The organism is Micromonospora taraxaci, assembly GCF_007830095.1.
In the GTDB taxonomy this organism is placed as follows: domain Bacteria; phylum Actinomycetota; class Actinomycetes; order Mycobacteriales; family Micromonosporaceae; genus Micromonospora; species Micromonospora taraxaci.
The window spans coordinates 512,455-627,797 of record NZ_VIWZ01000002.1 but is presented as its reverse complement, the minus strand read 5'-3'; the positions used below and the strand labels follow the sequence as shown (position 1 = coordinate 627,797).

The following is a 115,343-nucleotide window of genomic DNA, read 5'->3' as shown; positions in this document are numbered from 1 at the left end:
CGGCGCCGCCCTCGACCAGTGGCCCGTCGTCACCTGCGGTGACCCACACCTGCGGCAGCGCCGTCGGCCGCCGACGCAGCGCGTACGCGGTGCCCAGTGCGAACGGGGCGGCCAGCACGATCAGGTCGACCCGCCCCAGCAGCACCCCCGCCACGAGCAGCAGACCGGCGAGCAGCACCGCCCGACCGAGCGCCGGGGTGGGTGCCCAGCCGGCGGCCGGTTCCGGCTCGGTGGATCTCGACTCGGTCGGTGCGGTCATCAGCGCTGGGGCCCGCCAGCGGCGTAGCTGGGCAGTGCGCCACTCGCCGGTGCCGGCGTGCCCTCCAGCACCTCGCCGACCACGAACGCCGGATCGACCCGGCGCAACCACATCTCCGGGCGCAGGGTGATCCGGTGGGCCAGCGCGGGTGCGGCCACCTCCTTGACGTCCTCCGGCACCACGTAGTCCCGCCCGGCGAAGACGGCACGCACCCGGGCCAGCAGCAGCAGCGCCAACGAACCGCGCGGTGAGGCGCCGACCAGCACCGACGGGTGCTCCCGCGTGGCCGCGGTGAGGGCCACGATGTACCGGCCGACGGAGTCCTCCACCACAACGTCCTCCAGGGCGGCCTGCATGGCCCGCAGCGTGGCCGCGTCGACCACCGCCTTGATGTCCGCCTCCTCGCGGCGACGACTCATCCGACGGCGGAGCACCTCCCACTCCTCTTCGTGGTGCGGGTAGCCGAACGAGACCCGCAGCAGGAACCGGTCCAGTTGCGCCTCGGGCAGCGGGTAGGTGCCCTCGTACTCGATCGGGTTGGCGGTGGCCAGCACGTGGAACGGCTCATCCAGCTTGTAGGTCACACCCTCCACCGAGACCTGCTTCTCCTGCATCGCCTCCAGCAGCGCGGACTGGGTCTTCGGCGGCGTCCGGTTGATCTCGTCGGCGAGGAGCAGGTTGGTGAACACCGGGCCGGCCCGGAAGGCGAAGTCGCCGTTGCGCTGGTCGTACAGGAACGAACCGGTGACGTCGGCGGGGAGCAGGTCGGGGGTGAACTGCAACCGGCGGAAGTCCAACCCGAGCGCCTGCGCGAACGAGCGCGCGGTGAGCGTCTTACCCAACCCGGGCAGGTCTTCCAGCAGGACGTGCCCACCCGCGAGGATGCCGGCGAGGACCAATTCCAACGCGTCCCGCTTGCCGACCACGACGGTGCCGACCGCGTCCAGGACGGCCCGGGCGAGGTGGCCGACCTCGGCGGGGGCGATGCTCCGGTCCACGTCCTTCATCAGATTTTCTCCAGTTCGGCGACGATCACCGCGAGGTCGCGCGGCGACGGGGTGCGGCGAGGCGGGGTCTCCAGGAACGTCCACAGCCGGTCACCCAGCAGTGCACGGGCACGGGCCGGGTCCGACTCGCGGGTGACGCCGTGCTTCAGGCGCATCCGCTCGTCGGCCAGCTCACCGATCCGGGGCAGCACCGTCCCGGTGAACCGCTCGGGTCGCGTCGCGGACCAGTCCAGGGGCCACTCCCACCGGTTGATCGCGCTCCGCAGCGCGTCCCGGGCACCCCAGTTGTAGCTGCCGTCCTCCTCGCCCGGCGCGGACCGGGCACCGGCCGGCGGCGGGGGTGGCGGCGCGAGCAGGGCGGTGACCCGGCGGACCGCCAGGACGGCGAGCACCCCTGCGATCAGTACCGGCAGTGAGATCTGGAGGCCGACCGCGCGGAGACCGACGAGCAGCACCGCGACCAGCGCGGCGGCCCACGCGAGCGCACGCAGCACGGGACCCAACCGGGAGCGGCGCTCCGGCGGACCGGACGGCGCCGCTTCCTCCTCGAACGCGAGCAGGTCGTCAATGCTGGTGCTGCTCATGTGGTCGTCACCACCGTGGTGAGCTCGCCACGCAGCCGGCGCAGCGCGGCGCGGGCCTGGTCGCGGGTGCGTTCGTCGACCGGACGGGTGGCGTACCGGGCCTCCCGGTAGACGTGCGCGAACTCGGCCAGCACGTCGGCGCTGACGATCGCCGGCACACCGGCCGCCGGGTCTCCGCGCAGCAGTCGGCTGACCAGATCGGTGGGGGTGTCCCCGGTGAGCCGTGGCACGCCGGCCGCGGCGGCGGCCTCCTCAAGGCGCACCCAGCAGGCGATCACCGCCACCCGTGGGTCGGTGTCCCGGTCGTCCAGCTCCACCAGGCCGGCGTCGAGGGCGGCGACCACCTCGCGGGCGGTGCCCTCGGCGGTACGCCGGGCCCGCTGCGCCGGCAACGTCCGGGTGGTACGACGCAACGCACCCCGGATCAGGACCCAGGTCAGGTAGCCGAGGGCGGCCAGGATGGCGAGCCCCAGCAGGACCATCGCCACGGTGGCGATCCACTGCGGTATGTGCGCCTGGGTGGCCTCGCCGGCCTCGCGTGGCTCGACCGGGATGGACGGCGACGGCTCGACGGTCGGGTACTCGGGCACCCAGGGCACGTTCTCCGCCGCTGGTGGGATCCGACTGGTCCCGAGCGACGAGTGGGCGGACGCCAGCGCGGCACCGGCCAGCAGCGCGGCCACCGCGCCGACCGGCCACCACCTGCGAAGCAGGCCCAACGCCGGGCGCAACACACCGGACTCGTCAGCAGGTGACGGCGCGGGTGGGCGTGTTCCGTCTGTCATCGCCACCGCCCCACGCGTTCTCAGTCCACCTCGGCCAGCTGTTTAGCCTGGTCGAAGACGTCGTCCAGCATCTTTGGCGTCAACCGCCCGGTGAAGGTGTTCTGCTGGCTGACGTGGTAGCTGCCCAGCAGGTCCGGAGCGGCTGTGCCGGACCAGTGTGCCCCATGACCGAACGCCGGTCGCGGGCTGGGCGGTCGCAGCCCGTACACCTGACGCAGCACCGGCCACCACGCAGCCCAGGCGAATGCGCCGAGCGCGACCACGACGCGCAGCGTGGGCCGGATCAGCGAGACCTCGCGGTGCAGCCAGGGTGCGCACGTGTCCCGCTCCTGGGGGGTCGGTTTGTTGTCCGGCGGCGCACATCGGACGGCCGAGAAGATCCGGATGTCGCGCAGGGCGAGCCCGTCGTCGGCGGCGACGCTCGTCGGTTGGTTGGCCAGCCCGGCCCGGTGCAGCGCGGCGAACAGCACGTCACCGGACCGGTCGCCGGTGAAGATCCGACCGGTGCGGTTGCCGCCGTGCGCCGCGGGCGCCAGACCGAGGATCGCGATCCGCGCGTCGGAAGCGCCGAAGCCGGGCACCGGCCGACCCCAGTACTCCTGGTCACGGAAGGAGGCCCGGCGGGTGCGGGCCACCTCCTCCCGCCACTCGACCAGCCGAGGGCAGGCAAAACAGTCGCTGATGCCCGCGTCGAGGTCGGCCAGGTCGGTCGCCCGCGCTGCGCGGGCGACCACCTGTTCCGGGGTACGCGACTCAGCCAAGCTTGGCCCGGAAGAGTTCCAGGGTGCGGGCGAAGGCCGTGGAGGCGGCGCGCTGGTCGAACGCCTCCGGCCGGTCGTCGTTGAAGAAGGCGTGCGAGGTGCCCGGGTAGTCGTAGAGGTGGCAGTCGCCGCCGGCCTCCTCGATGGCCCGGCGGGCGGTCTGCACACCCTCGGCGGCCGAGGTGCCGTCCTCTTCGGAGCAGTGGATGACAGCGGCCTTGCCGGCGTAGTCGGCCCAGTCGGGACGCATCGACTCCCAGGGCAGCACGGGGTAGAAGCCGGCGGTGGCGACGATCCGCTGGGAGATGGTGGCCGACCAGAGGGCCAGGCTGCCACCGGCGCAGAAGCCCACGGCACCGACCTTACCGGTGACCTCCGGCCGTCCGGCGAGATAGTCGGCCGCGCCGGCGATGTCCTTCGCCGCCTCGTCCATCCGCATCGCCATCAGGAGGCGCTGCGCCTCGTCGGGTTCGCTGGTCGTCTCGCCGTGGTAGAAGTCCGGGGCGAGGGCGACGAAACCGGCCTCGGCGAACCGGTCCGCCACCGACCGGATGTGCGGGACGAGGCCCCACCACTCCTGGATCACGATGACGGCAGGGCTGGCCATTCCGCTGGCGGGTATCGCGAGATACCCCTCGCTCGTGCCCCCGTTGCTGCGGTAGCTCACCATTTCGCCCATGGGCCGTCCTCCTAGCGGTCAGTCATCGTTGGCTGGTCGCCCAGTGGTCCTACGTGCCGGTAGCCTGCCACGCCGCGCGGCCGTCGGGAAGACGCCGGAACAGTGGCATTCACCTCCTGTTCGCCGGCCGGTGACTGCGGGTACGCCGACGGCGGCGGGATCCACTCCCACCGCCGTCGATGCTGGTCTTTCTCGCTGGTCAGGCCTTCCAGGTCAGGCCTTCTTGGTCAGGCAGAGCACGTAGCCGGTCTTGCCCGGCTCGATGCTGGAGAAGACGTACCCCTCCTCGCCCTCCTTGAAGAACTGGTCGCAGGCGGTGCCGGCCTGGGCCTGGGCCTGGCTCTGGTCGTTCACCCGACCGACCACCGTGTACGCGGCGTCGGTGGAGGTGCAGGACACGACCTTGGCGCCGTCGACCTCCTCCTGCTCGGTGCCGGTGACCTCGGGCAGCTCGGCGATGCAGTCACCGACCTTGGCGTCAGCCGTCTCGTCCTTGTTGAAGTAGTTGCCGATCGCCGAGGCGACGCCGAACTTCAGGCCGGCGATGACGACGACCGCGAGGATCGCGCCGATGATGCCCAGCGCCTTCTTGCCACCGGACTTCTCCGCCTCCGGCTTGGCCGCGTCCGGCGCGGGGGTGTTCGGCGCGGCCGCATCGGGCGCGGGGGTGTTCGGCGCGGCCGCATCGGGCGCGGGGGTGTTCGGCGCGGCCGCATCCGGCGCGGGGGTGTTCGGCGCAGCCGCGTCCGGCGCGGGGGTGTTCGGCGCGGCCGCATCCGGCGCGGCCTCGTCCGGCTTGGCCGTCTCCGGCTGGGCCGGCGTCGGCTGCGGCGTCTCGACGGCCGGCTGGGGTGCTGCGGCGTCGGGCGCGGAGGGGGGTGCGACCTGCTCTGGCACTGTGGTTCCTTCCGAGGGATTGATGAGCAGACGACACCGTAACGATCATTGATTTCCGGTGCCGTCCCGCTCGCCTCGTCCGTTCAGCTATTTCCCAGCTTCAGCAGCATGATCCAGTTCACACCGTTACTCAGCTCGTCGCGGTCGGTGTCGGTGTGCCACTCGGCGTCCCGGTGGAGCCCACCGAGGGTTGGCCTGAGGCCGTCTCGCTCGGCTGCGGCGCACCGGGCGTACCCGGTGTGGCGGTCGGGTCCGGCGTGGCGGTCGGCGTCGTCGCCGGCGCGGCCGGTGGCGTGAGCGGTACTGTCGCACCGGGGGCACGAGGCCCGAAGGGCGCCTGCTCCGGGCAGTACGGGTACGGCCGCAGCAGCGGATTGCCGTACTCGTCGATGTTGCCCCCGCAGTCCGGATAGCCCAGCCGGATCGGGTTGCCGTTCTGGTCGAAGAGTCGCGCGTCCTCCACCAGACGACCCTCACGGTCGTAGACGTAGACGTCCCGGATCTGGCTGTACTGACTGTCGACCGAGGTCTGGTCGTAGTAGTAGTCGCGGTCGAGACGGTCCTCCGCGTGGCCGAGTGCGGCGAACGCGAACACCACCAGGACGAACGTGCCGCCATGCAGCGCCCACCGTGGCCAGCCGGCCAGCCGGGCGGATCGGCGACCGATCCAGATGGAGGCGAGCACGAATGCGACGAGCATGACCATGCCGGCGAGCAGTTCTCCGCCGAACCGGGGCAGCAGCCCGTAGCTCCCATTGGTGCTCATCATCGTCACCAGCATCGCCGCCAGGTAGCCGCGCAGCACCCACCAGGCGGGTCGCAGCAACCGGAGGAACTCGCTCGCCGTCTCGTACCCGAGCGCCGGGCCGAGTCGGACGTCGATCGCGCGCAGCCGGGTGCGGACCCGGACCATGGCGGTGGCGACCCGCTGGTCGAGGTTGCGTCCGCTGACGCTGGCGGCGCCGGCTGCGGCGCGCAGTTCGGCGGCGTACGTCTCGGGCTCGCCCAGCCGCTCGACGAGCGTGCCTCCGGACTCGGCGGCGACCTCGGTGAGGTGGTCGGCGAGGTCCTCGGTCAGCTCCTCGCGTTGGGCGGGCGGCAGGTCGGCCAGAGCGGCCCGGACCCGCGCCACGTAGTCGGTGATCTCCTGCTCCGTGACGGTCATGCCGCCAGCCCCCGATCGTCGAGCAGAGTGTCCATTGTGGTGGCGAACGAGCGCCAGAGCTTGCCGGAGCGGGTCAACTGGTCACGCCCCGCGGCGTTGAGTGAGTAGTACTTACGGTGCGGCCCGGATTCGCTCGGCACGACGTAGGTGGTGAGCAGGCCGGCGGCGAAGAGGCGGCGGAGCGTCCCGTAGACCGAGGCGTCACCGACCTCCTCCAGGCCGGCCTCGCGCAACCGGCGCAGGATGTCGTACCCGTAGCCGTCCTCCTCCCGGAGCACGGCCAGGACGGCCAGGTCCAGCACGCCCTTCAGTAACTGTGTGGTGTCCACGCATTGGAGACTAGTGTGTAATGCGAAGTAGCGTCAACGATCACGCCTCAACACGCCGAACCGAGCGCAGGGCGCGCGGAACGCGGCGCGGCGCGGATGGCCGAGTGCCGAGTGCCGAGTGGGCGCCACTTGATCGTGCTCAATCAAGGATGTAGTGGCCTCGGCGCTGCGGATTCACCACTACTTCCAGGATCGAGCGCGATCTTGGGGCGTGCAGCGAGATCAACACGGAGGATCCGCGCACCATCGGGGATGTTGCGCGAATCTTGGCGCGGGCGCGGGCGCGGACGCCCCGACTTCGGCGAAGGCGAGGTGACCGAGCCGCTAGCGGGTGGCTGGTTGGAGGCTCCAGGCGATGCCGTCGAGGATGTCGTGCTCCGAGGCGACCACGGATGGCATCCCGGCCCGCTCCATGATCACGCGAAGCACCAGCGCGCCCGCGCCGATCACGTCGGCCCGGCCCGGGTGCATCACCGGGATCGCCAACCGCTGCGCACGGGTCTGACCCAGCAGGTCCGCCGTCACCTGGGCGACCGCCTCGTACGACACCCGGGCGTGGTGGATGCGCTCCGGGTCGTACTCCTGAAGGCCCTGCGCGATGGCGACCACTGTGGTGACCGACCCGGCGAGGCCGACCAGTGTGGCCGCCTCCCGGCCGGGCACCGCGGCGAGCGCCCGGTCCACCGCGGCCGCGATGTCGGCCTGCGCGGCAGCGACCTGCTCGGGCGTCGGAGGGTCACCGGGCAGGTGCCGCTCGGTCATCCGGACACAGCCGATGTCCACCGAGATCGCCGCGCGCACCCCTGCCTCCCGGTCGCCGACCACGAACTCGGTGGAACCGCCGCCGATGTCGACCACCAGGAAGGGCGCCTTCGCGTCGGCCGGTAGCCCGCGCACCGCACCGGTGAACGACAGCCGGGCCTCCTCGTCTCCGGTGACCACCTCGGGCGCGACACCGAGGGTGCGCTGCACCATCTCGGTGAAGTCGGCCGCGTTGGCGGCGTCCCGGGAAGCCGAGGTGGCACACATGCGGACCCGCTCCGCGCCGAACTTCTCGATGTCGGCGGCGTACGACGCCAGCGCCACCCGGGTCCGCTCGATCGCCTCCGGGGCCAGTCGACCGGTGCGGTCCACACCCTCACCGAGCCGGACGATCTCCATCCGTCGGGTCAGGTCGACGAGCGGCGCCGGCGGCCCGGCCGAGTCGTCGGGCAGGTCGGCGACCAACAGTCGGATCGAGTTGGTCCCGCAGTCGATGGCCGCCACACGCGTCGTCACGGCAGCAACCTTACGGCAGGCCGGATGGCCATCCGGCAGACCGGCACGGCGGTGGACACGTCACGGGCGGGTCGTCCGACAAGCCCCGCAACAGATTCGCGCCGAGCGTCGTCAGGTGATGCCGGACCGCCCCACCCTCCCGCTCGCTGACCACCAGCCCGGTCGCCCGCAGCGCGCTGGCGTGCTCCGAGGCCGAGGAGAGGCTGATGCCGACCGCCCGGGACAGCACCGTGGTGGTCAACCCACCCTCGGCTGCGAGGCGGCACAGGACCAACGCCCGGGTGACGCCGAGCAGCCGGCCGAGGGCGTCACGGTCGGCGGTGGCCGGACGCGCGGGCATCGCCGACGGGTAGACGAGCAGGATGGGGCGACCCGGCTCGGCCAGGACCCGTGGTCGGGGCCCGGCCAGCGGGGAGGGCAGCAGGAGCAGCCCGTGACCGGTGCCGGGCAGGTCCCCGTCCCACCACGTTTGTATCTCCAGCACCGGCTCCCGCCACCTGATCGCCGGGTGCAGGCCCGCGAACAGGCCGGCCAGGCCGTGTTGCGCCAGCTGCCGGCTGGCACAGGTCACCTGCTGGCGGTACGCGGAAACCAGCTCGGACCAGTGCGGCGCGAGGACGGCGTCGAACCAGGTGCGGACGGCCCCGCCGAACAGGTCCAGCACCTCCGGGTCGGCCGCCGCGAACCGTCGCCGCAGCGGGGTGGCCGCCACATCCCCGTACGCGGCGACGACCTCGTCGCGTACCCGCCGTGCCGGGGTGGCCTGGATCGCCTCCAGCCCGGCGGTGAGCGACTCCACCCCGTCGAAGGGCGTGACGAAATCCGGCAGACGCCCCCGTGCCGGCAACAGGTGTCGCAGGATCGCGGTGGCGGCCTGGGCGGTCCCCGTGCTCTCGACAGCTGCCGCTCGCTCGGCCAGGGCCGGCGCCATCATCGCGACAGTCGGGTCGCGCAGCCACTGCCCGGCCAGCAGCGCGGTGCCGACCGGGTGCAGCCGGGCGCCGAAGCGCACCCGGCAGAGATCCGCCGACCCGAGATGGAGGCGAAGCATGGGAGACAGCCTGCCCTGCTTCGCCCAGGACCGAAAGGGTTGTTTCCCGAATCGGCCACCTCCAGGGTGGACGGCGGGGTCGACGGGGGGTGGCCGACGTGCGGCCGACGGTGGCAGTGTTGACGGGGCTCTGCCCCACCGTCGTGGCTGCAGCTTGTGCTGAGCGGGGGCAACCCTCGTCGGCCCCGACCACCGCAGCCTCCGCGTCGAGCTGACGCCCCGGCGACGAACACCCGACTACAGGCGCAGCAGCATCCGGGTGTTGCCCAGCGTGTTCGGCTTGACCCGCTCCAGATCCAGGAACTCCGCGACACCCTCGTCGTACGAGCGCAGCAGCTGCTCGTACACGGGTTGCGGCACCGGTGCGCCGTCGATCTCCTGGAAGCCGAACGCGCCGAAGAACTGCGTCTCGAAGGTGAGCACGAAGATCCGTGCCACGCCCAGCTCCCGGGCCGCGTCGATCAGCTCGCTGACCAGCCGGTGCCCGATTCGCTGACCGCGACACGACGGGTCCACCGCGACGGTGCGGATCTCGGCCAGGTCCTCCCACATCACATGCAACGCGCCGCAGCCCACCACGACGCCGTCCTCGGCGCGGACCGCGACCCGGAACTCCTGCACCTGCTCGTAGAGGGTGACGGTGGCCTTGCTCAACAGCCGCCGGTCGTCGGTGTAGGTATCCACCAGACGCCGGATGCCCCGGACGTCCCCGGTGCGGGCCCGCCGCACCGTGATCTGATCCGCAGTCTGCGCGCTCACTCGTCCGCCGGCACGTCCACGCACGGACCGGCCGCCCACCAGGGCTCGACCAGCTCCAACGTCTCGTCGCCGAACGGGTTGACCCCGGGGCCGGCGCCCAGCGCGTGCCCCAGGTGCACGTGCAGGCACTTCACCCGGCCGGGCATCCCGCCGGCCGAGATGCCGGCGATCTCCGGCACCTCGCCGATCGCCTCCCGGCGGGCGAGGTAGTCCTCGTGCGCGGCGCGGTAGTGGGCGGCCAGCTCGGGGTCGGTCGTCAGCCGGTCCGCCATCTCCTTCATCAGTCCCGCCGACTCCAGTCGGCTGCACGCCGCCGTGGCTCGGGGGCAGGTCAGGTAGTAGAGCGTCGGGAACGGTGTGCCGTCGGCCAGGCGCGGGGTCGTCTCCACCACGTCCGGAAGGCCGCACGGGCACCGGTGGGCGACCGCCCGGGTGCCCCGGGGTGTGCGACCGAGCTGCGCGGCCACCGCTGCCAGGTCGGCCTCGGTCGCGGGCTCCCGCTGCGGCAGGGGTACGGAATCCGCCGCCGGCTCCGACGGTGGTACGACAGTCACGGTGCCCATCTCTCCTGGTGCGCTGATCGGTGGTTCACTTGCCCGGCTGCTGGTTGTCGGCCGCCTGCACGCTCGACCAGAGCGTGTCGTACCAGGTGGTCGGCCCGGCTGGTGGCGTTGAACCGGCCGACTTCCCGGCGTCCCGGGCCGCGCCCTCCGGGTCGTGCAGCACCACCATCATCTTTTCGCCCGGTTCGCCCATGAAGAACCGCTCCCGAGCCTGCGTCTTGATGTACGCCGGGTCCTCCCAGTTGGCCGCCTCGGCCGCGAGCTTGGCGATCTCCGCCTCCTGCGCCGCCTGGGCCGCCTCCATCCGCTCGATGTCGGCCTGCTGGTCCAGGTAGACCCGGACCGGGTACGTGTAGGCCAGCGCGAGCGCGATCAGGACCGCGAAAAGCACGGTGGCCCGACCGGTGAAGCGACGGGGGTGGGGTGCGACGAGCCGTTTGACGGACCCACCGGCGGCGGTACGCCGAGCGGCGGCCGGACGATTCGCCGAGCGCACACCCTCGGCGCCCCGGGCCGCGCCCGGTGCCCGACCAGCGGCGGTACGGGGTTCGGCGCGTACGCCGGCCTCCCGCACCGATCCCCGCGTGGAGCGGCCTCCGCCCGGCCGACCGGACTGACCCGGCCGACGGGCGGGACGCTGACCACCCGGTGTGCGGCGCTGCTGCATCGTCACACCCCTCCCCCGAGGCTTCGTGCGTTACAGGGTTTGTCGGGAAGCCCCGCGGCGGGGCTTCCCGGCAGCGTCTCAGGCCGAACGGTAGCGCGGGAACGCGCCGGCGCCCGCGTAGCGCGCCGCGTCGGCCAGCTCCTCCTCGATCCGGAGCAGCTGGTTGTACTTGGCGACGCGGTCCGAGCGGGCCGGCGCGCCGGTCTTGATCTGGCCACAACCGGTGGCGACCGCCAGGTCGGCGATGGTGGTGTCCTCGGTCTCGCCGGAGCGGTGGCTCATCATGCACTTGAAGCCGGCCCGGTGGGCCAGGTCCACGGCGTCCAGGGTCTCGGTCAGCGAGCCGATCTGGTTGACCTTGACCAGGACCGCGTTCGCGGACTTCTCCGCGATGCCGCGGGCGATCCGCTGCGGGTTGGTGACGAACAGGTCGTCACCGACGATCTGCACCCGGTCGCCGATCGAGGCGGTCAGCGTCTGCCAGCCGCTCCAGTCGTCCTCGGCCAGCGGGTCCTCGATCGACACGATCGGGTACTCGTCGGCCAGTTTGGTGTAGTAGGTGCTCATGTCCTCGGCGGACTTCGCGGCACCCTCGAAGGTGTAGGTGCCGTTGTCGAAGAACTCCGTGGCCGCCACGTCGAGCGCGAACACGATGTCGCTGCCGAGCCGGTAGCCGGCCTTCTCGACCGCCTCGGCGATCAGGTCCAGGGCCGCCGCGTTCGTCGGCAGGTTCGGTGCGAAGCCACCCTCGTCACCGAGGCCCGTCGACAGGCCCTTCTTCTTCAGCACCGACTTCAGCGCGTGGTAGACCTCCGCGCCCGAGCGCAGCGCCTCCCGGAAGGTGGGCGCGCCGATCGGCGCGATCATGAATTCCTGGATGTCGACGTTCGAGTCGGCGTGCGCGCCACCGTTGAGGATGTTCATCATCGGCACCGGCAGGAGGTGCGCGTTCGGGCCGCCCAGGTAGCGGAAGAGGCTCAGCTCGGCGCTGCCGGCAGCGGCCTTCGCCACCGCCAGGGAGACCCCCAGGATGGCGTTCGCGCCCAGCTCCGACTTGCTGTCGGTGCCGTCGATGTCGAGCATCTTCTGGTCGATGAGCCGCTGCTCGCTGGCCTCGTACCCGATGATCTGGTCGACGATCTTGTCTTCGACGTTGGAGACCGCCTTCTCCACGCCCTTGCCCTGGTAGCGGTCGGCGTCACCGTCGCGCAGCTCGATCGCCTCGAACGCGCCGGTGGAGGCGCCGGAGGGCACCGCGGCGCGAGCCACCGTGCCGTCGTCCAGGCCGACCTCGACCTCGACCGTGGGGTTGCCCCGCGAGTCGAGAATCTCCCGGGCGACGATTCCCTCGATGGTTGCCACTGAGTCGCTCCTCGTTGTTGTAATCCGGTCCGTGGGTGGGCCGCGACGGTGCGGCTGAGGCAGGTGTTGAACGCAGCGTATCGGGCCACGGGAAACGGCACGGCGTCGCCCGCGCACCCGAGTCGCCCCGCACTGACGGACATTCCCGGATTTCCGGGCGTCAACCGGCAACGGGTTTGCGCTGCGCGGACCAGATCCACCAGGCTGGTCGGCATGCCCGCCGCCTCGACCACCCTCCGCATGCTCGCCGTGTCGGTCATCGCGTCGCTCACGGTCACTGGCTGTCAGACATTCGAGGACGCCGGAGTCGCCATGGGTCGCTCGGAACTCGTCAACGACCTCGCCGCCCGACTCGACCGGGCGTTGGAGCTGACGTACTCGGCCGACTACCAGCTGCCCGGCGGCCAGAGCGCCGCGATCGTGCAGGCGCAGGACCCGGCCCGCTCCGCGTACACCTATCCGGGCGGGCGGCTCACCGTCACACCGGAGGCGATCACCCGGTGCACGACCACCGGTGCCCGGCCGGAGTGCACCCTGGCCACCCCGCCCACCCCGGGCAGCAAGCCCACAGTGACGCTCTTCGGCGAAGCCAACCAGCAGGGGCTTGTCACACCGCCGGTGGTGGTCGGACTGCTGACCACCGCCGCACTCGACCCACAGGCGGTCATCAAGCAGAGCGACACCACGATCGCCGGACACCACGCCGCGTGTGTGAACGTGGAAAGTTCCTCCGGTGACTTCACCGCCTGCGTGACCACCGAGGGCGTGCTCGGCAGCTTCACCGGGCCCGTCGACGGCAAGCCGATGGAGTTGGCGCTGAGCCGCTACTCCGCGACCGTGGACAACGACGCGTTCGACCCACCGGCCGGCGCCGGCGTCGTGGACAGCCGCCCGGGAGGGTCGTGACCGGCCCGGCCGCCGCTGCCGGGCTCGACCCACCCGCGTCCGCGGCACGACCCGCCGGTTTCCAGCCCGGGGCCGAGCGGGGGCGGCTGCCCGCCCCCGGCGACCTGGCCCTACCGGTGACCGGCGCGAAGCTGCTGACCGACGCCGACGGTCGACCACTCCGCGTCGCCGACCTGCCCGCCGACACCGACTGGGTGCCGCTGGGCACCCTCGACGGGGTGCCCGCCTGGGCCACCGATCTCACCACCGCCGGCACTCTTCCCGGCCGGGCACGTGGCTGGGCGTCGCTCGCCGCCGAGGTGCCGGAGCCACACGCCGCGCTCGCCAGCCGGGCGTTGGCGGTGATCACCTGGCGGCGTACCCACAGGTGGTGTGGCGCCTGCCGCGCCGAGCTGACCGACAAGCCGGGCGAGACCGCGCGGCGGTGCCCCGACTGCGGCCTGTACGTCCCGATGCAGCTCTCCGCCGCGGTGTTGGTGGCGATCACCCGGCCCGGCCCGGCCGGTCGCGCCGACGAGCTGCTGCTGGTCCGGCACGCCACCGGACCGACCGGGCTGTGGGCACTCGTGGCCGGCTTCGTGGAGGCCGGCGAGACGCTGGAGGCGGCGGTGCACCGGGAGGTCGGCGAGGAGGTCGCGTTGTCCGTCGACCGACTGGCGTACTTCGGCAGCCAGCCGTGGGCGATCTCCGGCCCCGGCGTGCTGCTCGCCGGTTTCACCGCCCGTGCCGCCGACCCGCACGCCGAGCCGGTGGTCGACGGCCGGGAGCTGACCGAAGCCCGATGGTTCGGCGTGGATGCGCTGCCGGCGGAACTGCCGCCCGCGTACTCCATCTCGCGCTGGCTGATCGACGCGACAGTGACCGCCGCACGGCGCTGAACCGCGCGGGCCCGGCGGGCTCCTCAGACGCCGAGCAGGGTACGCAGGTGGCGCGGGGGCGGGCAGTCGTGGGACAGCATCGCGTCGTGCCAGTCGCGCAGCGACACTCCGTCCGGGCGGGCGGCGGCGACCTCGGCGACCTCGCTGTACCCGACGAAGTAGGTGGAGAGCTGGGTGGAGGTGAGCAACGAGCGACGCCACTTGCCGGCCGCCTCGCCCTCCTCCTGGAAGCCGCGCCCGGTCATCAACGCCATCGCCTCCGCCTCGGGCAGGTCCTCGGCGTGCACCAACTGGTCGAGCAGCGCGTTGATGGTCATCCGGAGCTGCATCTTGAGCTGCTGCAACCGCACCGGCAGGCCACCGAAGCCGAGGCCCGTCATCAACTCCTCCGCGTACACCGCCCAGCCCTCGATGAACGGGCCGGACTCGGCCAGCGCACGGACCCGGGTGCCGCCGACGTAGCGGCGCGCGTGGGCGAGCTGGAGGAAGTGCCCCGGCATCGCCTCGTGCACGGTCAGGTTGCGGATCATGTGGTCGTTGTACTCGCGGTAGAACGACTCGACCCGCTGCGCCGGCCAGTCCGTCGGGGTGGGCGCGATGCAGTAGAAGGTCGGCACTGCCGCAGTCTCCAGCGGGCCGGGCGCGTCGCAGTAGGCCACCGCGACACCCCTGGCGAACTCCGGCATCTCCTGGATCACACACCTGTCGTCGACCAGGGTGACCAGGTCGTGGGCGCGGACGAAATCGGTCGCCTCGTCCAGTGTCACACCGGCCAGCTCGACGATTGTCGCGTCGTTCGGGTGCTCGGCGGCGAGCAGGTCCAGCGCCCTGCGTACCGCGGCGTCGTCGGCCGGGCCACCGACCAGCTCGACGGCCGCCTCGCGGATCTCCGCGGTGACCCGGTCCAGGTTGGCCCAGGCACGGCGCTGGATCTCGGCGGCGCCCAACTCGGTGTCGAGGGTGTGCCACAGCCGGGCCTCCCAGCGGCGGCGGCCCAGCCGGGGGTCACGTCCGGGGCCCGCGTCGGCGGCCAGGCCGGCGCGCAGCCACGCGACGAACTCCTCGATCGCGGCGATCGCCGCGGTGGCGGCCGGCTCGACCCGGTCGAGGGCGCTCGGCGCCTGGGCGAGCAGGGCCGGCAGCTCGTCGCGGATCAACGCGGCCGTGCCGGCGAACTGCCCGACCGCCGTCTCCGCGTGGATCCGCGGCATGTCGCGCAGCGTCGAGCGGGCGGTGGCGAGGGCGTCCGGTACGGCGGCGAGCCGACCGGCCAGTTGGGTCAGTCGCACCTCCGCCGGGGCGTACGGGCGGGTCAGCAACGGGTGCAGGAACGATCCGGGGTTGTGCCACAGCGGGTTCCACTCGTGCGACCGGATCTCGGTCAGCTCGAACAGCTCCCGGTCCACGAAGGAGGTCAGCAGCGCGTGGTCGACCTGCTCGTCGACGTCGAGCGAATCCGGGTCCAGCTCGGACAGCGCGTTGGCCGCGTCGGAGAGCATCGCCCGATCGGCCGCGAGCCCGTCGGCGGACAGATCAGGAAGCCGGTCGTCGAACCGGTGGTCGCCGGCGGCGGTGGCCACCCCCGGCCGCGACTCCAGCAACGCCTCGACAACCCGCTCGGCCAGCACCCCAAAGGCTTCCACCCGGCCCACCCTACCGATCACCCCCGACGACGCCGCCGGTTCCGCACGCTCCCGTCGATGCCCCTCCCACTCCCGTCGATCATGGAGTTGTTGCCGTCCGCCTCGGCGTGTCGTGGCAACAACTTCATGGTCAACGCGGGTCTGGGGGTGGGGGTTCGACGGCGCGGAGGGCTTCGGCGTAGGCGAGGGTCGTGCGGCGGAGGGCCGCTTCCGGGTTGATGCCCGCTTCGCGGGCAGCCGCCACCGTTGCCAGGAGGCTCGCGCCCAGCCTTGCTTCGGCGTCCACCTGGGTGTCCGCCAGTGGCGGTGGAACACTCATGCCCGCTCGGGCGGCACGCGCCAGGATCTGCGTGGCCAGGGCCAGGGCAGGCTGGCTCAACGCGACGCCGTCCAGCACCGACTTCCGGGCCTTCTCCGCGCGCTTGATCCGCTCCCAGTTCTCGGTGATCTCCTCCAGCGTGCCCGCCTCGGCACCGGCGAAGACGTGCGGATTGCGCCGGATCATCTTGTCGACCAGGCCACCGGCCACGTCGTCGATGCTCCACCGCTCACCCTCGGGCAACTCCTCGGCGAGCCGCGCGTGCAACACCACCTGCAGGAGGACGTCGCCCAACTCCTCACGCAGCGCATCGGTGTCGTCGGCGTCGATCGCGTCGTACGCCTCGTAGCTCTCCTCCAGCAGGTAACCGGCGAGGCTGCGGTGCGTCTGCGCACGCTTCCACGGGTCACCACCCGGCGAGGCCAACCGGTCCAGCACGGCCACCGTGTCGAGCAGTCGCGCGCCCGGCGGGTCCCACGAGCCGTACATCAGCTCCATCTCGGCCAACCCCGGCTCCCGGGCCAGCCGCAGGCCCAACTCCCGGGCAAGAGCCTCGTCGCCGGCCGGGCCGGCCAACCACACCGCCGTGCCGTGCGCCGCCACCGTGTCCAGCAGCCGTTGCGTCGCCGGGCCGTCCACCACGACGACCTCGGCGCCCGCCTGGCGCACCGCCGTGACCAACTCGCTCTCCGCGCCGGTCAGCACCGGGTGCTGGCGTACGACGTCCCAGGCCGCCGCCGTCAGCAACCCGGCCGGTAGCCGGGGCGACGTGACCAGCAGGACGATCCGTGCCGTCATGTTCAGCTGGCCGTGCCCTCGGCGTCGGGGGTGGCGGCCGACTCGACCGACTCCGGGGTGGAGACGTCGGTGACCATGTCGGAGCCCGGCTCACCCAGCGGCACGCTCACCGCGGGAATGTCACCAGGGAAGCTGAGCACCGGGAACTCCAGCGGGCGGTACCGGGGGCTGACCGTTACGTCGTAGCGCTCGACCGCCTCGACCAGCGACCGTCGGGTCGCCAGCGCACCACGCAACTGGTCGCCGTCGAGCTGGCGGGCGGCCTCCTCGTCGCTCGTGGCGGCGGGGATCTGGCCCGCCTCACGGCCGACCGCGATCAGGGTCTTCATCTCCTGCTCGGTCGGCGCGACCGACTCGGACGGCACCCCGGACAGGCAGGTGTAGAGGGCGGACACCTGCTGCACGTACTCCGTGTCAGCCGTCAACTGGAGCGCCTGGGCGACCTGGTCGGAAGCCACCTGGCCACGCGGCTGGTAGTTCTTCTCGGCGGAGACCTGCTTACACACCTCGCTCAGCACCAGCACGCTGGCCACGTCGGCCGGGCCGGTCGGCTTCGGCGCCGCCTGGCCGGGCTGGCTCGCGGCGGGCGACTCCGGGTTCTTGTCGCGCAGGTCCTTCAGCACGGCGGCAACCCGCTCGTCGGTGATGCGGTGGTCACCGATGTAGGCGGCGATGCCGGGCTCGGCACGACATCCGGAGAGGGCGATGAGACCGACCGCCACGCTGGCGACGGCGACAAGACGGCGAGCACGCATGACGGTCACTCTCTCACGGCAGGGCACGCCGCTGTGACGCCCCCCACCGCACGAGCGGCTCAGGCCGGCGCCCCCGCCACCACTGCGGGGGCACCGAGCACATCGGAGAGCAACTGCGCGCACCACTGCAACAGCGCCTGGTCGCGCAACGGCTCGCCGCCGATCCGGCGGGTGGTCGGTCGGGGCACGCTGACCTGGTCGGTGGCCTGCTTGTAGACGGCATCCGGGTGGTAGCGCTTGAGCCGCAACTGCTTCGAATCCGGCAGCGGCAGCGGACCGAACCGGACGTGCTTGCCCTGCATGGACACGTCGGTCAGGCCGTAGCGGCGGGCCAGCAGGCGGAACCGGGCCACCTCCACCAGGTTCTGCACCGGGGCCGGCGGCTCGCCGTACCGGTCGGTCATCTCGGCGATCACCTCGCCCAGCCGCTCCTCGTCGCGCGCCTCGGCGAGCTTGCGGTACATCTCCAGGCGCAGCCGCTCCACGCTCACGTAATCGTGCGGCAGGTGCGCGTCGACCGGCAGATCGATCTTGACATCGACCTCCTCCTCCGGCCGCTCGCCCTTGAACGCGGAGACCGCCTCGCCGACCATCCGCACGTACAGGTCGAAGCCGACACCCTCGATGTGCCCGGACTGCTCACCGCCGAGCAGGTTGCCGGCACCCCGGATCTCCAGGTCCTTCATCGCCACGTACATGCCGGCACCCAGCTCGGTGTGCTGCGCGATCGTCGCCAGCCGCTCGTGGGCGTGCTCGGTGAGCGGCTTCTCCGGCGGGTACAGGAAGTACGCGTACGCCCGCTCCCGGCCCCGGCCGACCCGGCCCCGGATCTGGTGCAACTGGGCCAGGCCGAGCAGGTCGGCGCGCTCCACGATCAGTGTGTTGGCGTTCGGGATGTCGATGCCCGACTCGACGATCGTGGTGCAGACCAGGACGTCGAACTCCTTCTCCCAGAAGCCGACCATCACCTTCTCCAGCGCGTCCTCGCTCATCTGGCCGTGCGCCACCGCGACCCGCGCCTCGGGCACCAACTCCCGCAGCCGCCGCGCCGCCCGGTCGATCGACTCGACCCGGTTGTGCAGGTAGAAGACCTGCCCGTCGCGCAGCAACTCGCGGTGGATGGACGCCGCCACCTGCCGGTCGTCCTGCGCGCCGACGAAGGTCAGCACCGGGTGCCGCTCCTCCGGCGGGGTGGCGATCGTGGACATCTCCCGGATGCCGGTGATCGCCATCTCCAGGGTCCGCGGGATCGGGGTGGCCGACATGCTCAGCACGTCGACGGACGCGCGCAGCGTCTTCAGGTGCTCCTTGTGCTCGACACCGAAGCGCTGCTCCTCGTCCACGATCACCAGACCGAGCTGCTTGAACCGGGTGGCGGTCTGCAACAGGCGGTGGGTGCCGATGACGATGTCGACGGTGCCGTCGGCGACCATCTCCATCGTGCGCTCGGTCTCCTTCGCCGTCTGGAACCGGGACAGCTGCCGGATCTGGACCGGGAACTGGCTCATCCGCTCGGCGAACGTGTTGTAGTGCTGCTGAACCAGCAGGGTGGTGGGCACCAGCACCGCCACCTGCTTGCCGTCCTGCACCGCCTTGAACGCCGCCCGGACCGCGATCTCGGTCTTGCCGTAGCCGACATCACCGCAGATCAGCCGGTCCATCGGGACGGTCTGCTCCATGTCCCGCTTGACCTCGTCGATCGCGGCGAGCTGGTCCGGCGTCTCCTGCCAGGGGAAGGCATCCTCCAACTCGCGCTGCCACGGGGTGTCCGGACCGAACGAGTGGCCCTTGGACGCCTTGCGCGCCGCGTAGAGCTGGATCAGCTGGGCGGCGATCTCCCGGACCGCCTTGCGGGCCCGAGCCTTGGACTTCTGCCAGTCCGAGCCGCCCATCTTGTGCAGCGTCGGCTGCTCCCCGCCCACGTAACGGGAGAGCTGGTCGAGCTGGTCGGTCGGCACGAAGAGGCGGTCGCCGGGCTGCCCACGCTTGCTGGCCGCGTACTCGATCACCAGGTATTCGCGGCTGGCGCCGTTGACGGTGCGCTGCACCAGCTCGACGTAGCGGCCGATGCCGTGCTGCTCGTGCACCACATGGTCGCCAGCCTTCAGCTCCAGCGGGTCGATGGTGTTGCGCCGCCGGCTCGGCATCTTGCGCATGTCCCGGGTCGACGTACCCCGGCCACCTGTCACGTCGTTGCCGGTCAACAGCACGAAACGGGACGCCTCGTCGACGAAACCGCTGCCCAACGCGCCGCAGGTGACCACCAGCTCGCCGGGGACCGGCGCGGTCGGCACCTCCTCGGCCAACCGGGCGCCCAGCCCGGCGTCGCGCAGCACCTCCACCGCCCGCTGAGCGGGGCCGTGCCCCTCGAAGACCAGCGCGATCGACCAGCCCTCACCGGCCCAGCGCTTCAGATCGTCGACCACCCTGCTGGTCTCGCCGTGGTACAGCGGGGCCGGCTGAGCGCCGAGGGTCACCGCGATGGCGTCGTCCGGGGTGACGGCGGCCTCCTCGGGCGCGTCCTCCCAGGGCTGCCGCGTCTCGGCGTTCTCCGCTTCGACCAGCCCGAACGGAGACAGCGTCCACCAAGGCTGGCGGAGCTTGCCCGCGGCGGCGCGGACTTCGCCGAGGGTGCGGAAGGCGGCGGCGCCGACGTCCACCGGGGCCTGGCCACCGACCGCGGCGGCGGCCCAGCTGGCCTGCAAAAACTCCTCCGAGGTACGCACCAGGTCGTGCGCCCTCGTGCGGATCCGCTCCGGGTCGCACAGCAGCACGTGGGTGCCGGACGGCATGGCGTCCAGCAGCAACTCCAGCGAGTCGGGGCCGACCAGCACCGGCGCCAGCGACTCCATCCCCTCCACCGGGATGCCCTCGGCGAGCTTGTCGAGGATCTCGGCCAGCTCGGGGTGCTGCTCGGCGAGGGCGGCGGCCCGCTCACGGACCGCTGGGGTGAGCAGCAACTCCCGGCAGGGCGGCGCCCACAGCAGCGGAACCTGCTCGATGGTCCGCTGGTCGGCCACGGCGAAGGTGCGGATCTCCTCCACCTCGTCGCCCCAGAACTCGACCCGGGACGGGTGCTCGTCGGTGGGCGGGAAGACGTCCAGGATCCCGCCGCGCACGGCGAACTCGCCGCGCTTGGTGACCAGGTCGACCCGGGCGTACGCCATGTCAATCAGCCGGCGGGCGACCTCCTCGAGGTCTGCCTCCGCACCGGCGGCGAGCTGCACCGGCTCCAGATCACCGAGCCCCTTGAGCTGCGGCTGGAGGAGCGAACGGACCGGGGCCACGACCACTCGCAGCGGCCCGGTGCCGCCGTGCGCGTCGGTGGCCTCCGGGTGCGCCAACCGGCGCAGCACGGCCAGCCGTCGACCCACCGTGTCCGAGCGTGGGGACAGCCGCTCGTGCGGCAGCGTCTCCCAGGAAGGGAAGACGACCACCTGCTCCGCCGGCAGCAACCCGCCCAGGGCGGCGACCAGGTCGTCGGCCTCCCGGGTGGTGGCGGTCACCGCCAGCACGGGCCGCCCGGCCCCCTCGTTGTCGGCGGCGACCGCCGCGACGGCGAACGGACGCAGCGCCGCCGGGGCGGTGATGTCGAGGCCGTCGACCTGGGCGGCACCGGAGCGCGCCAGGTCACGCGCCCGGGCCAGCCCGGGGTCGGCCAGGGCAGCGGTGAACAGACCGGTGAGCAAGGGAATCCTTCCAGGGGAGTCGACGCACACGACGGCGGCCCCGCGTCCAGCCGGACGGGGGGCGCACAGCAGCCAGCCTATCTCCGTCGACCGACAGACACCCGCTTCCGCCCAGGTCCCCGCGCCTTGCGTCTCGATCCGCGCAACATCGGCGATGTTGCTGCCTCCGACGCGCGGGAAACACCAACATCCCCGATGTTGCGCGGATCTTGACCTCTCCACGGACCGGGGCGAGGTTTTGGGGCGACCCACATCGGCCAAGGTCACGCTCGAACAAGGATGTAGGGGCCTCACCGACGCGCCGAGACCACTACATCCTTGATATTGCGCGATCTTGGAGAGTGGAGGGCCTCCGGCACAGAGGTCACCGACCCGCACACCTTGCTCGCCCCAAGATCCGCGGGAGCGGGAGCGGGGCGCAGCGGTCTGCCATGGCCTCTCGCGGATCTTGACCGACTGACGGCTGGCGTGGTCGGGTTTGTGGATGGGTGAGCAGTGGCGGGCGCAGTTCGACGCGGAGGTGAGCTTCGCCAACGGCGGCGGACTGCGTACCGAGGGGTTTCGGCTGGACATTCCGGGTCAGGACATCAGCGACGAGGACCTGGCGGCGTTGTTCGTCCGTCACCTCGGGCTGCTGATGGTCGCCGAGGTCCGGATCAGCGCGAAGTCGATCATCGAGGAGCCGCACAAGGGCGGCCGGGGCGTGGCCGTCGATCAGCCAGTGCCCGGCCGCAGACTGGTCGAGTTGAGCCACGTGATCAGCGACGGGATGACCGCCCTGCCCGGCTGGCCGGGGCCCCGGATCACCGACTGGCTGACCTTCGCGGCATCGCGGGAGCGCTACGCGGCCGGCACCGAGTTCCACGTGGCCCGGATCGACCTGATCGCCAACACCGGCACGTACGTGGACACTCCCGCCCACCGCTGGGCCGGCCGTGACGATCTGACCGGGGTGCCGCTGGACCGTCTCGCCGACCTGCCCGGGGTGGTGGTCCGGGTGCCGGCCGGCACCCGCGCCGTGGATCGGCTGATGCTCGCCCCGTACGAGGTGAGTGGTCGGGCGGTACTGCTGCACACCGGGTGGGATGTGCACTTCGGCACGGAGCGGTACGGCGCGCCGGAGGCGCCGTACCTGACCGGGGACGCCGCTCAGGCGTTGGCCGACGCGGGTGCGGCACTGGTCGGCATCGACTCGATCAACATCGACGACATGAGCCCGGCGGCCGGAGGTCTACGCCCCGCGCACAGCACGCTGCTCGCCGCCGACATCCCGATCGTGGAACACCTGACCGGCCTGGACGCGCTGCCGCCGACCGGCTTCCGGTTCACCGCGGCCCCACCGATGGTGGCCGGCATGGGCACCTTCCCGGTCCGCGCCTTCGCCGTCGTCAACCCCTGACGCGATACACCGCCGCTGCCGGCGCGCACCTGGCGGGAGCGCCCTGGGGCCCGCGCGTCAGTAGCGCACCGAGATCCGGCGCGCGACGGCGTCCACCTGGATCTCCCCGCCGTACGGGATGATCAACTGCGGGTCGGTGTGACCGAGGTCGACGTCGAAGACCACCACCGCCTCCGGGTTGTACGGCGTGAGCGCACGCATGACCGCTTCCCGCTGGGCCTCGCCCCACGCCTGCCGTTCCGGCACCGACAGCGGCTTGTCGAAGTCCCACGCCTTGGGGCGCCCGACGATGATGGCTCCGAAGGCGGCGAGCAGGCCCCGCTCCCCCATGTTCCGCACGATCCGGAACACCTCCTGGGCGCTCGGCATCTCCTCGGAGGTCTCGAAGAGCAGCACGGACCCGGCCAGTTCGTCGGCGGTCGGCACCCGGTCGGCGGCCATCAACCAGTGCAGAATCTCCAGGTTGCCACCCCAGGTGCGCCCCCGCACCACCCGCTGCGGCCCCTGCCAGCGCCAGCCCTCGCCGGGCAGCATCTCCGGCTCGTACGCCAGCGTCTCGGGCTCGGTCCACGGGTTCGGCCGGTCACCCCAGGTGGGCGCGGGCGTCAACTCGTACCAGTCGGTGGTGAAGAGCGCGGCGCGCAGCGAGTCGACTGTCAACGGGTGCGGCGCGCCCGGCCGGCCGAGGTGCACCAGAACCGACCCACCGTGGTACGCGACGATGCCCAGCCGGTACAGGTGGTTGAGCACGTTCGTGTTGTCCGAGTAACCGAAGTAGGGCTTGGGATTGGCCCGGAGAACGTCGTCGTCGAGGTGCGGGGTGACCGTGATCAGGTCGTCGCCGCCGACCGTGGCGAGCACCGCGGTGATGCTCGGGTCGGCGAACGCGGCGGTCAGGTCGCGGGCCCGGTCGCGAGGGTCCGCACCCATGATCCGCGTGGTCGGGTACTCCACCGGCTCCAGACCGAACTCCTCGCGCAGCCGGCGCAGCCCCAACTCGTACACGTGGGGGAAGAGGCCCGGCAGGCCGGCGGAGGGTGAGACGACAGCGACCCTGTCGCCCGGCTGTGGTTTGGGTGGATGGATCAGCGTCCCCATGATCGAAGGCTAACGGTCCGGCCAACCGGTTTCCGTCCTGCCGTTCCCAGATCGGACATTAGGCTCTCGATGTGGATGAAGCACGGCAAAGGCGCGACCGTGACTGGGCGCCGCGCAGCATCGGGCTGCTCATCGGCACGCTCGCGCTGGCCACCGCGTTCATCGCGGCCTACGTCGGAGCACTGCACCAGCCCACACCGCGCGACCTGCCGACCGGCGTCGTCACCAGCGACCAACGCGCGCGGGCCACCCTCGAGGCCGTGCGCGACCAGACCACCATCCTCAAACCCATCGAGTACGACGACACGGGCGCCGCCGAGCACGGCCTGCTCAGCCGCGCCGTGTACGCGGTGCTCAGCACCGGCCCGGACAACGGCCTGCTCCTCACTGTGGCGAGCGCCTCCGGCCCCTCCGCCACCAGCGCGATCAAGGAGGTCCTCAGCACCGCCGCCACCCGCTCCGGCACCCCGTTGCAGATCGTCGACCGGGTGCCGGTCACCTCGGACGACCCGCGCGGTGTGGTGCCGTTCTACCTCAACGTCGGGTACGTGCTCGGCGGTTACCTCGCCTCGACAGTGCTCGGGATCTCCGCCGGCACGACCCCACGGTCGGCGCGGCGGGCTGGACTACGCATAGCCGCCCTGGCGGTCTACAGCGTGCTGCTGGGCATCGCGGGCGCTGTCGTGGTCGGGCCGGTCCTGGACATCTGGCAGCACGACGTGCCGACGATCGCCGCGATCGGCGCGCTGGCCGTCTTCGCCGCCGCGATGTTCGCCAGCGCCATCCAGGGGTGGCTCGGTGTCGCGGGCACCGCGCTGGTCATCCTGCTGCTGGTGGTGCTCGGCAACCCCGGCTCCGGCGGCATCTACGCGCCGGAGTTCCTGCCCGGGGTGCTGCGTGGCATGCACCGGTGGAACATTCCCGGGCTCGCCAACGACCTCACCAAGGCCGCGGTCTACTTCGACTGGCGATCCGCCGGCTGGCCCGCGATCGCTCTCGCGCTCTGGGCGGTGGCCGGCATCGTCGGGTTGGTCAGCGCGAGCCTCGTCCGCGGTCGCCGGATCGTCGCCCCCTAAGGGCACGCTCGGGCCCCTGAGTAAGCGGCGACGGTGGTTGAGATCACGCCGGAAACGCCGACCCGGAGCCAGTGGATCACCCGGGGGCCCTCCGCACATCCGGTGCGCGCGGATACCATCCAGTAAGTCGGACAGCGCTGTCCTTCGTCACCACGTAAGGGAGCGCATCGTGACCGATCAGCACGACCACGACGGCCCGGACGCCGCGCTGCGGGCCGACATCCGTCGACTCGGCACCCTGCTCGGGCAGACGCTGGCCCGCCAGGAGGGTCGTCCGCTGCTCGACCTCGTCGAGGAGATCCGCGCCCAGGTCCGCACCGACGCCCCGGCGGCCGCACAGCGCCTCGGCGGGCTCGACGTGACCACCGGCACCAAGCTGGCCCGCGCCTTCTCCACCTACTTCCACCTGGCCAACATCACCGAGCAGGTGCACCGTGCGCGGGATCTGCGCCGACGCCGTGCGGTGCAGGGCGGGTGGTTGGACCAGGCCGCCAAGATGATCGCCGAGCGTGGGGTTCCGGCCGACGAGATCGCCAACGCGGCGCGCCGGTTGGCGGTCCGTCCGGTTTTCACCGCGCACCCGACCGAGGCGGCCCGCCGCTCGATCCTGTCCAAGCTTCGGGCGATCGCCGACGAGTTGGACACCGAGACGGCCAACGCGATCCTCTACGGCGCCAGCGACGAGGGCCCCGCCAACCGCCGCCTGGCCGAGTTGTTGGACCTGATGTGGCAGACCGACGAGCTGCGGCTCGACCGGCCGGACCCGACCGACGAGGCCCGCAACGCCATCTACTACCTGCGCGACCTGTACGCCGAGGCCGCCCCTCAGGTGCTCGACGATCTGGCCGACACGCTGCGTACCCTCGGCGTGGAGACCTCCCCGACGGCCCGGCCGCTGAGCTTCGGCACCTGGATCGGCGGCGACCGCGACGGCAACCCGTTCGTCACCCCGGCGGTCACCCGTGAGGTGCTGACCATCCAGCACGAGCACGGCATCGCCGCGACCGAGAAGGCGATGGACCACCTCATCAACGAGGTCTCGGTCTCCCGCCGGCTGCGCGGGGTGTCCCTGGACCTGTCCGCCAGCCTCGCCGCCGACCTGGACGCGCTGCCCGAGGTGGCGACACGGTTCCGTCGGGTCAACGCTGAGGAGCCGTACCGGCTCAAGGCGCGCTGCGTGAAGGCGAAACTCGCCAACACGCGGCAACGGCTACGCCAGGGCACCGCGCACGTGCCCGGCCGGGACTACCGCGGCTCCGCCGAGCTGATCGCCGACCTCGATCTGCTGCGCGCCTCGCTGGCCCGCAACTCCGGGCAGCTCACCGCCGTCGGCCGGCTGGCCTCCACCATCCGTACGGTCTCCGCGTTCGGTCTGCACCTGGCCACCATGGACGTCCGGGAACACGCCGAGGCGCACCACGCGGTGCTCGCCCAGCTCTACGAGGCGGTCGGCGAGGTCTCCGACTACCCGGCGCTGACCCGGCTGGAGCGCACCAAGCTGCTCGCCGACGAGCTGACCGGCCGCCGGCCGTTGTCCACCGTCGACACGTCGCTGACCGAGCCGGCCCGCAAGACGTTCGACGTGTTCGGGACCATCCGGGAGGCGCAGGACCGGTTCGGCGCCGAGGTGATCGAGTCGTACATCATCTCGATGACCCTGGGTGTCGACGACGTCCTGGCCGCCGTGGTGCTGGCCCGCGAGGCCGGCCTGGTGGACGTGCACAGCGGGCGGGCCCGGGTCGGGTTCGTGCCGCTGCTGGAGACCCCGGCCGAGCTGAACGCCGGCGGTGAGCTCCTCGACGAGCTGCTGTCGTTGCCCGCGTACCGGGCGCTGGTGACGGCCCGGGGCGACGTGCAGGAGGTGATGCTGGGCTACTCCGACTCGAACAAGGAGGCCGGGATCACCACCAGCCAGTGGTCGATCCACCGGGCGCAGCGCGCACTGCGTGACGTGGCCGCCCGGCACGGGGTGCACCTGCGGCTGTTCCACGGCCGGGGCGGCACGGTCGGGCGCGGCGGCGGGCCGACGCACGAGGCGATCCTGGCCCAGCCGTACGGCACGCTGGACGGCGCGATCAAGGTGACCGAGCAGGGCGAGGTGATCTCCGACAAGTACACCCTGCCGTCCCTGGCCCGGGAGAATTTGGAGCTCACCCTCGCCGCGGTGCTCCAGGCGACCCTGCTGCATACCGCACCCCGGCAGCCCGCCGAGATGTTGGAACGCTGGGACGCGACGATGGACGTGGTCTCCGAGTCCGCGTTCCGCTCCTACCGGTCCCTCGTCGAGGAGCCGGACCTGCCCGCGTACTTCTGGGCGTCGACCCCCACCGAGCTGCTCGGCGCGTTGAACATCGGCTCCCGGCCGGCGAAGCGCCCGAACACCGGCGCGGGGCTGTCCGGTCTGCGGGCGATCCCGTGGGTGTTCGGCTGGACGCAGACCCGACAGATCGTGCCGGGTTGGTTCGGTGTCGGCTCCGGGCTGGCCGCCGCGCGCGAGGCCGGTCTGGCCGACGTGCTGGCGGAGATGCACCGCAACTGGCACTTCTTCCGCACGTTCCTGTCGAACGTCGAGATGATGGTGACCAAGACCGACCTGAGCATCGCCCGTCGGTACGTGGAGACGCTGGTGCCGAAGAAGCTGCACCCGATCTTCGAGCAGATCGAGCAGGAGTACGAGCTGACCAAGCGGGAGCTGCTGGCGGTCACCGCCTCACCCGCCCTGCTGGACAACTCGCCGGTGCTCCAGCGCACCCTGGCCGTCCGCGACACCTACCTGGAGCCGCTGCACCACCTCCAGGTGGCGCTGCTGCGGCAGTACCGGGAGTCCGGCGCCGCCGGACGGGCGGTGGCCACCGCTCCGGGCGGGCGGCGCGCACCGAGCGACGGCACCGCCCTGGAGCGGGCGCTGCTCACCACCGTGAACGGCATCGCCGCCGGAATGCGTAACACCGGCTGATCAGCTGAACGAGGAACAGGCCCCGGTCACGACGACCGGGGCCTGTTTCGTCTGCCACCCGAACGGCGACCAGACCGTCACCGACGATCAGAAGTCGCCGCCGCCGAAATCACCACCGCCGAAGTCGCCGCCACCAAAATCGCCGCCACCGAAGTCACCACCGGCGTAGTCGCCACCGGCGTAGTCGCCGCCCTGGTCGCCGCCACCAAAGTCGCCGCCCTGGTCACCACCCTGGTCGAAACCGTCGCCGAAGCCCTCCTGGTAGCCGGCGTCGTAGCCGTACCCCGGGTCGGCGAAGGCCGGCGAGAACAGCGCGTCAGCGATCAGGATGCCGCCGAGCACGCCAGCGCCGGCGCCCAGCGCCGTCTTCCACCACGGCGTCGAATACCACCCGGCCGGCACCGGCCGGCCCTGATAACGCCCACCGGGGTAGTAGTAGGGCGTTTCCCGGCCGGGTTGCGGGCCGGCCCGGAAGGTCTGCCCCTGCACGTCGACCTCGCGCTCCTTGGTCAGCTGGCCCACGCCGCGGGCGGCGGCCAGTGCCGGCACCTCGGGGCCCGGGTCGATGCCCAACGCGGTACGCGCCGCCCGGATGTAGGCCAGCCCCTCCAGCGCGGTCTCCCGAGCCAGCCCGAACTGGTGCGGCGTACGCGCCTGCTCCAGCTGCGAGCCGGCCGCGTTGTACCGCTCACCGGCGTCGGCCAGCGCCTGGCGTACCGCCGGGTCGTCACCGTGCAGGTTGATCAACTGGCCGCCGAGGCGCTCGTACCACCGTTGCGCGTCGGCGCGGGCGTCTGCGAGCGCGGTGCGTCGACGCGCGTTGGCCCGCGTGCTGGCAAGCACGCCGGCACCCACCACGCCGATGAAGATGACCGCGAGGCACAGGACAGCTTCCATGCCCTCGAACGTACCCCCGGGTGTCACGTCGTATCCGTCTGGCAAGCTCCGGTGATGGACGTCTCGACCCTGCTCCTGGTGATCGTGTGCCTCGGTGCCGGCGGGGCGGTGGGCTGGCTCGCGGCGCGTTCCCGGTCGGCGGCCGACATCGCCCGCCTCGACGCCACCCTGGCGGCCACCCGCGAGGGCGAAGGCCGGCTGGAGCAGTCCATGCGGGCGCTCAGCTACGAGGCCACCGCGCAGTCCCAGGAGGCGGTGGCCCGGGCTGTCGCCCCGCTGCACGACACCCTGCGCCGCTACGAGCAGCGGGTGGCCGAGTTGGAGCACGACCGGGTCGACGCGTACGCCGAGCTGCGCGAGCAGGTCCGCTCGATGAGCACCGTCTCCGGTGAGCTGCGCACCGAGACCAAGCAGCTGGTGGCGGCGCTGCGGGCACCGCAGGTGCGGGGCCGCTGGGGCGAGCACCAGCTGCGCCGGATCGTCGAGGCGGCCGGGATGCTGGAGCACTGCGACTTCGCCGAGCAGGTCACCGCCGCCACCGACCAGCAGGTCGTCCGCCCGGACCTGGTGGTCCGGCTGCACGGCGGCCGATCGGTGGTGGTGGACGCCAAGGCGCCGTTCGACGCGTACCTGACGGCAATGGAGTCGCGCGACGAGCGCGGCCGGGACACCCACCTCGACGCGCACGCCCGGCACCTGCGAGGGCACGTCGACGCCCTGGCCGCGAAGTCGTACTGGTCGGCGTTCGACAGCTCACCCGAGTTCGTGGTGCTGTTCGTCCCCGCCGACCCGTTCCTCGACGTCGCGCTCCAGCGTGACCCGACTCTGCTGGAGCACGCCTTCACCCGCAACGTGGTGCTGGCGACGCCGGCCACGCTCGTCGCCCTGCTCCGCACCGTGGCCTACTCGTGGCGGCAGGAGGCGCTGGCCCGCAACGCCGTCGCGGTGCACACTCTCGCCCGCGAGCTGTACGGGCGGCTCTCCACACTGGGCGACCACGTGGGCAAGCTCGGGTCGTCGCTGGCCGGTGCGGTGACCGCGTACAACCGGGCGGTCGGCTCGTTGGAGGCGCGGGTGCTGGTCAGCGCCCGCAAGCTCGCCGAGTTGGGCGTGTCGGACGACGAGTTGGCGACGCCCGCGCAGGTCGAGTTGACGCCCCGGCAGCCGCAGGCGCCCGAGCTGGTCGACCCGGCCGACGACGAGGTCCCGACCCGCTGACCACCTATGTGACAGTGCGTATGCATGCATGTCACGAAGTGGTCACAAGGGACTGACCAGTAGTGACAGTGCTCATCGATACACCGAAAGATTTTGCTCACCCACGCGCCCTTGTCCCTGAGGGCCCTGTTCTCTGGAGGAAAGAGAACGTGAGCAAACCCCGAGATCTGCGTCGGCGTACCTCCGCCGCGCTCTTCGCGTCGGTCCTGGCGGCTGGCGCCGTGACCGTCGTGGGTGGTGCCGCCACCGCGGCCGCCGCCCCCGTCACCACACCGGACGCTTCCCCGGCCACCGCCGCCGAGACGCTGGGCGCTCACGACGCCAAACTGCTCAGCGCGGCCAGGGCCAAGAAGGCCCCGACCGTCACCCTGATCGTCTCCACCGAGAAGGGTGAGGCGGGGGACGTCGCCGACAGCCTCACCAAGCTCGGCGGCACCGTCAGCCAGCGGCAGGACAAGGTCGGCTTCGTGCTGGCCAAGGTCCCGACCGACAAGGCCCTCGCGGCGGCACGGCTGCCCGGTGTCTCGGCCGTCGACCTGGACGAGGTCATCCAACTGCCCGACCCGACACCGGAAAAGACCCCCGCCGGCACCGCCGGCGCACGGCAGGCCACTGTCGCGGCGCCGGGCGAGGCCACCCGGGCGGACAACCCGTACATGCCGACCAACGAGACGGGCGCTGTCACGTTCACCGACGCCCACCCGGAGTGGGACGGCCGGGGCGTGACGATCGGCATCATGGACTCCGGTGTCGACCTGGCCCATCCGGCGTTGCAGCAGACCACCACGGGTGAGCGCAAGATCGTCGACTGGGTGACCGCGACCGACCCGCTGGAGGACGCGACGTGGCGGCGGATGCAGGCCGAGGTCACCGGCCCGTCGTTCACCATCGCGGGCGGCACCTGGACGGCACCGGCCGGCACGTACCGGTTCAACCTGTTCAGTGAGACGGTCACCAACGCCAGCGACGCCCGCGGTGACGTCAACCGCGACGGCGACACCACCGACACCTGGGGTGTGCTCTACAACCCGACCACCAACAACATCTGGGTCGACGCCAACCAGAACCGCAACTTCACCGACGACCCGATGATGCGGCCGTACAAGGAGAAGTACGACGTCGGTTACTTCGGCACCGACAACCCGGCGACAGCGGTCGCCGAGCGGCAGCCCTTCGTCGTCGAGTTCCGCAAGAACGTGAACACCACGCCGATCGGGCTGCCGGGCACCTACGACTACGTCAACATCGGCATCGTCGAGAGCACCCACGGCACCCACGTCGCCGGCATCACCGCCGCCAACGACATGCTCGGCAACGACGTCTTCGACGGCGCGGCCCCGGGCGCCAAGCTGGTCTCCGCGCGCGCCTGCTCCTGGGGCGGCGGCTGCACCGCGGCTGCCCTCACCACCGGCATGATCGACCTGGTGGCCAACCGCGGGGTCGACATCGTCAACATGTCGATCGGCGGCCTTCCGGGCCTGAACGACGGCAACAACGCCCGGACGAACCTCTACAACGAACTGATCGAGACGTACGGCGTGCAGCTGGTGATCTCGGCCGGCAACTCCGGTCCGGGTCTCAACACCGTCGGTGACCCGTCCGTCGCCAGCAACGTGATCAGCGTCGCCGCCAACATCAGCAAGGACACCTGGCTGGCCAACTACGGCTCGGTGGTGCGGAAGAAGAACGCCCTGTTCAACTTCTCCTCCCGTGGCCCGCGCGAGGACGGCGGCTTCAAGCCGAACATCGCCGCCCCCGGCTCGGCCATCTCCACCGCGCCGACGTGGCAGCTCGGTGCCCCGGTCCCCGAGGCCGGCTACGCGCTGCCCCCGGGCTACGCGATGCTGAACGGCACCTCGATGGCGTCCCCGCAGACCGCCGGTGCCGGCGCGCTGCTGCTGTCGGCCGCCAAGGCCACCGACCGGGGCGTCAGCCCGGCCGCTCTGCGGCGTGCGCTGTTCACCTCGGCCAAGCCGATCGCCGACGTGCCGACGTACGCGCAGGGCTACGGCATGGTCAACGTGCCGGGCGCCTGGCAGCTCCTGCGCCAGGGCGTCGAAACCCGGTCGTACGTCTCCGACGCGGCGGTCTGCAGCCCGCTGGCCGACCAGCTGACCATCTGGAACGGCGTGAAGTTCGTGCCGAACCCGGGTCGGGGCACCGGCGTCTACAACCGTTGTGCCGCCTCCGACGGCGGTCACAAGGTCGGGCAGGGTAAGACCTACCCGGTCAAGATCACCCGTACCAGCGGCCCGGCCGGCACCATCAAGCACGACGTCACGTTGCAGGGCAACGACGGCACGTTCAAGGCACCGAAGACTGTCGCGCTGCCGCTCAACAAGGCCGTCACCGTCAACGTGACCGCCAAGCCGACCGCCGAGGGCGCCCACGGCGCGATCATGCGGATCGACGACCCGGCCACGAACGTGGTCGACTTCGAGGTCTCCACCGTGGTGGTGGCCTCGAACGACGTGAAGAAGCCGACCTTCGCGTACGCCAACGAGGGCTCCGTCGACCGCAACGGCTACACGTCGTACTTCGTGACGGTGCCGGAGGGCGCCAAGGCGCTCCAGGTGAACCTGTCCGGGATCGCCACCGATTCCCAGACCCGGTTCATCGCCATCAACCCGCTGGGTGTCCCGGTGGAGGCGACCACCAGCACCGTCTGCTACACCAACTTCTCCGACGTCAACGTCTGCAAGCCGCAGGAGAGGGACTACCAGAACCCGCTGCCCGGGGTCTGGGAGATCGAGGTGGAGTCGCGGCGGACCTCGCCGGCGCTGAACAACCCGTTCAAGCTCCAGGTGCGGGTGCAGGGTCTGGCGGTCGAGCCGGCGCTGGTCGAACTGCCCAGCGTCAAGGCCGGTGAGCCGACCAACGTGAGCTGGGACGTGACGAACGTCTTCGGCCCGGTCTCGGTCAGCGGCCGTAGCGGCGCGCTGACCGGTGTGCGCACCGAGCGCCCGACCATCACCGAGGGTGGCCCCAACCAGGAGTGGACCGTCGAGATCCCGGCGGGCACGTCGACGTTCACCGCCCGGATCGGCAACCCCGCCAACGCGGGCGCCGACCTGGACCTGTTCGTCTACCGGGGTGACGCCGAGGTCGGCCGGGCCGCCGACGGCGACTCGGAGGAGGCGGTGACGCTGACCAACCCACCCGCGGGCACCTACCGCGTCGTGGTGGAGCCGTACGGGGTCGACGGGCCGGGCACCAGCACCGCCTACGACTACTACGACGCGTTCGCGTCCGCGTCGCTGGGCACGATCACCGCCCCGGCGACCGCGGTGCCGCTGATGCACGGCGAGTCGACCACCATCACCGGCACGGTAACGGCGGTGGCCGTTCCGGCCGACGGGCGGCAGCTCTCCGGTGAGCTGGCGATCGTCACCATCGAGGGCGCTGTCGTCGGCCGCGGCACCGTGTCCATCGGCGCCGTGAACTGATCAGGCCGTAACACCAGCAGGAGCCCGTCCCCGGATCCGGGGACGGGCTCCTGTGTCAGAGCGAGGGGTTGCTGAGGGCCCGGGTCGCCTTGAGCGGACCGGCCCCCGACGGCGTCAGGACCGGTGGGCGGCCGACACGACGAACGGCGTGCCCTGCTGGCAGGTGGTCATCATGCCGGGCTCCACCCGACCGGTGACCTCGACCTGCGCGCCGGGCGTCAGCACGTCACGGGGACCGCCGATCAGCAGGTAGCCGTCGAGCAGCACGCAGCCGGGCTCCACGCCGCCCTGCACGGTGCCGCTCAGGGTGGTCGCGCCGACTCCAGGGGGCGTGCTGGGGCCGCCCGGCTTCGGGGCCCTCGGAGTCTTCGAGCTGGCGGGCGGAGTGGGATCGGCTGTCGACGGCGAAGCGGTCGGGTCGGGCGTGGGCGGGCTGGTCACCGGCTGCGCTCCCGTCGGGGTCGGAGTGGGTGTGCCGCCTCCGGCGTCCTGGCTGCCGCAGGCGCTCAGCGCCACGCAGACGGCCAGCGCGGAGACGGCGAGCCGAAGAGTCCTCATGCCGAATCTGACGTACGCCGGGTCGGGTTCGTTCCCGCGTTCAGCCGCGAGCCGCGGCGGCCTTCATGTCCCGCTTCAACTCCTGCGGAAGCGAGAACGTGAGCCGCTCGTTGGCGGTGGTGATCTCCTCGACGTCACCGAAGCCCCGGGCGGCGAGGTAGGCCAGCACATCCTGGACCAGGTCGTCCGGGACGCTCGCGCCCGAGGTCAGGCCGACCGTGGTGGCGCCCTCCAGCCAGGCGTCGTCGATCTCGTGGGCGAAGTCGACCAGGTGACCGGCGCGGGCGCCCGCGTCCAGGGCGACCTCGACCAGGCGAACCGAGTTGGAGGAGTTGGTCGAGCCGACGACGATCACCACGTCGCAGTCGGCGGCGATCTCCTTGACCACGTGCTGCCGGTTGGAGGTGGCGTAGCAGATGTCGTCGCTGGGCGGGGACTGCAGCAGCGGCAGCCGCTGCTTGAGGCGGGCCACCGTCTCCAGCGTCTCGTCGACCGAGAGCGTGGTCTGGGAGAGCCAGACCACCTTCTCCGGATCACGGACGGTGACCTTGTCGGCACCGTCCGGACCGTCCACCAGCTGGATGTGGGCGGGGGCCTCACCGGCGGTGCCGATGACCTCCTCGTGCCCCTCGTGACCGATGAGCAGGATGTCGTAGTCCTCGGCGGCGAACCGCTTCGCCTCGTGGTGCACCTTGGTGACCAGCGGGCAGGTCGCGTCGATCGCCTTCAGTGAACGGGCCTTGGCCTGCTCGTAGACCTCGGGAGCGACGCCGTGCGCGGAGAAGATGACTGTGGAACCCTCCGGCACCTCCTCGTTCTCCTCCACGAAGATGGCGCCCTGGGCCTCCAGGGTCTGCACGACGTGCTTGTTGTGCACGATCTGCTTGCGCACGTAGATCGGGGCGCCGTAGAGCTTGAGCGCCTCCTCGACGGTCTGCACCGCGCGGTCGACGCCAGCGCAGTAACCGCGGGGCTTGGCCAGGAGCACGCGCTTGCCGGTCCGGGGGGTCGCCTCAGCCTCAGTCACCCGCCCATCCTACGTGCCCCCCTCAGAACCACCACCGAACCCGAACCCCCGCACCGCCCTGGTGATCAAGAGGTTTGCGTCAAAAACGCGCCCAACGCTGACGCAAACCTCTTGATCACCGGGAGGGTCCGTAGGGTGGGCGGGTGACTGAGGGTGGACGGGTGGGCGGCGGCGGGGCCAGCAGCGCTGAGGAGCCTTGGCCGGTGCGGGTGGTCAGCCAGAAGGTGGGGGCGTGGATCGCCAAGCTGGGCTGGGTGTGGGTGGACGGGCAGGTAGCGCAGATCAGCCGCCGTCCCGGAGCCAGCACCGTGTTCCTCACCCTGCGTGACCCGTCGGCGGATCTGAGCCTGACCGTCACCACCAATCGGGACGTGCTGGACGCCGGCGCGCCGGAGCTGCGCGAGGGTGCCCGCGTGGTGCTGCACGCCAAGCCGGAGTTCTACGCCGCCCGGGGCACACTGAGCCTGCGGGCCGACGAGATCCGCCAGGTGGGGCTCGGGGAGCTGCTGGCCCGGCTGGAGAAGCTCAAGAAGCTGCTCGCCGCCGAAGGGCTCTTCGACAGGGCCCGCAAGCGCCGACTGCCGTTCCTGCCCGGCCGCATCGGCCTCATCACCGGTCGCGCGTCGGCGGCCGAGCGGGACGTGCTGACCAATGCCCGGCGGCGCTGGCCCGCTGTGGAGTTCCGCACTGTCAACGTCGCCGTGCAGGGCCCGTCCGCGGTGCCCCAGATCGTGGACGCGCTCAGGGTGCTGGACGCCGACCCGACCATCGACGTGATCATCATCGCCCGGGGCGGTGGCGGCATCGAGGATCTGCTGCCCTTCTCCGACGAGGCACTCTGCCGAGCGGTGTTCGGCTGCCGTACCCCGGTGGTCAGCGCGATCGGCCACGAGACCGACGCGCCGCTGATCGACTACGTCGCCGACGTCCGCGCCTCCACCCCGACCGACGCGGCCAAGCGGGTCGTCCCCGACCTCACCGAGGAGGTACGCCTCATCGGCCAGGCCCGGCACCGCCTCGAACGGGCGGTCCGCAACCTGGTGGACCGGGAGACGCACCGGCTCGACGGGCTGCGGTCCCGGCCGGTGCTGGCCCGGCCGCAGGTGATGGTGGACCAACGGGCGACCGAGCTGACCGCGTTGCGTCAGCGGGCCGGCCGCTGCCTGGAACACCGGCTCTCCGCTGCCGACGACGACCTGCGGCACACAGTGGCGCGGCTGCGTGCGCTCTCCCCCGCCGCCACCCTCGACCGGGGGTACGCGATCGTGCAGCGCGCCGACGGCCACGTGGTCCGCGCGGCGGCGGAAGTCGGCAAGGGCGACCCGCTGCGGGTACGGCTGGCCGACGGTGAGCTGGCCGCGACGGTGGACGGCTGAGCGGCGACCCGGTGGGACGGTCGAGTGGCAGCGCGATGGAACGGCTGAGTGGCGACGCGGGGGGCCGGGGAGCGATGTGTTGAGATGGACGCGATGACTGACGACACAAAGGCCGGGCCGGACGAGCGGCTCAGTTACGAGCAGGCCCGCGCTGAGCTGGCCTCGGTGGTCGAGCGGCTGGAGGCCGGTGGCACCTCGCTGGAGGAGTCTCTGGCGCTCTGGGAGCGTGGCGAGGCGCTGGCGGTGATCTGTCAACGCTGGCTGGACGGCGCGCGGGCACGGATCGACGCCGCCCGGCAGGAGCCGGCTTCCTGACCGCAGGCTGGACCAGCACCGCCCGCGCCGGGAGCCGTCGCCAAGATCCGCGCAACATCCGAGATGGTGGTGTCTCCCACGTCCTGGAGGCAGCACCATCCGGGAAGTTGCGCGGATGCTGGGCTTGGCGAACAGCGACCACGGGTGGGGCAGCCGAGGCCGCCCCACCCGCGTACGTCAGTTGAACAGGTTGTACAGCTCGGCCGGGGCCTCGACGACCTGGTCCGCCGGCGGCTTCTGCGCGGCGGTGGCGGCGCCGTAGTCGGAGTACGTCATCTTGATTTCCTGGGCGGCGGTCTGCCCGGCGGCCGGCAACTGCAACACGAGCTCGCTGAGCCGACCCTGCGGGTCCACCTTCGCGGTGAACGGCACCGTCTTCGCCTGGGTACCCAGCGCGGCGATCGTCGCGGCGTTCAGGGAGCCGGCCTCGGCGGCCTTGGTGACGTCGATGGTGCCGGCGTACGCGCCGGTGCCGGTGCTGCGTACCTCGGTGATGCCCTGGGTCAGCACCGCGCTGCCCGCCGGGTCGACCTTGTCGAAGTCGAAGCCGAGATTGCGGTTGCCCTTGATCCGGGCCTGGTCCAGGTGCTGGTACTTGCCGAGGTTGAGCTGCTTGATGGCGGGCAGGCTGTTGGCGGTGGGGCCGCTCAGCTCCAGCTTGACCCAGCTGTCCGGCTTGAAGTGGATCACGTCGAGCTTCATCGCCAGGTCGGATGAGGGGCCGCCGATGGCGATCTTCATCGCGGCACTCTGGCTCGGCTGGTGCACCTGCCCCTCCACCGTCGACCCCGCACCGGCGAGGGCGAACCGGAAGTTGCCGTTGCTGATCTCCTTGGTGGAGTTGAGCAGCGCCTGCTTGGCGTCACCCGCCGCCGGGGCACCGGACGGGCTCGCCGTGCCGGACGCGGTCACCGTCGGGGTCGCGGTCGAGCCGGCGGTGCCGGTGCCACCGCTGGCGCAGGCGGCCAGGGCGGGCGTGATCAGAGCGGCGGCCACCAGGCCGGCGCCGAGTCGTCGGACAGTCATACGTGTCTCCCAAGAGGGTCACCCGACGACCTGGGCGGCGCCGGAAACCGGGCGACGCAGCAGCACCGTCGGCTGCGTCGCGCGATCCGGGCCGAGCAGCGCGCCCGGATCACTCCCTCTCTGTTCCCTGTTGACGCGTCGGACAATCACCCTTCTGTCCGGTTGTTGCTAAGCAACCGGCGCCGAGTGCGTCCGAGAGGCGGGGTCGGGGAGGCCGCTGGCCCCCCGACCCCCGTACCGACTACTTGAACATCTCGTACGTCTCGGCGGACGCCTCGACGACCTTGTCAGCCGGCGGCTTCTGCGCGCCGGCGCCGGTCCCGTAGCCCGAGTAGCCGATCTTCACCTCGTGCGCGGCGGCCTCGCCGGCCGCCGGCACGGAGATGGCCAGTTCGGTGAGCCGGCCCTGCGGGTCCAGCTTGGCGGTGAACGGCAGCGCCTTCGCCTGTGCGCCCAGGGCCTTGACGACCTCCTCGTCAAGGGCGACCGAATCGACGGCAGCCGAGATGTCGATCTTGCCGGCGTAGACGCCCTCGCCGGTCTTCTGCACATCGGTCACGCCCTTGAGCAGCGCGTCGCTGGAGATCGGGTCGAGTGACTCCGGGTCCAACTGCAGATCCTTGATGCCCTCGACCTTGGTCTTGTCGAGGTGCTGGTACTTGCCCTTGTTCTTCGCCACACCAGGGACGGCGCCCGCCAGGGCACCGCCGAGGTCCATCTTCACCCAGCTCTCGGAGTCGATGTAGACCAGGTCCATGTCGATCGACACGTCCTGTGACGCGTCACCGAACTTCATCCGGAACTGCGCACTGTTGCTGGGCTTGTGCACCAGACCGCCACCGGTCATCTCGGCACCCGCAACGGTGAAGGTGAAGTCACCCTTGGCCAGTTCCTTGGTCGAGGCGAGCAGAGCCTCCTTCGGGTCGGCCGGGACCGCTGGCGCGGAGGGGCTCGCGCCGGCGGTCGGCTCGGCGGCGTCGGACTTGCACGCGGCCAGGCCGGGGACGAGCAGGGCGGCGGCGAGGAAGCCGAAGCTCCACCGTCGAATGTTCACGAAGATCTCACTTCGAAGCAGGGGGGTACGTCCGGCGGCGACACCTGCCGGACCTGAGCCGGGGCAGCCTAACGGATCTTGATCCTCGCTCACGTCCGCCGATCGGTGGATCCCCCGTCAGCGCAGCGAGCCCGCCAACTCGCGCAGTTCGTTGTCCCGGGCGTCGCCGACGACGATCACCGTACGGTTCGGCTCCAGCAGGACCAGCGCCTGCTGGTTGTCCCGGGCCGTGTAGCGCTGCCAGTTGCGCCCGCCCAGCTCGGTGGGCCCCTGCGGCTGGGCCTGGCCGGTCAACTCGGCGGGCAGCAGTCGCTCCGCCGGCACGTTGCTCTGCAGGAGCTGGACACCCCGTCCCTCCGGGGTGAGATAGCCGAGCCGCAGGTTCGCGCCGCCCTCGACGGTCTGGTAGCGGGCGCTGACCGTCGACCAGTCGGAGCCGAGCCCTTCCGGCTGGCTCACCGGAAACACGTTCGCCGACCGGGCCTGCTCGATGGCCGGGGCCGGATCGACAGTGGTCGGCTGGTCACCACCGAGGAAGCCCCGGTAGAACGCCAGCAGCAGCGCGATCGGGACGAGCAGCACCAGCAGCGAGATCGCCATGTCCTTCGGCGAGCGCTCGGACTTGCCGGACGTCATTCGCGGCGGCGGCGTCGGATCGGTCGCGGCAGGCTCACCACCGGGGCCGGTGGGGGCGTCGACCGGCGGCTGACCGTCGGGCGGCGTGCTGTCGGCGGGGGCGCGGTCGGCTGGCTGTGCGGGTTCCACCCCTCCATCTTCGCAGCAGCCCGACCGGCGGTATCCGGGCCATCACCGCCCCGCGCCGACGCCGGGTCGGCCATCGTGTGAGGATCAGCGACAAAGCCGGCAGCGGGGACCGCCCCGCTACCGGTCGTCCCCGCACCGTCGCGAGGAGGAGCAACCGTCATGACGAACACCAGGACGCGGATCCCACAGGATCTCGACCGAAACCTCGCCCTCGACCTGGTACGGGTCACCGAGGCCGCGGCGATGGCCGCCGGCCGGTGGGTGGGTCGGGGCGACAAGGAGGGCGGCGACGGAGCCGCCGTCGACGCGATGCGCAAGCTGATCAACTCGATCCAGATGCGCGGCGTGGTGGTGATCGGCGAGGGCGAGAAGGACAACGCCCCGATGCTCTTCAACGGCGAACACGTCGGCGACGGCACCGGCCCGGAGGTGGACGTCGCGGTCGACCCGGTCGACGGCACCACCCTGATGAGCAAGGGCATGCCGAACGCGGTGGCGGTGCTCGCCGTCTCCGAGCGGGGCGCGATGTTCGACCCCAGCGCCGTGTTCTACATGGAGAAGCTCGCCGTCGGCCCGGCGTACGCCGACGTGATCGACATCAACGCCGGCGTGGCCGAGAACGTGCGCCGGATCGCCAAGGTCAAGGGCACCGACGTCTCCGAGGTCACGGTCTGCGTACTGGACCGCAGCCGGCATGACGACCTGGTCGCGCAGATCCGGCGGACCGGGGCGGGCATCCGGTTCATCTCCGACGGTGACATCGCCGGCTCCATCGCCGCCGCCCGGGGCGAGTCGGACGTCGACGTCCTGATGGGCATCGGCGGCACCCCGGAGGGCATCATCTCCGCGTGCGCGCTGAAGTGCATGGGTGGCGCGATGCAGGCCAAGCTGTGGCCGCGCGACGAGCAGGAGCGGGAGAAGGCGATCGCCGCCGGGCACGACCTGGACCGGGTGCTGGGCACCGACGACCTGGTCACCGGTGACAACTGCTTCTTCGTGGCGACCGGTGTCACCTCCGGGGATCTGCTGCGCGGGGTCCGCTACCGGGCGGGTGGCGCGTACACCCAGTCGATCGTGATGCGCTCCAAGAGCGGCACCATCCGGGTGATCGACTCGTACCACCGGCTGGAGAAGTTGGCGCTCTACTCCGCTGTCGACTTCGACGGTCGTCCGCTGGCCGAGCAGGAGTGACGAACACCGACACGGCGGCCCCGCAGGTCCTGTCGGCCACCCGCCGGATCACCGGTGTCGCGCTGGCATCGGTCTCCGGGGTCGCGGTGGCGGTGCAGTCGCGCATCAACGGCGAGCTCGGGGTACGCCTCGCCGACGGTTTCGCCGCCGCTGTGGTGTCCTTCGGCCTGGGCCTGGTGGTGCTCCTGGTGCTGGTGCCCGCCACTCCCGGCGGGCGGCGTGGCCTGGCCGCGTTGCGGCGCGCGCTCGCGGGCGGTGCGTTGCGGCCCTGGCAGTGCCTCGGCGGGATGTGCGGGGCGTTCCTGGTGGCCACCCAGGGTCTCACCATCGGTTCGCTGGGCGTGGCCGTCTTCACGGTGGCGGTGGTGGCCGGTCAGACCGGCAGCAGCCTCGCCGTGGACCGCGCGGGGATCGGGCCGACGGGCCGGCAGCCGGTCACCCGACAGCGGCTGGCCGGGGCAGGGCTCACCGTGCTGGCGGTCGTCCTGGCGGTCGGTGACCGCCTCGAGGACCCGGGCATGCTGGCGTTGGCCCTGCTGCCCCTGCTCGCCGGGGTGGCCATCGCCTGGCAGCAGGCGGTCAACGGACAGGTGCGGGCGGCGGCCGACAGCGCGTTGACCGCCACCCTGGTCAACTTCGCCGTCGGCACTGTCACCCTGCTCGTGGCGTTCGCGATCGACATCGCGGTACGCGGTTGGCCCACCGGGCACCTGCCCACCGAGCCGTGGCTCTACCTGGGTGGTCCGATCGGCATCGTGTTCATCGCCATCGCCGCCGCGATCGTGCGGTTCACCGGGGTGCTGCTGCTCGGTCTGGCCACCATCGCCGGGCAGATCGTGGGCGCGGTCCTGCTGGACGTGCTGCTACCCACAGCGGCCTCGCACCCCGGCCCGAACACCCTGCTCGGGGCGGCTCTGACAATGGTGGCCGTGTTGGTCGCCGCATTGGCCCCACCCGCCCGCCGCTGACCACCAACCGTCGGGGTCGGGGGTCAGTGCGGCGGCACCTGCTGGTGCGATTGAACCGGGTACGGCGGGTAGGGCGGAGTGGGCAGGTAGTAGGGCCTGTTCCGTCGACCGCGCGGCAGGGTCCGGTCGACCAGCCCGGAGATCCGGACGGCCAACAGCAGGCCCGGCACGGTGGCCAGGAGGGCCAACGACACCGCCCACCGGGTCTGCGGCGGGTTGCCGTACAACCAGCCGATCAGCGGCACTCCGGTGAGGAGGACGGTGAGCGCGAGGCCACCCAGCATCCAGCCGAACCAGCGTGCCGTCGCGCCCGCGTACCAGGCGCGGACGGACAGGACGATGGCCGGCAGGATGCCCAGCGGCAGGATGGCGAACAACACGAACGGCCCCGCGAGGAAGTCGTCGGATCGCTGCCAGAGAGCCGTCAGCACGAGACCCGCGAGCAACATCGGCAGGCTGCCGACGATCCCCCACGAGTTTTCGCCGACCGCACGGCGGATGGCCAGAGCGCTGGCGACCAGAGTGACCGTCGCTCCGAGAGTCAACGCGAGCAGGACGGCGAGCAGCAGATCCATCTGCCGGTTGCCGGGGCTACTGCCGTCCAGGCTGGGCGGATCCTCCCAGTGGATGGCGGTGCGGCCCTCCTCGAAGAGGAAGCCGTCGCGCTGCCACCCGCCGTCCGGCGGGCGGCGGAGGAAGCCGTCCCGGCCGTTGGCGACCAGCACCTCGTGGCCACCACTGGCGAGGGGATAGACGACCAGTTCCCGGGAGGCGAAGTGCCGGCCGATGTCGCCCGGGTTCGGTGAGCGGCGAGCCAGTGCCTCGCGCTGCCCGTCCGGCACCTCCCAGGCCACCCGCCAGGTGACACCGGCGTCGTCGCTCTGCTCCACCCGCAGGTGCCCGGTGACCACCCGGTAGCAGCGGCGGGAATCATCGGGTGCACAGGCCTGCTTGCGCGGCGAGTCCTGGTTGTTCAGCCGCTGCTTCTCGTCCTCCGTGGCTGCCCGCCAGGTGGCCGCGCCGCTGTCGCTGACCGCCCACTCTCCGTCCAGTGGACTGGTCGGCCAGTCCGACATGCTGTAGCCGCTGCCGACCGAGATCGCGGGCTTCCCGTCGAGCGTCGTGGCGCCTACGGCGTACGGGTAGTAGACGGCGCTGGTGGCGGCCACGGCCAGCACCGCCGGCGGCAGCACGACGAGCATTCGGGCCAACCGCGCGGCCCGTTGCCGCACCGGCCGCTCCCGGGCCCGCGTCCAACTCCACCAGGCCAGGCCGAGGGCCGGCACTGTGAGCAGGTCGGTCCAGTCGGCCCGGACCAGCGACGGTCCGGCCAGCACGGTCCAGGCAGAGGAGGCGAGCTCGGCCGCGTACCCGCTGGATTTGACGACCGCGAACCCGGCGCCCACCGCGACCAGGCCGGCCACCGCGGCGATCCGGGCCGGCAGCCGCGGCACCAGGAGGGTCAGCAGCACCGCGACCAGCGGCGGAGCGAGCACCAGCCCGGCGACGTCGCTCAGCTTGCCGGTCAGCAGCCCGGGAAAGGCGGGCTTCAACACGTGGTCGTTGACGACCAGCAGGACCAGGGCGAGCAGCGTGGTGGGGTGGCAGAGCCAGGACAGTGTCGTCGATGCGCCGTCGTGCCGTGCCTCGAGACCGGTCATCCCCTCAGGGTCCGGTGAGCGCGTCTCGGTCCGGCTACGGACTGGTTTGCTTCCGGTACCGACGGTCAACCTGCGTCGGAGGAGTGCCCCGGGAAGAGGTGTGCGCTCGGGTCGATCGCCACGGCCGCGTTGTTGACGGCTGTCGCGGCCTCGCCGAAGCCGGTCGCGATCAGCCGGACCTTGCCCGGGTATTCGGTGATGTCACCCGCCGCGAAGACCCTCGGCAGGTTCGTCGCCATCGCGCTGTCCACCAGAATGTGCCGGCGGTCCAGGTGGAGCCCCCACTCGGCGAGAGGGCCCAGGTCGGCGGTGAAGCCGAGGGCCGCGACCACGACGTCCACCGGCAGGGTCTCGGCCGCGCCGCCGCGCACTGTCACCTCTGCGCCGGTCACCGTGCCATCCCCGAGCAGCCGGCTGACCTCGGCGTTGACCACCACTCGCACCGGCAGCGACAGCACACGGGCCACCGTCGAGGCGTGTGCCCGGAACTTCTCCCGCCGGTGCACCAGGGTCACCGAACGGGCCAGCGGTTGCAGCGCCAGCGCCCAGTCGAAGGCGGAGTCGCCGCCACCGACGATCAGCACGTCCCGGTCGGCCAGCTCGGCGGGATCGGTGACGAAGTAGACGATGCCCGTGCCGGGAGCGCCGTCGGCGCACGGCAGCGGCCGAGGGCTGAAGCTGCCGAGCCCACCGGTGATCACGACAGCTCCGCACTGAAGCTGCTCGCCGCCGGCCAGACCGAGCACCGGACGACCATCGGAGTACGCGAGTTTCTCGGCTCGGGTGCCGAGCAGGTACTGCGGACTGAACGGAGCTGCCTGGGCGACCAGGTTGGCCACCAGGTCGCGGCCCTTGACGGCGGGGAAACCGGCCACGTCGAGGATCAGCTTCTCCGGGTACATGGCGGTGACCTGACCGCCTGGCTCCGGCAGCGCGTCGATCACCGCCACCGAGAGACCCCGGAACCCGGCGTAGTACGCGGCGAAGAGACCGGCCGGACCGGCCCCGATCACGGCGACATCGACCTCACGCATGGCGTACCGTCGCTTTCCGCTTACGGATCAACGCTTGCTGATCTCGACCGTAGGCGGGCGGCGGCGGTCGGGCAAGCACGTCCCAGGGGCGCGCCGGAGAATCGGTCAGGGCAGGCTGAGCGTGGAGCCCGAGTAGTCCGGACCCTCCACCGTCGGCCGCCGTCGCCGGAACAGGATCGCCGCGACGACCCCGCCGAGCAGCCCGAACAGGTGGCCCTGCCAGGAGATCCGCTCGTCGGTGGGGAGGATGCCGACCAGTTGCCAGCCGTAGAGCAGGCCGACCAGGAGGACGACGGCGAAGTTCCACCAGCTCCGCTCGACGATGCCCCGGGTGAGCAGGATGCCGAGGTAGCCGAAGATGACGCCGCTCGCGCCGACCACCACCGAGTTGGGCGAGCCGGTGAACCAGACGCCGAGACCGCTGACCAGGATGATGACGAGCGTCGACCAGAGGAACCGGCGGGCTCCGGCGGCCAGGACGAACGTGCCCAGCAGGATCAGCGGGATGCTGTTGCTGTAGAGGTGGTCGAAGCCGTGGTGCAGGAACGGTGAGAAGAAGACACCGTCCAGCCCGTCGATGCGTTGCGGGATGATGCCGGCCGTGGCGTCCAGGCCGAACGCGAGGCCCTGGTCCGCGGCCTCGATGAGGAAGAGGAACGGGACCACCGCGCACATGGCGACGAAGGCCCGGCCGAGCGCGGCGTAGAACGCCTCGGTGCCGAACCGGTAGGGGTCGCCACTTGACGGGTGCAGGGTCACGCTACAACTGCTATCAGCAAAAGCGGGCGACCGCCACTCGCGTCCCGTTCGAGCAGACCGGTGTACGCGCGACGGCGGGGCGGTGGCTTGCCACCCGCCCCGCCGTCGAACCGTCAGTAGCTGCCGTTGTTCTGGAAGTACGTCCAGGCGCCACAGGGCGTCTTGTACCTGCCCTTGATGTAGCTCAGCCCCCACTTGATCTGGGTGGCCGGGCTGGTCTGCCAGTCGGCGCCGAAGGCGCTCATCTTGTTGCCCGGGTACGCCTGCGGGATGCCGTACGCGCCGGAGGAGGAGTTGCGGGCCTTGTGGTTCCAGCCGCTCTCCTTGTTCCAGAGCTTCTCCAGGCAGGGGAACTCGGCGATGCCGAAGCCGCCGTCGATCATCAGCGCGCAGCCGATCTTCCGGTTGCCGCTGTATTCCTCGCAGGACGCGGGGATGGGCCCGTCGTACGGCTTCGCGGGAGCGTTGGCCGCGTCGCGCTCGCGCTTGCGGGACGCCGCGGCTGCCTCGGCCCGGCGGGCCCGCTCGGCGGCCTCCTTGGCGGCCTGTGCCGCGCGCAGCTTGGCCTGGTATTCGGCGGCCCGCTGCTGGGCGAACTTGACCTGGTTCGTGGCCTGCCGCTCGCGCTGGTACGCGAGATCGGCCCGGTCAACCTCGTGGCTGACCTGCTCGGCCAGGCCCTGTTGCTGGGTTTCCCGGTTTTCGCCCAGGTAGAAGCCACCGGCTACGCCCACGGAGAGCAGCGCCACGGCGGCCGTACGGGCACCCAACCGGCTCCACAGCCGACTCACGAAGTGGTCCCTTCGTCGGGGGCAAGGACGCGGCCCGGTGCCGACCGCAGGTGGGCCGTCAACCGTGCCACGAGCGCCCCGACCGATTGCCGGTCGCGCCGACGCACCGACCGCCGCCGATGTCGTTCCGTTCGGGACGAACGATCACCAACGATGCTCATGGTGCGTGGACGCTCGTGGGACACGATTGCGCACAGTGAGGCCGTTGGGAAACCAACCGACCTCTTTGTGATCTGCGCCACGTCTAAAATATAGACAAAGAGCCCCAAAAAGTCATCAGATCGGGATGTCCTCCAGTAGATCGGTCACCATCGCCGCGATCGGCGACCGCTCCGAGCGGCTGAGCGTGACGTGCGCGAAGAGTGGGTGGCCCTTGAGCGCCTCGATGACGGCGGTGACCCCGTCGTGCCGGCCGACCCGCAGGTTGTCCCGCTGGGCCACGTCATGGGTGAGCACCACCCGGGAGCCCTGCCCGATCCGGGACAGCACCGTCAACAGGACCCCACGCTCCAGCGACTGGGCCTCGTCCACGATCACGTACGCGTCGTGCAGGCTGCGCCCCCGGATGTGGGTCAGCGGCAGCACCTCGAGGATGCCCCGCGAGGTGACCTCCTCCAGCACGTTCTCGTGCACCACAGCGCCGAGCGTGTCGAAGACCGCCTGCGCCCAGGGCGACATCTTCTCCGACTCCGAACCCGGCAGGTAGCCCAACTCCTGACCGCCGACGGCGTACAGCGGGCGGAACACGATCACCTTCTTGTGCCGGCGACGCTCCATCACCGCCTCCAGCCCGGCGCAGAGCGCCAGCGCCGACTTGCCGGTGCCGGCCCGGCCGCCCAGCGAGACGATCCCGATCGACTCGTCGAGCAGCAGGTCGAGCGCGATCCGCTGTTCGGCGGAACGGCCGTGCAGACCGAACGCCTCCCGGTCGCCCCGGACCAGACGCACCGACTTGTCCGGTAGCACCCGGCCGAGCGCCGAACCACGCCCCGAGTGCAGCACCAGACCGGTGTGACAGGGCAACCCGGCCGCCTCGTCGAGGTCGAGCGTCTCGCCGCCGTACAACTGGCCGATCTGCTCGTCGCTCAACTCCATCTCGGACATGCCGGTCCAGGTGGGGTCACTGGCCTGGCCGTGGCGGTACTCGTCGGCGCGCAAACCCACCGAGGCCGCCTTGACCCGCAGCGGCATGTCCTTGCTGACCAGGGTGACCTCCCGCCCCTCGGCGGCGAGGTTGAGCGCGACGGAGAGGATCCGTGCGTCGTTGCTCTCGGTACGGAAGCCGGGCGGCAGCACCCCGTCGTCGGTGTGGTTCAGCTCCACCCGCAGAGTGCCGCCCACGTCGTTGGCGGGCACCGGCGTGTCCAGCCGGCCGTGCCGGATGCGCAGGTCGTCGAGCATTCGCAACGACTGCCGGGCGAACCAGCCCAGCTCGGGATGGTGCCGCTTGCCCTCCAGCTCGGTGATGACCACCAGTGGCAGCACCACCTCGTGCTCCGCGAACCGGTGGAACGCCGCCGGATCGGAGAGCAGCACGGACGTGTCCAGGACAAAGGCCTGGCCGGCTGGTCGCGGCTCCTTGGGGTCGGCCAGCGCGGCGGCCGCCGTACGGCGGCTCCTGGTGGCGCGGCGGGTCGTGGCAGTCGCGGCCGGGGTCTGGTCGGCACCGGCGGTGGTACGGCGAGTCGTCACAGGCCTGCTCCGACGGATGGGCACCCGCCACCCGTGTTCCGCCTCCTCCGGTGCCCGGAGACACGGGGTCGGATGCGGAACCCCGTGCGAGGTCGCAGATCCGGGCGGACCGGCTGGCTCGGGAGAACCCCGTGCCATGCCTAGACGCTAGCCCTGCCGGACCCTCTCGGCTAGAGGTCGGACGTGGATCTCCCGAGACGGGTGCGTGAACACCCCTTCACCAAGGCTCCTACCAGCCGGAAGGCACTGCGGCGGAACCGGCCGGGATGCATGCCCCCTGCGCGCATCCCGGCCGGTGGGGCCACCGTCACCGGTCTGACGGGACCCCCGACGGTGCGTGTCCGCCGCGGACGACGCACCGCGTTCGTGGCGTCGGTCGGCGGAACGGCACCCGCCGGCCGACCTCAACCGGTACGTCGGACGAGCGTGCCGGTCGGGTGCCGCCCGGTGATGGGGGCGGCCGGCGCGGTGAACGACGAGCCGGTGTACGTGGTGCCGGGCCGGGGAGCGACGGCGCCCGCCGAGCGGGCCACGCTCGCCGGCGCGACCGACAGGGCCGAGGCGATTGCCGCCTGGGCGTCGCGACGACGTCTGTTCCAGGCACCCCGGTCGCCGTCGAAGTAGCCCTGCCGGTAGCCGAAGCGGTAGCCGATGCGATAACTGAGCTGACCGTGCAGGCGGCCGGCGGCGTAGCTGGTGGCACCGAGCACCAGGACGAGGAAGACCGCGAGGAACGGGCTCATCGGGCAGCTCCGGCCCCGCTCGGACGCCGGGTCATCGCTCCTCCGGCTCGATCGTGGTGGGATCCGCGACGAGCAGCCGGTCCAGGTCATCGGTGCTGACCTCCTCGACCAGCTCGACGCTGATCCGGCAGCCGTCGAGCACGACCTCGGCCACCGAGGAACGGCGGATCTCACCGCCGGCGTCGTAGACCCGGACGCTCAGCTCAGGGCAGCCGAGATGGGTACGCCAGGCGTTCCACTCGGTGCGATCGCCGACGCTCAGCGACAGGTAACGGCAGCCTCGGGCAAGGTAGAGGCGCCAGGGGGCGGTCAGCCCCGCGGCCACCCCCTCGGCGATCAGCCCGAAGGCCTGGGCGCGGGTGGCGAGCTCGGTCACCACACCCCCTCGGCACCGGGGGCGTGACGCATGTGAGCACCAATCGTCTCATGCACGTGACACACCGTAGATTGTCCCATGGGCGTGACAGTATCAGCTTTTCGTCCCCTTACGCTGACCACTACGGGCATCTATTCTGCCCGCGTGACACCCCTCAACAGCGACACCGAATCGTTTACCGGAAATCCGAAGATTCCGTCACGTCCGCGTGACAGTGGCGAGCCGGGATGGGCGCTCACCTCCCGCTGGCCGTACGGTCACGGGGTGACCGAGACGGCCAATGCGCGGAAGATCGCGTTCGCCACCTTCGTGCGGCGCGCCCTGGACGAGGCACGGGCGACCCGGGCCTGGAGCGGCACCGAGGTGTCCCGGCGCACCGGCGTCTCCCGACAGACCATCAACCGATGGGTCCGGGGCGACTGGGCCAGCGACCCGGAGGCCGAGCGGGTCGTCGCCTTCTGCGAGGGCCTGGGGCTGAACCCGGCGGCCGCCTTCGCCGCACTCGGCTGGGACCGCGCCGCGACGGGTCATCGCACCGGTCAGCCCGCCCCTCCGATGGACCCCGACGTTGAGGCGTTGCTGCGCCGACTCGTCGATCCGAACGTGTCGGACGCGGAGAAGTTCCACATCCGCGAAACCATTAGATACCTCGCATACCGCCCAACGTTGCCGGTCGATGTCCGAAAAAGGGGCAATCAGGCCGGGTAGTTCCTCAGATAGCGAAAGAACGCCTGGTCAGGTTCATTCGTTTACCTCCGGGGCAGGAACGGGCACGCTAGCGTCCCTATTCGTACTGCTTGGGCTCGTCATCGGCGGGGGGACGGGACAAGGCCGAACCTAGCCCTGCGGGACAGAAGGAGGGGTCTGTCCATGACCCTGAAATGGTTGGCAGTCGTGGTCGCGACCGTGTCGATGACACTGTGGGCGACCGGCAACGCGGTGACTCTGGCAGTCGACGGCGGGCAACTTCCGCTGCTCGTCAATCTCTTCGTGCTCATCGCCGCCGGCACTGCGGTCGTCCTGGCCGTCGTCGCCGAGCTGCACGAGCGCCTCAACGATCGGATCACCGCCCTCACCGAGTTCCTGGTGGCACGGCTCAACGAGATCGAGAACCACACCGGTGATCGCAACACCGGGTTCGTGGAGGGCTACCTGTTGAGCCACGGCCAGGAGGCGGCGGTGGTGCCGTTCGGCCGGCGCGGACGGGGAGCCGCCGAACGCTGATCGCGTACCGCCGAACGGGTCCGCTCGGCCAGGAATGAGCCCCGATCGCCGGGGTACGCTGACGCGCGTGCCGCCGTTGAATCTGGGCAATCAGCAGCCGAGGACCCCGTTGAACGCCGACCAGGTCTGGCGGACAACCGCCGGCCGGGCCGCCGGGACCGTGCTCTTCTTCGACTTCGACGGGACGCTCGCGCCCGTCGACGACGATCCGACAGCGGTTCGCCCGGCACCCAAGGCGCTGGCCGCGATCGAGGCGTTGGCCCCGGTCGTGCAGCGGGTCGCGATCGTGTCCGCCCGACCCGTCGAGTTCCTCCGGGATCAGCTCGGCGGGCTCGCTGGCGTGGACCTCTACGGCCTCTACGGGCTGGAGCACAGCCATTCCGGCGGGGAGACGGTCACCGAGCCGGCAGCGCTGCCCTGGGTGCCGACCATGGCGGAGCTGGCCGACCAGGCCCGGGCGGAGCTGCCACCCGGCACCCTCGTCGAGTACAAGCGGCTCTCCGTCGCGTTGCACTGGCGCACCGCCCCGCAGCTCGGCTCCACCGTGCAGCACTGGGGGGAGGCGCAGGCCGACCGGCTGGGGTTGCGGGTGCAGGCAGGGCGGATGGTGCTGGAGCTCAAGCCGCCTGTCGACCGGGACAAGGGCATGGTCATCGGCGAGGCGATCAAGGGCGCCACCGGCGCCTGGTACTTCGGCGACGACGTCTCCGACATCAAGGCCTTCGCCGCGCTGCGCGCCCGCGCCGCCGCCGACCCGGACTTCCTCGGCGTCTGCGTGGCGGTGGCCAACCCGGAGACCGGTCAGGAGGTGGCCAACGCCGCCGACCTGACGATCGAGTCGCCGGCGGCTCTGGGCGACTTCCTCACCCGGGCACTGACCCACCTGCCCTGACCCCACCAGCCTGGCGGGTGTGGCCCCGCCAGGCTGGCGACGGTCGCGTCTCGGCCCGCTCAGGCGCCGTAGCGGCGTTGCCTGGTGGCGTACGAGCGCAGCGCCCGCAGGAAGTCGATGTGCCGGAAATCCGGCCAGTTGAGTTCGCAGAAGTAGAACTCCGAGTGCGCGGACTGCCAGAGCATGAAGCCGGACAGTCGCTGCTCACCGCTGGTGCGGATGACCAGGTCAGGGTCGGGCTGGCCGCGGGTGTAGAGGTGCTCCGAGATGTGCTCGACGTCCAGCACCTCGGCCAGCTCCTCGAGCGTGCCGCCGGAGGCGGCATGCTCCAGCAGCAGCGAGCGGACCGCGTCGGTGATCTCCCGGCGACCGCCGTACCCCACCGCGATGTTGACCTCCGCGCCGCCGCTGCGCTCGCGCGTGCGCTCCTCGGCGCCCTTGAGCGCCGCCGCGGTCTGCGCCGGCAGCAGGTCGAGCGCCCCGACGATGCGCAGCCGCCAGGGGTTGCCCTCCTCCGCCAGCTCCACCACCAGGTCCTCAATGATCTTGAGGAGTGGGTCCAGCTCACTGGCCGGACGGCGGAGGTTGTCGGTGGCCAGCAGGTAGAGGGTGACGTGCCCGACGCCGGCCTGGTCGCACCAGCCGAGAACGTGCTTGATCTTCGCCGCGCCAACCCGGTGCCCGTCGTTGGGGTCGACGAAGCCCATCTCCCTCGCCCAGCGGCGGTTGCCGTCGCACATCACCCCGACGTGGCGGGGCACCGGCTTACCGGCGAGCTTCGCCGTGAGCCGGCGCTCGTACACGGAGTAGATAAGGTTCCGCAGCGTCATCACCTTGCAGCGTAGCGACCCTTCGTCCAGATCACTGCCTCGGAGCCCCACCCCGCCCGGCCAGACCGATGCCGATCATCGCCAGTGTGCGCGCATTGAGACGCCCGTCACCCAGACCCAGCTCGACCACGTCGTAGAACACCCGGTCGTCCCGACGGGCAGCCCGGACCGCTCCGTCCACCACCCGCCGTCGCCGCGCCAACCAGGCGGCGAACGAGCTGTGCCGCAGGTGGGTGCCGAGGCGACGACGCAGTCCGTGGGCGTAGCGGGCGGCGGCCTCCTCAGGTGCCCGGGCCGCCGCCGCGCCGGCAAGCGCACCGGAGAGCAGCGCGTAGAAGATGCCCTCCCCGGTGAACGGATTGATCAACGACAGGGCGTCCCCGGCCAGCAGCGTGCGACCCCGACCCGGAGCCGGCCGATGGGTGGACAGGGGCAGATGGTGGGCACGCAACGCGGTCACCGTCGCCAGGTCGGTGCCGGGCAGCAGCGCGGCCAGCCGGTCCAGCAGGTAGGACCGGCTCAACGGCTCACCGCGCAGCACCTCCCCGTATCCGACGTTGGCCCGTCCGTCACCGATGGGGAACGACCAGGCGTACGCCGGCCAGCGTGCCTGCGAGGTGACGATGAGCTGCTCGGACGGGCCGGGCAGAGCCGGGGCGTACCCCCGGATGGCCAGCGCGAGGTGCCGGTCGGGATTCTGTGGGTGGCCGAGGGCACGCCGCACCACCGACCCGGCGCCATCCGCGCCCACCACCACCCTCCCGGACAGCTCCCCGTCGAGCACCACCCGGTCGGCGCGCGGCTCGACCCGGCGCACTGTATGCCGACGCAGCTGGGCGCCGGCCGCCACGGCAGCCGCCACGAGACGCGCGTCGAAAACCTCCCGCGGCACTGTGTACGCGGGTCGGGGCAGCGCCCGGGCCACGGCACCGCCACCCGGCGCGATCATGCGTAACGCGGGCAGCGGGGCGTAGCCCGCCACCGCCTCGGTCACCCCCAGCTCGGCGAGCACGTCCACCGAGTGCGCGGCGATCCCGTCCCCACACGCCTTGTCTCGGGGGAAGTCGGCCCGGTCCAGCAGCAGCACGCTGGCGCCCGCCCGGCGAGCGGTCAGCGCGGCGGCCGCCCCCGCCGGCCCGGCTCCCACCACCACCACGTCGAACTCGTCGCTCACCGCGCCTCCCTCCAGTCCGAGCCGGCGCTGCCGCTGCCGACGACGACGACGCGGTCGGCCTTGCGGTCGGCCGGACCGACAATCTCCGCAGCCGCCCCGACGCCGACCGCTGTGACCGACGCCATCCGTCATCCTGCCCCCTGTCCGCCCCTGACGACCGCTCCCGCACCGGCCCGGCAGGTCTCACCCGCCCCCTTTGCTCTGCACCCGCGGAGGCGACGGTTACCGTCCGCGACCGGCGCCTATAGGAATGCAGAGCAAAGGGGGGAATGGCAAGGGCTGGGCCGTGGTCGGCTGACGGGTCGGCATCCAGCGGCGTCGGTGCGGGACCCGCCGTGGTCAGGGTTGACGTTCGGGTCGGGCGGCGTCGGGGGCGCGGGTGGCCCGACGCAGGCCGTAGAGAGCCAGCGCCGCGGCAGCGACCAGCGGGCCGCCGTCGCGGACCAGGCCGTCCACGCCCAGCAGCCACCAGCACAGCGGCAGGTCCACAGCGAGTACGGCGACCGTGACGGCGACCAGCAGGCCACGCGCCCAGTCCTTGCCCCGCATCAGGAACGCGGTGCAGAACAGCACGGCGTAGCTGGCGGCGATGCCCGCCCCAAACCAGAACAGCACTGCCGGTACCGCGCTCAGCCGCCCGTCCAGGATGGATCCCCCGGCCACCAGAGCTGGCACCAGCATCAGCGGGCTGTAGGTGAACGCCGCCACCCGGCTGGTCAACAGCCAGGCGTTGGCCTGCGGTCGGCGCGGAGGGGTCTCCCGCCAGGAGATGCCGGCCCGGTCGATGACGATCCGGGGCCTGTGCCGGACCAGGTGCCCGGCCAGCGCCGACGAGCGGTAGAGCAGCCAGACCACAGCGGCGCAGAGCGCGGTGAGCACGGCGAAACCGAGTAGGCCGGGCAGCGGCGGCACTCCCTGCCGGGGCACGATGAGTCGACCGACCGCGAAGATCGTGGTGACCGCGAGGATCAGCCCGAACGGGCGGGCCACCGTGCGGCCCCGCCGGACGTGCCCGATCAGCAGCAGGAAGCCGAACGAGCGCAGCATCGCCCAGCCGGTCCGTACGGCGAGCCCGAAGCCCTGCTCCGGGGCGTACCACCAGTTGAGCAGCTCGACCACGACGGTCGCCGCCGCCGTCGTCGCGAGCAGGATGGTGAGCACCCGGACGGCGGACGGCCGCCGGACCTGGGTCTCGGCGGCCGTCCTCATGGGATCCGATGATGCCCGCAGGGGGCAGTTTTCACACCTAGCGCTGCGGCTGCGCGGCGTCCAGGCGCGCGCGCAGCGCGTCCAGCTCGGCCCAGAGCACGCCGGGCAGCTTGTCACCGAACTTCTCGAACCACTCGGTGATCATGGGCAGCTCGTTGCGCCACTCGTCCGGGTCGACCTTCAGAGCGATCCGGACGTCCTCCGGGGTCATGTCCAGACCCTCGACGTCCAGCGCGTCCGGCGCGGGGACCATGCCCACCGGGGTCTCGACCGCGTCGGCCGAGCCCTCGATCCGCTCGACGATCCACTTGAGCACCCGGGAGTTCTCCCCGAAGCCCGGCCAGAGGAACGAGCCGTCCGGGTCCTTACGGAACCAGTTGACGTAGTAGATCTTCGGCAGCTTCGCCTCGTCGCCGTCGGCGCCCTTGCCCATTTCGATCCAGTGCCGGAAGTAGTCCCCGGCGTGGTAACCGATGAACGGCAGCATCGCCATCGGGTCGCGGCGGACCACGCCGACCGCACCGGACGCGGCCGCGGTGGTCTCCGAGGAGAGCGTGGCACCCATGTAGACGCCGTGCACCCAGTCGCGGGCCTCGGTCACCAGCGGGACGGTGTCCTTGCGGCGGCCACCGAAGAGGATGGCGTCGATCGGCACGCCGTTCGGGTCGAAGTACTCGTCGGCGAGGATGGGACACTGGGTGATCGGGGTGCAGAACCGGCTGTTCGCGTGGGAGGAGAGGCTGTCGCTCTCCGGCGTCCAGTCGTTGCCCTTCCAGTCGATCAGGTGCGCCGGCGGCTCCCCCATGCCCTCCCACCAGACGTCGCCGTCGTCGGTGAGGCCGACGTTGGTGAAGACCGAGTTGCCCCGGTCCAGGGTGCGCATGGCGTTGGCGTTGGTCTTCCAGTCGGTGCCGGGCGCGACACCGAAGAGGCCGTACTCCGGGTTGACCGCGTACAGGCGACCATCCGGGCCGAACCGCATCCAGGCGATGTCGTCACCGATGGTCTCGACCTTCCAACCCGGGATGGTCGGCTCGACCATGGCAAGGTTGGTCTTGCCGCAGGCGGAGGGGAACGCGCCGGCGATGTGGTAGACCCGACCCTCCGGCGAGGTGATCTTGAGGATCAGCATGTGCTCGGCGAGCCAGCCCTCGTCCCGGCCCATCACGCTGGCGATCCGCAGGGAGTAGCACTTCTTGCCGAGCAGCGAGTTGCCGCCGTACCCCGATCCGTACGACCAGATCTCCCGGGTCTCCGGGAAGTGCGAGATGTACTTGGTCTCGTTGCACGGCCAGGCGACGTCCTGCTGACCGGGCGCGAGTGGTGCGCCGATCGAGTGCAGAGCGTGGACGAAGTCCGCGTCGTCACCCATCGCCTCGAGGACCCGGGCGCCCATCCGCGTCATGATGCGCATCGAGGCGACCACGTACGGGCTGTCGGTGATCTCGACACCGAACATCGGAGACTCGGCCTCGACCGGACCCATCACGAACGGAATGACGTACATGGTGCGACCGCGCATCGAGCCCCGGTACAGATCCGTCATCGTCCGCTTCATCTCGGCCGGTGCCATCCAGTTGTTGGTGGGGCCGGCGTCCGCCTCGTCGACGGAGCAGATGTAGGTGCGTTCCTCGACCCGGGCGACGTCCGTCGGGTCGGTACGCGCGTAGAAGGAGTTGGGCTTCTTCTCCGGGTTGAGCCGGACCAGCGTGCCGGCCTCGACCAGCTCATCGGTGAGGCGGCGCCACTCCTCGTCGGACCCGTCCACCCAGACGACACGGTCGGGGGTGGTCAGTTCCGCGACCTCACGGACCCAGGCGAGCAGTTTCGGGTGGGACGTCGGGGCCTGATCGATACCCCGCACAACAGCCGGAGCAACCATGACACATCTCCTTGTGGTCGACGCTGACCGATCTATGGGATGCACGAGACTCAGCGGCGCGATGCGTCGCCTTCGTGGAAACCTGGGATTGGCCTCAGCGTAAACCGGACAGCCTTCCGAGTCAGTGGGACTGGTTGTGAAGAACTGCACAAGCTATGGCTACGCTGCGGCATCACGAGCTATTACCCGCTTTCCCGCGCAGTTTCACGCAAATCTTGTTGTGCACCCCGGCGGACTCTTGTTGCGGTCGGGCCGTGGACATGCCCCGCCGACCGGAGCGTGGATTCCCGTTCCGGGCCGCGACAGTCCTCCCAATTGGTTACGCTGCGTTCAACCGTTCCGCACACGGCGCTGGGCTCCCGTGTGCGACCCCACCCGCTCGCCGTTGCTACCCCGCCGACCGGTCCACAGCCGGTAGGCTCGCCCTGTGGCCGCCACGATGACCGGGGAGCAACCGGGTCCCCGGCAGACCCGACCGGGTCTGGTCGGCAAACTGCTGGACCGTTTCGGTCACCTCGTCCGCGAGATGAGCAAGTTCGCCACCGTGGGCGGCATCGCCTTCCTCATCGACTTCGCGCTCTTCAACTACCTGACGAGCAGTCGCGGCGTGGAAGAGTTGACGGCGAAGACGATCTCCACGGTGATCGCGGCCTCCGTCGCCTTCCTGGGCAACAGGTTCTGGACGTGGCGCCACCGTCAGCGCAACAACCCGGCACGGGAGTACGCGCTGTTCTTCCTCTTCAACGCGGTCGGCCTCGGCATAGCGGTGGCCTGCCTCGCGATCAGTCGGTACGGCCTCGGCAGCGTCTGGCCGGCCGTGTTCGAGACGCGCCTGGCCGACAACGTGGCCAGCTACATCGTCGGCACCGGGCTCGGCACGCTGTTCCGATTCTGGTCGTACCGGCGGTTCGTCTTCGTCGAAGCGGGAACCCCGACCCTTCCGCAGGTCATGCCGGACCGTGACCACGGGGCGTGACCTGCCGCCCACCCTGTTCGGTCGGTGATCGCCGGCCGCCACGACTGCCCTAAGGTGTTTCGCATGCGTCTTGTCCGTCTGCTGCCTGAGCGCTGGCAGAAGTTCATCCACGAGGCGCTCAAGTTCGGCATCGTCGGCGGCATCAACACCGTCATCAATTACGCGGTGTTCAATGCCCTTGCACTGACCGTTTTCGTCAATGGTCAGTTGAAGGCAACAGTGATCGCGACCATCGTCGCCACGATCACGTCGTACCTCATGAATCGGCACTGGACGTACCGGGATCGTCCGAAATCGGCACTTCGGCGAGAGTACGTCCTTTTCTTCCTATTCAACGGCGCTGGTCTGCTCATCGAGCTCGGTGCGGTGGCCGCAGCCAAGTACGGGCTCGGCGTACACGGCCTGCTGGCACTGAACGTGGCCAAGACCGTCGGCGTCCTGCTCGCCACGCTGTTCCGGTTCTGGTCCTACCGGACCTTCGTCTTCCAGCCTGTCAGCGCTGTCGAGGACGACGACAAGGAGTCGGACTCCACCTGGCACGGCCTCCCACGCGACGAGTGGGACACCATGGCGGAGATGGACCCGGTCGCCGAACTCGCCGAGTCCGTCACCGAGTTGGAGGAGGCGGAGTCCGCCCGCCGTGGCGACCCACCTCCCGGCGCTCCCATGCAGGGGCGGCCCACGCGGCTGAGCGTGAGCCCCGCTGCCGACCTGGACGCGGAACTCGCCGCAGAGCTGCACGTCGGCACCCGCCGCTCGCCCCGCCGGTGACGCCACCCGCCGCGCGCTCCGGCACCGGGCAACCCGCCGAGCTGTTCTTCGAGGATCTGGTCCCCGGGCTCACCGTCGATCTCGGCGTGGTCACCGTGGACGGCGACGAGATGGTCGCGTTCGCCCGCCGATTCGACCCGCAGTGGTACCACGTCGACCCCGAGCTGGCCGGGGAGAGCCGGCACGGCGGCTTGATCGCCAGCGGCTTCTACACGGTCAGCCTGTTCATGCGCGCCTACGTCGACCATCTGCTGTCCCGGGCGGCTGCGGACGCCTCTCCCGGCCTGGAGGAGCTGCGCTGGCTCGCTCCCGTACGCGCTGGCGACCGGCTCGCCGTCCGGGTCGACGTGATGGGCGCCCGACCGTCCACCGCCCGGCCGGGGCTCGGCACCGTCAGCCTCACCGGCACCATGCTCCGCCTCGGCCCGGACGACCGGCCCGAGCAGGAGGTGCTGCGCACCCGGTTCCGTGGCTGGTTCGCCGCGCGACCGACCGAGGGCGAACCTCCCGCCGCCGACCTGCCCGAATCTGGCGCACCCGGGGCCGAGGTGCCCGACGAGGGCCCGGCTGCGGCCGAGGTGCCCGCCAACCCAACGTCGGCAACCAGCGCGGACGGGCCCCCGAGCGCCCCTGTCGAACCATACGACTGACCCGCCCCGACTTCGGCCAGGGCGGGTCTCGGTCGTTCCGGACGATCAGGTCGTGGTGTCGCGCAGCGGCTTACCCTCGCGCATGTCGGCCAGGATGTCGCGCATCTCCCCGTCGCCCAGCGAGTGCTTGTCGTGCTGCGCCTCGACCAACTCGTAGAGGGTGGTCTGCACGCGGCTTACCCCCGGCACGTCGGCCAGCACCGACTGGCCGCGCTCGCCCGCCGACTCGATGGTGAGCGTGCCGCAGCCCAGCAGACGCTCGAAGAAGTGCTGGTTCATCGAGTGGTCGTTGATCCGGGTGAGCGGGAGGTCCCGCCGGTCCCGGGAGAAGACACCCTGCTGCAACAGCACACGCTCGTTGGTGAACAGGTAATGGGTGGTACGCCAGACCAGGAACGGCCACAGACCCAGCCACAGCACCGCTGCCAGGGCGATTACGCCGATCACGGCCAGCGCGATCGAACCGCCGCTGCTCTCGGGCAGCAGGAGCACACCGACCACCACCGCGGCGATCGCCAGCACCAGCACCACGATCGGCCGGATCAGTGCCTTCCAGTGCGGATGTAGGTGCAGCACGACATGCTCGTCCTTGGTGAGCACGTCTTCGGGAAACGCCACGGGGAACCTCCAACGCCATCTTCTCGACGCGCAGACCGTAAACCCCCAGAGCCCACCACAACATCCGCCACGCGGCCCCACCCCACTCTTCACGATCTTGCAAGTGGGCGGCCGGTCGCGGCCGTCGTGCGTTCGACGCCGGTCGTGCGATCAGCGCAGGTGGAGGACGTCACCCGCGGCCAGGGTGCGGGTGGTCGTGGCGGTGGCGACCTGGAGTTGGCCGTCCCGGTCCACCCCGGTCGCGCTGCCGGTCAGCACCTCACCGTCGGGAAGCAGGACGCGCACCTCACGACCGACCGTCGAGCAGGCTGCCAGGTAGGCGTCCCGCAGGCCGCTGGCCACCGCGTCACCGCCCGCCGAGCGCCACCTGTCGTACCACTCGGCCACCGAGCGCAGCAGCGCCCGCAGCAGCGGGTCCCGGTCGGTAGCCGCCGCGCCGGCCAACTGCAGCGACGTGGCCGGCAGTCCGGTCGGATTCACCGGCAGCTCGTCCGCACGCAGCGTCACGTTGAGCCCGATGCCGAGCACGATGGCCGCCGGCTCCTCCGGTGCACGGCCAGGCACCACCTCGGCCAACACGCCCGCGCACTTCGCGTCGTCGATCAGCAGGTCGTTGGGCCACTTCAGGGAGGCCTCCAGCTCGGCCAACCGGGCCACCGCCTCCACCAGCGCCACGCCGGCCAGCAACGGCAGCCACCCGTACCCCGTGGGTGGCACCGGTAGCCAACCGCGGTCCGGCACGGCCTCCCCGGGCCGCAGCAGCACGCTGGTGGTGATGCCGGCCCTCGCCGGCGACTGCCAGACCCGACCGCGTCGGCCACGCCCGGCGGTCTGCTGCTCGGCGACCACGACCAGGCCCTCGGGCTCGCCGACCCGGGCGGCCTCGGCCACGTCGGCGTTGGTGGAGCCGGTCTCGGTGCGCAGCTCCAGGCGGGCCCACGGCCCGTCCGGCGCGACCAACGCGCGGCGCAGCCGGGCCGCCGACAGCGGCGGGCGATCCAGATTGGTGTACGGGGAGCCCGACATCCCGTCAGCCTACGGCGGTCGTCCCGTCGGCACTGAGGCGTACTGCACAGCGGCACCCACCTGAACCATCGTTATATTCCCTGGGTGACTACCGAGACCGGGACCAACATCCACAGCACCGCGGGCAAGCTGGCGGACCTGGAGCGCCGGGTCGACGAGGCGGTGCACGCCGGGTCGGCCCGCGCTGTCGAGAAGCAGCACGCGCGCGGCAAGAGGACCGCCCGCGAGCGGATCGAGATGCTGCTCGACGAGGGCTCCTTCGTCGAGCTGGACGAGCTCGCCCGGCACCGGTCCACGGCCTTCGGGCTGGAGAAGAACCGCCCCTACGGCGACGGTGTGGTCACCGGCTACGGCACGGTGGACGGCCGGCAGGTGTGCGTTTTCGCACAGGACTTCACGGTCTTCGGTGGCTCACTCGGCGAGGTCTTCGGCGAGAAGATCGTCAAGGTGATGGACCTGGCCATGAAGATCGGCTGCCCGGTCGTCGGCATCAACGACTCCGGCGGCGCACGCATCCAGGAGGGCGTGGTCTCGCTCGGCCTCTACGGGGAGATCTTCTTCCGCAACGTACGGGCCTCCGGTGTCATCCCACAGATCTCGCTGGTGATGGGGCCCTGCGCCGGCGGCGCGGTCTACTCCCCCGCGGTCACCGACTTCACCGTGATGGTCGACCAGACCTCGCACATGTTCATCACCGGACCCGACGTCATCAAGACGGTGACCGGCGAAGACGTCGGCATGGAGGAACTGGGCGGAGCCCGTACGCACAACTCCCGCAGCGGCAACGCGCACTACCTCGCCAGCGACGAGGAGGACGCGGTCGACTACGTGAAGGCGCTGCTGTCGTACCTGCCGTCGAACAACCTCGACGAGCCGGTGGTGTTCGAGGCGCCGGCGGATCTGGAGGTCACCGACGAGGACCGCGAGCTGGACACGCTGATCCCAGACTCCGCCAACCAGCCGTACGACATCCACACGGTGATCGAGCACGTCCTCGACGACGGGGACTTCCTCGAGGTCCAACCGCTCTACGCGCAGAACATCGTGGTCGGCTACGGCCGGGTCGAGGGGCGGCCGGTGGGCGTGGTCGCGAACCAGCCGATGCACTTCGCCGGCACCCTGGACATCGCCGCCTCGGAGAAGGCCGCCCGGTTCGTCCGTACCTGCGACGCGTTCAACATCCCGGTGCTGACCTTCGTGGACGTGCCCGGCTTCCTGCCCGGCACCGGCCAGGAGTGGGACGGCATCATCCGCCGGGGCGCCAAGCTCATCTACGCGTACGCCGAGGCGACAGTCCCCAAGGTCACCGTGATCACCCGCAAGGCGTACGGCGGGGCGTACGACGTGATGGGCTCCAAGCACCTCGGCGCAGACCTCAACTTCGCGTGGCCCACCGCCCAGATCGCCGTGATGGGCGCGCAGGGTGCGGTCAACATCCTCTACCGCTCCGAGCTGGCCGGCGCGGACGACCCGGCCGCGGTCCGGGCCGAGAAGATCGCCGAGTACGAGGACACCCTGGCCAACCCGTACGTGGCCGCCGAACGCGGGTACGTCGACGCGGTGATCCCGCCGCACGAGACGCGTACCCAGATCGTGCGGGCGCTGCGCGTCCTGCGTACCAAGCGGGAGACCCTGCCCCCGAAGAAGCACGGCAACATCCCGCTCTGAGCCCGACCTGCGCCGGCGATGATCCGCGCACGTGGCTCGCGCCGGCTTGATCCGCGCAACTTCACGGATGTTGCTGCCTCCGGGCCTTACGAGGCACCAACATCCCTGATGTTGTGCGGATCATCGCCGCCTGGGCCAGGTCTTCTTCAGCAGGGCGGGTTGGCGGCGGCGCACATCCGGGCCGCCGCCACCACGGCAAGCTGCATGAGTTCCGCCTCGGTGCTCTCGTAGCCGAGGCGGAGCACCGAGACGGTGTCGCCTACCCGGACGACCGCCAGCAGGATCGGCGACGGATCGTCGGCGAGCGGCTGCCCGGTCTGCACGTCCCGGGGGGCGGTGAGCGAGTCCCGCAGGATGGCGGCGTCGTCCCCGGCGAAGCCCCGCTGCGCCACCGACCACCGGTGCAGCGCTTCTGCCGTGCGGGTGCCTCCTGCCGTCAGGATCGGCCCCACGCTGAGCCATTCGGCACAGGGCGCGACAAGGTCGTCCAGACTGGCGAAGACCTGGGTGGCCGCCTCCGGCGTCAGCCGGAAGAGATCCTGCATGACCAGTACCCGCCGATCCTCCTGGACGCCCGGCGGGTGCTCCCGCAGCAGGGTCTGCGAGCGGGACCAACGCGAGATCTGCCAGCCCTCCGGTAGCGCCTGACTGGTCCGGCAGTAACCGAGCATGTCCTCCAGCCGGACCGGCTCCCCCAGCCCCGATTCGCCGAGCTGCACGCCGACCGGTTGGGCCAGGTCGGCCGGCTGCAACAGTGCGTCGGCGGTGATCTCACCGCGCGTCGGTGCGGCGGCTGGCGCGCTCGTTGACGGAGATTGCCGCGGAGCAGCGACCGCCACGCCGGCAACCCCGGCGAGGGCCAGTACGGCGGTGGCCGCCACGATTCTGCGCTGGCTGCGTCGGCGGGCCTGGGCACGGATCTCCTCCGGACCGGGCCACCGCACGTCCTGAAGGTCCCGCTGGACCTGTTCGACGAACGTCAGGTCGTCATGCATCGGTGGCCTCCTCCAGGTCAGAGACGGCGAGCAGCCCGGCGAGCGCGGCACGCCCCCGGGAGAGTCGGGCCTTGACGGTGCCCACCGGGGCTTCGGTCTCCCGTGCCACCTCGGCGACCGGCATACCCATCAGGTAGTAGAGGGCGATGGCGACGCGTTGCTCCTCGGGCAGCCGACGCAGGGCGGCGACCACTTCGACGGTGTCGGTGCCCGGGCCGGGGACGGTCTCGGTGGCGCCGTGCCGCAGGTACGCGCGGGCCCGGCTGCGCAGGCTGCGCCACCTGCTGACGGCGATCCGGCTGGCGACCACCCGCACCCACGCCTCCGGGTCGTCGTAGCCGCTGACCGTGGACCAGCGCTGCCACGCCCGGATGTACGCCTCCTGCACGGCGTCCTGCGCCTCGCCCCGGTCGCCGGTGAGCACGTAGACGAACCCGAGCAGCCGTTGCCGGCTCCCCCGGTAGAACTCGTCGAACCCGTCGACGTCCGGCACCCGCTACCTCCCCGTGTCGGTCGCTGGGAACACGCACCGGACAGGGCCGTCGGTTGCCCCGATCAGGCGATCATCTTCTCCAGCTCGGCGAGCGGGAACGCGCCGGCCGCGATCCGCTCCCGGACCGCCCGGCGTACCGCCCGCTGGACGGCGACGTTGGCCGGCGTCGGTACGCCGTGCAGCCGGCCGAGCAGCGCGACCTCCCCGTTGAGGTGGTCGACCTCGGTCGAGCCGGTGCCCCGGGCCAGACTCTGCCAGGTGGAGCCACCGGAACGGGCCTCGCCGTCGACCGGGCGCTGCCCGACCAGGTCACCGCGCTCGGCCTTCTCCTCCTCCGGTGTGGTGTGCGCGATCCCGGCGGCGGCGAACGCGGCGACACCTTCGGCGCGTACCCGCTCGGCCAACTCGTCCGGGATGTCCCGGCCGAGCAACGCCTGCAGACCGTTGCCGAGATTGCTGAGCAGCTTGCCGTACTTCCAGCGCATGACGTCCGCGCGCACCGGGGCGACGAAGCCGGCAGCGTCCAGGTCGGCGGCGATCACCCGGTCGGTGTCGTCGGCGCCGCTGGGGTAGCGACCGATGTGGAGCATCCCCGGGTGTGGGTAGCCGTTGGCCACCACCACGCCCGGGTCCAGGTGGGTGGCGGGCAGCCAGACGCAGACCGGGTGCACGTCGGCAAAGAGGCGCAGGGCGGCCCGCTCGTTCGCCACCCCGTTCTGGGCGGTCACCAACGGCAGCCGCTCACCGGCCGTACCACCGCCCGCCACCGGCGCGTCCACCCAGGCGGCCAGCGCGCCGGCGGTGTCCTGCGACTTGACGGTGAGGATCAGCACCGTGTCCGCCGGCAAGGGCTCGTCGCCGGGCCCGTCCGTCGCGGCGAGCCGGGCGGTGACCTCGCCGTCGGGCTGCCGCAGGGTCAGACCCCGCTCCCGGATCACGTCGAGGTGCGCCCCACGGGCCACCAGGGTCACGTCCCGGCCTGCCTCGGCCAACCGCACGCCGATCGTTCCCCCGACCGCACCCGCCCCGATGATCACGTATCGCATGCCCTCATTCTGCCGCCCCAGCCCTCAGCCCGGTCGATCATGGAGTTGTGGTGCCCGAGCCGGGAGTTTTCGCGGCTTTTGCTACCCACCACAACTCCATGATCGACCGTGCGGGGAGGACGGGGAGGACGGGTCAGACCGTCAGGCCGGCGTCGGTGAGGAGCGGGCCGGCCAGCAGGAGCGCGCCGGCAACCAGGGCGGCCAGGTTGATCAGGGCGAAGACCGTCACCCAGAAGATCGCCGGGAACGGGGTCAGCCCGGCGAGCTGATCGGCGTCGGAGGCGGGCATCCGGCCCCGCGAGCGCAGACGTTGCAGCTCCACCACCGGCCGCACCCCACCCAGCAACAGGAACCACACCCCGGTGTACGCGAACGCGGCCTGGACCTGCGGCGATGCGTACCACGAGACGGCGAACACCAGCGCACCGGTGACCAGCAGCGACACCACGCCGAAGGCGTTGCGGATCATGACGAGCATGGCCAGCAGCAGCGCCACCGCCACCCAGAGCAAAAGGGTGATTCGGTTGCCGCCGAGCAGCCAGGCGCCGGCCAGCCCGACCAACGGCGGGGCGACGTACCCGGCGAGCAGGGTGAGGATCATTCCCGGCCCGGTGGGACGACCGGCGGAGAGCGTCAGCCCGGACGTGTCCGAGTGCAGCCGGATGCCGCGCAGCTTCCGACCGGTGAGCAGGGCGACCAGAGCGTGCCCACCCTCGTGCGCGATGGTGATGGCGTTACGGGCGATCCGCCACGGCAACCGGGTGGAGACCACCACCAGCGCGACGGCAGCGGTGATCAGCACCAGCAGCGCGGGCGGGTCCGGCTGCGCGCCGAACAGCGTGTCCCACAGGTCGCTCAGCCCGTCCATCGACATCATGGGGCGCGAGCCTACCGGCGGCATTCCGTGTCGCTCCCGAGGCACCGGCTCGTATCCTGTGAAACTGATCGGGTGGCGAGTGAAGCGGGAGGTGAGCGCCGATGAGTGCGGTACCCCTGGGACACCACGTTGGGCTCTGGACCGAGGCCGACTACTTCGCCCTGGGTGAAACCCCGGACCGGATCGAACTGCTCGACGGGAGCCTGCTGGTGAGCCCTGCCCCGAGCAAGCGGCACCAGCTGGTGTCGTGGGAACTCGTCTACAGCCTGCGCCGAGCGGTGCGACCACAACCTCTCCTCGTTTTCGAGGCGGTCAACGTCCGGCTCGGGGTGGACCGGATCGTCATCCCCGATGTGGTGGTCGCGGACACCGACGACGAGGGCACGGCTGTGGAGGCCGCCGAGGTGGTGCTGGTCTGCGAGATCGTCTCGCCGGGCAACGCCGCCGCCGACCGTCTGGTCAAGATGCAGCTCTACGCGATCGCGCGAATCCCCTGGTACCTGCTTGTCGAGCAGGACGGGGACGGCCACTCGTTGCGGCTGTACCGGCTCGACGGTGAGCACTACGTCGAGGATCAGATCGCCAAGGCCGGCGAGACGTTGACAATCGTCGAGCCGTTCCGCTGGCAGCTCGACCCGGCCACGCTGCACTGAATCCTTCCGACTCAGAACACCGGGCCTTCGCGTCACGTCGATGAAGCTTTCTTCAGTCACACTTGCGATCTAGGGCACTTACCTCCAAAGATGGTTGTCGATAGAGCGATCCTCTTGGAGGCACTCATGGCCCGTACTTCGTCATCGCTGCGCCGCGCGCTCGCGGCCGGCCTCACCGTCCTCGCCACCGCGGCGGCGGCCCTGGTCGCGACCGCCGGACCGGCGGCCGCGGCCACCACACCCGGCGTCGACGTCTCCCGCTACCAGGGCACCATCAACTGGACCAGCGTCCGCAACGCCGGCGTCCAGTTCGCCTTCATCAAGGCGACCGAGGGCACCAGCTACAAGGACCCGAACTTCAACGCGAACTACGTCAACGCGTACAACGCCGGAGTGATCCGCGGGGCGTACCACTTCGCGCGGCCGAACATCTCCGCCGGCTCCACCCAGGCCAACTACCTGGCCTCCAACGGTGGCGCCTGGTCGGCGGACAGCCGCACCCTGCCGGCGGCGCTGGACATCGAGGCCAACCCCTACAGCGGCGGATACTGCTACGGGCTCAGCACGACAGGCATGCGCAACTGGGTGCAGGACTTCCTGAACACCTACCGCTCCCGCACCGGCCGGTACGCGGTCATCTACACCACCACGAGCTGGTGGAACCAGTGCACCGGCAGCTGGACCGGCCCGTGGGCGAACCACCCGCTCTGGCTGGCCCGCTGGTCGAGCACGCCGGGCGCCCTGCCGGCCGGGGCTTCGGTGTGGAGCTTCTGGCAGTACACCAGCACCGGCGCTGTCTCCGGGATCAGCGGCAACGTGGACCGCAACTACTGGAACGGCGACCGCAGCCGCCTGATCGCGTTGGCCAACAACACCTGACCGTGCCGTTGGCGGCAGCGGGATCGACGGTCACCATCACGGTCGACAATCGGTCCGGCTGCCGCCAACACAGTCGGTTCAGGTTCACGCTCGACGCCGGCTCAGGGCCGGCACCACAGCTTCCTCGCGGGCCAGAGCACCCCTGCGCGACAGCCGCCAGGCGGCCACCCCCGAGCCGGCAACGATCACGACACTGAGCAGTGCGATGAGCACCGGAACCCCCACGGCGACCAGCAGCAGGATCGCGTCGCCGAGCGCGACGAGCATCCACAGTGCCATCCGAGGCCGGGTGTCCCTCCGTCGGTAACCCATGTCGTGCCTCCCTCCGTCGTCGAAGGTCAATTACCCAGGACGACGGAAGGTCATGCGAATGAGTTTCAGTCCTGACGGTCGGGCACGAAGCCCTTGGCGATCCGGTCGAAGTTCGGCAGGTTGGCCTGCCAGTCCTTCTCGGCGATCTCCCACCGCAGGGCGTACCCCCGGTTGCTGGCCGTCACGAAGCCCCGGTTACGGACGTGGATTCGTTGCCCGTCGCGGGTCTCCAGCCACTCCCAGTCGCCACAGGTCTTCCAGAAGTCACAGCTCTTGATGCCGAGGTTCTGGTAGTTTTTGACGAGCCTCTTGCGGTTTGGCTCCTGCTCCCGCCAGTCCGCGACCGCATCCTTTTTCGGGGTGGGGGTCCACTGCACGAGCAGGATGCCCGGCCCGTTGGACTGGTTGAAGATGACCGTGTTGCCGTTGACCTGGCTGCGCACCCAACCGTCGGGGATCGGCAGGGCGAAGCCGGCCGGGTCCCGGTGCAGCTTCCAGCCCGCCGGCAGCGCGTTCGGGTCGACCGAGGGGGTGGCCGAGGCCGACGGGCTGGGCGCACCGGTGGTGGGCGGCGGTGGCGCGGCAGCGGACGTCGGCGCAGCCCCCGAGGTCGCGGCGGCCCCCGTCGGGTTGGCCTGCGGAGTCTTGTCGTCGTCCTTGGTGAGCATCGGCACGACCACCACGAGGCCGATCAGCAGCAGCGCGACCAGGGCCCCGACCAGCAGGTTGCGTCGGGTGTTGTTCGGCTTCGTGCCATCCGAGAGCGGCACCGCCGCGCGACCGGCCGGACTGACCGGCGGCATGAGCGACGTCGGGGTGGTCGGCTTGCGCTGCTCCGGAGCCACCGGCGGGCCGTCGACAACCGTCGGCTCGTCGTCGACGTTCGTCGTACCGTCGCCGCTCGTGTCGGGCGCGGCCGTGACCTTCGCGGTCGGCTCGGCATCGGACGGTCGGTCGATCGTGGCGGTCGGCTCGGCCGGGGCCGTTGCCGCCGACTCGGCCGGCACGACCGCGGTCGGGTCGGCGACCGCACCGGAAACGACGGCCGTCGGCGTGGCATCGGCGGCGGGGGCCGCGGCGGCACCGGAGGTGGCTGCAGAGGTGGTCGCGGCGGCGGCCGGCGGCGGCGACACCGGCCGGTCGACACTCTCGGCCGGGCGCGGGGCCGGCACCAACGGCGGGCGCGGCTCACGCGGACCGTTCGGCCCCGGCCGGCGTACGCCATCGAGCAGCGAAATCCCGCGCGACCGCTTGCCCCCGGCGCGGCGCAGCAACCGCTCCGCCACCTCGGCGGTGATCCGCTCGTTCGGGTCCTTGCGCAGCAGCCCGTTGAGCACGGCCTTGAGCGGGCCGGCGTTCTTCGGCGGCGGGATCGGCTCGGTGGCCAACGCGGCCAGGGTGCCGATCGCCGACGGCCGGGCGTACGGCGACTTGCCCTCGACCGCCGCGTAGAGCGTCGCGCCCAGCGACCACAGGTCGGCTTCCGGCCCGGCGGTGCCGTCGCGGGCGCGCTCCGGGGAGATGTACGCGGGTGAACCGAGCACCATGCCGGTGCGGGTCACGTTCGGGTCGCCCGGAATCGTGGCGAGGCCGAAATCGGTCAACACCACCCGGCCGTCCTCGCCGAGCAACACGTTGCCCGGCTTGACGTCGCGGTGCATCACGCCCGCCTTGTGCGCGGCGCTGAGCGCACCCAGCACACCGAGGCCGATCTCCACCGTGCGGGCCACCGACACCGGGCCGTCTTCGGCGAGCGTGTCCTGCAACGACTTCGACGCCACGTACTCCATGACGATCCACGGATCGCCGTCGGTGCGCAGCACGTCGAAGATGCGGACGACATTGGCGTGGTTGAGCCGGGCGATGGCCCGGGCCTCCCGCAACGAGCGTTCCCGCATCTCGCGGCGTTCCTCGTCGGTGAGACCGGGCGGCGGCACCAACTCCTTGATCGCGACGTCCCGGTGCAGCACCTCGTCGCGCGCCTTCCACACCCGGCCCATGCCACCCTGGCCGAGCGGCGACAGGAGCCGGTATCGGTCAGCGACAAGTTGGGGAAGCGCGTTCGACATCGCTGAGACGGTACCCGGACCCGCCGACGCTCACACCGCCGGCACGCCACTGTCCGCTTCCCGCAACTTCGCGCCGCGTACCCTGGCGGCATGTCTGCCGAAGAGCCGCTGATCCGGGTCGTCCGCGGTGTCCCCACCGCCGAGGAGTTGGCCGCTCTCGTCGGGGCGATCGTCGTCCGCTCCCGCCCGGCCGTTACCCCCGCCCCGAAGACCGCGTCCGCCTGGGCGCGCAGCGGGCGTCCCCCCGGCCCTGGCGGGTGGCACGCCGCCGGCCTGCCCCGCTGACCCGACCTACCCCGGCGGGGGCTGCCAGGGGCACGCGGAGCCGTTACCCTCACTCAGGGAAGCGGTGCCGTCACACGTAGGGAGGATCCGTGATCCCTGAGGAGGGCCGGCCAGCGCCCTGGTTGCGCGGATACGGCGGCATCGAGGCCGACATCAGCCAGCTCCGCGACTTCGCCGACCGGCTCGCCGCGGAAGTCGAGAGCAATTACGCGCCCCACCTGCCGTACATCGCCGAGGACATGTCCGCGAAACTGCCCAACCCGTGCGACGCCTTCGTCGAGCTGGTCACGTTCCTGCACGCGCACCACGAGACGCAGCAGGCCACCGCCGACATGGTGTACGCCGTCCGGGGCGCCACCGGCCACCTCGCCGCCGCCGCCGATCGAGTCGCCACCCACTACGCCGACAGCGACGCCTTCACCGCCGCCCGGGTGGTCGACGTCCGCCGTGCCCTCGCTGACCCGAGCGCCCTGCTACCCGGCGGGCCGACGCCGATGCTGGCCGACCCGACCAGGCCCGACACCGAAGGGCCGGTGGTCCTACCGTGATCGAACGAGGCACCGGCCGCACCTCCGGCCTCACCGACTGGCAGCTGATGGACGTCAACAGCATGTGGGCCTGCCTACATGACCACGACACCGCCAACCACTGGAAACAGGTCGCCGGCTGGCGCAAGGTCTGCGACCTCGCACAAACCCACCTCGGCCGCCTCCACGAATACCGGCGCGGGCTCGCCGCCGCCTGGCCACCAGAAACCAGCGCCGCCTCCAGCACGTACCTCGCCGAACTCGACGAGCTCATCGACAAGGTCCAGCGCACCCACGACGCCGCCGCCGCGAACTACACCGCGCTGTCCGCCGCCACCCAGGCCATCAGCACCACGCGCGCCGCGCTCCGCAAAATCCACGAGGTGTACGCGACCAAGCTCCAACAGAAGCAGGCGTACGACTCGATGGCCGCCGACCCGAAAGCGGTGATGGGCAACCGGGTGACGACGCCGCCGGTCGCGGACGGGGAACTGGAACAGCTGAACGTGCAGGCCAGAAGCATGATGTTCGGCCTCAGCGGTGAACTCCAACAAGCGCAAGCAACACTCCAAAAACCACCAGCAACCCTTTCTCAGGCCGGCAAGGATATTTCGAGTCCGGATGTTTATGGTGGCGGGGCAGCGCCGATTATCCCGCCAGTGGTGCCAGTGCCTATGGCCAGGAATGAAACTACGGCCACTCCCCCGAAAACGAAAGCAGCCGCTGCACCTCTATCCATCGCGACCGGCCATGGCCCCGTCCTCGGCGGCGCCGGGACAGTGGGAGCCCCGAGCCCTGGTAGCACACTTCCGAGCCCTGCATCAAATTCGAATCACCTCGCATCCCAACCGGGTATTGCGCCACAATATTCGCCGGTACCCAGCACTCCAACATCGAACCAACACAATCGAGGATCCCTAGGTAGGCCGACTTCGAGTAATCCACACGGCCCACTTCGCGGAACCCCGCCAGAGCCACTTCGCCTTGCACCGCCGGGGGGAGTCATCGGCGGCACACCGGGACCATCAATCCGCCAACCGGAAGGCAGCGGCAATCCCTCACGGCGCGTCAATCCAATTGGAGGCGTCATTGGCGGCGGCGGGGCGGGAACAGCTCCCACAGGCGCGGCAGGCTCCCGCCCTTCAGCAGGCAGAGGGGCCTCTGGCGGACATGGCATATCGCCGATCGGTGGAGCACCCGGAATCTGGAACGGCGGGTCGGGCGGGACCGCCCGACCCGCCGGCAATCTCAAGGAATCAAACGACTGGGACCCGGACAACCCCTGGGAGACCAAGCGGGGGGTAAATCCGGTGGTCCTGCCTCCAGAAGAAGATGGCCCGATAGACCCAGGACCAGCAATCGGCATCGGCCGGTGAGGGCACGGGCAATGCGTACAGCCTTCGTTGCTCTGTCATGCATATGCCTCACCCTCCTATACGGAGATCCAACTGCTGCTGGACCGCAGAGCCAACCGCCCGACGAAGGCACTGATCGAATTCGTGCAGACCAGTGGCATCTGGCCACACTCTCCTGCGCTGAGGCAAACAAGATCAGCCAAGGCGAAGGTGTCATTGTCGCAGTCCCAGACACGGGTGTTTCACCCCATCCAGACCTGACAGGAAACCTCCTCCAAGGGATTAACATTGCCGACGGAGGGCGCAGCAATGGCCATGGGGACCAGAACAGCCACGGCACTGGCATGGCGGGCCTCATTGCCGCCCACGGACAAGACAACGACCGAGGGGCCCGAGGCATTGCGCCGAAATCCAAGATCCTACCGATCTTATCGGCCGGAACAAATAACCAAAGCAGCGCAGACAACCTAGGCAAAGCAATTGAATACGCAATATCTTCCGGTGCCAGCGTCATTAGCATTTCGAGTGCAGGCGGCTCTAGCCCTGCCTTGCGTGAAGCGATCAAGTCGGGACTCGCTGCTAATGTCGTAATCGTCGCTGCCGCTGGCAACCGGCCAGCCGACAACCAGGTGGGATACCCCGCATCTGTTGAGGGCGTTATCGCTGTTGGGGGAATCGACCGAGACGGGAATCGTGCAGCTATCTCCGTCACCGGACCGGAGATTGACGTGGTCGCACCCGCGGTCGACATCTACAGCACGAGTCTCGACGGCAAGTACCGCAAGGGCACCGGAACCTCTGACGCGACGGCGATTGTGGCGGGGGCGGCGGCTTTGATCCGGTCCAAGTACCCCTACCTGCCCGCGCGCGAGGTCGCGCACCGGCTCACGGCCACCGCCATCGACAAGGGCCCGCCTGGGCGTGACGACGAGTACGGCTATGGCGTGATTGATCTCGTGGCAGCGCTGACGGCAGACGTACCGCCGCTGGGTTTTGAATCGGTGAGCGCTCCGGCCGGCGCTGCCCCTTCGACGGCGGCGGGCGGCCAGCAGGGTGATGGCGACAGCGGCGCTACGGCACGTGGCCTGGCCACCCTGGGTGTGATTCTGGCTGCCGGGGTCGGATGGGCGGTGGTGGCACGGCGTCGTCGCCGTGGTGATGATCCGCCGCCCAGGATCAGCCGCTGACCAGCGCGAGGGAGCTTTGATCGTCTCGGTTTTCGCGAAACCGGGGTGTCTGGCGGCATCGGATACCGCGTTTTCCGGGCATTGCGAGCCGTCGCCGAGTGGTAGGCCGGGCTGATCGACTCCATGTCCCCGATGTGGCGGTATCCGTCGGGGCTGGATGGGCCGTTATCGGCGATGTGGAGTGGATCAAGGGGGAAGTGGATTATGCATGGGCTGGATCGAGCGCGCCGGACGCCGCGACTGGGTTGCCGGTAACGTCGGGTTCGTGTCTGACTCTCTGCCGCTCCGCCTTGTGCTCGCATCGGCGAGCCCTGCCCGTCGTAAGCTCCTGCAGGCCGCCGGCATTGAGCCGGATGTGCTGGTCAGCGGGGTGGACGAATCTCTGGTGATGGCCGACCGGGCCGAGGAGTTGTGCCTGGAGTTGGCCCGGCTCAAGGCCCAGGCGGTGCTGACCCGGTTGAGCCCGGCCGATGATCAGCGGACGCTGGTGGTCGGTTGCGACTCGGTGTTGGCCTTCGACGGGGAGATCCTCGGTAAGCCGGCGGACCCGGCGGACGCGACCCGGCGTTGGCAGCGGATGCGGGGGCGTAGTGGGGTTCTGCACAGTGGGCACTGCCTGATCGACGTCATCGCCGGGCGGCGCGCGGAGGCGGTGGCCTCGACGACTGTCCACTTCGCGGACATCAGTGACGACGAGGTCGCCACGTACGTGGCCAGTGGCGAGCCGCTGGCCGTGGCGGGCGCGTTCACGATCGACGGGCTGGGCGGGCCGTTCGTGGAGCGGATCGAGGGTGACCCTGGCACGGTGGTCGGGTTGTCGATGCCGCTGCTGCGCCGCCTTCTCGCCGAGCTTGACCTGCGGATCACCGACCTCTGGACGAAGGTCGCGCCGGGCGGCCAAACCGTCGAGCCACTCGGTAACGTCCGGTCATGACCACCAAGTCGATCCCGCTCACCGACGAGCTGCACGCCTATCTTGTCGCGCACGGCTCCCCGCCGGACGAGATCATCCGGGACCTGGCCGACGAGACCCGGTCGGTGTTGCCGGAGCACGCCACGATGCAGGTGGCGCCGGAGCAGGCGGCCTTCCTGACCTTCCTCACCCGCCTTCTCGACGCGCGGCAGGCTGTCGAGGTCGGCACGTTCACCGGGCTCTCGTCGCTGGCGATCGCCCGAGGTCTGCCCGAGGGTGGGCGGTTGACCTGCTTCGACATCTCCGAGGAGTTCACCGGCATCGCCCGGCGCTACTGGGATCGGGCCGGCGTGCAGGACCGGATCGACCTGCGGATCGGCCCGGCCGGGGACCGGCTCCGGGAGCTGCCGCAGGAGCGCTATCTCGATTTCGCGTTCATCGACGCGGACAAGACGGGCTACCCGATCTACTGGGCGGAGTTGGTGCCCCGGATGCGTCCGGGTGGGGTGATCGCGGTCGACAACGTGCTGCGCGGCGGCAGGGTCATCGCGCCGAGGGACGTCAGCGACCGGGCGATCGCCGCGTTCAACGACGAGGTGCTCGCCGACGTGCGGGTGGACCCGGTGATGTTGCCGATCGCGGACGGCCTGACCCTCGCCCGGGTGCGCTGAGCGGCTGATCCACTCGGGTTTCTGGAAGTCGCGGCATCCCACGCGGCAGGACACCCCGACTTCCAGAAAACCGAGTCGATCAAGCCAGGGCCAGCGCCACGGCCACGGCCAGGACCAGACGTCAGCGGACGCTGCGGGCGAACTGTCGTGCGGCCCAGACGACGCCCAGCACGGCGAGCACCGCGGTGATGCTCAGGCCCTGCCAGACCTTGTCGCTGCCCAGGTCGCCGGCGAACAGCGCGCGGGTGCCGTCGACCGCCCAGGAGAACGGGTTCCAGTCGGCGATGCCCTGCAACCAGCCGGGGGCGAACGTCAGCGGCAGCAGGATGCCGGACAGCAGCAGTACGGGCTGCGCCACGGTGTTCATCAGCGGGGCCAGCGCGTCCTCGCTCTTGACCTTGAGTGCCACGCCGTAGGAGACGGCCGAGGTCATGAGGGCGATGAGGGCCAGCATCAGGTACGCCAGCAGGAGGTCACCGAGGAACACCCGCAGGTCGAACAGGAGCGCCAGCAGGGTGATGATGACGGCCTGCACGAGGAGCGACACCACGTCGCGCAGTGAGCGGCCGAGCAGCAGGGCGAGCCGGCTGATCGGGGTGACCCGGGAGCGTTCGATGACCCCGGCTCGCAGTTCGGCGATGAGGCCGAACCCCTGGAAGAGGCCACCGAAGATGGCCAGCAGCACCAGCAGACCGGGTACGAAGATCTTGTAGGCGGCTGCCTGGGTGGGTGCGTTCAGGGCTGGCTTGAGCAGCGGGGCGAAGAGCAGCAGGTACATCACCGGCTGGAACACGCCGACGAAGACCCAGACCGGGTTGCGCAGCAGCAGCTGGGTCTGCCGCTGGAAGATCAGCCACGTGTCACGGGCGAATTTCATGAGTGGTCTCCGAGTGGTCAGGACTCGCGCAGCGAGCGGTGGTCAGGACTCGCGCAGCGAGCGGCCGGTCTTGGTGAGGAAGACGTCGTCCAGGCTGGGCCGGTGCAGCTCGATCGAGCGCAGCTCCAGGCCCGCGTGGTCGAGTCGGCGCAGCACCTGCGGGATGGCGGTGGCGCCCTCGTCGACGTAGAGGCGCAGGCCGCCCTCGTCGACGGTCTCCAGCTTGTTGACGAACGGCTCGCCGTCGAGGGCCTTGGCGGCCCGCTCGGTGGCGGTCAGGTCGAGGCCGACCAGCACCACGTCGCCGGAGATCTCCCGCTTGAGCTCGGCGGGGGTGCCCTCGGCCACGACCTCGCCGTTGTCCATGATCGCGATCCGGTCGCAGAGCGCGTCTGCTTCGTCCAGGTAGTGCGTGGTGATGAAGACGGTCATGCCGTCGCTGCGCAGTCGGCGGATCTCGTCCCACATGTGGGCGCGGCTCTGCGGGTCGAGGCCGGTGGTCGGCTCGTCCAGGAAGACGATCTTCGGCTCGTGGATGATGCCGAGCGCGATCTCGACCCGTCGGCGTTGACCGCCGGAGTAGGTCTTGCACTTGCGGTCGGCGTACTCGGTGAGTTGGAAGGCGTCCAGCGCGCGGACGGCGCGGCGCTGCGCGTCGGCCTTGCTGATGCCGTACATGCGGGCGTGCAGCACCAGTTCCTCGCGTGCGGTGGACTCGTCCCAGGTGCTGCCGCCCTGTGGGACGTAGCCGATGCGGCGGCGCACCTCGGCCGGGTCCTTGCGGAGGTCGGCGCCGGCGATGGTGGCTTCGCCGCCGTCCGGCTCGATCAGCGTGGCGAGCATCCGCAGCGTGGTGGTCTTGCCGGCGCCGTTCGGGCCGAGGAAGCCGAAGATCTCGCCCTCGGCGACTTCGAGGTTGACGCCCCGCACGGCGTCCACGGTCTTCGTCTCTCGACCCGCGCGGGAGCGGAACGACTTCCGCAGCCCCCTGGTCTCGATCATCTCTGCTCCTGGTCGTTCGGGCCGGTCGAGCCGACCGCCGATTGGGACGACGCCGGACGGCGCACTCCCCCGCTGTGCCTCAGCAGGGTAACGCGATATAACTTTTTTAGTCAACGTTGATTATTCCGCGTTGGGTGCGGGCCGCTCCTCACCGTCCCGCCACCCCGGCCAACCATCCGCGTTCTCCAGCTCAGCAGGCAGGTACGACACACCTGACTCGACACGTTCCGCGATTCGCTCGCACCACCCGACCTCCGCCTCTGCCCGGGCGGACCACAGCTCGACCATCCAACTGACATGCACCGGCTTGGCGTTGCGCACCCAGTCCGACTCGAGCGAGGCACGCATCGAGGCGACGTTGGCGCGGAGCAGGTTGGCGCGGTTCCGCAGGGCCGCCGCCGCCTCCGAACGGGGCATCGCCGGCAGGAAGGAGAACGCCGCCGTAAACGGGTCGGGCGGCTCGCTGAGGTTCCACCAGAGGTTGCGCAGCAACGTCTCGAACTCGTCCTCCCCCTTGGCGGTCACCTCGTAGGTGGTCCGCGCCGGACGAGCGCCGACCTGCTCGGTCGCGACGGCGTTGAGCAGCCCTTCCTCGGTGAGTTTGCGCAGCGCGTGGTAGATCGATCCGGGCTGCACGTTGGCCCACTTGTCGGCGCTCCAGCTCAGCAGCTCACGGCGTACGTCGTAGCCGTGCACGGGCTGCATCCACCGCACCAGACCGAGGATCATCATTCGAGTCGCAGACACCTCACAAGCGTAATAGCCAAGTTTGACTAAGTGGGGGTGGCGCAGTGCCGCATCCCACACTGAGCGATCGTTAGGGCCGCCAGGGTGGCCGATACACTCCCCGTCAGTAACCTGCCCGGGAGGAGCCACGAAGGTGCGCAAGGTACTCATCGCCAACCGCGGCGAGATCGCCGTCCGGGTGATCCGTGCGTGCCGCGACGCCGGCCTCGACAGCGTCGCCGTCTACGCGGATTCCGACCGCGACGCCCTGCACGCCACCCTCGCGGACGAGGCGTACGCGCTCGGCGGCGACAGCGCGACCGAGACGTACCTGCGCATCGACAAGCTGCTCGACGTCGCCGCCCGGGCCGGCGCCGACGCCGTACACCCGGGTTATGGCTTTCTTTCCGAGAACGCCGACTTCGCCCAGGCGGTCATCGACGCCGGGCTGACCTGGATCGGCCCCACCCCGCAGGCGATCCGCGACCTTGGCGACAAGGTCACCGCCCGGCACATCGCCCAGCGGGCCGGCGCGCCGCTCGTTCCCGGCACCCCGGACCCGGTGGCCAGCCCGGACGAGGTGATCGCCTTCGCCGTCGACCACGGCCTGCCGGTGGCCATCAAGGCGGCCTTCGGTGGCGGCGGTCGCGGCCTCAAGGTCGCCCGCACGATGGAGGAGATCCCCCAGCTCTTCGAGTCGGCCACCCGGGAGGCGGTCGCGGCGTTCGGCCGGGGCGAGTGCTTCGTCGAGCGCTACCTGGACCAGCCCCGGCACGTCGAGGCGCAGGTCCTCGCCGACCAGCACGGCAACGTGATCGTGGTCGGCACCCGGGACTGCTCGTTGCAACGTCGGCACCAGAAGCTCGTCGAGGAGGCCCCCGCGCCGTTCCTCACCGACGCCCAGCGGGCGCAGATCCACGACAGCGCCAAGGCGATCTGCCGCGAGGCCGGCTACCACGGCGCCGGCACCGTGGAATACCTGGTCGGCGTGGACGGGACGATCTCCTTCCTGGAGGTGAACACCCGACTCCAGGTTGAGCACCCGGTCACCGAGGAGACCGCCGGCATCGACCTGGTCCGCGAGCAGTTCCGGATCGCCGACGGCGAGAAGCTGCGCATCACCGAGGACCCGAAGCCGCGCGGGCACTCCATCGAGTTCCGGATCAACGGCGAGGACCCGGGCCGCAACTTCCTGCCCGCCCCGGGCACTGTCACCGCACTGCGGCTGCCCACCGGCCCGGGCGTGCGGGTCGACACCGGCATCTCCGCCGGCGACGTGATCGGCGGCAACTTCGACTCGCTGCTCGCCAAGGTGATCATCACCGGTGAGACGCGGACCGAGGCCCTGGAACGCGCCCGTCGCGCGCTGGACGAGATGGTCCTCGACGGCATGGCCACCGCTCTGCCGTTCCACCGGCTGGTGGTGCGCGACGAGGCGTTCACTGCCGAGCCGTTCAGCGTGCACACCCGGTGGATCGAGACCGAGTTCCACAACACGGTGCCGCCCTTCACCGCCGCCGCCGGCGCCGCCGAAGCGCAGGCCGAGCGCGACACCGTCGTGGTCGAGGTCGGCGGCAAGCGCCTCGAGGTCAGCCTCCCCGCCGGCTTCGGCGGGAGTACGACCACCGCGGCACCCGCCTCCCGTAAGCCGACTCGGCGCGGTGGCGGTGCGAAGGCCGGCGCCCCGGTCGGTGGAGACGCGCTCACCTCGCCGATGCAGGGCACCATCGTCAAGATCGCGGTCGCCGACGGCGACACGGTGGCCGAGGGCGACCTGGTGGTGGTGCTGGAGGCGATGAAGATGGAACAGCCGTTGCACGCCCACAAGGCGGGCACTGTCAGCGGGCTCGCCGCCGAGGTCGGTGCCGTGATCACCGCCGGCGCCCCGATCTGCACCATCGCCTGACGGTCGGAGGGCCTTCCCGTCCGCTTTGTCGGACGCAGCGCCGTAGGGCGAGGGTGGTTTGCGGCACCGACGTGGGCGATGGCGGCCGGGGGCGGGAATGATGGCCGGGTGCGGTTCCTACACGGCGCGGTTCCCGCGCACGACCTGACCTATACCGACGTCTTCATGGCGCCGGCCCGCTCCGACCTGGGTTCCCGGCTCGACGTCGACCTCTCCACCAGCGACGGCACCGGCACCACCATCCCGCTGGTGGTGTCGAACATGACAGCTGTCGCCGGCCGGCGGATGGCGGAGACGGTGGCCCGCCGGGGCGCGATCGCGGTGATCCCGCAGGACATCCCGATCGAGGTGGTGGCGAACGTCGTCGCCTGGGTCAAGCAACGGCACCTGGTTTACGACACGCCGATCACCCTGGGGCCGACCGAGACCGTCGGCGATGCCATCCACCTGCTGCCCAAGCGCTCGCACGGTGCGGTGATCGTGGTCGACGACGACGGCCGGCCGATGGGCGTGGTCACCGAGGCGGACACCACTGGCGTGGACCGGTTCGCCCAGCTGCGTCACGTGATGTCGACCGAGCTGCACACCGTCCCGGCGGACGCGGACCCGCGTACCGGGTTCGAGAGGCTCTCGGCGGGGCGTCGCCGGCTCGCCCCCGTGGTGGACGCCGACGGTCGACTGGTCGGGGTGCTGACCCGCCAGGGCGCGCTGCGGGCGACCCTCTACACACCGGCGGTGGACGACCGGGGCCGACTGCGCATCGCGGCGGCGGTCGGGATCAACGGTGACGTGACCGGCAAGGCCAGGGCACTGCTGGAGGCGGGAGTGGACACCCTGGTCGTGGACACCGCGCACGGCCACCAGGCACGGATGATCTCCGCCCTCCAGGCGGTCCGCAAGCTGGACCCGGGAGTGCCGGTGGCGGCCGGCAACGTGGTCACCGCCGAGGGGGTACGCGACCTGGTCGAGGCCGGGGCCGACATCATCAAGGTCGGCGTCGGACCGGGCGCGATGTGCACCACCCGGATGATGACCGGCGTGGGCCGACCGCAGTTCTCCGCCGTCCTCGACTGCGCGGCGGCCGCCCGCGAACTGGGCCGGCACGTCTGGGCCGACGGCGGGGTGCGGCACCCACGGGACGTGGCGCTCGCGCTCGCCGCCGGAGCGTCCAACGTGATGATCGGCTCCTGGTTCGCCGGCACCTACGAGTCCCCCGGTGACCTCTACACCGACGCGGACGGCCGGCGGTACAAGGAGAGCTTCGGGATGGCGTCGGCTCGGGCGGTCAGCGCCCGTACCGCCGACGACAGCCCGTACGACCGGGCCCGCAAGGCGGTGTTCGAGGAGGGCATCTCCTCGGCCCGGATGTACCTGGACCCGGCCCGCCCCGGTGTGGAGGACCTGATCGACGAGATCATCGCCGGGGTGCGCAGCGCCTTCACCTACGCCGGCGCACGGGATCTGACCCAGTTCCACGACCGCGCCCTGGTAGGCGTCCAAAGCGCCGCCGGCTTCACCGAAGGAATGCCCCTCCCCACAAGCTGGTAGCCCCCACCACCCACCCCCGTTGATCATGAAGTTATTGCCTCTCGCATCGGCGTGTCGTGGCAATAACTTCATGGTCAACAGGGGAAGGGGTGTGGTTCGCCCTTAGGTTGTCAGGCGGCTCAGGACTTCTCGGGCCGCCTCGCGGGGGTTGTTGCCGACCCGGTCGGGCAGCGCTCCGGCCAGCCAGAGGGTGGCGAAGCCATGGGCGATCGACCAGGCGGAGAGCGCGTCCCGGTCGGTGTCGGCGGGCGCGCCACCGCCGGGTAGGGCGGCCACCCCCGAGCGGAGTGCGGCACCCGCGCGCTCTCGGGCGGCGGTCAGCTCGGCGTCGTCCGCCCGGTGCAGCTCGGGCCGGAACATCACCTCGAAGTACGCGCGGTGCCGGACGGCGAAGTCCACGTACGCGACGCCGGCCTCGAGCAGGTCGTCGCCGGCCTGAACCAACGCCTGAGCCAACAGGTCGAAGCCCTGAGCGGCGAGCGCGGTGAGCAGGCCCGCCTTGTCTCCGAAGTGGTGCGCGGGCGCGGCGTGCGAGACGCCGGCACGACGAGCGAGGTCGCGCAGGCTCAACGCGGTGGGCCCGACCTCCTCGATGGCCTCCAGCGCGGCGGCGAGCAGTGCGCGGCGAAGATCCCCGTGATGGTACGCACGCGATTCGGTCACGCCAGGATCGTATCTTGTCATTGACAAGATGCCACCTTGACTCGCAGTCTTGTCACTGACAAGTTTTCCGAGGAGGATTTCGATGGCACCCCTGATCGCACTGCTCGTCGGCAGCGCCCTGGCCCGCCTCGCCGGCCTGGCCGGCATCTCCGCGCTGGACGGATGGCACCCGGCTCTGCGCGTCGGGCTGGCCCTGATGTTCACGCTGACCGCCGTCGCTCACTTCGTCGGCCGGCGCCGCGCCGACCTGATCGCGATGGTCCCGCCCCGACTGCCCCGACCGGACCTGCTGGTCACCGCCACCGGAGTGCTGGAACTGATCGGCGCGATTGGCCTGCTGGTGCCGGCGACCGCCACGATCGCGGCGGCCGGACTCGCCCTGCTGATGCTCGCGATGTTCCCGGCCAACGTCTCGGCCGCACGCCGAAGGCTGACCCTCGCCGGGCGCCCGGTCACCCCGCTCGCGCAGCGCACCGCGCTGCAACTGGTCTTCGTCGCGGCGGCGGTCGCTATTTCGTTTGGCCCCTGACTATCAGGGAGCTAACCTACTGTCGTGGAACTCGTGACCCTCCAGGACGTGCCTCTCGGACGACTGCTGGTGGTGGCCGGGCACCTGGTCGGGCAGCGGTGGAACCGCTACCTCGCCGAGGAGCACGGCCTCACCCAGGCCGGCATGATCACCCTGATGACGCTCGCCCGACACGGCGAACTGCCCCACCGGCAGGTCGCCGAGAAGGGCTTCGTCCGTCCGGCGACCCTCACCGGCATCGTGGACACACTCGAGCGCGACGGTCTGGTCGAGCGACAGCGCGACGACAGCGACCGGCGCAGCATCCGACTCGCCCTCACGCCCGCCGGCCGGGAGCGGGCCGCTGCGCTCAGCGCGTTGATGCACTCCGGACGCCCGCTCACCTCGGTCGACGCCGACCCGGAGAAGGCCACTGTGATCCGCGAGTTCCTGCTGGAGGTCATCGGCAGCGGGGACGACCCGCGGATGACCGGACGCCTCACCGAACCGAAGGATCCGGCGTGCTGATCCGACTGCTGCGCAACCAACTGCGCACCTACCAACGACCACTGCTGGCGGTGGTGCTGCTCCAGTTCGTGGGCACCATGGCCTCGCTCTACCTGCCAAGCCTCAACGCGGACATCATCGACCAGGGCGTCGCCCTGGGCGACACCGACTACATCGTCCGCACCGGCGGCTGGATGTTGCTGGTCAGCCTGGTCCAGATCGTCTGTTCGATCGCCGCCGTCTATCTCGGCGCACGCGTGGCGATGGGCTTCGGCCGGGACGTCCGCGCCGAGCTGTTCGGGCACGTCAACCGGTTCTCCGCCCGTGAGGTGGCCCGGTTCGGCGCGCCGTCGCTGATCACCCGCAACACCAACGACGTCCAGCAGGTGCAGATGCTCGTGCTGATGAGCTGCACGATGCTGGTCGCCGCACCCATCATGAGCGTCGGTGGCGTCTTCATGGCGCTGCGCGAGGACATCGGCCTGTCCTGGTTGATGCTGGTCAGCGTGCCCGTGCTGGCCATCGCACTCGGCGCGATCATCCGCCGGATGGTGCCGGGCTTCCGGCTGATGCAGACCCGCATCGACACTGTCAACCGGGTGCTGCGTGAGCAGATCACCGGCATCCGGGTGGTCCGTGCCTTCGTCCGCGAGCCGTACGAGACGGACCGCTTCGCCGTCGCCAACGCCGACCTGACCGCCACCGCGCTGCGTACCGGCCGGTTGCTGGCGTTGATCTTCCCGGTGGTCATGCTGGTGCTGAACGTCTCCAGCGTGGCGGTGCTCTGGTTCGGCGCGCAGCGGGTGGACGCCAACGCGATCGAGATCGGCGCGCTGACGGCCTTCCTGGCGTACCTGATGCAGATCCTGATGGCGGTCATGATGGCCACCTTCATGCTGATGATGGTGCCCCGGGCGGCGGTCTGCGCCGAACGCATCGTCGAGGTGCTGGACACCGACTCCTCGGTGGTACCCGCCGCCGCGCCGGTCACCGACCCGCCCACCCGGGCGGAGCTGGAGCTGCGCGGGGTGCGCTTCCAGTACCCGGGAGCGGTCGAGCCAGTGCTGCGCGACATCTCCTTCCGGGCCACCCCGGGCACCACCACGGCGATCATCGGCAGCACCGGCGCCGGCAAGACGACACTGCTGTCACTGATCCCCCGCCTGGTCGACGTCACCGCGGGCGCGGTGCTCGTCGACGGTGTGGACGTGCGGGAGCTGGCACCCGACGAACTGTGGCGACGCATCGGCCTGGTGCCGCAGCGGCCGTACCTGTTCACCGGGACGATCGCGAGCAACCTGCGCTACGGCAACCCGGACGCCACCGACGAGGACCTGTGGGCGGCACTGGAGATGGCCCAGGCACGGGACTTCGTGGCGCAGATGCCCGGCGGGCTGGACGCCCCGATCGCGCAGGGCGGCACCACCGTCTCCGGCGGGCAGCGGCAACGCCTCGCCATCGCCCGCGCCCTGGTCCGGCAACCGGAGATCTACCTGTTCGACGACTCGTTCTCCGCGCTCGACCTCGGCACCGACGCACGGCTGAGGGCGGCGTTGCGGCCGATCACCGCGCAGTCCGCTGTAGTGATCGTGGCCCAACGGGTCTCCACGATCGTCGACGCCGACCAGATCATCGTGCTCGAGAACGGAGGGGTCGTCGGAGTGGGACGACACGCGGAGTTGTTGGAGACCTGCCCGACGTACGCCGAGATCGTCGCCTCGCAGCAGACGGCGGAGGTGGCGGCATGAGCGAGCACGACGAGCCGCGCACCGCGGCCGTACCCAGTCAGAAGCCGGCCGGCGACGGGCGGACACCGGGCGACGCCGCGCAGCAACCCGGCGGCGACGCGCCGACGCCGAAGCGGCTGCCGCCAGGTCGCCCGGGTGGTGGCCCGGGGTGGATGAGCGCCGGAATGCCCGCCGAGAAGTCGATGAACTTCGGGCCGTCGGCCCGGCGGTTGCTCGGCCGGCTGCGCCCGCACCGGCTGCACCTGGCGGCGATCATCACTCTCGCCGTGGTGAGTGTCGGGTTCAGCGTGGCCGGGCCGAAGATCCTCGGCCACGCCACCGACATCATCTTCAGCGGCGTGATCGGTCGGCGACTGGAGGCGGGCACCACCGCCGAGCAGGCGATCGCCGCAGCCCGGGCCAGCGGCAACGAGAGCTTCGCCGACATGCTGGCCCGGATGGACGTGGTGCCCGGGATGGGCATCGACTTCGACGCCCTGAGCCGGGTGCTGCTGTTGGCGCTCGGGCTCTACCTGGCGGCGAGCCTGCTGTCGTGGTGGCAGGGTTGGCTGCTCAACGGGGTGGTCCAGCGCACCGTGCTGCGGCTGCGCGCCGAGGTGGAGGAGAAGCTCAACCGGCTGCCGTTGCCCTACTTCGACAGGCAACCCCGGGGCGAGCTGCTCAGCCGCGTCACCAACGATATCGACAACATCTCCACCAGCCTCCAGCAGACCCTCAGTCAGCTCCTCACCTCCCTGCTGACAGTGGTCGGCGTGCTCGGCGTGATGTTCTGGATCTCGCCGCTGCTGGCCCTGGTGGCGCTGGTCGCGGTGCCCCTGTCGGTGCTGGTAACCCAACGCATCGCGAAGCGCTCGCAGAAGCAGTTCGTCGCACAGTGGACGCACACCGGCGAGTTGAACGGTCAGATCGAGGAGGCGTACACCGGCCACGAGCTGGTGAAGGTCTTCGGTCGGCAGCGCGAGGTGGAGGCCGCGTTCCACGCGAAGAACGAGGAGTTGTTCCGGGCCAGCTTCGGCGCGCAGTTCATTTCCGGGATCATCATGCCGTCGATGATGTTCATCGGAAACCTGAGCTACGTCGCGATCGCCGTGGTCGGTGGCCTGCGGGTCGCCTCCGGCACGATGAGCCTCGGTGACGTGCAGGCGTTCATCCAGTACTCCCGCCAGTTCACCCAGCCGCTCACCCAACTCGCGTCGATGGCCAACCTGCTCCAGTCCGGGGTGGCGTCCGCCGAGCGGGTCTTCGCGGTGCTCGACGCCGACGAGCAGACCCCCGACCCGGTCGAGCCGGCCCGGGTCACCGACCCGCACGGCCGGGTCGAGTTCGATCACGTCTCGTTCTCCTACGAGCCGGACAAGCCGTTGATCGACGACCTGTCGCTGGTCGCCGAGCCGGGGCACACGGTGGCGATCGTCGGCCCGACCGGCGCCGGGAAGACCACACTGGTCAACCTGGTCATGCGGTTCTACGAGCTGGACGCCGGCCGGATCACCCTCGACGGGCTGGACATCACCACGATGCGCCGCGACGACCTGCGCGGACGGATCGGCATGGTGCTCCAGGACACCTGGCTCTTCGGCGGCACCATCCGCGACAACATCGCCTACGGGCGGCCCGACGCGACCGAGGAGGAGATCGTCGCGGCGGCGCGGGCCACCTTCGTGGACCGGTTCGTGCGCAGCCTGCCCGACGGCTACGACACGGTCATCGACGAGGAGGGCAGCAACGTCAGCGCCGGCGAGAAGCAGCTCATCACCATCGCCCGGGCGTTCCTCGCCGAACCGTCGCTGCTCATCCTCGACGAGGCCACCAGCTCGGTGGACACCCGCACCGAGGTGCTGCTCCAACGGGCGATGGCCGCGCTGCGCTCCGACCGGACCAGCTTCGTCATCGCGCACCGGCTCTCCACCATCCGCGACGCCGACCTGATCCTGATGATGGAGGACGGCCGGATCGTCGAGCAGGGCACCCACGAGCAGCTGCTCGCCGCCCACGGCGCGTACCACCGGCTCTACCGTTCCCAGTTCACCGGCGCGGTGGTCGACGAGGAACCCGCCGCCCAACCGGCGTCGGTGTAGAGCATGCGTCCTGGTCCTGGTTCGGCGGGCAGCTCACTCTCGCGGCAACAGGTCGGTCGCGCGGGCGGCGACCTGCCCGCCGATCAGGGCGAGCGCGTCGGCGGCCGGCATCGGGTCCAGGGCCCGGCCACCACGCAGGCGCAGCGCGAGGCGTCCGTCGGCCGCCTCCCGGGCGCCCAACACCCCGAGGTACGGGACGCGGCGGCGGGCCGCGTCCCGGATCCGGGCGCCCAGCGACCCGGCGACGTCGACAGCGACCCGCAGGCCGACGTCGACGGCCTGCCGGGCCAGGTCCGCCGCCGCGTCGACCTGCCCGGCGTCGACCGGCAGCAGGACCAGTTGGACGGGCGCATACCAGGCCGGGAAGGCACCCTCGTGTACCTCGATCAGGTACGCGAACAACCGCTCCATGCTGCCGACCAGACTCCGGTGCACCATGACCGGTCGACGCCGGCTGCCGTCGGAATCGGTGTACGACAGGTCGAACCGCTCGGGTTTGTCGAAGTCGAGTTGGATGGTGGAGATGGTCGACTCCCGACCGGCCGCGTCGACGATCTGAATGTCGATCTTCGGCCCGTAGAACGCTGCCTCACCGGGCGCCTCGACGTACTCCATCCCGGCCAGCGCGGCGCGGAGCAGGTCCTCCGCACGGGCCCACTGCGCGTCGTCACCGACGTACTTCTCGCCCGGCCCGCGCAGCGACAGCCGGAACCCGGCCGGGCGTACGCCCAGCGCGGCGTGCGCCTCCCGGATCAGTCCGAGGATCGCGGCGACCTCCGCACCGACCTGCTCCGGCGCGCAGAAGGTGTGCGCGTCGTTCAGAGAGATGGCGCGTACCCGGGACAGCCCACCGAGCACCCCGGAACGCTCCGAGCGGTACATCCCGCCCAGCTCCGCGACCCGCAGCGGCAACTCCCGGTAGGAGCGTCCACGGGCCCGGAACACCAGCGCGTGATGGGGGCAGAGCGCCGGCCGGAGCACGAACTCGTCGTCGGCGCTCAGCCGCATCGGCGGGAACATGTCGTCGGCGAAGTAGCCGAGATGGCCGGAGAGTTCGAAGAGTTCGCGTTTGCCCAGCGGCGGCGAGTAGACGTGCTGGTGGCCGGAACGACGCTCCAACTCTCGGACGTACTCCTCGACGGCGTGCCGGGCGGCGGCGCCGGCGGGCAGCCAGATCGGCAGACCGGCGCCGGCCAGCGGATCGGAGACGAAGAGGTCCAGCTCACGGCCGAGCCTGCGGTGGTCGATCATGTCGGGCTCCTGGATCGGGTACGACCCGGAGGCGACCTGGACACCGAACGCCGCACGGCCCTCGGGGGCGGATCGCCCCGGGGCCTGGTCGACGGTGGTTACGTCAGAGCGGCGCGCCGGGGACACCCGGCGTCGTGGTCACCACTACCGCACTGCGCATACGACGACGCTATCCGTCGAACGATCGAGGACGCACCTGGATTACGGCGGTCGGGACGCGGACGGGGGCGGGCCGCCGGCGCGGGACCCGCCGGCGGCCCTGGCGGCCCGAATTCGTCAGGAACGGGGGACCCGACGGGCGTGGCCGCGCGGACAACGGTACGCCGACGATCGCCGATCCGCCGACCGCTCCGGCAGGGGTGGGACAGCCACCGAACCCATCACCCGGAACCGGTTCGCCTCGTTGAACCCCGGGTGGCCTGGCCGTGTCGACCGTCACGACGGGCCGGGGTTGTCCACGGTGACGCCGGACACGCCGTCAGGCTCAAGACACCCAATTGGCCGCATCCGGCGAGGTGGCAGGCGTGCCCGAACTACTGACTGACGTCGCTTCGCCGACGTGGGCGTACCTAGTGCTGGTCGCCCTGCTGATCGCGGACGCCTTCGTCCCGGTGATCCCCACTCAGATCGTCATGATCACCAGTGGCGCGCTCACCGTCTACGGCGGGCTCAGCCTGCCGGTCACCATCGCCGTCGGCGCGCTCGGCGTTTTTGTCGGCGACCTGGCCTGCTACCTGCTCGGACGGAGCGCGCCGGATCGGCGGCCACCCCGGCACGCCGAGCTGAGCCGGGCCCGGCGGGTCGCCAGCCGGGTCACCCAGGGGCTCCGGCAACCCGGACCGATGGTCATCCTGCTCTGCCGGTTCGTGCCCGGTGGGCGCATGGCGGCCTGCTTCTCGGCCGGCCGCAGCCGCTACCCGTACCGGCTGTTCATGCTGTACGAGGCGGTCGCCGCCCTGGGTTGGGCCACCTACGGCGCGCTGGTCGGGCATCTCGGCGGCACCGCCCTCACCGAGTCGGCGTGGCGCCTGGCCATCATCGCCACCGCCGCGGCGGTCGGCTTCGCCGCAGCCGGATGGGCGATGACCCTGGTCAGCGCCCGCCACGCCCGCGCCGCCGCCGGCGCGAACATCCCGATCGACTGAGTGTCGCCCAGCGTTCTGGGTATAAGCTGCACTTATATTGGCGGGATGTGGGACGTCAAGCTTCACCCCGAGGTTGAGGAGTAGTTTCTCAACCTCAGCAGGACTGATCCCGCCAGCGCCGACCTCGTCAGCGAGGCCATTGACCTCCTCGCCGAACACGGGCCGGCGCTCGGGCGTCCTCTGGTCGACCGGCTCAAGGGCAGTCTTTTCCACCACATGAAGGAGCTGCGACCTGGATCCGCTGGTGCCACGGAGATCCGCATGATCTTCGCCTTCGATCCACTTCGAGAAGCTGTCTTCTTGGTCGCTGGCGACAAGTCGGGTCAGTGGCAGAGTTGGTACCAGAAGGCCGTCCCGTTGGCGGATGACCGGTTTCAGGAGCACCTCTCCAGCCTGAAGGAAACAGAGAAATGACCGGTGGAGTTGACTGGCGCGACGTCAAGGCGAAGGCCAGGGAGATCGATCCGTCCTGGGAACATCCGGACCGGGTGACTCGACGCGCCCAGCAGCGTGAGCAGATGCTGGCATCGGTGAGTGGCGCACAGCTAGCGGAGATCCGTAAGCAGTTGGGCATGACGCAGGTCCAACTCGCCGAGGCCGCAGGGTTGACCCAGGCCAGGATCAGCCAGATCGAGAACGGTGAGCACACCAGCCTGGAGACACTTCGGGCTTATGTCACCGGACTGGGGGGCCACCTCGACGTCGTCGCCCGCATCGGCAACATCCACCTGAACGTGGCGTGACCGAGCAGAGGCGTAGCTCGTCCGACTGACTAGGGGTGTTCCCGGGGTCCGAACTCGGTGGGCGTCCCGGATTCGGCTCGGGTGCTGTCGGCGACAGGCTGAGGCATGCCTGGAACCCGGAACACCGGCGTGCTGACCCTCGGCGGGATCGCCGTGGCGGCGCTGCTCACCGTGATCGGCCACCTGGAAGTCAACGACGACCTCAGCCCGTGGGCGCTGACCATCAGCGACTTCGCGGTCTCCGACCGGGGCGGGGTCATCGACGTCGCGATGGTGGTGCTCGCGCTCGCCACCGTGGCACTGCTGTACGGACTGCGCCGCACCGGCCCACCGCAGCCCGGTCGCGCGGTCGAGCTGCTGCTCGGCGCGTGGGTGTCCGGCCTGCTGCTGGCCGCGCTGGTGCCGACGAACGAGCCCGGCACCACCATGACCACTGCGGCATACGTGCACCGGTACGCCTCGGTGATCGCCTTCCTCGCCCTGCCGGCGGCTGGCTGGCTGCTCGCCCGTCGACCCGACCTGGCCCCCGCCGCCCGGACGCTACGCGCCCTCGTCGTGCTGAGCCTGGCCCTGGCGGTGGCGATGATCTGGTCCGCCTACCCCGGTGACCGTCTGCTGATCGGCTTGGCCGAACGCCTCCTCATCCTCACCGAGGTGGCGGTGCTGGCAACCGTCGCCCTGATCCAGACCCGGGCCGCCGACCGGGCCACCGGCGTCGATCATGGAGTTGTGGTGCCCCGCAAAAGGGGTGCAACGGCGTGAACCGCCCACCACAAGTCCATGATCGACAACAATTACTCCAGCTCGTGGAGCATGAGCTGGCGGGCCGCTTCGGTGATCGAGCCGGACAGACTCGGGTAGATGGTGATGGTCTGGGCCAACTCGTTGACCGTCAGGTTGTTCTCCACCGCCATGGTGATCGGCAGGATCAGCTCGCTGGCCTTCGGGGCGACCACCACACCGCCGATCACCTGACCGCTGGCCGGCCGGCAGAAGAGCTTCACGAAGCCGTCCGCGAGGTCGTCCATCTTCGCCCGGGCGTTGCCGGACAGCGGCAGCATCACCTGCCGGGCCGGCACCTTGCCCGCGTCCACCTCGTCCTGCGAGACACCCACGGTGGCCAGCTCCGGATCGGTGAAGACGTTCGCCGCGACGGTACGCAGACGCAGCGGACGAACCGCCTCGCCGAGGGCGTGCCACATGGCGATCCGGCCCTGCATGGCGGCGACACTGGCCAGCAGCAGCACCCCCGTGCAGTCACCGGCGGCGTAGATGCCGGGCACGTTGGTCCGGGACGCCCGGTCGACGGTGATGTAGCCGCCCCGGCCCAGTTCCACCCCGTACTCGGCCAGACCCAGGTCGGCGGTGTTCGGGATCGAGCCGACGGTGATCAACGCGTGTGAGCCGGTCACCTTCCGGCCGTCGGAGAGCTCCACCTCGACGCCGTCGGCGGTACGCCGGACCGCGTCGGCCCGGGAGTTGTTGAGGATCTCCATGCCCCGGTTGCGGAACACCCGCTCGATGGCGGACGCGGCGTCGGCATCCTCGTGCGGCATCACCCGGTCCCGGCTGGAGACCAGGGTGACCTGGACCCCCATCGCCAGGTACGCGCTGGCGAACTCCGCGCCGGTCACACCCGAGCCGACCACGATCAGGTGCTCGGGCAGCTCGGGCAGGTCGTACACCTGACGCCAGGTCAGGATGCGCTCACCGTCCGGTACGGCGGTGGGCAGCTGGCGGGGTGTCGAACCGGTCGCGACAAGCACGGTCGAGGCGTCGATGGAGTATTCCCCGCCGCCGTCGGCGGGGGTGACGACGACCCGGTGGGTGTGCCCGAGGGAGTCCTCACCGAGCCGGGCGGTGCCGGCCACGAAGGTGACACCCGCCTTCAGCAGCTTGGCGTGGATGTCCGCGGACTGCGCCAGGGCCAACCGCTTGACCCGCTCGTGCACCGCCCGCGCGTCGACGGTGACCGCCTCCAGGCCGTCCGAGTGCACCCCGAACTCCTCGGTGTCCCGGTAGCCCGTGACCACCCCCGAGCTGGCGATGAAGGTCTTCGACGGTACGCAGTCGGAGAGCACGCAGGCCCCGCCGGCACCGTCCGCCTCCACCACCGTGACATCGGCATCCAGTTGGGCGGCCACCAGGGCCGCCTCGTACCCGGCCGGCCCCCCGCCGATGATCACGATCCGGCTCACAGCGTTCGCCCTTCGTCCATGCTCACAGTGACTTTCTTCTCCTGGGCGCATTCGACACGCACAGTCGTATTCTCCCCCACCCGTCCGTCGGGCTATCGTCATCGCCGTGCGTCATCACGCCGCCTACGGCTCAAATCTCGACCCCGCCCGGATGCGCGCCTACTGTCCGCATTCCCCGATGGTGGGCACCGGCTGGCTGGAAGGCTGGCGGCTGACCTTCGCCGGCGCGGACGTGATCGGCTGGGAGGGTGCGGTCAGCACCCTGGTCGAGTCTCCCGGTGACCGGGTCTTCGTGGCGCTCTACGACATCCACCCGTACGACGCCGGCCAGCTCGACGAGCTCGAGGGGGTGACCGCCGGCACGTACCGCAAGCTGCACGTCCGGGTCTCCACGCTCGACGGCGACGTGACGGCATGGATCTACGTCTTCAACGGGTACGAGGGCGGCCTGCCGACGTCGTGGTACCTGTCCGAGATCGCGAACGCCGCCGAGAAGGCGGGCGCCCCGGACGACTACGTCACCGAGTTGCGGTCCCGCCCCACCGGCACCGCGTCGGCGTAGCAGCGCGTATCGCACGCCCCCAGTCTGCTACCGCTGTCGACCGGATCGCCGGTCGGGCCCGACCGGGGTCGTCAATCACACACCGGCGGCCGGTACGGAACGCTCGTACATGTCGGTCCACAGGATCTCCCGCAGGCCCACCGACTCGTACAGCGACAGCGGCGCGGTCGGGTTGCTGAGGTCGACGCCGAGACCCGCCGACTGCCGGCCCTTCTCGGCGTAGCGGGCGAAGGCGCGGCGCAGCAGCGCCGCACCCATACCCCTCCGGCGGTACGCGGACCGCACCGACAAACTCTTCACCCAGCCCTGCTGCTGGTCGAGCGCCTGGTCCGAGGACTGCAACACGCCGGCCGGCACCCCGTCCACCTCGGCGACGAACCACTCGTCCCAGGCGGTCAGGTCGCCGATCCGAGCCCGCCACCGGTCGTACGACACCGATTCGTGGTCCGGGGTGTCGGCGAAGGCGGCGTCGTAGATCCGGTGAAACTCCCGCAGGTCGGCCTCGTCGTCGGGGCGTACCTGTCGCACTGTCACGCCGGGCGGCGGCGCGGGCTCGTCCGGCAGGTCGGCCAGCGAGCGGCTCATCCGGACGTACCGCTTGGCGAGGGTGAACCCGGCCTCGGTCAGGTCCCGCTCCCAGGCGCGTTCCGGCGCGAAGACCGCGCAGCGGACGGTGAGCGCCGGCAGCCCTCGCTCGGCGGCACGCTCGGCGACCCGGTCCAGTTGTCGGGCCAGCAGCGGCGCCCGGACGGTGGCAGCGCGCGCCGGGTCGACGTAGACCTCCACGAACTCCCGGCCGACGCCGGTCGGGTTGTCGACCGTCGCCCAGCCGACCACGGCGCCGTCCGGGTCGACCGCCAGCCAGGAGTCCCGGGTCGGGTCGAAGTGGGGGGCGGTCAGCGACGCCGCGACGTCCTCCGCGTCGAAGTCGGGATGGCCGATGGCGAAGGTGTCGGCAGCGTGCACCACGGCGAGGATCGCGGGCACGTCGGCGAGGGTGGGCCTGCGCGTTGTCCAACCAGCGGGAAGGGTCACGGCAGAGCATCTTGACAGCGGACCGCCGACGGCGCCGCCTATTTTCCGCTCACTCGGGCCTCCCGCCCTGTGCGAGCAGGGTGGCCCGGGTGCGGTGCAGCAACTCCACCAACTCGGTGCAGTCGGCGGGGCCGAGGGCGGTGAACGCCGGCGCGGCCAGTCTGTTGGTCACGGCCTCGGCCCAGAGTCGCCGGCGGACCAACGGCCCGATCGGGGGGTATGGCGGCGGCCAGCCGCAGGCCACTGCCCCGGCCTCCCCCTCCGGGCCGGACAGCACCGCCTCCAGCGCGGTCATCCCGGCGGCGCGCACCGCCAACAGGTAGGCGCCGGTGAAGTGTTCGCGGAGCAACCGCAGCCCGGCGGCGGTCCGGGCCCCCGGGCTGAGATCCGGCAGCGGCATGGCCCGCCAGGCGGCGAAGAGCGGCATTCCGCTGGCGTCCGCGGCGACCACCGCCCGCTCGACGAGTGCGGCCAGACGCTCGGTGTCGGGCAGGGCGCCGAGCTGCTGAGCCCCCCATCGACAGCACTCGGCGAGACTCGCGGCGGCCACCTCGATCGGCGGCACGACCCGGCCGGCGGCGTCCCAACCGTCGGCGACGGCGTCCGGGGCGAGGAAGCCGAGAGCGGCGGCGGCGGTCTCGGCCCGCACATCGCCGAGGGCGCCGGCCCGGCCGCCGATGTAGAACGCCCAGCCGGAGATGCCGAGCAGCCGGGCCCGGCGCAGCGTGGTCGGGTCCCGGCTGAACGCGTCACCCAGGTCGAGCACGACGGGTTTGCTGGCGGCGGCGGCCTGCTCCGGTGTCATCCGAGCGCCGCCCACCAGGATCGCCTGCGGGTCCGGGGCGTCCTCGGACAACCCGACCCGTCACCCACGACGACTCCCCGCACCGGGGTCACCCGCCGTGGACGGTCCGCGTACTCGTCGTCGTCCATCGATGGTCAGTCTGCCGCGCCGACGCCCGCGTCCGCATCCCCCTCTTCGGCCGCCAACGCCTCGATCGCCGCCTCCACCTCACCCGCGCGCCGGCGAGCCGAGGTGACAGCACGCTCGGCGGCGCGCCGAGCGAGCTTGGCTCGGCTGAGATCCTGCTCGGCGACCGCCCGCCGCCGCTCCAACTCGACCAACTCGGCCTCGATCCCGTCGAGTACGGCGACGCCGTCCTGCTCCTGCGCGGTGGCCTCGGTCAGCTCGGCCTCGACACGTTCCTGGTCGGCCTGGGCACGCCCCAGTTCCCGGTCCAGGACGCGGCGCTGCCGAGCCCGCTCGGCGCGGGCCGCCCGCTGCGCAGCCCGCTCGGCCTGCTCGGCGCGCTCCGCTGCCCGGTCCGTACGGGAGGTCGTCCGGTCTGTGCGGGAGGTCGTCCGATCCGTGCGGGAGGCGACCTCGGGGCGTTCCCGCTGGGTACCGGGTCGGCGGGCCGGGCGCTCCTCCTGCTCCTCCTCGTCGCCGGTGACCAGCCGCAGTTGTGGCCGGGGCACCTCACCGAACCCGGCGTAACTGGCCGCCCGGAGCAGACGGCCTGCCCGGACCTGCTCGGCGACCTCGGCGTCGGAGAACGCCGCGTTCAGGGTCGCCTCCACCTCGGCCAGTGGCAGCCGACCCGCCGGCGGCGCTTCCGGTTCCGCCGCGGCGAGCTTGCGGACCTCGACGACCAGGGCGCCGACCACCGCCCGGCGCTGCGCGGACAGCTCCCGGAGCCGGGGCCCGCGCAGCTCCCGCTGGGCGGTGCGGAGCGCGTCCGCGAGCTGCACCAGGTCGGCCACCAGCTCGGGGCGTCTGATGGCGAGCAGGTTCACCAGCCAGGCGGCCACCGTCGGACGACGTAGCCGGGCCAACTGTCGGGCGGTGGTCGCGTCCCCGGCACGGCGGGCCTCGGCCACGGCGGCGTCCCGGGCGGCCACGAACCGGTCCGGTGGGGTGCGGTAGAGCTGCTGCACCAGCTCCGTCGAGGGGCCGGGCATCGGGTCAGACGTCCACCCGGCTGCCAGGCTCCAGCCGCTGGTAATCGGTGCCGGACATCGCCGCGTACTGCCGGTCGAGCACACCCAGCCCGTTGTCGTTGAGCAGGGCGTCGTGCAAGGCGTACGCGCGGCGCGGCGCGACCGCCCGGATGAAGTCGAGCACCTCGGAGAACTTCGACCAGGGGGCGTGGATCGGCGCGAAGAGCGTGTCGACGGGAGTCTCGTCGGGCACCACCAGGGAGTCCCCCGGGTGGTAGACGACGTCGTTGATCAGGTAGCCGAGGTTGTCGATCACCGGGATGTCCGGGTGGATCACCGCGTGCCGCCCCCCGTACGCGCGCACGGCGACCCCGGCGGCGGTGAACGACTGGCCGGCGGTGACCGGGTGCAGGGCCTCGGCCGCGTCTCCCAGGGTCTCGGCGAGCGAGGCGGGACCGTGGATCGGGAACGGCTGCCGGTCGAGCTGGAGGCGGAGCGCGGCCAGGTCGAGGTGGTCCGGGTGTTGGTGGGTGATCAGCACCGCGTCCGCACCGTCCAGTGCCACCGTCGGGTCGCTGAACACCCCGGGGTCGACGACGAGCACTCCACCGTCGTGCTCCACGCGAAGGCAGGAGTGGGCGTACTTGGTGAGTCGCATCGTGACTCCTCGATTATCGAATCGTGACGTCCTCAGCGCAGTCTGCCGGAACCAGCCGACGCGTGCGCCGCGTCCGAGCTATCGCCACACCGGATGACGATGATGGGAGCGGGGATGGATGGACGGACGGTACGACGCCGCGGCACAGCGCTTGCGGTAGCGGCACTGGCGGCCGCGCTGGTGCTCACGGGTTGCAGCGCCGGCGACAGCGGGGCGAAGGACACCGCCGGCTCGGCCGCCGAGCCACCGGCGGCGGCGAACGGCGGCGAGGCGGGCAGGGACGCCGCCAAGGGCGGGACGCAGGAGGCGGCCGGTGCCGGCGCACCGGATCTGCGGGTCGACCAACGGGCGATCATCTACACGGGAACGATGCGCGTGCAGGTGGACGATGTGGACGCGGCGGCCCGTGAGGTCGTCGCCGTGGCCACCCGGGCCGGTGGCTTCGTCGGCGGCGACCAGCGACGCAGTGCCGACGAGGACGCGGTGGCGGAGTTGCAGTTGCGGGTGCCGGCACCGAAGTTCTCCGGCGTGGTGGAGGAGATCTCGAAGCTCGGCCGGCAGCAGAGCCGGGAGATCAACACCCAGGACGTCACTGAGGAGACCGTCGACCTGGATGCCCGGATCACGAGTCAGCGGGCCCGGGTGGACAGTGCCCGCCGTCTACTGTCCCGGGCCAGCTCGATCACCGACCTGGTGACGTTGGAGAACGAGTTGGGCCGCCGGGAGGCCGACCTGGCGTCGCTGGAGGCGAAGAAGCGTCGGCTGGCCGACCTGACGGCTCTCTCCACGATCACCGTGTCGCTGGCCGGGCCGGCGGCGAAGAAGGCCACCGACGACAAGGACGAGACCGGTTTCCTGGTCGGGCTCCGGGGCGGCTGGAAGGCGTTCGTCGCCTCGTTGACAGTGATGCTCACCGTGCTGGGGGCGCTGCTGCCCTGGCTGGTGGCCTTCGGCGTGCCGGTGGCGGTGCTGCTGCTGGTGCTGCGTCGGCGGAAGAAGACCGCGGCCCCGGCCGCGCCGGTCAGCGCGCAGCCGCCAGTGCCCGCAGCGCGGTCTGCACCATGACGCGTACGCCGGCCGGGATGGCCCGCTCGTCCACGTCGAAGCTGGCGCGGTGCAGGTCGACGTTGGGACCGGAGCGACCCACGCCGAGCCGGGCGAGGGCGCCGGGGACGTACTCCAGATACCAGGAGAAGTCCTCGCCGCCCATGCTCTGCGGCGTCTCGGCGATCCCTTCCGGGCCGAGCGCCGCGGCGGTGGCGGCGGTCAGGACCTGGATGGCACGGGAGTCGTTGCACACCGGCGGCCGGCCCCGCAGGTATTCCAGGTCGACAGTGGCGCCGGTCGGGGCGATCACGTCCCGGACCACCTGAGCGACGATCTTGGGAGCCTGCTCCCAGGTGTCGCGGTCCATCACCCGCAGGGTGCCGGAGGCGCTCGCCTCGGACGGGATGACGTTGTACCGGGTGCCGGCCGAGGCGTGGCCGAAGACCAGCAGCAGACCACTGTTGGCCGGCACCCGGCGGCTGACCAGGGCGGGCACCTCGGTGATCAACCGGCCGAGCGCGTCGACCAGGTCGACGGTCAGGTGCGGCCGGGCGGTGTGGCCGCCCGGGCCGGAGAGCCGGACGGTGACGTTGTCGGCAGCTGCGGTGATCGGGCCGACCCGCAGGCCGACCTGGCCCACCGGCAGGTTCGGGTCGCAGTGCAGCGCGAAGATCTGCACCACGTCGTCCAGGCCGCCGGCCTCGATGACCTCCAGCGAGCCGCAGGGCAGGATCTCCTCGGCCGGCTGGAAGATGAGCCGGACTCGCCCGTCCAGCTCACCGAGGTCGGCGAGCTGGGCCAGCAACATGCCGACGCCGAGCAGGATCGAGGTGTGCACGTCGTGCCCGCAGGCGTGGCACACGCCCTCCACGGTCGACCGGTAGGACACATCCTTGGGGTCGTCGAGCGGCAGGGCGTCGATGTCGGCGCGCAGCGCGACGACCGGGCCGTCCGGCCTGCCGTTGACGTCGCAGATCACACCGTTGCCCTTGGGCAGCAGGCGCGGGTTCAGCCCGGCCAGCGACAGCTCCCTGGCGATCAGCGCGGCCGTCTCGAACTCGTTGCCGGACAGCTCAGGGTGCGAGTGGAGGTGACGGCGCGTAGCGATCAACCCCGGTACGCGGAGCGCGAGGAGGTGGTCCAGGTCGCGGGGCAGGGGCTGGGACCCGGGCGGCGTCTCCAGCCAGGACGACGCCAGCTGGCCCTCAGTGGGCAGCGTCAACGCACTCGTCACGTCGAATTCTCGATCACTAGAGATGGATGGATCATCGGGGACAGCAGACAGCCTAGACCTCCGGCGGTGACGCTGCGCAACCTCGTTACGGTAATGATCAGACCGCGTAGCGTCACGTATGCCCTGCTGGGGGCGCTCGGAGATGTGCGGGACAGCAGGTAGATCGTGCTCGAACGCCGTCATCCGCCCCTCACCTCCTACAACGCGTAACCAGTCGCGGCAGTCACGAATCCGGCGCCACTCAGGGGACCCCTGTTGCAAATTGTCGCATTAGTCGGGGTGGTGAACTGACACTCCGACAATTAGCCGACCACACTCCGCAACGAGCCGGATAAGGACGCTCACACGCAGGCACCCACCACGGGCGCACACGGTGTGCGTTCGCGCTCGACCGAGGGGGTACCCGCTGAGCGCGATGGACACACCGCGCTCAGCGGTCAGGGGTGGGTCAGAAGCGGTCGGTCGGCCGGTACAGCCCCCACGCCTCACGCAACGTCCCACAGACCTCGCCCACGGTGGCCCGCGCCCGCAGCGCCGCCTTCATCGGGTACAGCACGTTGTCCGTGCCGTCGGCGGCGGCCCGCAGATCGGCCAGCGCCCGCGCCACCGCGTCGCCGTCCCGCTCGGCGCGCAGCCGCGCCAGCCGTTCGGCCTGGGCCGCCTCGATCGCCGGGTCGACCCGCAGCGGCTCGTACGGCTCCTCCTCGTCCACGGTGAACCGGTTGAGCCCGACCACCACCCGCTCACCCGAGTCGATCTCCTGGGCGATCCGGTACGCGGACTGCTCGATCTCCCGCTTCTGGAACCCGGCCTCGATCGCGTCCACCGCGGAACCGTGGTCGGCCACCCGCTCCATCAACTCGACGGCGGCGGCCTCGATCTCGGCGGTCATCGCCTCCACCACGTACGAGCCGGCGAACGGGTCGACGGTGGCGGTGAGGTCCGTCTCGTACGCCAGCACCTGCTGGGTGCGCAGCGCGAGCCGGGCCGCCTTCTCGGTGGGCAGCGCGATGGCCTCGTCGAAGCTGTTGGTGTGCAGCGACTGGGTGCCGCCGAGCACCGCACCCAGCCCCTGTACCGCCACCCGGACCAGGTTCACCTCCGGCTGCTGCGCGGTGAGCTGCACGCCGGCGGTCTGGGTGTGGAACCGCAGCATCATCGACTTCGGGTCCTTGGCGCCGAAGTCGTCGCGCATCAGCCGGGCCCAGATCTTCCGGGCTGCGCGGAACTTCGCCACCTCCTCGAGCAACGTGGTGCGGGCCACGAAGAAGAACGACAGCCGGGGGGCGAAGTCGTCCACGGCGAGCCCGGCGGCCAGCGCCGCGCGCACGTACTCCACGCCGTTGGCCAGGGTGAACGCGATCTCCTGCGCGGGCGTCGCGCCGGCCTCGGCCATGTGGTAGCCGGAGATGGAGATGGTGTTCCACTTCGGCACCTCCTTGCGGCAGTACGCGAACGTGTCGGCCACCAGGCGCAGCGACGGCTTCGGCGGGAAGATGTACGTCCCCCGGGCGATGTACTCCTTGAGGATGTCGTTCTGGATCGTGCCGTTGAGCGCCGCGCCGGGCACCCCGTTCTCCTCGGCGACGAGCTGGTAGAGCAGCAGCAGCACCGAACCGGGTGCGTTGATCGTCATCGAGGTGGAGACCTTGTCCAGCGGGATGTCGGCGAAGAGCAGCCGCATGTCCTCGATGGAGTCGATGGCGACGCCCACCTTGCCTACCTCGCCGTGCGCGATCGGCTCGTCGGAGTCGTAGCCCATCTGGGTCGGCAGGTCGAAGGCGACCGAGAGGCCCATCGTGCCGGCCCGCAACAGTTGGTGGTACCGCGCGTTGGACTCGGTGGCGGTGCCGAAGCCGGCATACTGGCGCATGGTCCACGGACGGGAGGTGTACATCGTGGGGTAGACCCCCCGGGTGTACGGGAACTCGCCGGGGCCGCCCAGCCGGGAGTCCAGGTCCTCCGGAAGGTCGGCCTCCGTGTAGACGCCGTTGATCGGGAAACCGGACTCGCTTGACCGCCGTTCACTCATCCCCGGATGGTAGGACGCCTGGCCACGCCGTCGGGTGAGGGATACCGCACAGTGCGTCCCGACCGGTCGACACGAGGTGAACGACAAGGCACGTTCTGTCGACTTCGATAAACGTCCGCCGCGTCGGCTTTCGCATCGGGCGTCGGAACCAGCAAGATAGGGGGGTTGTGTCCCAGCCCCCCTCGATTTCCCCCGGTGGCTTTTCTGTGACTCAGATCCCGACGTGGAGCGGCGGACCAGTCAGTCCCGCCAACGGACGAGCGGCGCCCGGCACCACCATTGGTGGCCGGTACTCGCTGCGGTCCTCGGTGGGCAACGGCGGCATGGGCACGGTGTGGCGCGCCACAGACACGCTGCTGCGCCGTGACGTGGCGGTCAAGGAGGTCGTCCTACCTCCAGGGCTGGCCCCCAGCGACCGCGACGCCATGTACGAACGCACCCTGCGCGAGGCCCGCGCCGCCGCCGCGATCCAGCACCCCGCGGTGGTTCAGGTGTACGACGTGGTCACCGAGGCTGGCCGGCCGTGGATCGTGATGGAGCTGCTGGACGCCCGCAGCCTCGCCGACATGGTGATCGAGGACGGGCCGGTCGCGCCCCGCGCCGTCGCCAAGATCGGCATCGCGTTGCTCGGCGCGTTGGAGGTCGCGCACGCGATCGGTGTGCTGCACCGCGACGTGAAGCCCGCCAACGTGCTGATCTGCACCGACGGGCGCTGCGTGCTGACCGACTTCGGCGTCGCCCGGATGCCCACCGACGTGCAGCTCACCACCCCCGGCATGGTGCTCGGCTCACCGCACTTCATCTCGCCCGAGCGCGCCATGGGCCAGGAGTTCGGCCCACCGAGCGATCTTTTCTCGCTGGGTGTGACGCTCTACACCGCAGTCGAGGGTCGGCCCCCGTTCGACAAGGGCGACCCGATCGAGACCATGCACGCCGTGGTCGAGGACCCGCCCGCGCCGCCGCAGCGCAGTGGGGCGCTGACCCGCGTGCTGATGGGTCTGCTGGAGAAGGACCCGGCCCGGCGACTGGACGTGCACACCTCCCGGGCCATGCTGCGCGAGCTGCTCGCTGGCCCACTGGGCAGCACCGCGACCGCCGTGCACTCGGTCACCGACCCGTACGCCGTGGTGCCGGTCCAGCAGCGCCCCGTGCCCGTCCTGCCGCCGCCTCCGGCGGAGCCGAAGCCGGACAACCAGATCGGTGGCCCCGCCATGCTGGCCCCCGGTGAGTCGTTGACCGACCGGCTGGCGGCGCTGAACCGGGGCGAGCGCCCAGCGCCCGCCGGCGCGGCCGACGCCACCGGGCTCGACGAGACCAGCGCCGACGCGCTGGCCGGTCCGCTGCACACACCCACCGGGGCGATGCCCCCACCCGGCCGGTCGACCGCCGGACGCGCCTACGGCGGCAACGCGGACGCCACCCAGCGCGTGGACGCCGGCGCGCACCCGGACGCCACCCAGCGGGTCACCTACGGCACTCCGGCCGACGCCACCCAGCAGGTCGGCTACGGCGGCGCGCCGGAGGCCACCCAACGCATCGGGGGCACCTACGGCGGCGGCAACCAGTGGTCGGTGCCGGGCACCGGCCAGCCCTGGGCCGCCGCACCCGCCTCGGGCGGCAGCGCTTCGGGCGGCGGCGCTCTGGACAAGGTCCGCGCCGCGGGTGGTCAGCTCGTCAGCACGGTCAAGGGCTGGCCGCGAAAGGTGCAGCTCGCCGCTGCCGGTGGCCTGGTCGTGGTGCTGCTGATCACAGCTGTGGCGCTCTCCGGTGGCGACGACGCCCCGCCGAACACCCCGGCGGCGCAGCCCACCCCGTCCGCGCCGGCGGCTCCCACTGTCGAGATGCAGGAACACGCCGCCCGGGGCATCCAGGTCATGGTGCCGAAGGGCTGGAAGAAGGCCACCGGCGGTTCCTACACCGACTACATCGACCCGGAGGACAGCGGCCGCAAGGTGCGCATCATCACCGAGAAGTGGTCCAGCAGCTCCACCCGGTGGGCGGAGACGGCCGAGAACGGCCTCAAGTCCAAGTCGACCACCTGCGTCAAGCCGTACCAGCAGATCAGCGCCACCGAGACCGAGCTGGCCAGCAAGGCGGCCGCCGAATTCGAGTACACGTGCGGCGAGGGCGACGCCATGCGGCACGGTGTCTGGCGTGGTGTGGCGGAGGGCGGTAAGGCGTACTCCTTCTACCTCACCGCCACGGACGCCAAGTTCGCGGAGAGCAAGCCGATCTTCGACGAGATGGTGCGGACGTTCCAGCTCACCGGGGACGGCTGAGCCGGAGGGAACCCGCAGCGGTGATCCGCCGCCGTGCTATCAAGGGGCATGGCGGCGGACACCACTGACATCGACGACATTCGCGAGCAAGCCCGGCGCTGGCTGGCTGACGACCCCGACCCGGCCAGCCGGGACGAGCTGACGGCGGTGCTCGACGGCCTGCCGGCGAGCGCACCGGAGCTGGCCGACCGGTTCGCTGGCCCGCTGACCTTCGGCACCGCGGGCCTCCGTGGCCCGCTACGGGCCGGCCCGAACGGCATGAACCTCGCCGTGGTCACCCAGGCCGCAGCCGGCCTGGTCGGTTGGCTCGCCGCCCAGGGCGGCACCGGCCCCCTGGTGATCGGGTACGACGCTCGGCACGGCTCCAAGCAGTTCGCCGAGCGCACCGCCCAGGTGGCCACTGGTGCTGGCCGGCCGGCGCTGCTGCTTCCCCGCCCGCTGCCCACCCCGGTGCTGGCGTACGCGGTGCGCCAGCTCGGCGGAGTCGCCGGTGTCATGGTCACGGCCAGCCACAACCCGCCCCAGGACAATGGCTACAAGGTCTACCTCGGCGCGGAGCTGGGCGGTGAACTGGGCGCCGGCGCACAGATCGTGCCGCCCGCCGACGCCGGCATCGAGGCGGCCATCCGTTCGGTCGGCCCGCTGACCCAGGTGCCACTGGGTCAACCCGGGCAGGTGCTCGGTGACGACCTGGTCGCCTCGTACGTCGAGCGGGCCACCGCGGTGATCGACCCGGACGGGCCACGGGACCTGTCGGTGGCGTACACCCCTCTGCACGGGGTGGGCGCGGCGGTGCTCACCGCCGCCTTCGCCCGCGCCGGTTTCCCGGTGCCCGGCGTGGTCCCCGACCAGGCCGAACCGGATCCGGCGTTCCCCACCGTGTCGTTCCCCAACCCGGAGGAGCCGGGCGCGGTGGACCGGCTCGTCGCGCTGGCCGACGCCACCGGCGCCGACCTCGCCATCGCCAACGACCCGGACGCGGACAGGTGCGCGGTGGTGGTCCGCGAAGAGCGCGACGGCTGGCGGATGCTGCGCGGCGACGAGGTGGGCGTGCTGCTCGCCGACCACCTGATGCGCCGGGGGGTGACCGGGCTCTACGCGACCACCATCGTGTCGTCGTCGCTGCTGCGGGCGATGTGCGCGGCCCGGGGTCTGCCCTACGACGAGACGCTTACCGGCTTCAAGTGGATCGTGCGGGCCGGCGGCGGGAGCGCGCCTCTGGTCTTCGGCTACGAGGAGGCGCTCGGCTACTGCGTCGCACCGGGGCACGTGCGGGACAAGGACGGCATCACGGCGGCACTGACAGTGGCCGAGCTGGCCGCCGGCCTCAAGGCACAGGGCCGCACCCTGACCGACCGGCTCGACGAGTTGGCCGCCGAGTTCGGCGTGCACCACACCGACCAGCTCTCCGTCCGGGTGGACGACCTGCGGGTGATCACCGACGCGATGGCCCGGATCCGCGCGGCCACGCCGACCGCCCTGCTCGGGCAGCCGGTGGACAGCGTCCGGGACCTGCTGCCCGAGTCGGACGTGGTGATCCTGCGCACCGCGTCGGCCCGGGTGGTGATCCGCCCGTCCGGGACCGAGCCGAAGCTCAAGGCGTACCTCGAGGTGGTGGAACCGGTTGCCGGCGGTGACGTCGCCGCCGCCCGGAGCCGAGCCGGCGCGGCGATCACGCGGCTGCGCGCCGAGGTCGGTGCCGCTCTCGGCATCTGACCCCGCGGACCCCCACCCACCCGCCACGCCGCCTTTGCTCTGCACCCGCGGATGCGCCGCTCTTGCTCTGCACCCGCGGATGCGCCATGCGGCGGTCCGCCCGGGTGGTGCGCCCACGGGTGCAGAGCAAAGGACGGCCAGGGGGTGTGGGTTGGCCGACGGTGCAGGCCGATGGTCAGGCGCGCTTGCCCAGCGCCGCGTCGACAGCTCCGGCCAGGGCGGCGACGACCAGGCCGACCGACGGGCGGACCACCGAGTCGTCGCTGCTCACCTGACCGGAGAAGCCCGCGCCGGTGGCGATCTCCTCCAGCCGTCGGCGAGCGGTGGCGACCTCCTCGCCACTCACGCCCAGCGCGGTCTCCATCCGGAGCACCACGACCAGGGTGGCCAGCGCGGCGGTCCGCTCGTCCGGGGCCGCCGCGCCGGTCAGGGCCTCGGTCAGCCGCTGGCGGGTCTCCGCCTCGACGGAGGCGTCCACCACCGGATAGCGGTGCACGTGGATGAAGCCCAGCTCGGTCTCGTCGACGTCGCGGACGACACCCTGGGCGCACAGATCACCGAGGATCTTGTCGCGCAGCCCGTGGCGCAGGCGCTGCACCCACGAGGCCGGGGTGTGCGGGGTGTCGGCCGCGATCCGGCCCAGCACCTCGTCGGCGACCGGCTCGCCGGTGGGTGTCGGGTCGACCACGGTCAACGACCCGTCGGCGTACGCGATCCGGCCGGCGATGGCCAGCTCCACCAGCACCGCGGCGGCCATGCCGAGGTCCAGGCTGATCCGCGGCATGGTCGCCTTGCCGGTCGAGTCGTCGTAGGCGAGGAGCAGCAACTCCTCGGCGAGCGCAACACCAGTCATGGCCGCAGACGGTAGCGGGTCCGCGCACCACCGCGTGCGGACCCGCCGGACCCGGCACCGACCGGGTGGAGCCCTCAGAACCGGGGCATGCCGCCGAACTGCCGGTCCCCGGCGTCCCCGAGCCCGGGGACGATGAACATGCTGTCGTTGAGCCCCTCGTCGATCGAGGCCGTGACCAGGCGGATCGGCAGACCGGAGCGTTCCAGCCGCTCGATGCCGACCGGGGCGGCGAGCACGCAGAGCACTGTGATGTCGGTGCAGCCGCGGTCGGCCAGCAGCCGGCAGGAGTGCTCCAGCGAGCCACCGGTCGCCAGCATCGGATCGAGCACCAGCACCGGCAGCCCGGCCAGGTCCCGGGGCAACGACTCCATGTACGCGCGCGGTTCGTAGGTCTCCTCGTCGCGGGCCAGACCGACGAAGCCCATCGACGACTCGGGGAGCAGGCCGAGTGCGGCGTCCGCCATGCCGAGGCCGGCCCGCAGCACCGGGACCAGCAGCGGCGGGTTGGCCAGCCGGGTGCCCTCGGTGCCGGTGACCGGCGTCTGCACCGGGTACCGCTCGACGGGGAAGGAGCGCGCCGCCTCGTACACCAGCATGGTGGTCAGTTCGTGCAGCGCGGCCCGGAACGTCGAGGAATCGGTGCGCGCGTCCCGCATGGCAGTCAACCTGGACTGGGCCAGCGGGTGGTCAATGACGTGTACATCCACGATCGCTCAACCTACCGGTCCGTCCGACGCGGCGGTGCCGGTGCGCTCGGACCAGCGACGCCGCTCACGCCGGAGCCGTCGTGACCAAGATCACTCGTCTCTTCGGTGCGTAGACTTCGGGGCATGACGGCGACAACGACGTCGGCCCGGTCGGAGCTCTCCGAGCTGGGACGATCCGAGACCGCTCTGCGGACCTTCCTCCACGGCCTGCCCGGCGTGGACCAGGTCGGCGCGGAGCAGCGGGCGGCACAGCTCGGCACCCGATCCATCAAGACCACCGCCAAGGCCCAGGCGATCGACCTGGCGATCCGGATGGTCGACCTGACCACCCTGGAAGGGGCGGACACCCCGGGCAAGGTGCGCGCGCTGGCCGCGAAGGCGCTGCGCCCCGACCCGGCCGACCCGTCCTGCCCGCACGTCGGGGCGGTCTGCGTCTACCCGGCGATGGTCCCGTACGTCGCCGAGGTGCTGCGCGGCAGCAACGTGCACCTGGCCAGCGTCGCCACCGCCTTCCCGTCGGGCCAGGCACCGTTGGAGATCAAGCTCGCCGACACCCGGGCCGCAGTCGCGGCCGGCGCCGACGAGATCGACATGGTGATCAACCGGGGTGCCTTCCTGGCCGGGCGGTACAAGGAGGTCTACGACGAGATCGTGGCCACCAAGGAAGCCTGCGGGGACGCCCACCTCAAGGTCATCCTGGAGACCGGCGAACTGGCCACGTACGACAACGTCCGGCGGGCCTCCTGGTTGGCCATGCTGGCCGGCGGCGACTTCATCAAGACCTCCACCGGCAAGGTCCCGGTCGCGGCGACCCTGCCGGTGACCCTGGTCATGTTGGAAGCGGTCCGCGACTTCCGGGCGGCGACCGGGCGGCAGGTGGGCGTGAAGCCCGCCGGTGGCATCAAGACCACCAAGGACGCCATCAAGTACCTGGTGATGGTCAACGAGACCGTCGGCCCGGACTGGCTCGACCCGGACTGGTTCCGCTTCGGCGCGTCCAGCCTGCTCAACGACCTGCTGATGCAGCGCACCAAGCTGACGACCGGCACCTACTCCGGTCCCGACTACTTCACCCTGGACTGATAGCCGATGTTCGAATACGCCCCCGCCCCCGAGTCCCGCTCGGTGGTGGACCTCAAACCCTCGTACGGGCTGTTCATCGACGGCACGTTCGTCGACCCGACCGACGGCGGCAGCTTCAAGTCGATCAACCCTGCCTCCGAGGAGGTGCTGGCCGAGGTAGCCGAGGCCGGCGCGCCGGACGTGGAGCGCGCGGTGCGTGCCGCCCGTAAGGCGTACGACAAGGTGTGGGGTCCGATGCCGGGCCGGGACCGGGCGAAGTACCTGTACCGGATCGCCCGCCTCATTCAGGAGCGCTCCCGCGAGCTGGCCGTGCTGGAGTCCCTGGACAACGGCAAGCCGATCCGGGAGTCCCGGGACGTCGACCTGCCGCTGGTCGCCGCGCACTTCTTCTACTACGCCGGGTGGGCCGACAAGCTGGGCCACGCCGGTTTCGGCCCGAACCCGCAGCCGATCGGCGTTGCCGCGCAGGTCATCCCGTGGAACTTCCCGCTGCTCATGCTCGCGTGGAAGATCGCCCCGGCGCTCGCCGCGGGCAACACCGTGGTGTTGAAGCCCGCCGAGACCACCCCGCTGACAGCGCTGCTCTTCGCCGAGATCTGCCAGCAGGCCGACCTGCCGGCCGGCGTGGTCAACATCCTCACCGGCGCCGGTGACACCGGCCGCGCCCTGGTCGAGCACCCCGGTGTCGACAAGGTGGCCTTCACCGGCTCCACCGACGTCGGTCGGGCCATCGCCCGATCCGTCGCCGGCACCCGCAAGAAGCTCACCCTGGAGTTGGGCGGCAAGGCCGCCAACATCGTCTTCGACGACGCGCCCATCGACCAGGCCGTCGAGGGCATCGTCAACGGCATCTTCTTCAACCAGGGGCACGTCTGCTGCGCGGGCTCCCGCCTGCTGGTCCAGGAGAACGTGGCCGACCGGGTGCTGGAGTCGCTGAAGCGGCGGATGGCCCAACTGCGCGTCGGCGACCCGCTGGACAAGAACACCGACGTCGGCGCGATCAACTCCGCTGCCCAGTTGGAGCGGATCCGCGAGCTGTCCGACGCCGGCTCCGCCGAGGGCGCCGAGCGCTGGTCACCGCCGTGCGAGCTGCCCGACCGCGGCTTCTGGTTCGCGCCCACCATCTTCACCGGCGTCACCCAGGCCCACCGGATCGCCCGCGAGGAGATCTTCGGTCCGGTGTTGTCGGTGCTCACGTTCCGCACCCCGGCCGAGGCCGTCGAGAAGGCCAACAACACGCCGTACGGGCTGTCGGCGGGAATCTGGACCGACAAGGGCTCCCGGATCCTGTGGATGGCCGACCGGCTGCGCGCCGGCGTCGTCTGGGCCAACACGTTCAACAAGTTCGACCCCACCTCGCCGTTCGGTGGCTACAAGGAGTCGGGTTACGGTCGCGAGGGCGGCCGGCACGGGCTGGAGGGCTACCTCAATGTCTGAGCGGGTCGCGGTACGCAAGACGTACAAGCTCTTCATCGGCGGGAAGTTCCCGCGCAGCGAGTCGGGACGGTCGTATCTCGTGCAGTCCTCGAATGTGTCACTGGCCTCCCGCAAGGACGCCCGGGACGCGGTGGTCGCCGCCCGCGCCGCCGTGAAGGGCTGGGCCGGCGCGACCGCGTACAACCGGGGTCAGATCCTCTACCGCGTCGCCGAGATGCTGGAGGGCCGCCGCGAGCAGTTCGTCGCCCTGGGCATCCCCGGCGACGAGGTGGACGCGGCGGTCGACCGCTGGGTCTGGTACGCCGGCTGGGCCGACAAGCTCGCCCAGGTGTACGGCGGCGCCAATCCGGTCGCCGGCCCCTACTTCAACATTTCCGCGCCCGAGCCGACCGGCGTGGTCGCGGTGGTCGCCCCGGAACGCCCGGCGCTGCTCGGCCTGGTCAGCGTGATCGCCCCGGCGATCGTCACCGGCAACACGGTGGTCGTGGCCGCCTCCCCGACCGAACCGTTGGCCGCGGTGACGCTGGCCGAGGTGCTGGCCACCTCCGACCTGCCCGGCGGGGTGGTCAACATCCTCACCGGCGCGATCACCGAGACCGCGCCGGCGTTGGCCGCGCACATGGACGTCAACGCGCTCGACCTGACCGGGGTGACCGACGGTTCGCTCGCCACCGAGTTGGAGGTCAAGGCGGCGGAGAACCTCAAGCGGGTGCTCCGGCCGGCCCCGGCCGACCATGACTGGTCCGCCGACCCAGGCCTGGCTCCGATGACCGCGCTCCTGGAGACCAAGACGGTGTGGCACCCCAAGGGGGTGTGATCGTCTGTCCTCGGCCTCTTTGGTTTTCCGGGGGGAGCCCGCCCACTCCGGGCGGTCAGGCTTGATCCCTGCGTGGGCGAGCTCCTCCCGGAAAACCTGACGTGGGCCGGGCCCGTCGGGAGGGGTCAGCTCACGGATCTACTACCGAGGGTAGGATTGGTGCGTGACTCGGCTGGGCGATCTTGAGCGTGCGGTGATGGACGTGTTGTGGGACGTGGTCCCCGGCACGTCGGATGGTGTGACCGTGCGCGAGGTGGCCGACGCGCTCGACGGCCGCGAGTTGGCGTACACGACGGTGATGACAGTGCTCGACCGACTCGCCGGCAAGGGCATGGTGCAGCGGGAGCGCGAGGGCCGGGCCTGGCGGTACCGGCCGGCGGCCAGCCGTGAGGCGCACATCGCCCAGCTCATGCTCGACGCCCTCGACCTGGGGGGCAGCCGGGACGCCGCGCTGGTGCGGTTCGCCCGCTCGGTGACCGGCACCGAGGCCGAGGTCCTGCGGGCGGCGCTCGGGAGCGAGGCCGGCCTGACCGGGTCGGGTTCCCCCGACGACGGCACCGAGTTGACCGACCGCGTGGACGGGCCGACGGGCCGACGGCCCGCCGGCGAGGCAGCGGAGCGGTAGGGCGCACGCCGTGGCCTACGCCGTGCACTTCGCCGCGACCATGCTGGCCTGCTATCTGACGGCCCAGGTGCTGGCCCGCTCCACCTGGACGTGGCGCAGCCCCCGGGTGGCGATCATTTGCTGGCAGGCCGTCGGGTTGGCGCTGGGGCTCTCGGCGATGGGCCTGCCCATGGCGCTCGGGCTGAGCGGGTACGGCCTGCCGACCGGGAGCGCACTGCTCGCCCTGGCCGACGACCTCGCCCACGGCACGCTGCCGGTCGGGCTGGGCACCTTCCACCTCGCTGGCGTCGGGGTCGGTTTCGGCATCGGCGCGGTCCTGGTCACCACGACCGTGCGCAGCATCCACGGCACCGTACGCGCCCAGCGCCGCCATCGGGACCTGCTCTCGCTGGTGGCCCGGGACGACCCGGCCGCGCCCGGCGCGCTCGTGCTGGACCATCCGAGCGCTGCCGCGTACTGCCTGCCCGGCGTACGGCCGCAGGTCGTCGTCAGCGCCGGCACCCTGAGTCTGCTGGACCGCGCCGAGCTGGCTGCTGTGCTGAGCCACGAGCGCGCACACGCCCACGAGCGGCACGATCTGGTGCTGTTGCCGTTCACCGCGCTGTGCCGGGCGTTGCCCTGGTTCGGCTGGGTCCGCGACGCCCACGAGCGGGTCGCCCTGCTGGTCGAGATGCGCGCCGACGACAAGGCCCGTGAGCTGCATGCGGATGCGCCGCTGGCGGGAGCGCTACGCCGGTTCGCCGCGGCCGGTCACCGGGTCACCCCGGCCGGGGCGCTGGGTGTGGGCGACCGGGATCTCGACGTACGGGTGCAGCGCCTGCTGGTCAGCGACCGCCCGCCCCGGGTGCTCGGCGCCACCGCCCTGGCGGTGGCCAGCACGCTGGTCGCCCTCCCGATCACCCTGTTCCTGTCCTGAACTGACCCGAGTGCCCCCACGCGGGGTCGCCTGGCCCCAGCCCGGCGCGCTGCCCCCCGCGCAGCAACGCCGCGACCTCGCGCCCGCCTGCTGATCTCAAGATCGCGCTCGCTCGGATCGAGCGCGATCTTCCCGCCCCACAACTACTACGGCGTGTCGTAGACTTATCTACGACACGCCGTAGTAGACAGACATGTAGCGAAGCTACGTGTAGGGTGGCTACGACAAGGGAGCCAACACTACGGAGAGCCGGCCATGGACACCCTGCTCCTCGCCCGCCTGCAGTTCGCCACCACCACCTCGATCCACTTCCTCTTCGTGGTCGTCACGCTCGGGCTGGTCACCCTGCTGGTCGCGATGCAGACCGCCTGGGTGCTCACCGGCAACCCGAAGTGGGAGCGGCTGACCCGCTACTGGGGTCAGCTCTACGTGATCAACTACGTGCTCGGCATCGCCACCGGCATCGTGATGGAGTTCCAGTTCGGGTTGAACTGGAGTGGTCTGTCGCGCTACGTCGGCAACGTCTTCGGGGCGCCACTGGCCATCGAGACCCTTGTGGCGTTCTTCCTCGAATCCACGTTCCTCGGGATGTGGATCTTCGGCTGGCACCGGCTCGGCAAAGGCGTCCACCTCGCGCTGCTCTGGGGCGTGGCGATCACCGCGTACGCCTCGGCTTTCTGGATCATGGTGGCCAACTCGTGGCTGCAGAACCCGGTCGGCTACGAGGTACGCGACGGCATCGCCCACCTCACCGACTTCGGCGCGCTGCTCACCAACCCCAGCCTCGGCATGGCGTTCGGGCACGTGGTCTCGGCCGCGTTGCTGGTCGGCGGCATGCTGATGGCGGCGGTCAGCGCCTGGCACCTGATCCGGCGCACTCCCGACTTCGCGCTATTCCGCACCTCGCTGCGCATCGGCGTGGTCACCTCGGCGTTCGCGATCACCATGGTGCAGGGCTTCGGCTTCGCCCAGTTCGGCCCGGTCGGTGCGGTGCAGCCCACGAAGTTCGGCCAGGGCCCGGAGGGCCAGGCGTTGATCGCCGAGTGGACCACCCGCTTCGGCCCTGGCGACTACACGCCGCCGGTGCTGGCCAACGTCGGGCTGGGCTTCATGATCCTGATCGGCTTCACCCTCGGCTGCGTGTGGTTCCTGCTCCCCCTGCTCTTCCGCGACTGGATCATCCGGCTGCGCTTCCCACTCTGGCTGATCCTGCTCGCCCTGCCGCTGCCGTTCGTCGCGGTGATCCTCGGCTGGATCGCCCGGGAGGTGGGCCGCCAGCCCTGGGTGGCGTACGGGCTGCTCCCCACCGAGCAGGCCGTCTCACCGGTCGGCGCGCCGGTGATGCTCACCTCGCTGATCGGGTTCAGCCTGCTGCTCGGCACCCTCGCCGTCACCAACTGGGTGCTGCTCGCCCGGCACGCCGCCCGGGGCGCGGCCGACCCGGCGCTCGGCCGCCCACCCTCGCCCCCGCACGAGTCGGCCCACCCCGAACCCGCCCTCGTCTGAGCACCTGAGGAGACATCGTGGACCTCGCCTGGTACGCCCTGCTCGGCCTCTTCTTCGCCGGCTACCTGGTGCTCGCCGGTTACGACTACGGCGTCGGGCTGTTGCTCGCCCGCGGCGGCGGCGCGGCGCGGCGGCGGGAGGCGCTCACCGCTCTCGGCCCGTTCTTCCTCGGCAACGAGGTCTGGCTGGTGGCCGCCGTGGGCATCCTCTTCGGCGCGTTCCCGATGCTGGAGGGCGAGTTGCTCTCCGGCTGCTATCCGGCCGTCGTCGGCGCCCTGGTCGGCGTCATCCTGGTCACCGTCGGTGTGCAGCTGCGCAGCCGACCCGACGACGAACGGATCCGCGCGCGCTGGGACCGCGTCGTGCTGGTCGGCAGCGCGCTCGCCGCACTGGGCTGGGGTGTGGTGCTCGCCGCGTTGTTGCAGGGCGTCCCCCGGCAGGCCGACGGGCACGTCGCCGGGGTGTCGCACCTGGCCACCCCGTTCGCCGCAGCCGTCGGGCTGACCATCGTCGCGCTGGTCGCGGTGCACGGGGCGACGTTCCTCGCCCTACGCCTGCCGGCCGAGGCCGCCGCCGTGGTCGGCCGCACAGCCCGCCGACTGGTGCCGGTGGCGCTCACCGCGGTCGCCCTGGCCACCGTCGTGGGCCTGCTCTCCGCCCGGGTACGCGACGCGGTCCAGCGGCCGGCGGTGGCCGTACTCCTGCCGGTGCTGCTCGTGGCGGCGCTGCTGGCGGCCCGCGCGGCGCTGGCGCGGCGACGGCCGGGGTGGGCTCTTGCCGCCACCGGCGCGGCCCTGGCGCTGCCGGTGGTGCTGGTCGGCGCTGCTCTCTGGCCCTACGTGCTGGTGTCCACGACCGACCCTGGCGCCTCACTGACCGTCGCCGACGCGGCCGCGAGCGCACCGACGCTACGGCTGCTCGGCTGGGTGGCGCTGCCGCTCCTTCCGGCCCTACTAGGCTTCCAGGCGATGTGCTGGTGGGTTTTCCGAGGACGGACCGACGGTAGGGCACCGGTGTACTGGTGAAGCGCCGTCCGTTCGACCCGCGTCTGCTGCGCCGGGTCCCTGCGGCCCGGCGCGACCTTGCCGTGCTCGCGCTCCTGGGTGTGCTCGCCGCCGGGTTGATCGTGGTGCAGGCCACCGCCCTCGCGGCGGTGCTGGCCACCGCCTTCGACGGTCGACTCGACCGGCCGGCGTTGAGCGCCTTCGTGATCGCTGTCGCCGCCCGCTCCGCGCTGGTCTGGGCTCAGGGCACGGTCTCGGCGCGGGTCGCCGCCACGGTCAAGGCCACGCTGCGGGCCGACCTGCTCGGCGCTGTCGGCCGGCACGGGCCCGGCTGGGTGGCCGGGCAGCGGGCCGGTCAGGTCGCCACCCTGGCCGGGCGCGGTCTGGACGCGTTGGACGCGTACTTCACGGGATATCTGCCACAGCTGGTGCTCAGCGTGACGGTGCCGGTGGCCGTGCTGGCCCGGGTCGTCTTCGCCGACTGGAGCTCGGCGGTGATCATCGCGCTGACCCTGCCGCTGATCCCGGTCTTCGGCGCGCTGCTGGGCTGGCAGGCACAGGCCGCCACCGAACGGCAGTGGCGGCGGCTCTCGTTGCTCGGCGGGCACTTCCTGGACATGGTCGCCGGGCTGCCCACGCTGCGGGCGTTCGGGCGGGCCCGGGCTCAGACCGACGTGGTACGCCGGATGGCCGACGGCCATCGGGTCGCCACCATGAAGACGCTGCGGATCGCGTTCCTCTCCGCGTTGGTGCTGGAACTGGTCGCCACCCTCTCGGTGGCACTGGTCGCGGTGCCGGTCGGCATCCGGCTGCTCGGCGGCGGGCTGGCCCTGCAGACCGCGCTGCTGGTGCTCCTGCTCACCCCGGAGGCGTACCTGCCGCTGCGCGCCGCCGGCAGCCGCTTCCACGCCAGCATGGAGGGCCTCGCCGCGCTGGACGAGGCGCTGACCGTCTCGGCCGCGCCCGTCGCGCCGCGGGCCGCCGAGGGCGCCGCAGTTCCGGACGCCCGGCGGGAGATCCGGTTCGAGGGGGTGACAGTGGCGTACGAGCGGACCACCGCGCTACGCGACGTCACACTGACCATCCGGGCCGGCGAACGGATCGCCGTCATCGGCCCCAGCGGCGCCGGCAAGAGCACCCTGCTCGGCCTGCTGCTCGGCTTCGTGACCCCGACCAGTGGCCGGATCACCGTGGGCGGGGTCGACCTCGCCACCGCCGACCCGGACGCGTGGCGTCGGCAGCTCGCCTGGGTGCCGCAGCGGGCGCATCTGTTCGCCGCCTCGCTGGCCGACAACATCCGGCTCGGCGCACCGGACACCCCGCCCGACGCACTCGCCACCGCGGTGCGCGACGCCGCCCTGGACGACGTCGAGGCCGGCCTACCGGACGGCCTGGACACTCTGCTCGGCGAACGCGGTCACGGGCTGTCCAGCGGGCAACGTCAGCGGGTGGCGCTGGCCCGGGCCTTTCTGCGGAACGCCCCGGTGGTGCTCCTCGACGAACCCACCGCCCGCCTGGACACGGCGGCCGAGGCGGTGGTGCTCGACGCCACCCGCCGTCTGGTCGCCGGACGGACCGCGCTGCTGGTGGCACACCGGCCGGCACTGCTCGCCGACGCCGACCGGATCCTGCGCGTCGAGGATGGTCGGGTCACCGAGTTGACGCCCGAACCGACCGGAAAGGCCACCCGATGACCGGGGAACACGCGCCGGCGGTGGCCGACGCGACACCGGCCGGGCGGGCCGCCGCCGAGCGGGCCGTGCTGCGACTGGCCCGCCCCTATCTTGGTCGCCTGGTCGGCGCCGGGCTGCTCGCCGCCGCCACCGAGTTCGCCGGGCTCGCCCTGATGGCCACTGCCACGTGGCTGTTGATGAGCGCCGCCGGCCAGCCTCCACTGGACCGGCTCACCGTGGCGATCGTCGCGGTACGGGCGCTGGCGATCGGCCGTGGTGTGTTCCGCTACACCGAACGGCTCGCCGGGCACGACGCGGTGCTCCGCATGATCACCGACGTCCGGGCCCGGGTCTTCGCCACTCTCGCGGCCCGCCGCGACGCCGCGCACCGCTCGGGGGACGTGCTGAGTCGGCTGGTCTCCGACGTCGAGGCCGTCCAGGACCTGCTGCTGCGAGTGCTGGTACCCGGTTCGGCAGCGGCCCTGGTCGGTGTGCTGGCGGTGGCCGGGGCGGCGCTGATCTCACCGCCCGCCGCCGGGGCGCTCGCCATCGGGGTGCTGGTGGCCGGTGTGGCGCTGCCCGCACTGGCCACCGCTGTCACCCGCCGCAGCGCGGCCCAGGTGGCGCCCCTGCGCGGTGCACTGGCCACCGACGCGATCGACCTCACCCACGGCGCTGCCGACCTGGCCGCGTTCGGAGCGACCGAGGTCGCATTGCGCGCCGCCGAGCAGCGCGCCAACCAACTGGCCCGGTTGGAACGGCGGCTGGCCGCCACCGGGTTCGCGGTGGACGCGGCCGGGGTGCTGACCGCCGGGCTGACCGCTGCGGCCGTGGTGCTGGCCGCGCTGGCCGCCGACGTGTCGGGGGTGCTGGTGGGTGTCCTGGCCGTCGGCGCGCTGGCCGCCGTCGAGGTGACACTCGCCCTTGTCTCGGCAGCGCGGCAGTGGACGCAGTTGCGGCCCGGCCTGGCCCGGGTGGCGGTCCTGCTGGATGCCGGCACGCCGACTCCCCCATCCACCGACGCGACGACCGACCTGGCCGGTCCACACGAGCTGCGCTTCGTCGACGTGACAGTGCGGTACCGGGTCGGCGCGGCACCCGCCCTGGACGGTGTCAGCCTGGACCTGCCCGCCGGGCGGAGGATCGCTGTGGTCGGCCCGAGCGGCGCTGGCAAGAGCACCCTGGCAGCTGTACTGACCGGCACCGTCCGGCCCGTGTCCGGCCGCATCACCCTCGACGGTCAGGACCTCTCGGCGTACGCCGAGGAGGCACTGCCCCGGGCGGTCGGCGGCCTGCTGGCCGAGGCGTACGTCTTCCACGCCACGGTTCGGGAGAACCTGCTGCTCGGGCGGGCCGGTGCGGACGAGGACGAGCTGACGGCGGCCACCGCCGCAGCCGGACTGCTGGAGTGGGTACGCGCCCAGCCGGCGGGCTGGGACACGCTGGTCGGCGAGGAGGGCGGGCAGCTCTCCGGCGGCCAGCGGCAGCGCCTGGCGCTCGCCCGGGCCCTGCTCGCCGCGCCACCGGTGCTGGTCCTCGACGAACCCACCGAAGGATTGGATCCGGCGGCGGCGGA

At 71.2% G+C, this 115,343-nt stretch carries 108 protein-coding genes and 2 pseudogenes (2 of these 110 only partly in view); 50 read left to right on the top strand and 60 right to left on the bottom strand.

The features are described 5' to 3' along the window. The 15 genes from FHU34_RS32080 to eno all read right to left on the bottom strand — a co-directional run. Positions 1-259: the start of a DUF58 domain-containing protein gene (locus tag FHU34_RS32080; protein WP_145786348.1), read on the bottom strand. It extends 1,172 nt beyond the left edge of the window; only the first 259 of its 1,431 coding nucleotides appear in the window; the start codon lies at positions 257-259; its stop codon lies off the left edge, out of view. Beyond that, positions 259-1,266 (bottom strand): AAA family ATPase, encoded by a 1,008-nt coding sequence (locus tag FHU34_RS32075; RefSeq protein ID WP_145786347.1) that lies wholly within the window; start codon positions 1,264-1,266, stop codon positions 259-261. Before FHU34_RS32075 ends, FHU34_RS32080 begins: the two co-directional genes overlap by 1 nt. Next, positions 1,266-1,850, bottom strand: a complete 585-nt coding sequence (locus tag FHU34_RS32070) for a hypothetical protein (RefSeq protein ID WP_145786346.1) — start codon at positions 1,848-1,850, stop codon at positions 1,266-1,268. The genes FHU34_RS32075 and FHU34_RS32070 overlap by 1 nt, the downstream gene beginning before the upstream one ends. Then, positions 1,847-2,635 (bottom strand): DUF4129 domain-containing protein, encoded by a 789-nt coding sequence (locus FHU34_RS32065; protein ID WP_145786345.1) that lies wholly within the window; start codon positions 2,633-2,635, stop codon positions 1,847-1,849. Before FHU34_RS32065 ends, FHU34_RS32070 begins: the two co-directional genes overlap by 4 nt. A 20-nt stretch (positions 2,636-2,655) precedes the next feature. Beyond that, entirely contained in the window at positions 2,656-3,369 is a 714-nt protein-coding gene (locus FHU34_RS32060; RefSeq protein WP_145786344.1) for a uracil-DNA glycosylase, read from the bottom strand. 19 nt (positions 3,370-3,388) lie between these two features. Next, positions 3,389-4,075, bottom strand: coding sequence for a dienelactone hydrolase family protein (locus FHU34_RS32055; RefSeq protein ID WP_145786343.1), 687 nt, complete (start codon positions 4,073-4,075; stop codon positions 3,389-3,391). A gap of 213 nt (positions 4,076-4,288) precedes the next feature. Further along, positions 4,289-4,972 (bottom strand): LppU/SCO3897 family protein, encoded by a 684-nt coding sequence (locus tag FHU34_RS32050; RefSeq protein ID WP_145786342.1) that lies wholly within the window; start codon positions 4,970-4,972, stop codon positions 4,289-4,291. A 130-nt stretch (positions 4,973-5,102) separates the two neighbouring features. Beyond that, positions 5,103-6,137, bottom strand: a complete 1,035-nt coding sequence (locus FHU34_RS32045) for a DUF1275 domain-containing protein (RefSeq protein ID WP_145786341.1) — start codon at positions 6,135-6,137, stop codon at positions 5,103-5,105. Continuing rightward, positions 6,134-6,466, bottom strand: a complete 333-nt coding sequence (locus tag FHU34_RS32040; protein WP_088986312.1) for a PadR family transcriptional regulator — start codon at positions 6,464-6,466, stop codon at positions 6,134-6,136. The genes FHU34_RS32045 and FHU34_RS32040 overlap by 4 nt, the downstream gene beginning before the upstream one ends. Positions 6,467-6,790: 324 nt before the next feature. Beyond that, positions 6,791-7,732 carry a Ppx/GppA phosphatase family protein gene (locus tag FHU34_RS32035; RefSeq protein WP_145786500.1) on the bottom strand — a complete coding sequence of 314 codons (942 nt, stop codon included), beginning with the start codon at positions 7,730-7,732 and terminating at the stop codon, positions 6,791-6,793. 22 nt (positions 7,733-7,754) lie between these two features. After that, on the bottom strand, positions 7,755-8,795 hold the full coding sequence (locus FHU34_RS32030; RefSeq protein ID WP_145786340.1) for an ArsR/SmtB family transcription factor: 1,041 nt from the start codon (positions 8,793-8,795) through the stop codon (positions 7,755-7,757). A 237-nt stretch (positions 8,796-9,032) separates the two neighbouring features. After that, positions 9,033-9,554: an amino-acid N-acetyltransferase gene (locus tag FHU34_RS32025; RefSeq protein WP_145786339.1), complete on the bottom strand. Its 522-nt coding sequence runs from the start codon at positions 9,552-9,554 to the stop codon at positions 9,033-9,035. Beyond that, a complete protein-coding gene (locus tag FHU34_RS32020) occupies positions 9,551-10,108 on the bottom strand; it encodes a DUF501 domain-containing protein (protein ID WP_145786338.1) in 558 nt (185 codons plus the stop codon). The genes FHU34_RS32025 and FHU34_RS32020 overlap by 4 nt, the downstream gene beginning before the upstream one ends. A 34-nt stretch (positions 10,109-10,142) precedes the next feature. Next, complete coding sequence (locus tag FHU34_RS32015) at positions 10,143-10,784, bottom strand: FtsB family cell division protein (protein WP_145786499.1); 642 nt, start codon at positions 10,782-10,784, stop codon at positions 10,143-10,145. Between the two features lie 78 nt (positions 10,785-10,862). Then, positions 10,863-12,146, bottom strand: coding sequence for a phosphopyruvate hydratase (gene eno / locus FHU34_RS32010; RefSeq protein WP_145786337.1), 1,284 nt, complete (start codon positions 12,144-12,146; stop codon positions 10,863-10,865). A 213-nt stretch (positions 12,147-12,359) separates the two neighbouring features. Here eno and FHU34_RS32005 point away from each other — a divergent pair, with 213 nt between their 5' ends. Both FHU34_RS32005 and nudC read left to right on the top strand, forming a co-directional pair. After that, positions 12,360-13,052 (top strand): hypothetical protein, encoded by a 693-nt coding sequence (locus FHU34_RS32005; RefSeq protein WP_145786336.1) that lies wholly within the window; start codon positions 12,360-12,362, stop codon positions 13,050-13,052. Further along, positions 13,049-13,930, top strand: coding sequence for an NAD(+) diphosphatase (gene nudC, locus FHU34_RS32000; protein ID WP_145786335.1), 882 nt, complete (start codon positions 13,049-13,051; stop codon positions 13,928-13,930). The genes FHU34_RS32005 and nudC overlap by 4 nt, the downstream gene beginning before the upstream one ends. A gap of 23 nt (positions 13,931-13,953) precedes the next feature. On the opposite strand, the gene FHU34_RS31995 is transcribed toward nudC, so the two are convergent. From FHU34_RS31995 to mfd, 4 genes are all read right to left on the bottom strand, one after another. Next, entirely contained in the window at positions 13,954-15,573 is a 1,620-nt protein-coding gene (locus FHU34_RS31995) for a DUF885 domain-containing protein (RefSeq protein ID WP_145786334.1), read from the bottom strand. A 130-nt stretch (positions 15,574-15,703) separates the two neighbouring features. Next, positions 15,704-16,690 (bottom strand): nucleoside triphosphate pyrophosphohydrolase, encoded by a 987-nt coding sequence (locus FHU34_RS31990; RefSeq protein WP_145786333.1) that lies wholly within the window; start codon positions 16,688-16,690, stop codon positions 15,704-15,706. Positions 16,691-16,692: 2 nt separating this feature from the next. Further along, positions 16,693-17,445: a hypothetical protein gene (locus tag FHU34_RS31985; RefSeq protein WP_145786332.1), complete on the bottom strand. Its 753-nt coding sequence runs from the start codon at positions 17,443-17,445 to the stop codon at positions 16,693-16,695. Positions 17,446-17,504: 59 nt separating this feature from the next. Further along, positions 17,505-21,134, bottom strand: a complete 3,630-nt coding sequence (mfd, locus tag FHU34_RS31980) for a transcription-repair coupling factor (protein ID WP_145786331.1) — start codon at positions 21,132-21,134, stop codon at positions 17,505-17,507. Positions 21,135-21,618: 484 nt separating this feature from the next. On the opposite strand from mfd, the gene FHU34_RS31975 reads away from it, so the two are divergent. Beyond that, positions 21,619-22,533: a cyclase family protein gene (locus FHU34_RS31975; RefSeq protein WP_145786330.1), complete on the top strand. Its 915-nt coding sequence runs from the start codon at positions 21,619-21,621 to the stop codon at positions 22,531-22,533. A gap of 57 nt (positions 22,534-22,590) precedes the next feature. On the opposite strand, the gene FHU34_RS31970 is transcribed toward FHU34_RS31975, so the two are convergent. Then, positions 22,591-23,631 carry a S66 family peptidase gene (locus FHU34_RS31970; protein WP_145786329.1) on the bottom strand — a complete coding sequence of 347 codons (1,041 nt, stop codon included), beginning with the start codon at positions 23,629-23,631 and terminating at the stop codon, positions 22,591-22,593. Positions 23,632-23,702: 71 nt separating this feature from the next. Here FHU34_RS31970 and FHU34_RS31965 point away from each other — a divergent pair, with 71 nt between their 5' ends. Further along, positions 23,703-24,707 carry a hypothetical protein gene (locus tag FHU34_RS31965; RefSeq protein WP_145786328.1) on the top strand — a complete coding sequence of 335 codons (1,005 nt, stop codon included), beginning with the start codon at positions 23,703-23,705 and terminating at the stop codon, positions 24,705-24,707. Positions 24,708-24,876: 169 nt separating this feature from the next. Continuing rightward, a complete protein-coding gene (gene ppc, locus FHU34_RS31960; RefSeq protein WP_145786327.1) occupies positions 24,877-27,663 on the top strand; it encodes a phosphoenolpyruvate carboxylase in 2,787 nt (928 codons plus the stop codon). Positions 27,664-27,750: 87 nt separating this feature from the next. Here the strand turns inward: ppc and FHU34_RS31955 are convergent, their stop codons facing one another. Then, positions 27,751-28,560, bottom strand: coding sequence for a hypothetical protein (locus FHU34_RS31955; RefSeq protein ID WP_145786326.1), 810 nt, complete (start codon positions 28,558-28,560; stop codon positions 27,751-27,753). Positions 28,561-28,614: 54 nt separating this feature from the next. Here FHU34_RS31955 and rmuC point away from each other — a divergent pair, with 54 nt between their 5' ends. Beyond that, on the top strand, positions 28,615-29,778 hold the full coding sequence (gene rmuC, locus FHU34_RS31950) for a DNA recombination protein RmuC (protein ID WP_145786325.1): 1,164 nt from the start codon (positions 28,615-28,617) through the stop codon (positions 29,776-29,778). 149 nt (positions 29,779-29,927) lie between these two features. After that, a complete protein-coding gene (locus FHU34_RS31945; RefSeq protein ID WP_145786324.1) occupies positions 29,928-33,224 on the top strand; it encodes a S8 family serine peptidase in 3,297 nt (1,098 codons plus the stop codon). 114 nt (positions 33,225-33,338) lie between these two features. Here FHU34_RS31945 and FHU34_RS31940 read toward each other — a convergent pair whose 3' ends face one another. Further along, positions 33,339-33,782: a hypothetical protein gene (locus tag FHU34_RS31940; RefSeq protein ID WP_145786323.1), complete on the bottom strand. Its 444-nt coding sequence runs from the start codon at positions 33,780-33,782 to the stop codon at positions 33,339-33,341. Positions 33,783-33,822: 40 nt separating this feature from the next. After that, on the bottom strand, positions 33,823-34,809 hold the full coding sequence (locus tag FHU34_RS31935) for a 4-hydroxy-3-methylbut-2-enyl diphosphate reductase (RefSeq protein ID WP_145786322.1): 987 nt from the start codon (positions 34,807-34,809) through the stop codon (positions 33,823-33,825). Between the two features lie 143 nt (positions 34,810-34,952). Between FHU34_RS31935 and xseA the strand changes: the two genes are divergently transcribed. Together xseA and FHU34_RS31925 are read left to right on the top strand one after the other, a co-directional pair. Next, positions 34,953-36,185, top strand: a complete 1,233-nt coding sequence (gene xseA, locus FHU34_RS31930) for an exodeoxyribonuclease VII large subunit (RefSeq protein WP_244312069.1) — start codon at positions 34,953-34,955, stop codon at positions 36,183-36,185. A gap of 93 nt (positions 36,186-36,278) precedes the next feature. Beyond that, the gene (locus FHU34_RS31925) at positions 36,279-36,500 is read left to right on the top strand and encodes an exodeoxyribonuclease VII small subunit (protein ID WP_030328827.1); all 222 of its coding nucleotides are present in this window, start codon (positions 36,279-36,281) and stop codon (positions 36,498-36,500) included. A gap of 177 nt (positions 36,501-36,677) precedes the next feature. Here FHU34_RS31925 and FHU34_RS31920 read toward each other — a convergent pair whose 3' ends face one another. From FHU34_RS31920 to FHU34_RS31910, 3 genes are all read right to left on the bottom strand, one after another. Continuing rightward, complete coding sequence (locus FHU34_RS31920) at positions 36,678-37,526, bottom strand: hypothetical protein (protein WP_145786321.1); 849 nt, start codon at positions 37,524-37,526, stop codon at positions 36,678-36,680. A gap of 241 nt (positions 37,527-37,767) precedes the next feature. Further along, positions 37,768-38,580 carry a hypothetical protein gene (locus tag FHU34_RS31915; RefSeq protein WP_244312068.1) on the bottom strand — a complete coding sequence of 271 codons (813 nt, stop codon included), beginning with the start codon at positions 38,578-38,580 and terminating at the stop codon, positions 37,768-37,770. Positions 38,581-38,697: 117 nt separating this feature from the next. Beyond that, positions 38,698-39,345 (bottom strand): DUF4245 domain-containing protein, encoded by a 648-nt coding sequence (locus tag FHU34_RS31910; RefSeq protein ID WP_145786320.1) that lies wholly within the window; start codon positions 39,343-39,345, stop codon positions 38,698-38,700. A gap of 159 nt (positions 39,346-39,504) precedes the next feature. On the opposite strand from FHU34_RS31910, the gene glpX reads away from it, so the two are divergent. Beyond that, entirely contained in the window at positions 39,505-40,536 is a 1,032-nt protein-coding gene (gene glpX, locus FHU34_RS31905) for a class II fructose-bisphosphatase (RefSeq protein ID WP_145786319.1), read from the top strand. After that, positions 40,533-41,504, top strand: a complete 972-nt coding sequence (locus tag FHU34_RS31900; RefSeq protein ID WP_145786318.1) for a DMT family transporter — start codon at positions 40,533-40,535, stop codon at positions 41,502-41,504. The genes glpX and FHU34_RS31900 overlap by 4 nt, the downstream gene beginning before the upstream one ends. Positions 41,505-41,527: 23 nt before the next feature. Here the strand turns inward: FHU34_RS31900 and FHU34_RS31895 are convergent, their stop codons facing one another. The 7 genes from FHU34_RS31895 to FHU34_RS31865 all read right to left on the bottom strand — a co-directional run bounded on the left by FHU34_RS31895 (position 41,528) and on the right by FHU34_RS31865 (position 48,560). Continuing rightward, entirely contained in the window at positions 41,528-43,165 is a 1,638-nt protein-coding gene (locus FHU34_RS31895; protein ID WP_145786317.1) for a hypothetical protein, read from the bottom strand. Positions 43,166-43,230: 65 nt separating this feature from the next. Continuing rightward, positions 43,231-44,199, bottom strand: coding sequence for an NAD(P)/FAD-dependent oxidoreductase (locus tag FHU34_RS31890; RefSeq protein ID WP_145786316.1), 969 nt, complete (start codon positions 44,197-44,199; stop codon positions 43,231-43,233). A 105-nt stretch (positions 44,200-44,304) separates the two neighbouring features. Next, complete coding sequence (locus tag FHU34_RS31885; protein ID WP_145786315.1) at positions 44,305-44,958, bottom strand: rhomboid family intramembrane serine protease; 654 nt, start codon at positions 44,956-44,958, stop codon at positions 44,305-44,307. 113 nt (positions 44,959-45,071) lie between these two features. Beyond that, positions 45,072-45,749 (bottom strand): aggregation-promoting factor C-terminal-like domain-containing protein, encoded by a 678-nt coding sequence (locus tag FHU34_RS31880; RefSeq protein WP_145786314.1) that lies wholly within the window; start codon positions 45,747-45,749, stop codon positions 45,072-45,074. Positions 45,750-46,025: 276 nt separating this feature from the next. Continuing rightward, positions 46,026-47,441, bottom strand: a complete 1,416-nt coding sequence (phoH2, locus tag FHU34_RS31875; RefSeq protein WP_145786313.1) for an RNA 5'-3' helicase PhoH2 — start codon at positions 47,439-47,441, stop codon at positions 46,026-46,028. A 404-nt stretch (positions 47,442-47,845) separates the two neighbouring features. Continuing rightward, a complete protein-coding gene (locus FHU34_RS31870) occupies positions 47,846-48,184 on the bottom strand; it encodes a hypothetical protein (RefSeq protein ID WP_145786312.1) in 339 nt (112 codons plus the stop codon). A gap of 31 nt (positions 48,185-48,215) precedes the next feature. Beyond that, positions 48,216-48,560, bottom strand: a complete 345-nt coding sequence (locus FHU34_RS31865; protein WP_145786311.1) for a hypothetical protein — start codon at positions 48,558-48,560, stop codon at positions 48,216-48,218. 264 nt (positions 48,561-48,824) lie between these two features. Here FHU34_RS31865 and FHU34_RS31860 point away from each other — a divergent pair, with 264 nt between their 5' ends. From FHU34_RS31860 to otsB, 3 genes are all read left to right on the top strand, one after another. Beyond that, positions 48,825-49,268, top strand: a complete 444-nt coding sequence (locus FHU34_RS31860; protein ID WP_145786310.1) for an XRE family transcriptional regulator — start codon at positions 48,825-48,827, stop codon at positions 49,266-49,268. A 162-nt stretch (positions 49,269-49,430) separates the two neighbouring features. Beyond that, the gene (locus tag FHU34_RS31855; protein ID WP_088986342.1) at positions 49,431-49,784 is read left to right on the top strand and encodes a hypothetical protein; all 354 of its coding nucleotides are present in this window, start codon (positions 49,431-49,433) and stop codon (positions 49,782-49,784) included. 67 nt (positions 49,785-49,851) lie between these two features. After that, complete coding sequence (otsB, locus tag FHU34_RS31850; RefSeq protein ID WP_145786309.1) at positions 49,852-50,676, top strand: trehalose-phosphatase; 825 nt, start codon at positions 49,852-49,854, stop codon at positions 50,674-50,676. Between the two features lie 59 nt (positions 50,677-50,735). Here otsB and FHU34_RS31845 read toward each other — a convergent pair whose 3' ends face one another. The 5 genes from FHU34_RS31845 to FHU34_RS31830 all read right to left on the bottom strand — a co-directional run bounded on the left by FHU34_RS31845 (position 50,736) and on the right by FHU34_RS31830 (position 55,771). After that, positions 50,736-51,506 (bottom strand): isoprenyl transferase, encoded by a 771-nt coding sequence (locus tag FHU34_RS31845; RefSeq protein WP_088986344.1) that lies wholly within the window; start codon positions 51,504-51,506, stop codon positions 50,736-50,738. Between the two features lie 31 nt (positions 51,507-51,537). After that, the gene (locus FHU34_RS31840) at positions 51,538-52,680 is read right to left on the bottom strand and encodes a geranylgeranyl reductase family protein (protein ID WP_145786308.1); all 1,143 of its coding nucleotides are present in this window, start codon (positions 52,678-52,680) and stop codon (positions 51,538-51,540) included. Further along, the gene (locus FHU34_RS34115; protein ID WP_280116521.1) at positions 52,677-52,805 is read right to left on the bottom strand and encodes a hypothetical protein; all 129 of its coding nucleotides are present in this window, start codon (positions 52,803-52,805) and stop codon (positions 52,677-52,679) included. Before FHU34_RS34115 ends, FHU34_RS31840 begins: the two co-directional genes overlap by 4 nt. 214 nt (positions 52,806-53,019) lie before the next feature. After that, positions 53,020-53,889 carry a hypothetical protein gene (locus FHU34_RS31835; protein WP_145786307.1) on the bottom strand — a complete coding sequence of 290 codons (870 nt, stop codon included), beginning with the start codon at positions 53,887-53,889 and terminating at the stop codon, positions 53,020-53,022. Between the two features lie 37 nt (positions 53,890-53,926). Then, positions 53,927-55,771: a phosphoenolpyruvate carboxykinase (GTP) gene (locus FHU34_RS31830; protein ID WP_145786306.1), complete on the bottom strand. Its 1,845-nt coding sequence runs from the start codon at positions 55,769-55,771 to the stop codon at positions 53,927-53,929. A gap of 136 nt (positions 55,772-55,907) precedes the next feature. Here FHU34_RS31830 and FHU34_RS34330 point away from each other — a divergent pair. The 4 genes and pseudogenes from FHU34_RS34330 to FHU34_RS31815 form a co-directional block, all read left to right on the top strand. After that, positions 55,908-55,997: pseudogene (locus FHU34_RS34330) on the top strand (GtrA family protein); the annotation flags it as partial. Positions 55,998-56,210: 213 nt separating this feature from the next. Then, a complete protein-coding gene (locus FHU34_RS31825; RefSeq protein WP_145786496.1) occupies positions 56,211-56,747 on the top strand; it encodes a GtrA family protein in 537 nt (178 codons plus the stop codon). A 63-nt stretch (positions 56,748-56,810) separates the two neighbouring features. Beyond that, complete coding sequence (locus tag FHU34_RS31820) at positions 56,811-57,518, top strand: GtrA family protein (protein WP_145786305.1); 708 nt, start codon at positions 56,811-56,813, stop codon at positions 57,516-57,518. Continuing rightward, positions 57,515-58,168, top strand: coding sequence for a MaoC/PaaZ C-terminal domain-containing protein (locus FHU34_RS31815; RefSeq protein WP_145786304.1), 654 nt, complete (start codon positions 57,515-57,517; stop codon positions 58,166-58,168). Before FHU34_RS31820 ends, FHU34_RS31815 begins: the two co-directional genes overlap by 4 nt. Positions 58,169-58,213: 45 nt before the next feature. On the opposite strand, the gene FHU34_RS31810 is transcribed toward FHU34_RS31815, so the two are convergent. Then, entirely contained in the window at positions 58,214-58,786 is a 573-nt protein-coding gene (locus FHU34_RS31810) for a PH domain-containing protein (RefSeq protein WP_145786303.1), read from the bottom strand. Positions 58,787-58,936: 150 nt separating this feature from the next. Next, a complete protein-coding gene (locus tag FHU34_RS31805; protein ID WP_145786302.1) occupies positions 58,937-59,812 on the bottom strand; it encodes a biotin--[acetyl-CoA-carboxylase] ligase in 876 nt (291 codons plus the stop codon). Between the two features lie 84 nt (positions 59,813-59,896). Between FHU34_RS31805 and FHU34_RS31800 the strand changes: the two genes are divergently transcribed. Further along, entirely contained in the window at positions 59,897-61,480 is a 1,584-nt protein-coding gene (locus tag FHU34_RS31800; protein WP_145786301.1) for an acyl-CoA carboxylase subunit beta, read from the top strand. A 146-nt stretch (positions 61,481-61,626) separates the two neighbouring features. Here the strand turns inward: FHU34_RS31800 and FHU34_RS31795 are convergent, their stop codons facing one another. The 4 genes from FHU34_RS31795 to FHU34_RS31780 form a co-directional block, all read right to left on the bottom strand. Then, a complete protein-coding gene (locus FHU34_RS31795; RefSeq protein ID WP_145786300.1) occupies positions 61,627-62,475 on the bottom strand; it encodes a hypothetical protein in 849 nt (282 codons plus the stop codon). Then, a complete protein-coding gene (locus FHU34_RS31790) occupies positions 62,468-62,968 on the bottom strand; it encodes a SigE family RNA polymerase sigma factor (protein WP_145786299.1) in 501 nt (166 codons plus the stop codon). The genes FHU34_RS31795 and FHU34_RS31790 overlap by 8 nt, the downstream gene beginning before the upstream one ends. 62 nt (positions 62,969-63,030) lie before the next feature. Further along, the gene (locus tag FHU34_RS31785) at positions 63,031-64,014 is read right to left on the bottom strand and encodes a ketopantoate reductase family protein (protein WP_145786298.1); all 984 of its coding nucleotides are present in this window, start codon (positions 64,012-64,014) and stop codon (positions 63,031-63,033) included. A gap of 133 nt (positions 64,015-64,147) precedes the next feature. Then, the gene (locus FHU34_RS31780; RefSeq protein WP_145786297.1) at positions 64,148-64,891 is read right to left on the bottom strand and encodes a M50 family metallopeptidase; all 744 of its coding nucleotides are present in this window, start codon (positions 64,889-64,891) and stop codon (positions 64,148-64,150) included. A gap of 101 nt (positions 64,892-64,992) precedes the next feature. Here FHU34_RS31780 and FHU34_RS31775 point away from each other — a divergent pair, with 101 nt between their 5' ends. Next, positions 64,993-65,544: a Uma2 family endonuclease gene (locus tag FHU34_RS31775; RefSeq protein ID WP_145786296.1), complete on the top strand. Its 552-nt coding sequence runs from the start codon at positions 64,993-64,995 to the stop codon at positions 65,542-65,544. Positions 65,545-65,670: 126 nt separating this feature from the next. Beyond that, on the top strand, positions 65,671-66,423 hold the full coding sequence (locus FHU34_RS31770; protein WP_145786295.1) for a GH25 family lysozyme: 753 nt from the start codon (positions 65,671-65,673) through the stop codon (positions 66,421-66,423). Between the two features lie 84 nt (positions 66,424-66,507). On the opposite strand, the gene FHU34_RS31765 is transcribed toward FHU34_RS31770, so the two are convergent. Both FHU34_RS31765 and FHU34_RS31760 read right to left on the bottom strand, forming a co-directional pair. Continuing rightward, complete coding sequence (locus FHU34_RS31765) at positions 66,508-66,735, bottom strand: hypothetical protein (RefSeq protein WP_145786294.1); 228 nt, start codon at positions 66,733-66,735, stop codon at positions 66,508-66,510. A 65-nt stretch (positions 66,736-66,800) separates the two neighbouring features. Further along, a complete protein-coding gene (locus FHU34_RS31760) occupies positions 66,801-68,804 on the bottom strand; it encodes a serine/threonine-protein kinase (protein ID WP_145786293.1) in 2,004 nt (667 codons plus the stop codon). Positions 68,805-68,894: 90 nt separating this feature from the next. Here FHU34_RS31760 and FHU34_RS31755 point away from each other — a divergent pair, with 90 nt between their 5' ends. The 6 genes from FHU34_RS31755 to FHU34_RS31730 all read left to right on the top strand — a co-directional run bounded on the left by FHU34_RS31755 (position 68,895) and on the right by FHU34_RS31730 (position 73,742). Further along, on the top strand, positions 68,895-69,089 hold the full coding sequence (locus FHU34_RS31755; protein WP_145786292.1) for an acyl-CoA carboxylase subunit epsilon: 195 nt from the start codon (positions 68,895-68,897) through the stop codon (positions 69,087-69,089). An 89-nt stretch (positions 69,090-69,178) separates the two neighbouring features. After that, positions 69,179-69,637: a hypothetical protein gene (locus tag FHU34_RS31750; protein ID WP_145786291.1), complete on the top strand. Its 459-nt coding sequence runs from the start codon at positions 69,179-69,181 to the stop codon at positions 69,635-69,637. Further along, a complete protein-coding gene (locus FHU34_RS31745; protein ID WP_244312066.1) occupies positions 69,634-70,992 on the top strand; it encodes a hypothetical protein in 1,359 nt (452 codons plus the stop codon). The genes FHU34_RS31750 and FHU34_RS31745 overlap by 4 nt, the downstream gene beginning before the upstream one ends. An 11-nt stretch (positions 70,993-71,003) precedes the next feature. Continuing rightward, positions 71,004-72,158: a S8 family serine peptidase gene (locus FHU34_RS31740; RefSeq protein WP_145786290.1), complete on the top strand. Its 1,155-nt coding sequence runs from the start codon at positions 71,004-71,006 to the stop codon at positions 72,156-72,158. Positions 72,159-72,423: 265 nt separating this feature from the next. Further along, positions 72,424-73,092: a Maf family protein gene (locus tag FHU34_RS31735; RefSeq protein WP_145786289.1), complete on the top strand. Its 669-nt coding sequence runs from the start codon at positions 72,424-72,426 to the stop codon at positions 73,090-73,092. After that, the gene (locus tag FHU34_RS31730; protein WP_145786288.1) at positions 73,089-73,742 is read left to right on the top strand and encodes an O-methyltransferase; all 654 of its coding nucleotides are present in this window, start codon (positions 73,089-73,091) and stop codon (positions 73,740-73,742) included. Before FHU34_RS31735 ends, FHU34_RS31730 begins: the two co-directional genes overlap by 4 nt. 121 nt (positions 73,743-73,863) lie before the next feature. Here the strand turns inward: FHU34_RS31730 and FHU34_RS31725 are convergent, their stop codons facing one another. From FHU34_RS31725 to FHU34_RS31715, 3 genes are all read right to left on the bottom strand, one after another. Continuing rightward, positions 73,864-74,619, bottom strand: a complete 756-nt coding sequence (locus tag FHU34_RS31725; protein ID WP_088986366.1) for an ABC transporter permease — start codon at positions 74,617-74,619, stop codon at positions 73,864-73,866. Between the two features lie 42 nt (positions 74,620-74,661). Further along, positions 74,662-75,621: an ATP-binding cassette domain-containing protein gene (locus tag FHU34_RS31720; RefSeq protein ID WP_145786287.1), complete on the bottom strand. Its 960-nt coding sequence runs from the start codon at positions 75,619-75,621 to the stop codon at positions 74,662-74,664. Between the two features lie 120 nt (positions 75,622-75,741). Continuing rightward, positions 75,742-76,353, bottom strand: a complete 612-nt coding sequence (locus FHU34_RS31715) for a PadR family transcriptional regulator (protein ID WP_145786494.1) — start codon at positions 76,351-76,353, stop codon at positions 75,742-75,744. Between the two features lie 148 nt (positions 76,354-76,501). Here FHU34_RS31715 and FHU34_RS31710 point away from each other — a divergent pair, with 148 nt between their 5' ends. Then, positions 76,502-78,253 carry an acetyl/propionyl/methylcrotonyl-CoA carboxylase subunit alpha gene (locus tag FHU34_RS31710; RefSeq protein WP_145786286.1) on the top strand — a complete coding sequence of 584 codons (1,752 nt, stop codon included), beginning with the start codon at positions 76,502-76,504 and terminating at the stop codon, positions 78,251-78,253. Between the two features lie 108 nt (positions 78,254-78,361). Beyond that, positions 78,362-79,801, top strand: coding sequence for a GuaB1 family IMP dehydrogenase-related protein (locus tag FHU34_RS31705; RefSeq protein ID WP_145786285.1), 1,440 nt, complete (start codon positions 78,362-78,364; stop codon positions 79,799-79,801). A gap of 102 nt (positions 79,802-79,903) precedes the next feature. Here FHU34_RS31705 and FHU34_RS31700 read toward each other — a convergent pair whose 3' ends face one another. Then, complete coding sequence (locus FHU34_RS31700; protein ID WP_145786284.1) at positions 79,904-80,464, bottom strand: TetR/AcrR family transcriptional regulator; 561 nt, start codon at positions 80,462-80,464, stop codon at positions 79,904-79,906. A gap of 82 nt (positions 80,465-80,546) precedes the next feature. Here FHU34_RS31700 and FHU34_RS31695 point away from each other — a divergent pair, with 82 nt between their 5' ends. The 4 genes from FHU34_RS31695 (at position 80,547) to FHU34_RS31680 (ending at position 85,305) form a co-directional block, all read left to right on the top strand. Further along, a complete protein-coding gene (locus FHU34_RS31695; protein WP_145786283.1) occupies positions 80,547-80,993 on the top strand; it encodes a DoxX family protein in 447 nt (148 codons plus the stop codon). Positions 80,994-81,017: 24 nt separating this feature from the next. Further along, positions 81,018-81,500 carry a MarR family winged helix-turn-helix transcriptional regulator gene (locus FHU34_RS31690; protein WP_145786282.1) on the top strand — a complete coding sequence of 161 codons (483 nt, stop codon included), beginning with the start codon at positions 81,018-81,020 and terminating at the stop codon, positions 81,498-81,500. Next, a complete protein-coding gene (locus FHU34_RS31685) occupies positions 81,494-83,227 on the top strand; it encodes an ABC transporter ATP-binding protein (RefSeq protein ID WP_145786281.1) in 1,734 nt (577 codons plus the stop codon). Before FHU34_RS31690 ends, FHU34_RS31685 begins: the two co-directional genes overlap by 7 nt. A 152-nt stretch (positions 83,228-83,379) precedes the next feature. Further along, positions 83,380-85,305, top strand: a complete 1,926-nt coding sequence (locus FHU34_RS31680) for an ABC transporter ATP-binding protein (protein ID WP_244312084.1) — start codon at positions 83,380-83,382, stop codon at positions 85,303-85,305. A 33-nt stretch (positions 85,306-85,338) separates the two neighbouring features. Here FHU34_RS31680 and thrS read toward each other — a convergent pair whose 3' ends face one another. Beyond that, on the bottom strand, positions 85,339-86,556 hold the full coding sequence (thrS, locus tag FHU34_RS31675; RefSeq protein WP_145786280.1) for a threonine--tRNA ligase: 1,218 nt from the start codon (positions 86,554-86,556) through the stop codon (positions 85,339-85,341). 524 nt (positions 86,557-87,080) lie between these two features. On the opposite strand from thrS, the gene FHU34_RS31670 reads away from it, so the two are divergent. From FHU34_RS31670 to FHU34_RS31655, 4 genes and pseudogenes are all read left to right on the top strand, one after another. After that, positions 87,081-87,701, top strand: coding sequence for a DedA family protein (locus FHU34_RS31670; protein ID WP_145786279.1), 621 nt, complete (start codon positions 87,081-87,083; stop codon positions 87,699-87,701). A 108-nt stretch (positions 87,702-87,809) separates the two neighbouring features. Next, positions 87,810-88,115: pseudogene (locus FHU34_RS31665) on the top strand (type II toxin-antitoxin system RelE/ParE family toxin); the annotation flags it as partial. After that, a complete protein-coding gene (locus FHU34_RS31660) occupies positions 88,112-88,444 on the top strand; it encodes a helix-turn-helix domain-containing protein (protein WP_145786278.1) in 333 nt (110 codons plus the stop codon). The pseudogene FHU34_RS31665 and the gene FHU34_RS31660, both read left to right, overlap by 4 nt. Before the next feature lie 105 nt (positions 88,445-88,549). After that, on the top strand, positions 88,550-89,206 hold the full coding sequence (locus FHU34_RS31655) for a DUF998 domain-containing protein (RefSeq protein WP_145786277.1): 657 nt from the start codon (positions 88,550-88,552) through the stop codon (positions 89,204-89,206). A gap of 32 nt (positions 89,207-89,238) precedes the next feature. Here FHU34_RS31655 and FHU34_RS31650 read toward each other — a convergent pair whose 3' ends face one another. Further along, positions 89,239-90,642, bottom strand: a complete 1,404-nt coding sequence (locus FHU34_RS31650; RefSeq protein WP_145786276.1) for an NAD(P)H-quinone dehydrogenase — start codon at positions 90,640-90,642, stop codon at positions 89,239-89,241. Positions 90,643-90,748: 106 nt separating this feature from the next. Between FHU34_RS31650 and FHU34_RS31645 the strand changes: the two genes are divergently transcribed. Continuing rightward, on the top strand, positions 90,749-91,204 hold the full coding sequence (locus FHU34_RS31645) for a gamma-glutamylcyclotransferase family protein (protein ID WP_088946172.1): 456 nt from the start codon (positions 90,749-90,751) through the stop codon (positions 91,202-91,204). Between the two features lie 75 nt (positions 91,205-91,279). On the opposite strand, the gene FHU34_RS31640 is transcribed toward FHU34_RS31645, so the two are convergent. From FHU34_RS31640 to FHU34_RS31620, 4 genes are all read right to left on the bottom strand, one after another. After that, entirely contained in the window at positions 91,280-92,239 is a 960-nt protein-coding gene (locus FHU34_RS31640) for a GNAT family N-acetyltransferase (RefSeq protein ID WP_145786275.1), read from the bottom strand. Positions 92,240-92,288: 49 nt separating this feature from the next. Then, complete coding sequence (locus FHU34_RS31635; protein WP_145786492.1) at positions 92,289-93,044, bottom strand: SCO6745 family protein; 756 nt, start codon at positions 93,042-93,044, stop codon at positions 92,289-92,291. Positions 93,045-93,178: 134 nt separating this feature from the next. Beyond that, complete coding sequence (locus tag FHU34_RS31625; RefSeq protein ID WP_145786274.1) at positions 93,179-94,201, bottom strand: hypothetical protein; 1,023 nt, start codon at positions 94,199-94,201, stop codon at positions 93,179-93,181. 4 nt (positions 94,202-94,205) lie between these two features. Further along, complete coding sequence (locus tag FHU34_RS31620; protein ID WP_145786273.1) at positions 94,206-94,838, bottom strand: MBL fold metallo-hydrolase; 633 nt, start codon at positions 94,836-94,838, stop codon at positions 94,206-94,208. Positions 94,839-94,931: 93 nt separating this feature from the next. On the opposite strand from FHU34_RS31620, the gene FHU34_RS31615 reads away from it, so the two are divergent. Next, positions 94,932-95,903, top strand: a complete 972-nt coding sequence (locus FHU34_RS31615) for a DUF4349 domain-containing protein (RefSeq protein WP_145786272.1) — start codon at positions 94,932-94,934, stop codon at positions 95,901-95,903. On the opposite strand, the gene FHU34_RS31610 is transcribed toward FHU34_RS31615, so the two are convergent. Both FHU34_RS31610 and FHU34_RS31605 read right to left on the bottom strand, forming a co-directional pair. Beyond that, complete coding sequence (locus FHU34_RS31610) at positions 95,860-97,119, bottom strand: amidohydrolase (protein ID WP_145786271.1); 1,260 nt, start codon at positions 97,117-97,119, stop codon at positions 95,860-95,862. The genes FHU34_RS31615 and FHU34_RS31610 overlap by 44 nt on opposite strands. Positions 97,120-97,567: 448 nt before the next feature. Then, positions 97,568-99,151 (bottom strand): acyl-CoA mutase large subunit family protein, encoded by a 1,584-nt coding sequence (locus tag FHU34_RS31605; protein WP_145786270.1) that lies wholly within the window; start codon positions 99,149-99,151, stop codon positions 97,568-97,570. A 206-nt stretch (positions 99,152-99,357) separates the two neighbouring features. Here FHU34_RS31605 and FHU34_RS31600 point away from each other — a divergent pair, with 206 nt between their 5' ends. Together FHU34_RS31600 and FHU34_RS31595 are read left to right on the top strand one after the other, a co-directional pair. Continuing rightward, positions 99,358-101,430 (top strand): serine/threonine-protein kinase, encoded by a 2,073-nt coding sequence (locus FHU34_RS31600; RefSeq protein ID WP_145786269.1) that lies wholly within the window; start codon positions 99,358-99,360, stop codon positions 101,428-101,430. A gap of 48 nt (positions 101,431-101,478) precedes the next feature. Continuing rightward, complete coding sequence (locus tag FHU34_RS31595; protein WP_145786268.1) at positions 101,479-103,146, top strand: phospho-sugar mutase; 1,668 nt, start codon at positions 101,479-101,481, stop codon at positions 103,144-103,146. A 175-nt stretch (positions 103,147-103,321) separates the two neighbouring features. Here the strand turns inward: FHU34_RS31595 and FHU34_RS31590 are convergent, their stop codons facing one another. Further along, positions 103,322-103,999: a GOLPH3/VPS74 family protein gene (locus tag FHU34_RS31590; RefSeq protein ID WP_145786267.1), complete on the bottom strand. Its 678-nt coding sequence runs from the start codon at positions 103,997-103,999 to the stop codon at positions 103,322-103,324. A gap of 74 nt (positions 104,000-104,073) precedes the next feature. Continuing rightward, a complete protein-coding gene (gene upp, locus FHU34_RS31585; protein ID WP_145786266.1) occupies positions 104,074-104,706 on the bottom strand; it encodes a uracil phosphoribosyltransferase in 633 nt (210 codons plus the stop codon). Positions 104,707-104,829: 123 nt separating this feature from the next. On the opposite strand from upp, the gene deoC reads away from it, so the two are divergent. The 9 genes from deoC to cydC all read left to right on the top strand — a co-directional run. After that, positions 104,830-105,789 carry a deoxyribose-phosphate aldolase gene (gene deoC / locus FHU34_RS31580; protein WP_145786265.1) on the top strand — a complete coding sequence of 320 codons (960 nt, stop codon included), beginning with the start codon at positions 104,830-104,832 and terminating at the stop codon, positions 105,787-105,789. A 6-nt stretch (positions 105,790-105,795) separates the two neighbouring features. Next, on the top strand, positions 105,796-107,226 hold the full coding sequence (locus FHU34_RS31575; protein ID WP_145786264.1) for an aldehyde dehydrogenase family protein: 1,431 nt from the start codon (positions 105,796-105,798) through the stop codon (positions 107,224-107,226). Further along, a complete protein-coding gene (locus FHU34_RS31570) occupies positions 107,219-108,043 on the top strand; it encodes an aldehyde dehydrogenase family protein (protein ID WP_145786263.1) in 825 nt (274 codons plus the stop codon). Before FHU34_RS31575 ends, FHU34_RS31570 begins: the two co-directional genes overlap by 8 nt. A gap of 163 nt (positions 108,044-108,206) precedes the next feature. Continuing rightward, complete coding sequence (locus FHU34_RS31565; RefSeq protein WP_145786262.1) at positions 108,207-108,668, top strand: BlaI/MecI/CopY family transcriptional regulator; 462 nt, start codon at positions 108,207-108,209, stop codon at positions 108,666-108,668. 10 nt (positions 108,669-108,678) lie between these two features. Next, positions 108,679-109,584: a M56 family metallopeptidase gene (locus tag FHU34_RS31560; RefSeq protein ID WP_145786261.1), complete on the top strand. Its 906-nt coding sequence runs from the start codon at positions 108,679-108,681 to the stop codon at positions 109,582-109,584. Between the two features lie 255 nt (positions 109,585-109,839). Continuing rightward, a complete protein-coding gene (locus FHU34_RS31555) occupies positions 109,840-111,090 on the top strand; it encodes a cytochrome ubiquinol oxidase subunit I (RefSeq protein WP_145786260.1) in 1,251 nt (416 codons plus the stop codon). Between the two features lie 17 nt (positions 111,091-111,107). Beyond that, positions 111,108-112,115: a cytochrome d ubiquinol oxidase subunit II gene (locus FHU34_RS31550; protein WP_145786259.1), complete on the top strand. Its 1,008-nt coding sequence runs from the start codon at positions 111,108-111,110 to the stop codon at positions 112,113-112,115. Then, complete coding sequence (cydD, locus tag FHU34_RS31545; protein ID WP_145786258.1) at positions 112,112-113,788, top strand: thiol reductant ABC exporter subunit CydD; 1,677 nt, start codon at positions 112,112-112,114, stop codon at positions 113,786-113,788. Before FHU34_RS31550 ends, cydD begins: the two co-directional genes overlap by 4 nt. Beyond that, positions 113,785-115,343, top strand: partial view of a thiol reductant ABC exporter subunit CydC gene (gene cydC, locus FHU34_RS31540; protein ID WP_145786257.1) — the 5' portion only. The gene runs 229 nt beyond the window's last position; only the first 1,559 of its 1,788 coding nucleotides appear in the window; the start codon lies at positions 113,785-113,787; the stop codon falls past the right edge of the window. Before cydD ends, cydC begins: the two co-directional genes overlap by 4 nt.

Excerpts from the sequence above, each read along its gene's own strand:
- FHU34_RS31920 (WP_145786321.1), bottom strand. The coding sequence starts at position 37,526 with ATGACTGTCCGACGACTCGGCGCCGGCCTGGTGGCCGCCGCTCTGATC.
- FHU34_RS31975 (WP_145786330.1), top strand. The coding sequence starts at position 21,619 with ATGGGTGAGCAGTGGCGGGCGCAGTTCGACGCGGAGGTGAGCTTCGCC.
- deoC (WP_145786265.1), top strand. The coding sequence starts at position 104,830 with ATGACGGCGACAACGACGTCGGCCCGGTCGGAGCTCTCCGAGCTGGGA.
- FHU34_RS31825 (WP_145786496.1), top strand. The coding sequence starts at position 56,211 with ATGACCGGGGAGCAACCGGGTCCCCGGCAGACCCGACCGGGTCTGGTC.
- FHU34_RS32055 (WP_145786343.1), bottom strand. The coding sequence starts at position 4,075 with ATGGGCGAAATGGTGAGCTACCGCAGCAACGGGGGCACGAGCGAGGGG.
- FHU34_RS31835 (WP_145786307.1), bottom strand. The coding sequence starts at position 53,889 with ATGAGGACGGCCGCCGAGACCCAGGTCCGGCGGCCGTCCGCCGTCCGG.
- FHU34_RS31890 (WP_145786316.1), bottom strand. The coding sequence starts at position 44,199 with ATGCGTGAGGTCGATGTCGCCGTGATCGGGGCCGGTCCGGCCGGTCTC.
- FHU34_RS31765 (WP_145786294.1), bottom strand. The coding sequence starts at position 66,735 with ATGGGTTACCGACGGAGGGACACCCGGCCTCGGATGGCACTGTGGATG.
- FHU34_RS31605 (WP_145786270.1), bottom strand. The coding sequence starts at position 99,151 with ATGAGTGAACGGCGGTCAAGCGAGTCCGGTTTCCCGATCAACGGCGTC.
- FHU34_RS31590 (WP_145786267.1), bottom strand. The coding sequence starts at position 103,999 with ATGACTGGTGTTGCGCTCGCCGAGGAGTTGCTGCTCCTCGCCTACGAC.
- FHU34_RS32015 (WP_145786499.1), bottom strand. The coding sequence starts at position 10,784 with ATGCAGCAGCGCCGCACACCGGGTGGTCAGCGTCCCGCCCGTCGGCCG.
- FHU34_RS32075 (WP_145786347.1), bottom strand. The coding sequence starts at position 1,266 with ATGAAGGACGTGGACCGGAGCATCGCCCCCGCCGAGGTCGGCCACCTC.
- FHU34_RS31895 (WP_145786317.1), bottom strand. The coding sequence starts at position 43,165 with ATGACCGGTCTCGAGGCACGGCACGACGGCGCATCGACGACACTGTCC.
- FHU34_RS34115 (WP_280116521.1), bottom strand. The coding sequence starts at position 52,805 with ATGGCGTCGGTCACAGCGGTCGGCGTCGGGGCGGCTGCGGAGATTGTC.
- FHU34_RS31955 (WP_145786326.1), bottom strand. The coding sequence starts at position 28,560 with ATGGAAGCTGTCCTGTGCCTCGCGGTCATCTTCATCGGCGTGGTGGGT.
- FHU34_RS31760 (WP_145786293.1), bottom strand. The coding sequence starts at position 68,804 with ATGTCGAACGCGCTTCCCCAACTTGTCGCTGACCGATACCGGCTCCTG.
- FHU34_RS31940 (WP_145786323.1), bottom strand. The coding sequence starts at position 33,782 with ATGAGGACTCTTCGGCTCGCCGTCTCCGCGCTGGCCGTCTGCGTGGCG.
- FHU34_RS31740 (WP_145786290.1), top strand. The coding sequence starts at position 71,004 with ATGCGTACAGCCTTCGTTGCTCTGTCATGCATATGCCTCACCCTCCTA.
- FHU34_RS31720 (WP_145786287.1), bottom strand. The coding sequence starts at position 75,621 with ATGATCGAGACCAGGGGGCTGCGGAAGTCGTTCCGCTCCCGCGCGGGT.
- FHU34_RS31660 (WP_145786278.1), top strand. The coding sequence starts at position 88,112 with ATGACCGGTGGAGTTGACTGGCGCGACGTCAAGGCGAAGGCCAGGGAG.
- FHU34_RS31620 (WP_145786273.1), bottom strand. The coding sequence starts at position 94,838 with ATGCGACTCACCAAGTACGCCCACTCCTGCCTTCGCGTGGAGCACGAC.
- FHU34_RS31805 (WP_145786302.1), bottom strand. The coding sequence starts at position 59,812 with ATGTCGGGCTCCCCGTACACCAATCTGGATCGCCCGCCGCTGTCGGCG.
- FHU34_RS31570 (WP_145786263.1), top strand. The coding sequence starts at position 107,219 with ATGTCTGAGCGGGTCGCGGTACGCAAGACGTACAAGCTCTTCATCGGC.
- FHU34_RS31715 (WP_145786494.1), bottom strand. The coding sequence starts at position 76,353 with ATGATGATCCTCGGTCTGGTGCGGTGGATGCAGCCCGTGCACGGCTAC.
- FHU34_RS31925 (WP_030328827.1), top strand. The coding sequence starts at position 36,279 with ATGACTGACGACACAAAGGCCGGGCCGGACGAGCGGCTCAGTTACGAG.
- FHU34_RS31795 (WP_145786300.1), bottom strand. The coding sequence starts at position 62,475 with ATGCATGACGACCTGACGTTCGTCGAACAGGTCCAGCGGGACCTTCAG.
- FHU34_RS31870 (WP_145786312.1), bottom strand. The coding sequence starts at position 48,184 with ATGAGCCCGTTCCTCGCGGTCTTCCTCGTCCTGGTGCTCGGTGCCACC.
- FHU34_RS31970 (WP_145786329.1), bottom strand. The coding sequence starts at position 23,631 with ATGGGGACGCTGATCCATCCACCCAAACCACAGCCGGGCGACAGGGTC.
- FHU34_RS31555 (WP_145786260.1), top strand. The coding sequence starts at position 109,840 with ATGGACACCCTGCTCCTCGCCCGCCTGCAGTTCGCCACCACCACCTCG.
- FHU34_RS31775 (WP_145786296.1), top strand. The coding sequence starts at position 64,993 with ATGAGTGCGGTACCCCTGGGACACCACGTTGGGCTCTGGACCGAGGCC.
- FHU34_RS31635 (WP_145786492.1), bottom strand. The coding sequence starts at position 93,044 with ATGACACCGGAGCAGGCCGCCGCCGCCAGCAAACCCGTCGTGCTCGAC.
- FHU34_RS31830 (WP_145786306.1), bottom strand. The coding sequence starts at position 55,771 with ATGGTTGCTCCGGCTGTTGTGCGGGGTATCGATCAGGCCCCGACGTCC.
- FHU34_RS31985 (WP_145786332.1), bottom strand. The coding sequence starts at position 17,445 with ATGCGTGCTCGCCGTCTTGTCGCCGTCGCCAGCGTGGCGGTCGGTCTC.
- FHU34_RS31755 (WP_145786292.1), top strand. The coding sequence starts at position 68,895 with ATGTCTGCCGAAGAGCCGCTGATCCGGGTCGTCCGCGGTGTCCCCACC.
- FHU34_RS32065 (WP_145786345.1), bottom strand. The coding sequence starts at position 2,635 with ATGACAGACGGAACACGCCCACCCGCGCCGTCACCTGCTGACGAGTCC.
- FHU34_RS31625 (WP_145786274.1), bottom strand. The coding sequence starts at position 94,201 with ATGCCCGGCCCCTCGACGGAGCTGGTGCAGCAGCTCTACCGCACCCCA.
- FHU34_RS31770 (WP_145786295.1), top strand. The coding sequence starts at position 65,671 with ATGGCCCGTACTTCGTCATCGCTGCGCCGCGCGCTCGCGGCCGGCCTC.
- FHU34_RS31615 (WP_145786272.1), top strand. The coding sequence starts at position 94,932 with ATGACGATGATGGGAGCGGGGATGGATGGACGGACGGTACGACGCCGC.
- FHU34_RS32030 (WP_145786340.1), bottom strand. The coding sequence starts at position 8,795 with ATGCTTCGCCTCCATCTCGGGTCGGCGGATCTCTGCCGGGTGCGCTTC.
- FHU34_RS31845 (WP_088986344.1), bottom strand. The coding sequence starts at position 51,506 with ATGACGCTGCGGAACCTTATCTACTCCGTGTACGAGCGCCGGCTCACG.
- FHU34_RS32070 (WP_145786346.1), bottom strand. The coding sequence starts at position 1,850 with ATGAGCAGCACCAGCATTGACGACCTGCTCGCGTTCGAGGAGGAAGCG.
- FHU34_RS32045 (WP_145786341.1), bottom strand. The coding sequence starts at position 6,137 with ATGACCGTCACGGAGCAGGAGATCACCGACTACGTGGCGCGGGTCCGG.
- FHU34_RS31820 (WP_145786305.1), top strand. The coding sequence starts at position 56,811 with ATGCGTCTTGTCCGTCTGCTGCCTGAGCGCTGGCAGAAGTTCATCCAC.
- rmuC (WP_145786325.1), top strand. The coding sequence starts at position 28,615 with ATGGACGTCTCGACCCTGCTCCTGGTGATCGTGTGCCTCGGTGCCGGC.
- FHU34_RS31990 (WP_145786333.1), bottom strand. The coding sequence starts at position 16,690 with ATGACGGCACGGATCGTCCTGCTGGTCACGTCGCCCCGGCTACCGGCC.
- FHU34_RS31680 (WP_244312084.1), top strand. The coding sequence starts at position 83,380 with ATGAGCGCCGGAATGCCCGCCGAGAAGTCGATGAACTTCGGGCCGTCG.
- FHU34_RS31725 (WP_088986366.1), bottom strand. The coding sequence starts at position 74,619 with ATGAAATTCGCCCGTGACACGTGGCTGATCTTCCAGCGGCAGACCCAG.
- FHU34_RS32005 (WP_145786336.1), top strand. The coding sequence starts at position 12,360 with ATGCCCGCCGCCTCGACCACCCTCCGCATGCTCGCCGTGTCGGTCATC.
- FHU34_RS31655 (WP_145786277.1), top strand. The coding sequence starts at position 88,550 with ATGCCTGGAACCCGGAACACCGGCGTGCTGACCCTCGGCGGGATCGCC.
- thrS (WP_145786280.1), bottom strand. The coding sequence starts at position 86,556 with ATGATCGACCACCGCAGGCTCGGCCGTGAGCTGGACCTCTTCGTCTCC.
- FHU34_RS31780 (WP_145786297.1), bottom strand. The coding sequence starts at position 64,891 with ATGATGTCGATGGACGGGCTGAGCGACCTGTGGGACACGCTGTTCGGC.
- FHU34_RS31695 (WP_145786283.1), top strand. The coding sequence starts at position 80,547 with ATGGCACCCCTGATCGCACTGCTCGTCGGCAGCGCCCTGGCCCGCCTC.
- FHU34_RS31785 (WP_145786298.1), bottom strand. The coding sequence starts at position 64,014 with ATGCGATACGTGATCATCGGGGCGGGTGCGGTCGGGGGAACGATCGGC.
- FHU34_RS31730 (WP_145786288.1), top strand. The coding sequence starts at position 73,089 with ATGACCACCAAGTCGATCCCGCTCACCGACGAGCTGCACGCCTATCTT.
- FHU34_RS31855 (WP_088986342.1), top strand. The coding sequence starts at position 49,431 with ATGACCCTGAAATGGTTGGCAGTCGTGGTCGCGACCGTGTCGATGACA.
- FHU34_RS31575 (WP_145786264.1), top strand. The coding sequence starts at position 105,796 with ATGTTCGAATACGCCCCCGCCCCCGAGTCCCGCTCGGTGGTGGACCTC.
- FHU34_RS31595 (WP_145786268.1), top strand. The coding sequence starts at position 101,479 with ATGGCGGCGGACACCACTGACATCGACGACATTCGCGAGCAAGCCCGG.
- glpX (WP_145786319.1), top strand. The coding sequence starts at position 39,505 with ATGACGAACACCAGGACGCGGATCCCACAGGATCTCGACCGAAACCTC.